The following is a 115,343-nucleotide window of genomic DNA, read 5'->3' as shown; positions in this document are numbered from 1 at the left end:
CCCAGTTGGGCCGCCATTTGGAAACGACTGTTTGAGATCCAGTCGTGGCGGCGCAAGATCGCAACATAGACCGGTCGATTCAGGGTCTGATGCGTCGCGCGATAGATGAGCGAGAGTTCGTCTTGCCCGATGACTTCATGCAGGCGGTAGTCGCGCAGTTCAAGGTTAGACTCGACGCCGGCTCGCCGCTCGCCCCTGATGGTCGATTGCGGATTGCTCATAGCTACCTCGTGAAATGTGCTGCCAACGATCGCAGGTTGCGTTTCTTTCCACCCGATTTGTCTTATCGATGCGGCTTTGCTTTGCGCCAGGGTCTCGGTAACCCGAGCGAAGGGTTTTGTTTAAAATTAGAACTTTTGTTCTTTTTTTATTGTAGTACATCTGTCAAGACAGCCTGGCGCAATCTGACAGCTCGTTACACGTTATGGTGACCGAATCGCTACTAAGGGTAGCCGGTCATTTCCTTTTTCTGCACTGCGTCATTGCTATACTGAAACTGTGCCGATTGGCGACGGGCTGCCAAAGAGATGAGACATGCGATGACGACCATCCATGTCTTCCCTGCCAGTCAGGATCTCTGCCTCCCCTGTTTCTGCCTCACGCGGCACGAATGATGCCGCTTCCTCGCGCTTGCCCCTTAGCCCGTCGCCCGGTTACGGCCCCTGCTCAAGGGGCCGTTGCTGCTTCGGTGATCGGTGGCGTAACACCTTCGCGTAGTAGCTTTAGTGCCCAGTAGAGTTGGGCATCGGCGCAGTCAATTGCTTCAGGCTGATCGGGCACGCATGGCGTCGGGTACACCGGATCGTTAGATGCCGACACGATGTGCTCTGGTGTAATCCCGACACTGTTAATTGCCTCGCCATCCGGCGTCAGCCAGCGCGCAATCGTAATGCGCACGCTGCTGCCATCACGTAGCGGATAGATGTTTTGCACCGATCCCTTGCCAAAGGTTTTTTCACCAAGCAGTGTTGTGTTGGGCCGTTCATCCCGTAAAGCCCCGGCCACCACTTCGGCGGCGCTCGCCGAACCCCCATTGACCAGGACAACCATCGGGATGTCATACAGTCGCCGATCGGCTGACGGAGTAATTGTGCGCAGTTCTTTGTTGACCCCGCCGCGTTCCTCTTCATACAGCGCCACACCATCGTAAAAACGACCGAGAACCTCTTGCGCGGTGGTCAGAAAGCCGCCGGAATTGTTGCGCAGATCAAGGACAATGGCCCGTGGTTGCTGCGGTCGTAATTCGGCAATGGCCTGATCGAGTAATTCAGTTGTGGTTGCCTTAAATTCAGTGATCTGAATGTAAGCAATCTTGTCTGGCAACATGGCACTGTTGACCGTGATCAATGGAATAGTAGCGCGGGTGATCGCGACGGTGAAAACCCGATCTTCTGCCGGTCGACGTATCGTTAATCGTACCACGGTTCCGGCTGGCCCGCGAATCAGGTTTACGGCGCGGGCACTGGCGTCGCTCTCGCTCAAACCGGCAATCAGCTCAGCGAGAGGTTGATCATCGACGGCGAGAATGATGTCGCCTGGTTGCAGACCGGCCTCCGCCGCCGGTGAATTGCGGATGGGTCGATCAATGACGATCATGCCATTCTCGACCCGCAGATAGGCGCCAATCCCTTCGAAGCGTCCTTCCATCGACTCGCGATTCTGGCGCGCCTCTTCCGGTTCCTGGAAAAATGTGTACGGATCATCGAGGGTCGCCAGCATGCCACGGATTGCTCCGTAAACCATCCGCTGCCGATCGATCGCTTCCGGTTGATAGAAGTTACCTTCAACCAGATCCCATACATCCCAGAAGACGGCAAACTGTTGACGGCGATCACCAGGGGTAAGCAGGCGCGCGTCGGCGTTGGAGATGCCGGTGATGAAGACATCGATGGGTGAGACGCCAACGATACGCCCTGTGATCCAGCCGCCCAAAAATGCGACCGCAATCACTGCAACCCATTGCATGATTTTGCCGACGATGACCCATGCCCGATTCATGAAACGGCCTTTTCTAGATGGGGAATGCATATTGAAGCATAGCCAGCGCCGTCAATGGCGCGGTTTCGGCGCGTAAAATGCGCGGCCCTAGCGAGACGGCACGAATGTCATGCGCCAGTGCTGCGCTGCGTTCGGCTGGTTCGATGCCGCCTTCCGGTCCCGAGAAGATCGCAATCTGGCGCGGGATGTGACCACCAACAACCTCGCGCAAATGGACGGTCGCCTGTTCGTCGAGGAGGAGCGCAAGATCGGCATCACTGCTGCTGACCAACGCCGCCGCAAAAGAGACCGGCGCAGTAACCACCGGCAGGCGTCCTCGACCTGACTGTTCGGCGGCTTCGGTGGCAATCCGTTGCCATCGCGCCAGCCGGTGCGCGTCAGCTCGATCTCCTGGCAATGAGCGGGCAAATACGACCGGTACGATGCGCCGCGCTCCCAATTCGACTGCTTTCTGCAATGCCCATTCAAATCGTTCGGGCCGGATTAGTGCCAGGTAAAGATCGATTGCAATGGCTGGCTCGCCGCTTGCCTGACAGCGGGCAATAATCTGGCCGGTGGCGCGTTTGCGATCAATCGTTTCAATCTCCACAATCGCCGCCAGCCCCTGCCCATCAAGCAACATTACCCGCTCTCCCGCGCTGAGCCGTAATACCCGTCCCCACTGGTGGATCAGCGCCGGATCATCGATCACGACCCGATCTGCCCGTAGCCACGCCGGATCGACGAAAAAGCGTCGGGTATTGGGAATTGGTGTCGAGTCTGTCACGGCTGTGCTAGGGGAAGATAGTGGCGGCACCGTCACCGGCACCGATTGTAGCTATGAGCGAAGCCAGGTCGGGGACGTATGACCGAAGCATGGTGGCCTCGGTGGCGATCACCTCATATGCTCCCAGCGTGGCCGGCAACAGTACTGCGGCCCCACGGCGCAATTCGAGGGTCTCGTCTTGCCACGCCAGTTGAGCAGCGCCGGCGATAACGGTCAAAATTTCGAGCGAACCGGGATCGGTTGTGGCGGCTACCCTCCCTTTCACCTGCCAGCGTTCCAAAGCAAACGACGAGCAGGCAATCAGGAGTTGCCGCTGTTCATCGAGCGTCAACGGCGGCACCTGGGCCGTGGTTGCCGGTTCCAGCCGACTCACCGCCAGCGCCTGATCGATGTGCAGTGTGCGGGGTTGCCCGGTGCGGGCGTCACGCCGATTGTAGTCGTAAATTCGATAAGTGAGATCCGATTTCTGCTGAATTTCAAACAGCATGATCCCGGCGTTGATGGCATGAATCGTCCCTGCCGGCACGAAGATCAGGTCGCCAGCGCGCACCGGCTGCTGGGCAAGCAGCTCTTCCACCGTACCATCGGCAATCGCCGTTGCCAGTCTGTCCCGTTCGATGGTTGCGCGTGTGCCAAGCGTTACTGTCGCTCCCGGTTCGGCAGCCAGAATGTACCAGGCCTCGGTTTTGCCGTGAAACCCGGTGTGCGCCTCGTAGGTGTGGGCATAGTCGTCATCCGGATGCACCTGTACCGAGAGCCGGTCGGCAGCATCGATGAATTTGGCCAGTAACGGAAGGTCGCCACCATAGCGAGCGTAGGGGCGAGTGCCAACCAGCGCAGCCCCATAGTCGCGCGCCAGTTCGCCAATCGTTGTCCCGGCTAACGGGCCGTTGCTGACCCGATTGCTATCGAAAACCAGCCAGATCTCCCCGATCCGTTCCGGGTGTGGCGGCGGCAAGTCCAGCCATGACGCCAGTTGCTGCCCACCCCAGAGCGGTTCGATCAGGCGCGGCTCACATAGAATTGGATAAAGTGCGTTCATACCAATCCAAAAGCGTAGCCGCTTTACCAGAGCTACACAGTCATTGTTACCAGTGACCGGTTAGAACTAGAACACGATCTTCATCATCGCGTATGTACCAGTGCAACCCATTCACCTTCAACATGGCGTTCGAGCAAGGTTAGCCCGACAGCGGTAAAGGCTGCCACTACCTCTGCCTCTTTCTGATCAATGATACCACTACTTACCAACCGTCCGCCGGGTTTGAGTGCTGCGGCCAGATCGGGGGCCAGCAACACCAGCACTTTGGCAATCAGGTTAGCGGCGATCAGATCGAACGTGGCGAGCGGTGTATTTGCGCTCAGCGCCGGGTCGGGTCGATCTGGCCCAAAATCCCCCGAGAGCCAGTGCCCCATCGCCTGACCTGCGCCAAGACTGCCCTCGGCCACCTGCACGATAGCCCGCACCTGATTGCGCTCAACATTCTCTTGCGCCACTCGCACTGCAATCGGGTCATTGTCGAGCGCCAGCACTGCGCCGGCGCCCAGTTTGGCGGCGGCAATGGCGAGAATGCCCGATCCTGTACCCAGATCGAGCACGTGATCATTGGGATGAACCAGGCGTTCCAGCAATTGCAGACAGAGTTTCGTCGTCGGATGAAGACCGGTGCCAAACGCCATCCCGGGATCGAGCAAGAGCGCGATGTCATCGGGTTGCGGCTGATACTCCAGCCATGACGGGACAATCACTATCCGCTCGCCAATCCGCATAACCGGATAAAACTGCTTCCAGGCGTTAGCCCAATCCTCTTCGGCCAGCGTGCGGGTCTGGATTGGCCCCAATGGCCGAATCTGGCTCACGTGCCAGAGCGCGTGCTCGATGCGCTGGCGCGTCTCTTCGACCTGCTCGTCGAATGGTAGATAAGTGCGAAGCCAGACCGGTCGATGAGGGTCGTATTCAAACTCTGGACCTTCATCGCCGGCCAGCCAGCCTTGTTCGACAACAACCCCGCCATTGTAGCCGTAGTGAGCCAGAATCTCGGCGACAGTCTCTACCGCTTCCGGTTCAACTTCAACCGCAATTTCAAGCCACGTGCCCGGTGTGTGCATACGGCTATCCCTGCCATTTCCAGCGCGTGCCTTGCGGGCCATCTTCGAGGATCACCCCCAGATTGGCCAGGCGGTCGCGCACCAGATCGGCCAGCGCGAACTGTTTGGCCTTGCGCAGCTCGCCGCGCACCTCGATCAGCAACTCGATAAACGGCGTGGCTTCGGTTGTGGCAGCCGTCTGTCGCGGTTGGAGGCGTAAACCGAGCACACCGGCCAGCTCGCGGAGCGTCTGCTGCCCGATGGCCAGCTCTTCAGCGGCAAGACCGGCATTGCGCGCTGCGTTGATTGCGCGCACCAGATCAAACAGCGCCGCCAGTGCTGCCGGACTGTTGAAGTCGTTGTCCATTGCGGTAATAAACCGCTCGCGGGCAATTGTCGCAGCCTCGCGCAACGCTGTGACTGCCGGCCCTTCGCGCGTGGTGCCGGTTGCCGGCATCAACGCCGAGAGCAACCGTTCGAGTTTGCGCTGATTGTCGGCAGCGATCTCATCGTTGTACGTCAACGGACTGCGGTACGAGCTGCTCAGCACAATCAACCGAAAGACATCGGCGTCGTAACGGCTGAGGAAATCGGCAATGGTCACCACGTTCCCCAGCGACTTCGACATCTTCTCAACCTGCCGGGTCTGCGGATTGACCAGTTGCAACATACCGTTGTGGACCCAATAGCGGGCGAAACGCTGACCGGTCAGGCTCTCGCTCTGAGCAATTTCGTTTTCGTGATGGGGAAAGATCAAATCGGTTCCGCCGCCGTGAATGTCAATCTGTGGCCCGAGATACTCCATCGCCATCGCCGAGCACTCGATATGCCAGCCTGGCCGCCCTGGCCCCCAAGGGCTATCCCAGGCCGGTTCGCCGGGACGGGCTGCCTTCCAGAGAGCAAAATCAGCCGGCGACTCTTTGCGCGGATCGACCTCGAAGCGGGTTCCACTGAGCATTTCGTCGAGCGAACGACCGGATAGTTTGCCGTAGTCATCGTCGCGTTGGACGCGAAAATAGACATCGCCATCGACGACATAGGCGTAACCGCGCTCGATTAATCCCTGCACGAAAGCAATAATGGCCGGCATGGTCGTCGAAACCCGCGGATAAGCGGTGGCCGGCAAGACATTCATCGCCTGTAACTGAGCCAAAAACTCTGCTGCGTACTGACCCGACAACGCCAGCGGATCTTGCCCCATCGCATTGGCGCGCGCAATCACCTTGTCATCAATGTCGGTAAAATTAACGATATGCCGCACCTGATAGCCACGAAATTCGAGGTAGCGACGGATCATATCGAAGACAATTGCCGACATTGCATGCCCGATATGGGCTTCATCGTAAGGAGTAACGCCACAGACGTACATCCGCGCGACGCCGGGTTCAATCGTCTCGAGCGGCTCGAGCCGCCGGGTCAACGTGTTGTAGAGCTGGATAGCCATATCAACTCACTATCTGGCACTGACGCGGGTATGCCTCTCAAATGCCCGCGCCTTGATTATACTCTTCTTCAACTGGCGCCGAGTCATCGATCAGCGTTTGCCAAAGCTGATCCGGCAATGCATCGTATTTGAGCCGGTGCTCTTCGTGATGCACGTGCGTGGCCGCTTCGAGATCGGCGATGCGCAATTCAAGTTCGAGCACTTTGTCGTGCAATCCACGCAGCATCTCGCCTTCAGGGTCAGGCAACTGCTCAACCCGTCGCGATTGTCCGGTGACCGGATCGCGCCTCGAGACGACACGTGCCGGCACGCCGACTGCAGTGGAATGGGGTGGAACATCCTTCACCACCACTGCGCCTCCGCCGATGCGCGCGCCGCGCCCGATGGTGATAGCCCCCAGCACAATCGCGCCAACGCCAATAACCACTTCGTCTTCAACGGTCGGATGGCGCTTGCCGGTTTGCTTGCCGGTGCCACCCAGCGTAACGCCCTGGTAGAGCATGACCCAGTCGCCGATTTCGGCGGTTTCACCGATCACCACGCCCATGCCGTGGTCGATAAAAAAGCCGCGCCCGATGCGCGCGCCAGGGTGAATCTCAATTCCGGTGAGAAATCGGCTAATCTGCGAGATCAGGCGCGGGATGAACGGAATGTTGCGGCGGTAAAGAGCATGAGCGAGGCGATGGAGGATAATCGCGTGCAGGCCGGGGTAGAGCAATACTTCGGCCAGATTGCGTGCGGCAGGATCATTGCGAAAAATGGCGCGAATATCATCGCGCAAGACACAGAGAGCATGTGAAAGACGCATCGGATTGCTCCGGCGAATAGTAGGCAACTGTCTGCCGATAACATGCGAACAAGAAGGACATTGGTAGCGCGCATCGTTGCGCGCACCCGACAAGCACACATACCGGGGCGTCGCCACTCAGGGCAACGCCCCTAGCGACAGTAGCATCCGGGGAAGAAGAGGGGAGGAGAGGCGAGCAAATTATTCGTCGCTTGATTCACTCTGCGCGCCACTTGTGTCACCTTTGCTCGCGTCATTGCCGGTCACCGAGCCGCTGCTAGAACCGCGGCTGTCGGTAATGTACCAGCCCGAACCTTTAAAGACAATACCCGCCGGCTGTATTACTCGCCGCACTCGACCAGCCTGCCCGCACAGACAGACGGTCAGTGGTTCATCTTTGAAGCTCTGGAATTGTTCAAATTGCTTGCCGCAGGCATCACAGGCGTACACGTAGGTTGGCATAGCCCTTTCCTACCTCCCATTGCACAGTTGTTTGATAATTTCACATTCTGTATTGTACCCCAGAGCTTCTGGATCCGCAATAAGAGCAATGTTAGAGCGAGTCGCAAGCATATTACAGTTCCTTCTACTACAGTGCCGGTCACGGCGATCGATGTTGAGAAACTATGATGTCGCGTAATCTTGAAGGTTGACACATCAAGCGGCGCATGTTATGATCAATGACGCAGCGTGTTATAAGTCATAGCACAGCGGAGTGACGCATGCGTTGGATCGGATGGTCTCTGGCTGGAGCCGGGATAGCAATGGCAACTGCATTTGCCGCCCGACGCCACCTGTTGGCCCGTCTGCTTGATTTGCGTCCTGCTGAATATCGCGTAACTGTTACCCGCGATCTTCCGATCCGGATGCCTGATGGCGTTGTGCTCTACGCCGATCGCTATGCGCCGAACGCCAGCGGTCTCTTTCCCACTATTCTGATTCGCACGCCTTACGGTCGTCCTGCTGAGCTGGGGCCGCTGGGAATCTTCGAACATACTGGCTGCCTGCTCTTCGCCGAGCGTGGTTACAACGTGATTGTGCAGAGTGCGCGCGGTCGGTACCGGTCAGAGGGTGTCTTTGAACCGTTTGTCAACGAAGCCGCCGATGGCCGGGCAACCGTCGCGTGGATCGGTGAGCAACCCTGGTTTGATGGCAATCTCGGTCTTTGGGGGCCGAGCTATGTGGGTTATACCCAGTGGGGGCCGGCCATCGATGGGCCTCCTTTCCTTAAGGCAATCGTGCCGGTTGTCACCAGTGCTCGTTTCTCGCCGCTCTTCTATCCGGGTGGCGCTTTTGCCCTCGAGTCAACGTTACGCTGGGTTTTCTTGATCCAGGCCACTAACCGGAAATCACTGCACCCAACGATCCTGTGGCGGTTATTTGTCCAGCGCGAGCGCATTCTGGCTCGCGCGCTTCAGCATCAGCCTTATGCTGAAGCCGATGCCCTGGCAACCGGCGCTTCTGTTCCCTTTTTCCAGCGCTGGTTGCGCGATACTGACCCGCATGGAGAGTACTGGTCGCGGGTGGATTATCATCGCCAGCTTCATCGCATTAACGCTGCAGTCCATCTGGTGGCCGGTTGGTACGACATTTTCCTGCCCGGCCAACTGGCCGATTACACGGCGCTGGTCGCTGCCGGCAAGCGTCCGTATCTGACCGTGCTGCCCCGCGCGCACAATGATCTCGCGCTCGTCTTTGAGGGGCTGCGCGAGGGATTGTGGTGGTTTGATGCCCATCTGAAGGGCCAGCGCGACCTCCTTTCCCGCCGTCCGGTGCGGATTGCGTTGATGGGTAGTCATGAGTGGCACGAGATGGATTTCTGGCCGCCGCCGGCCAGGATCGCGCGCTACTACTTGCAGGCTGACCGTAGTCTTGCCGGCGATATGCCGCCGGCTGGCGCGCCACCGGCCCGGTTTTCTTACGATCCGGCTCGCCCAACGCCGGCAATCGGTGGCGCTGTGCTCAGCTCTCAGGGTGGCCCACGCGATCAGCGCCTTGTTGAAGCTCGATCAGATGTGTTGACCTTCACCAGCCCGCCACTGATGCGCGATCTTGATGTGATCGGGCCGGTGCGGCTCTGCCTGTACGTCTGTACCGAACAGCCCTCCTTCGATCTGGTTGGCCGACTTTGCGATGTTTATCCCGATGGTCGCAGTATCAATATTTGCGACGGGATTACGCGGGTGCGGTCGGGCGTTGGTGAAACGCAGGCTGACGGCGCACGCCGGATCGAGATCGATCTCACAGCTACGGCGCAGCGTTTTCGGGCCGGTCACCGCATTCGGGTGCAGGTTGCCGGCGGCGGTAGTCCGCGCTGGGGGCCACACCCCGGTGATGATTGTCCCTATGGTCAACGTCGGGGTGGGGTTCCGGTCGAACATCGGATCTGTCTCGATGCCGATCATCCATCGGTGTTGCTGTTACCGGTGGTAGAACGTAGCGATCTGATGGAGTATCATACCGCGCGCAAGGCCGGAAACCTGGAGCGCAAATAGTGGAAGCTACTTTACCTCGCCCGCGCGGCGTATGTCCGTTTCGGTTCTGGATGAACGATCTTACAAGCGAAGGAGCAGCTCACAATGGAGTATGAACACAGCCCTGAGATCAAGATGTTTCGTCAGACGGTGCGCGAATTTGTAGACAAGGAGATCCGGCCCATCGCGCGCGCGATTGATGAAGAGGAGCGCGTGCCGTTTGAGACGCTTAAGAAGGCTGCCGATCTTGGCCTGCTCGGCGTTCCCTTCCCAGAACGTTACGGCGGTCTCGAACTCGGCATTACCGGCTACTGCGTGTTGATGGAGGAAATTAACCGCGTCTGCGCCAGTCATGCGACAATCATCGGCGCCCATTCCCAACTGGCGGCGATGAGTATCTATCTCGGTGGCACTGAACAGCAGAAAGAGACCTACTTGCGCGCATTGATTGAAGGTCGGATGTGGGGAGCCTGGGCGCTGACCGAACCGAACGCCGGTTCCGATGCTGCTCATATCCAGACCACTGCCGAGCGACGCGGTGATGAATGGGTCATCAATGGCCAGAAGATGTGGATCACCAATGGCAGCTTTGCCGATGTGATTGTCGTTCACGCTGTTACCGACAAGAATTTGGGTGCGCGTGGCGGTATCACTGCCTTTATTGTCGAGAAGACTATGCCCGGCTTCCGCGTTGGCAAGATTGAAGATAAGATGGGGTTGCGCGCCTCACATACTTCCAGTCTCTACTTTGAGGATTGTCGCGTGCCGGCTGAGAATGTGCTCGGTCAGGTTGGAATGGGTTTCCCCCTCGCAATGCGCACCCTCGACATCGGGCGGTGCGGTTTGGGCGCCAGCAGTATCGGCTCGGCCAAAGAGGCCTTTGAATTGAGCCGCAAGTATATGATTACGCGCCACCAGTTTGGTCGCCCCATTGCCGAATTCCAGGCCCTTCAGTTCAAGCTGGCCGAGATGGCGGTCAAACTCTACACCATGGAGCAGATTGTCTACGATTGCGCTCGCCGGGTCGATGCCGGTCAGCAGGCGACTCTCGAAAGCAGCATTGTTAAATACTACTGCACCGAAATGGCCAGCCAGATCATCGACGAAGCGATCCAGATCCATGGTGGCATGGGATTTTCGCGCGAGTTACCGCTCGAACGGATGTACCGCGATGCTCGCGTTACCCGCATTTTTGAGGGGACGAACGAGATCCAGAAGCATGTCATCGCCAGCGAGTTGTTGAAGCAGGTTGGCTACCGGATCCGGCTGTACTAAGCGCAGTCGTCAGGAATCTCTTGACAATTGAGGGCAGGGCAGAGAGCTACTCTCTGCCCTGCCTCACCTATGTACCCACTGATTTGTTGTCTCGGCGTGAGCTGTTTCAATCTCGTCCAGTCGCCAATTCACTGAAGAAAGGCTGCATTGAGCGACCATGCGGATCGAGACAGGTTACGTCAGGGTAACTCTCGATCAGGCCTGTCTGAGCGTATTCACATCGGCGCGCAGCGCGATCGTTACATTGTCTTCGTCCATCGCTCTGCTATGTTTGCCCGGCGGCTTCCACAGTGATGCGGTGTGATAGCCATTTTCCTTCGCTTCACCACAACATTCCCCGACTTCTACCGATGACCGGGTAGGAGATCAGCGTCATGCTTTGCCGACCGGCCATTATCTGCTAACGCTCGCGCGGATCGAGCGCATCGCGCAACCCGTCACCGAGGAAGGTAAACGATAGCATCAGACCGGCAATCAGGATCACGGGAAAGCTGAGCAACCACGGACCTGATGAAAGGTTATTGTAGCCCTCGGTCAACATAACTCCTAGACTGGTCGGAAATGGGTTATCTGGGTCAACCGATGGCCGCATACCCACACCCAGGATAGTCAACACAGCTTCGGCGCTAATCAGTGCAGGGATGCTGAACGACGTTGAAACGATGATTGGCGCCATCGTATTGGGCAGGATGTGTCGCCAGAGAATAGCGGTAGTCGGCACGCCGATTGCCCGCGCTGCTTCGACAAATTCCTTCTCTTTCAGCGACAGCACCTGCCCGCGCACGAGGCGGGCGATGCCTGTCCAGCTTACCAGCGAGACGGCGATGAAGATCAGGAGCAAACCGTTAAATGTGCGACCCAGCCACGTCTCTCGGAAAGCGGTGGAAAGAGCAATGATGAAGAGCAGATCGGGGAAGGCGGCCACAATTTCGGTAAAGCGCATCAGCAGGTTGTCGAGCCAACCGCCGGCAAAACCTGAGATGAGTCCGATTGTAACGCCAATCAGCAGGATGGCGAATTGCGGCACGATTCCGACGATCAGGGAGACCCGGATGGCGTACATCAGCCGGGACAACACATCGCGCCCCAGCGTATCGGTGCCGAGCAAGTGCTCCGGCACTCCCATGCGGGCCGGATTGTCTGTTACCCACGCCGGCGGACGAAGGCTATTGTTGGGGATCTGCTGTACCGGGTTGAACGGCGCCAGCACCGGAGCGGCGATTGCCACTACCACGTACAGCACAATGACGACCAATCCCACCATGGCGGCGTAGTTGCGGCGCAGGCGTCGGAGCGCATCTGACCACAAACTGCGCGGTTTGGTGTTTAATGTCTGGAGTTCGATAGGATTGGCAATTGGTTTCACCGACGAAGTCACGCCAGTTCCTCGCTATTTATATGTAATCCGCGGATCAAGCGCGCCATATGCAATATCAACCAGCAAATTCGCAATTCCTAAAAAGAAGACATAGATGAGCGAGCCGGCCATAATCATTGAATAGTCACGTTTGCCGATTGCGTCAACGAACGTTCGTCCCATGCCGGGCACTTGAAAGATGGTTTCAACAAACAACGTGCCGGTAATGAGGCCGGCTAAAGCTGGTCCCAGGATGGTTACGACCGGCAACAGTGAATTTTTCAACATGTGGCGCCACACAATCACCTGCCCGGCCAGCCCTTTGGCCTGCGCTGTGCGAATGTAGTCCTGCCGCTTCACTTCCAGCACGCTCGCTCTGGTGAGACGGGCAATGAAAGCCATACTGGTTGAGCCAAGGGCGACCGTAGGCAAGATCCACGGTTTGACCGGATCGCTCCAATCGGGAATGACGGTAAACCAGTTGAGAATGACAGCGAAAATGATGACGAGGATCAGACTGGTAATCAACGTGCCAAGCGCAACAAAGATTGTTGATGAAAGCGAGAGCAGATAATCGAGCCAGGTATTTTGTCGTAGCGCTGCCAGTATCCCAAGTGGAACGCCAAAAACGACGGCAAAGGCCAATGCTTGCAAACCGAGCCGGGCCGAATAGTAAAACTTGCTCGGTCGGGATGCTGTTCCCTCAAACAGTTCTTGCTGCACCGTGCGCGCGCCGCGCGAGGTATAGGTTGGCCCAAGATTACCGGCAATTGCGCCCCACTGGATCTTCCGTTCACCTGTGCGCGGATCGGTCACAATGTCGAAAAACATATAGCGGGTGAACTGGCGCCAGAAGGGTAGATCCATGCCAAATCGCTCGCGGAGAATGGCTTCAACGCGGGGTGAAAGCTGGCGACGTTCGGGTTGGGTATCGAAAGGCCCACCAGGGGTTAATTTGGCAATACCAAAAGTGACAAAGCCAACAATGATCAGCACCGGGATATTCCACAAAATGCGCCGAATGATATAGGCTGTCATAGCTAGCATTCCCGACTAGTTTGGCCCGCCGAGACCGGAGCATCCACGCAGAGCGGGCAAGAGATTGCTGGTGAGTCGGCTTCCGAACCACCAGCGGCAAGCGCATGCGCTGTGCCGCCGGTGGTTCATCAGTCATTTCGCTTAGGGCTGGACATCAACGTTAGGCAGGTTGAAGAAGCCGAGCCAGTAATCCAGCGGCGTGATCGTTTCAGGTGTAATCCCCTGCACGTATGGCTTCACCAGCACCGGTCCGCCGTTGTTGAGCATGAAGACGACTGGCGCATCCTCAACCAGAATCGTCTGGGCCTGCGCGTAAAGCTCGGCCCGACGCACCGGATCCTGTTCGATATCAGCCTGGCGCACCAGCTCATCGAGCTGCGGATTCGAATAGTTGACTCGCGCGCTGAGCAGACCGTTGGTCTGGAAGAGTGACACCCAGTTTTGTGGATCGGGATAGTCAGCGCACCAGCCCAATGAGAACATCTGCGGCGGATTATCTTTGGTAGCTGCCGCAAAGGCGGTTGGATCGATCGGATCGAGGATCACGTCGATGCCGAGGTTCTGCTTAAACTGGTTGGCAACCCACTCGAACCGGGCATTGTTGCGCGCCGTGCCAGAGTAGGTCAGGCGGATCTCAGGCAGGCCCTGACCATTGGGATAGCCGGCTTCAGCCAGAGTCTGTTTGGCCTTTTCGGGGTTGAACTCCCACAAGCGCAGGTCAGGCTGGTAGCCAGGGAATCCGGGTGGAATGAAGCTGTAAGTTGGCGAGCCAAGACCCTGGAAGACATCGCGCACATACGCTTCGCGGTCGAGCGCCTGCGCAAATGCCTGGCGCACCAGCTTATTGTCAAACGGCGGTCTGGCGAGGTTGAAGCCGAAGTAGAAGGTGCAGGAACCCGGCACATCAATCGTCTGCTGGCTCAAAACTGGATCAGACTCAACGGTAGCCAGATCTTCAGCGCCCACGCCCAGAATGTCGATTTCACCGTTCTGATAGGCCTGGAACGCGACCTGACCATCGGTGATCATGTAGTATTCAACGCGCTTGAGCTTGACCGGCCCCAGCGGCCCAACGTAATTGGGGTTGGGTTCCCATACCGCCTTGCTATCGTGTTCCCACTCCTTCAAGACGAAGGGGCCGTTGCCGATGTAATTTTCGGGGTAGTACCACCAGTCATCACCCTTCGCGACATCCTCTTCGCGCACCGGCGCGCCGATCCAGAGCGCCGCCATGCTGAGGAAATAAGGCGCTGGCGCGACCAGCTCGATCTGAAGCGTATAATCATCGAGCGCCTTGACGCCAAACTCATCGCGCAGCTTCTCAAGATCGAGCTTCATCACCTCTTCCATCGAGAGGCCCTGACAGGCAGCGGCGCTGTACTCACTGTAACCCTTGATAATGCCACAGGGCAGCGATTGATATTCGCCGGCAGTTTCAGGGTCGGCCAGCCGCTTCCAGGCATATTCAAAGTTGCGGGCCGTCAGCGGCGTGCCGTCGCTGTATTTGCCGTCGCGCCGCAGGGTAAAGGTGTAGACAGTGCCATCCGCTGAGACCTCAACCTTCTCGGCAGCGCCAGGGATCGGATTCATATCGAGGTCGAAGGTCATCAGGGCCTGATAGGCCATCATGATGAACTGGATTTCGTTTACGAAGCTGGCTTTCTGTGGATCGATATTGTCCGGCTCTGAGCCGGTCACCAGTCGTAGAACGCCCGGTTGCGCCGTGCCGAGCGCCGGCGCGGCAGTGGGTTGCGGCGCGGCAGTGGGTTGTGGCGCGACAGTGGGTTGTGACGCGGCAGTGGGTTGCTCAGCCGGAGCTGTCGTTGGCTGCCCGGCAGGAGTTGAACCTCCGCCGCAGGCTGCCAGGATTGGTAACAGCAGGCCGAAAAGCAGGGCGAGGACGAGCGAGTGACGCCAGCGAAGCAGATTCATCGCGACACTCCTTAAGTTACATCTGTTCCATATTGAGGATCCTATCGAAGCGGGGTTTTCAGAGCGGTATGCGCTGCGTATAGAATGCTATCGCCTCCTGAGCAAAGTGACTCACATTTGTGTTAATTGACTGTTCCTACTCCTCCTTTCTCCTCGGGTGGATACAGGACGACGCTTGACCTGATGATGTGCAGATGATGGTTGTGCGAAACAGCCGGAAGACGGTTATGTCAGTTCGACAGGTTACGATATTGCTCTGACGCAGCGTGAAACCGTCTATGTGGAAAAATTCCCGTTCGATAGTGGAGATCGTAGCATGCGATAGGGAAAATTGTCAAGACAACCAATTGCCTGATCTCGCGAGGTCAGACTCGCGCGCGTTTCCACGAACTATTGCGCTGGTCTGGGGCGGGACGAACAATGTCGCATCGATGCGCGAAGGTGCCTGGCAGTGAGCAAATCGACCGTCCGGTAGTCGAGACGCTATGACGGCAACGGTTGCAGCCGCCATTGCCCGGATCGTGGCAGGTTGGTGGCGCAATCCGGTTTTCCTTGCGCATCTGTGCAATAGCGCGTTGAGTGGGCATGTTTGGCCCACCAATCTGCCAACCCGATGGTCATCGCAACCAGAGTTCACGAGCGTAGCACTGCAATGGTCGCAATCGCAAAGAAGAGTTGAACTGCCGGAGAAAATCCTTGCCAGAGTCGGGCGGCGAGTGGACTGTGTCGGTATACGATTAGGCCGCCGATCACATTAAAAAGCGCGGTAAGCGCTGCCGCTATCGGCAAGAAGAAGATTCGCGCTCGCGGCGCAAGTTCGGCTGCGGCGCCAATCTGATCGCCGCGCCATTCAATCTGTGGCGGCAGGTTCGGATAGATAGCCGCTATGGCGCCGAATAGCAGCAGGTTCAGGATGATGGTTGTGAACAACAGTTGTCGTATTACCGGGTCGGCCCAGAAGTCGTAGACCAGAAACCTCGCTACTTCGATGCCCGGTGTCAGTGTTTGGATCGCGCCGAGACGACGGCGCTGTTCGAGTTCTTGCACAAAGCCGGCTGGGTCAACCGGTGAGATGGCATATGCTTCACCATTGGCATAGATAACCAGCGCTTCAGCAAGTGGTCGCGTGGTGAAGCGGTGAATAATCGTCCCATCGAGGGTTTTGACCCGGCCATGATAGTAGCCAATGCTGGACAGGACGGCGCGCCAATCGCTTATCGCCAGCGCCCCTTGCTCAATCCGATCAATCAGATTGAGAGGAATGGTAGCGTGGCTACCCAGCCACTGGATGTAGAGACCATTGCGGTCAATGCTGTAACGGAGTGTAAGCGCAGCGCCGGTGCGGTAGAGGAAGGCGACGGCCAGCGTCAGCAAAGCGAGCGCCACCACGACCTCCACGAATAACCACCCATTAATCGGCCACTGTTCGATTGGGCCGGTAAGGGTTGTGCTGAGCCGTAGCAGCAGCCCAATTGCTCCCACCAGGCTGATAATGGTGAGCGCGAAACCAATCCAGATGCGAGCTGTTGGAACGGGACGCCAGCGTTGCATAGGTAAGGAACAGTAGTGATTCTAGGCTTTGTCAGTGTGAAATGGCAGTCATTAGCAAGTGTGCAATCGTGATGACACTGCCGCAGGCCCGGCGCGCCAGAGCTAGCCGGCTCTGGCGCGCCACACGTTTATGGTGTCACCGTCGCTGTTGGTGTTGGTTCTGGCGTAACCTCGATTGTTGGCTCCAGGGTTGGCGTCGGGATCGGCGTCGGCGGGCCGGGCAGGTAGGTCGGTACAATCGTTGGCGCCGGTTCAGTCGGGAATGGCGTTGGTGTTGGGGTCGGCTCAGGGAAGCGCCGGATATCCGCTGCTGCCCGTTGCTCGGCGATCCAGCGGTCAAATGCCTCGGTTCGCGCCCGCTGCAACTGATCCTCTTTCGACGGGATCGTCTGGCGGGTTACTTCGAGAATGTGCCAGCCAAACTGAGTGCGGATCGGATCGCTAATCTGGTTAACCGGCAACGAGAAGGCTGCTTCTACCAGCTCTGGCGGATAGGTGGCGCCATTATCGGCAAAGCCATTGCGATCAAACGAGCCGATGTCGCCGCCGTTGTCGCGTGAACCGATGTCATCAGACCGTTCGGCTGCCAGGGTAGCGAAATCGGCCCCGGCGCGCAGTTGCGCCACGATGTCTTGCGCGGCTGGCAAAGCAGCGGCAAATGCCGCCTCGATCTGCTCTGCTGTAGCTTCAGCCGGCGGGTTGACGGCGATCAAAATCTGGCGCGCCTGGACTCGCTCCACTTCTGTGCTGGCAGTGAAACTTTCTTCCGGCACGAGGCGGGCTTGAATCTCATCGTTGAGCAACCGTTCACGGTACTGTGACAGCAGTGCCTCGCGAAACTCGTCTTTGCTTAGTTCTGGGCTGGTCTCGGTTACGATCAATTCCAACTCATAGCGGCGATAGATTTCATCAATAATCTGATCGAACTGAACCTGCGCTTCGGCTGGCAGTGGCGTTGGCACTGGCGTGAAGGTTGGGGCCAGAGTCGGCGACGGTTCGCGAGTAGGGGTTGGTCCCCCCGGCGTCGGCGAAGGCGTTGCAGTCGGTTCGGGAGTGGCTGTAGCCGCCGGGTCAATTGTCGGTTCCGGTGTCACGTTCGGATCGGGCGTAGGTGTGGGTTCTGGTGGTGGTGGAATGAAGATGAACGCCAGATCGGCCACTGCCTCTTGCTTTACAGCATCGTCGTTGATCGTGATGCCAAAGTCGGCAGCAGCGCGCTGTTTGATCTGACGATCAATCCATTCCGAGACAATCCGCTCTTCAATCTCGGCGCGACGCAAAGCCCGAATTTGTTGATCGATTACGATACTTCGCCCCTGAAATTGCTGGGCAAGCTGCGGACTGCTTGCGCCGAACAGGTCGAGTAACTGAAAGTTTTGATAAATCTCGCGCGCGTAAGCGAGGCGTCGCTCGCGCCAGTAGTCGCTGCGGGTAAGCGTGGTTGCGCCGACTTGCGCAACTGGACGGCTGGGGATCCAGAGCTGTTCGTAAATGACCCCACTTACAATTGCGATCAGCGCAATCGCCAGCGCGCTGGCCGTTGCGATAATGATCAGGCGCTGGCGCTGCTCTTCTTCGAGACGACGGCGCGAAGGGCGGCGCGGCGCGGGAGCTGGCGCCGACGACGGTGCGCTACGAGGCGGCTTTGGTGTTTGTGACATAGGCTAAAATGGAATATCATCATCGCCAATATCCGGTGGCGGTTCCCGACGAGGCGGCGGTGGCACGTCTTCCGAGCGAGCCTCTCGCGACTCACGCTGATCCAGCAAGATAACATCTTGTGCAACCACCTCAACGCGCGAACGTGGCTGACCGGTTTGGGCATCTTCCCACGCGCGGGTTTGTAACCGACCCTCCACATAAACCCGCGCTCCCCGCCTGAGATACTGGCTACAGATTTCTGCTAACCGATTCCATGCGACAACCTGAAACCACTCGGTTTCATCGTGGAGATGACCGTCAGGATCACGCCACTGACGACCAGCGGCTACCCGAAACGTGGCAACCGGCGTGCCGGTAGCGGTATACCGCAGCTCTGGATCGGCGCCAAGGCGACCAATGATAAGCACTTTGTTCAAATCACGCGCCATAGCACCCTCCAGAACGATGTGCAACCGGCAATCTGACCGCGCAAGCGGGGGTAGGGAACGTGCTCAAACAGTTGCATCATCTGTTTTTACGCTACCCCCGCCGAAGTGCAGGTCAGCAGACTTGTGCTTCGCGCATAAGCGTTGCTGACTCGCGTCAATGTTGCGATCTGTCTGCCGGCACGCCGTCGGCTACTCTATTCGTCGCTCAATGCCGGCTCTTCCTCTTCCTCAGACTCAGTCTCAGGCTCGATCGGGGGTGGCGGCGCCGCTTTGGATTCCACCAGCACCAGCAGATGGCGCAGAATGTTATCGTTCAGCCGAATTGCCCGATCCAGCTCGGCAACCTTCGACGCGCTCAGAGTCAAGGTGAAGAAGACGTAGTACCCTTCGGTGAAGCTGCGGCGACTGGCTTCGCCGGTCACATACTCGCGAATCGGGTAAGCCAGTTTGCGGCGCCCCCACGGTGACGATTGGCTCACCGTGTTAACCTGACCGCCTAGTTGCTCGACGGTCTGCTTGATGCGGTCGATATTGGCCGTGATGCCCTCTTCGTTGGCATACAGCGGGCTGATGATGATGACCAGTTCGTACTCTCGACGACGATCGCGCACACAATCCTCCTCTGGTGACGTTCCGCTCGCTTCTCACCCGGCGGCGCGTTCCAGGCGCAACGGCGGAACAGAAAGACTATTGGGAGCGTCTGTCCATCTCCGCTCCCGCGTGACATCACGCAATTATACCATACCTTGGCGACGGTTTGTCAGGTTTGGCGCCTGCGCATTATCTGCCGACATGGACATGCTGTCCAGCGGGCTTCAGTCAGTGAGCGAGCGCCAGGCTTCTGGCGTATCGACATCGATCACGATTGCCGGATCGGCAACCTCGTGCCAGACAATGCGTTCGGCGTGGCGGTTGAAGATGGCGCGCGCGCCGGTATCGCCGCGCAGGGTTTGGAGTTCGGCAAACAGAGGAGCTGCAATTATGACCGGGTTGCCGCGTTGACCTTGATACGTTGGAACCAGGGCCAGCGCATCTGGGGCGGCGTGATAGGCAGCGATCAATTCGTCGATGAGACGTGTCGTGACGAGTGGTTGATCGACCAGCAAAACCATAGCCGCATCACTGTCGGCTGGCAGCGCGCGCAGACCGGCGGCAAGCGATGTGCCAAGACCTTCCTGATAGCTAGGGTTAGTGATAATCGTGACCGGTAGTTCGCGCAAGGCTTCCCGTACCTGATCTGCGCTGGCTCCTACCACAACCGTGAGGCCGGCAAGCTGACTGGCAAGCGCTTGCCGGGCAACATACGTCACCAGAGGTTGCCCGCGCCAGGCGAGTAGCTGTTTGGGCTGCCCCATTCGCGATGACAGGCCAGCGGCCAGCAGGAGACCGACGATCTTCATAGGTTGACCTTCCGTATGATGCCCTGACATCCATCGTTGCTTCGGCAGAGTGTGGGCAACGTCTACCGGCTGAGCGCAGGCGCTCAGATTTTTCCCGCCCATATCTATTGCAGCGCTTGCCACGCATTCATGAGCGCAGTAGCCAGCATCTCATCTTCACCGGGAAAGACACTGCGGAGATCGCACAAGACCTGCTTATCGACGATCCGCGCGACTACCGGTGGTCTGCCGGCACGCAGCCGGGAAGCCAGTTCAGTCGCGTTGCCGACAACAGGTGAAATGGCCACGCCGGCGCTCGGCTGGGTAGCGCCGGGCAGTGATCCGCCGCCTACCGCGCTCTCGCAGGCAACTGCGCAGGCTGGAATGCCGGCGGCATTGAGCCTGATTGCAAGCGTTTCTGCCCGTTGTTGGAGGTCGGCCAGCGGCGTGCTGATCAGTTGCCAGACCGGTATTTCGCGTAATGCCGTGCCGCGCAGATAGCTATACAGCGTTGCGGCCAGTCCGGCAATCGTGCTCTTGTCGATGCGTAATGCGCGGGCAAGGGGATGGCGGCGCAACTTGCTAACCAGATCGCGCCGGCCAACGATGATTCCAGCCTGTGGCCCGCCGAGCAGCTTATCGCCCGAGAAGGTGACCAGATCGGCGCCGGCGGCTACACTTTCTTGCACAGTCGGTTCGGCCAGCAGCCCAAACTGGCGGGTATCGATCAGGGTGCCACTACCGAGATCATCGAGGAGTGGCAGGCTGTGCTCGTGAGCAACGGCAGCCAGTTCGGCCAGGGATGGTTCGTGGACAAACCCGATCAGGCGAAAATTACTGCTATGGACACGCAGGATTAACGCGGTGCGTTCGGTGATGGCGGCGGCGTAGTCGTGGCTGTAGGTGCGATTGGTGGTGCCAACTTCAACCAACATGGCGCCGCTCGCCCGCAACACATCGGGAATGCGGAAGCCGCCGCCAATTTCAACCGCCTGACCTCGCGAGATGATCACCTCACGCCCGGCAGCGAGAGCGATCAGCGCCAGATATACCGCAGCCGCGTTGTTATTTACTACCAGTGCTGCTTCCGCTCCGGTCAGTCGAGTTAAGAGCGATTCGAGATGGACGTGGCGTGAACCACGTTCGCCCGCTGCCAAATCGTATTCAAGATTGCTGTAACCGGCGCCAATGGTCTGCATGGCGGCACGGGCCGCTTCACTGAGCGGCGCCCGACCAAGGTTGGTTTGGATCACCACTCCTGTCGCATTGATGAGCGGGCGCAAGCTGGGGGTAAGAACGGTGGCTAACTCGTTGTGGATTGCCGCGACCAGCGCCGTTAGATCTGGTGGCGAAGCGCCCGCGGCAATCGATGCGCGCGCCTGTGCCAGTACTGTCCGCGCCGCATCGCGCACCAATTCATGGGGCACATCGGAGTATGCCGTGCCTGCAGCGCGGATAAGGGCGTCAACACTGGGCAATTGACGGAACGACATCACTCACCCCAGACCATCGCGGCTTGGTTGGGTCAACTCAAAGGCTTTGCGTAATACCTGCTCATAACTCGAGGTTAATTCACGTTTGCGGCGAGCCATGACGATGCGGGCTACGCTGATCATCGTATCGATCCGGTATTCGCGAAAGACCTCCCCACCCCAGGTAAAATGGGGCACGTTTTTGGGAGCGCTGTGCATGCCAAAGACATTCGATCCGGTGCCGATCATCGTGCCGCCGGTGAGATGCAGCCCGATGCCGAGCTTGACGTGGTCGGCCAGAAAGCATCCCAACTTGAGAATGCCGGTATCGATCTGACCAATCCCTTCCAGCAGCACCCGCACCGAGCCATAATTGTTTTTGAGATCGGAATTGGTAGTCATCGCGCCGATATTCACCCATTCGCCCAGCCAGCTATGACCGAGGAAGCCGTCGTGATGCTTGTTGGAGTAGCCTTGAATGATTGACGCCTCGACCTCGCCACCGACCCGGCAGACCGGGCCAAGACAGGTTTCGGCGCGGATGCGCGCGCTCGCGATCAGCGTTCCCGGCCCGATGTAGGCCGGCCCCTGGATGTAGCTAAACGGTTCGATCTGGGCCGCTTCCACAAAAACCGGCCCGTCGCGACTATCAAGTACCACCGGCCCGATAAGCTGCGCTCCCGGATCAACGTACACACGCTGGCCGTGCGTGATAACATGGGGCAGATCGACAGTCAGGCGAGGTAAACGACGAGCCAGCAATGGCTCATCACGGAGCAATTGCTCGCCTGCTTGGGTGATCAAATCCCAGGGGTAATTCAACAGTGCCGCTGTCACCTGTGGCTCGACGACCCGCGCAAATCGGAGTAGCTCATCGCGAGCGATGGTGGCTTGCTGCTCGCGCAAGTAGTAGATGATGGCGCTGGCCAGCGCTGGCGATACGCGCGCGCCAAGCAATGTGTCGCCGACCAGATAGACAGTGTTGACCGGCTCACAATCGAGGGCCGGCAACCACTCAAGATTGAGCGCTCGTCCATTGACAAACAGGATCGGGTCGCTCGTTGCCAGCAGTTCGGCCAGACCTCCCGGCGGTCCGAAGTGCGGCATGAGGTGGGGACGAGACAGACCACGCGCCGGTCGATTAAGGAAGGCAGCGGCGCGCTCGCGGGTGGTAAATGCGCCACAGCGCAACTCGAAGACCGGACGCGCCTGCACCAGAGTGGCGAAGTGGTGCCAGAGTTCGTCTTCAAACACGATCAGGGTCATAGATTACCGGCAATATGGCCTGTATGCAGTGGTTTGATTCTATTGCCAAGCATAACACAAATTGCCTGCAAAGTGAAAGTGATCGGGGTAGTGATGCGCAGAAGGAGTAATCTGAGGAGTCTATCGAGATGAGCTGATGGTTCGCAGGGTAGCCTTAGCGTTGTCATCGATCTGTAATCCACCGATATGCAAAAATTATCCACAATATCCTGCCAGTTATCCACATTACGATGCCCGGTCGTGGAAATGATGGGGATATGTCGATGAGGCCGGTCAGATCGATTGCAATGGTGGGCCTGTCAGGCATACTCTCGCTGTCTAACCAGTTCACCTGACGACTGCGCTGGCATCACAGGTTGTTGTTCAGTCTGCCGCTTACCGGCTTCTCTACGGTTCGTGCCGGTGCTACAATACGATTGATAAAAGTGAATGTCAGGAAAAGATGCTATGACTACCACGCTTGTTCGCGGTTGCTGCCCGCACGATTGCCCCGATACCTGCGCCACCATCACCGAAGTGCGTGATGGCCGCGCCGTTGCCTTTTACGCCGACCCTGATCACCCTGTCACGCAAGGCTGGTTGTGCGCAAAAGTGCGTCCGTACCTCGAGCGGGTGTACAGTCCCGACCGATTGCTCTACCCACTGCGGCGCGTGGGGCCGAAGGGGAGCGGGCAATGGGAGCGGATCAGTTGGGATGAGGCGATTGCCTCGATTGCAACGCGCTGGCAGACGATCATTGCCGAGTGCGGCGCCGCCGCGATCTTGCCCTATTCCTACAGTGGCACGCTCGGTCTGTTGCAGACTGCCATTGTCGATGCCCGGTTGTGGAACCGCATGGGGGCCAGTGGCCTGGATCGCGCCATCTGTTGCGCTGCGGCCCACGCCGCGGTCTATGCCACCCTCGGCGCGCGCTATAGTCCTGATTATGAGGATTTGCGCCATAGCCGCTTGATCATCCTCTGGGGGCACAACCCGGCTAGCGCCGGCCCACATGCGATGCCCTTTATTCGTCAGGCTCAACGCGCCGGGGCGTATGTCGTTGTTATCGATCCGCGCCGCACTGCCACTGCCCGTTCGGCTAATCTGCATCTGCCGATCCAGCCTGCAACCGACGGCGCGCTGGCCCTTGGCATGATGCACGTGATCTTTGCCGAGAATTTGCATGATGAAGCCTGGTTGGAAGCCCATACCATCGGTTGGCGCGAGCTACGTAATCGGGCTGCCGAATACGATCCAGAGCGGGTCGCGGCAATCACCGGCTTGCCTGTCGCGGCCATTGTTGATCTTGCCCGCCGCTATGCTACGACTAAACCGGCGATAATTAAGACTGCCGACGGTATTCAACGCCATCAAAATGGCGGCCAAACCTTCCGCGCCTTACTGTGTCTACCGGCAGTGGTCGGTCAGTACGGTGTGCGTGGCGGTGGTCTGGCCTACTCGACCGGCGGCTATGCGGCGTGGGATGGAGAAGCGGTTGGACACCGTTCAGAATGCCCGCCTCCGCCGCGCGCGGTGAATATGAACCGGCTAGGCGCAGCGCTTACCGGTGAAGTGACCGATCCACCGATCATGTCACTCTTTGTCTACTGCGCCAATCCGCTCGCGTCATCACCCAATGCCGGCCTGATCGAACAGGGTTTGCGCCGCGAAGATCTCTTCACCGTAGTGCATGACCTCTTCATGACCGATACTGCGCGCTATGCCGATATTGTGCTGCCGGCGACCAGTCAGCTCGAACATCTCGATTTGCATCGCGCCTATGGTCACCGGTACCTGACTCTCAACCAGCCGGCAATTGCGCCGTTAGGTGAAGCAAAGAGCAATTGGGATGTGAGCCGTTTACTGGCGACTGCCATGGGGTATACCGAGCCGTGGTTGCACGAGAGTGCTGAAGAAGCGATTCGCGGCGTGCTTGACGCTTCCAGGGCGCGCAATCCCTTTTTCGCCGGTATAACCTATGAACGTTTGCAACGCGAGGGTACGGTACGGTTGGCGCTCACTCCAGAAACGGAAGTGCCGTTTGCTGATGGTCATTTCCCCACACCATCGGGCAAAGTAGAATTGTGGAGCGCAGCTATGGCGGCGCAGGGCCTCGATCCCTTGCCGTACTATGAACCGCCGACCGAGTATGTGAACCATCCGCTAACCGAGGGCTGGTTGACGCTCATCTCGGCAGCGCCGCATCACTTTGTCTCATCGAGCCTGGCCAATCAGCCCAGTCTGCGCGCTAAAGAGGGGCCGCCTGTCCTTGAGATGAACCCTGCTGACGCCGCGCTGCGCGGAATTCGTGATGGCGATACGGTTACAGTTGGAAACGAACGTGGTCAATGCCGACTGCGCGCTGTTATCAGTGACAATGTGCCGGTGGGAGTTGTCTTCGCCGCAAAAGGTCATTGGGCCTGTCTCTCTCCTGATGGTCGTAACGTCAACTGGACGACCTCTGACGCGCTGGCCGATTTGGGTGGACAGAGCACATTTCACAGCAACCGGGTGCGTGTCTGGACAGAGGAGAATGCCTGACGCACAGTGATCATATGGTTGCGATCACGAAGCGGTAAGGTTACCTGATCAGAGCCAAATCACCATGCCACTTGACGCCACTTTCACACATCGCTGCGCGCCTGCGCCTCTCCTCTTCGCGTTCGTTCACAGGAGGCGTCACTATGAAACAGGATTGCGCCAGTAACGCCGGTCAGTCGTTTGTCGAGTTAGCGCTCCTCCTGGGGCTGGTAGCAGCAGTCGTGGTGGCGGGGTTAACGCTCACCGGAGAAGGGGCGCGTGACGCGCTTTGCCGTGCCGCGAGTACTTTTGGGGTGGAATGTGGCGATCTGTTGTACGATGATTTTTCTCAGATCGATGACTGGTCAGTCTTGCAAGGACGCTGGCAGGTCCGGGATGGTCGCCTCTGTATCGACGGCCCAGGACGCATCTATCGCCCGCTTGAACGCAATGATTACGTGATCAACGTTGATCTCGCTCGCATCACCAAAGGCAATGGATACGGCATCTTCTTCCGGGATTCGGGAGGGGCGAAATTCAACGGCTACTCCTTTCAGTACGATCCGGGGTATGGCCGAGGCGCCTTCATCATTCGCAAATGGGTGAATGGCAATGAGTTGTCAATGCCGATTGCCCGGCGTGATGCTCCAGGCTACGATTGGTATGGCACCGATCGCCAGGTACGGGTGGAAGTGCGCGGCGATACCTTCACTGCCTATGTCGATGGTCAACCGGTGGTGCAGGCGCGTGACAGTAGCTTCACCAGCGGTGGAATCGGTTTTCGCAGTTGGGATGCGTCGAGCGCCTGTTTCGACGATCTACGGGTTCAGCGACCGTGATGGAGCGTGAGGTCCTGCAACATTGCGTTTTCGCGAACTGGAAAACTCGATTCCGCAGTGCCCTCGAACTGTGATGGAGTCAAGGCCCGACACGATTGCGTCTACTCCCTGAAATGTCTAGCGAGGTATAGCTATGAGCACGCCAGAACCACCTTCTCAACCGCCGGCAGGCAGTCCGGTCGATCCTGATTACTACGTGAAGTGGCAACCGCCGTTGATCCCCCCTGGTCAGGGTCGGCGTATCGTGCGGATCGCTATCATGGCGCTAATCGTTGTTCTGCTGGTGATGGGAGCAGTTGCATTATGGCGCAGCAACCTGATCGCGCTGCCCGGTGGTCGCGGCACAATTGTTGGGCGTGTTGCTGCCCCTACTGCTGGCGCTGTTGTCTTCACGCTGGCGAACCCAACCGAAATTCCGGTAGCTGACGATGGCAGCTTTGCGCTGCCCGACGTGCCCTCAGGCCGCCAGATGCTGTATGTTGCTCTGTCCGGGGTTGCTTGGGAAGTGCCGGTTGAGGTACCCAATCAGGGCACGGTAGATGTGGGAGTGATCACAGTGGAAGTAACTGCCGAACCGGTACAATAATGCTCACATCTGGGCCAACCGGAGCGCTGCGCGCGAGATTCTGTGTAAGTGAGCCTGACATTTCAAGCAAGGGGGCGCAAGAACCCTACGCCCCCTTGCAGTCTATTACCCGCCTGTGCGCACCTGTTTGAGAGCAGTAATGATCGCCAGCGCCCGCTCTCGCTCGTCACCGGCTATAGTCTGGCACAGCTCAATCAGACTATTGATCATCTGACGGCGTTGATCTGGCGGCGCTGCCATCATCGCGTCGATCATGGTCGGATCGCCGCTGAGTGCGCCACTCAGGCGTTCATCCGCGACCGGCGCTGCCCCTAATATGCCGCCCTGATCGCGCATCGCGGCACCCAGGCGTTCGATAGCATTCATCATCGTGGCGCGAGCGTCGAAGTTGATTTGGGGCGCTTCGGTGGCGCTGCGCAGGGTGACGGTATAGAAGAGATCGCTTTCGCGGGCAATATCGCCTTCGATAGTGGTGATCGTCGGTTCGGTCGCTGCGCTTGCGCCGACACCGCCGAGTACCGGCGGCTCACCCATGCCGATCAGCATGGTACCTACTGTGAAATGACCGTAATCAGTGCCATGAACAACCATCCGGTAATCGCCGGCTGTTGGATTATCGATAACGATCAGATTTAGCGCCTTGCCGGCATGGCCGTAATTGTGCCCCTTCATACGTCGTTGCCGTCGGCGCGGCGCGCGGCCTGTTCCTGCGCCCAGCACGCCGACAGGCGCAATTGGTGGGCCGGATGGCGTCTCGACTTCGACCGTGACCGGTGACGCCGTCATGATCAGCAGCCGCGGCGTGGGGGATGATGGCGCTACAGCGGGCGCAGCGCCGAGCACGGCAGGGCTGATCCCTAGCTCGCCGAAGATCAGCTCTAGCGTCTGTGGACTGTCAGGTAATGCGCCATGGCTGATCGCCAGCGGTGGCAGGTTGTTGGCATGGGCTACGGTTGCCATACGCTGCAAGACTGTGCCGTCACCTTGCGCGTCATAGATCCGATTGAGCGGGATGCCATCGCTGTACCGCAGCGGATGATCGGCTGGCGGTGGACCGACCAGAATTGCGCTGAGGGTATTAAACCCAACGCCGGTAATGGTCGTCACCGCGACGCGCTGGGTCAGGGTCGTTACAGTTGCGCTTTGATTGATCATCTCGCCCCACAGATTGCGGTTATTCATGCTGGCAATTGGCTTAAGCTGCGGTGGATTGCCACTGAGCAAATAATCTTCAATTGGCAGCAAATCGCGCGCGCCGGGCACCTGAGTCTGGATCGTCTTCACCTTGTCTAGTTCAGTTTGAATCGGGTGAATATGACGGAGATACCACAAATAGACAGCAAAAACGGTGCGTAACGTCTCGTCGGTATGCGGTTCGGCACCAGCCCAGGCGGTGTACGCTTCCGCCGACCCGCGATGTGGAGTGCCGAGGGTGATCAAGCGAGCAACATCGTTCCGGCTAAGGTACTCTGGCGATTGAATATAGCTACGCGCCACCAGCCCACCCATGCTGTGGCCGATAAGAATCACTTTGCTGGCGTTGGCGGCCTTCTTTGCCCGGTCGATCCAGCCGACCAGATATCGTCGCGCGCTCTCTTCAACCGGTTTGCGCCAATCGTAAAAGGCAACGAAGAGATCGCGGTTACGGCGGTAGCCAGCCTGGGTAAAAGCTTGCAACAAATACTTGCCGTAATCGACAAACGGGGGAAAGCTCCAGCCGTTCAATGTGGGGCCACGCCAGTCGAGCAACACCGGCAGGTTGAATGAACCGGTAAAACCGGGAATGAAGATCACGGGCAGGCTTGACATAGTAGCTCCTTCCTCTTCCAGAGGCGCTGTGGTGAAGATGGTGGGTGGTAGCTGTCTTGCGCGCTATGCCAGCGCAACCTGACCAGATCATTCCGCTGTTAGGCGCTCAGATACTGTCGCGCAAGGGTGTATCTGCAACAATTTTACCCAGGTCAGGCAAGCCTCGCTGTCATGGTCTTGACCGGCGTTGTGGAATGCATTACCAGTATACGTGGTCAGCTCTTTCTATGCAACCTTTTGGGGAATTTCGGCTATAATTGCCGGCCATGAAGCAGCTTATCGCATGGTTTATCGTCATCTTCCTGCTGTCCAGTTGCAATTCGTTCATCCCGCCATCGTCCGATCAGCTCAATGAACCATTTCGCAGCGCCTGGCAGGCTGCGGGTGGTGCGCGGATCGGTCCGCCGCTCGGTGAACCGCGCTGGGTAGATAATGCGCTTGTGCAGTATTTCAACACGATCAAGATCGTTGCTCTAGAGAATGGCGGGGCAGTGGCTGAACAGTTGCCTGCCGACTGGCGGGCGCACACTCCGGCGGCGGTGATCGATATGCCGCCGGCGCCGCAGCGAGCAGCGCTCACATCGGCGCTATCGGCGCAGCCGGTGCAACCGCTACAACCGGTGGCAATCACCGTGCAGGTGCCCGGTTATGATGGAATGGTGACCGTTCAGCTTTACGACGCCGCCGCCAATCTGGTCGCGCAGGGAACGGCCCTGATCGTCGATGGGAGTGGCGAGATTGCCTTGCCCGCCGGAGGTGTGCTCGGTCCGCAATGGGCGGTAGCGCTGATCGATGGCCAATTGGCCGGCGCGCAGAGCCAGATTGTGACTCTCGATGCCCAAACCACGCTTGTCAGTGGTCAGGGTGACATCGATTCACTCTATCCCCGGATTCGTCGCTTGATGGCAGAAGCGCGGGTGAGCTACGAACTTAATGGTCGTTTCATCAGCGGCTATCGCTCCCCTGATAACCCCTTGCTCTGGTTGCGTGATCACGTCTATCAGGGGCGGGGCTTTCGGTATTTTGAGCAAGATGTCACCAGCCTGCTTGATGCCTTTCGTGATGCCCAGTTGCCTGATGGCAGTTTGCCTGACGTGATCGACTATCCTGAACGCTATGTCAAAGCATTCCGCAAAGAGGTCGAGTCAGATGTAGAGTTTCTCTACATTCAGGGCGTGTACGAAGCATGGCAGATGACCGGCAATGACGAATGGCTCCGCAGTCATCTGCCGGCCTTGCGGCGGGCAGTTGAGTATATCACCACGAATCCCCTGCGCTGGAATGCCGATCGCGGTCTGGTGCGCCGCCCCTACACGATTGACATGTGGGATTTTGCTTATGGCCCGACAACCATCAGTCCTGATGGAAAACCAGCGCCGCGCCATTGGATTGAGCCAGACACCATCTGGGGCACGTTTCACGGTGACAATACCGGTCTGGCTTACGCGCTCTTTTTGCTGGCCCGCATCGAGCAGCGGGTTGGCGATCCTGAGCGGGGGGAACGTTATTTTCGCCTCTCCGATGAGATTATGCAGCGGTTGAATGCTCTGGCCTGGAATGGTCGCTTCTTTACCCACTTCATTCCCGAAGACCCGACTTTTACCCCGACAGGTGTCGATGCCGCCGAGCAGTTGAGTCTCTCAAACGCTTATGCTCTCAACCGCCGGGTGCTTTCTGTCGGTCAAGCCCAGGCCATTGTTGAGAGCTACTACGGGCGACGTGATTTCTCTCGCTCCTTTGCCGAATGGTACAGCATCGATCCACCGTTTCCACCGGGTAGTTTCGGGATGGCCGGCGGCAAGGGTGAGCAGCCAGGTGAGTATGTCAATGGCGGGATTATGCCACTGGTCGGCGGTGAATTGGCCCGCGGCGCCTTTACGGTTGGCTTCGAGCCGTATGGTCTCGACATTCTCCGCCGCTATGCCAATCTGTTGCGCCTGACCAATGCCTCATACCTCTGGTACTACCCCGATGGTCGGCCTGGCATCTCTGGCCCCGATACCATTCCAACTGACGGTTGGGGCGCAAGCGCAATGCTCGGCGCCTTGTTTGAAGGGCTGGCCGGTATTACAGATGAAGCCAGCCGGTATGATGATGTCATTATCAGCCCGCGCTGGCCGGTCGAATCTGCTATCATGCAGGCATACGTTGTAGCTCGCTATCCCGCGTCTGATGGCTATGTCGCCTATCGCTGGCACCGTGACGGCCAGACCTTGCGTTTGCAGGTAACCGGCAGTGGTCGCATGGCGTATGTGCGCTTGATGTTACCACCAGAAGCCGGCGAGGAGGTGACGATGGCGGTGGCAGGCCAGCCGGTGACGCCGGTGATCGAAAAGATTGGCTTGAGTCGGTATGCTGGTGTGGCGCTCGATCGGCTCAATGTCGAGGTGACGTTAACCTGGCCGTAGAAGGGCGCAACGCTGACGACCGCGCGTTTCAGGCGGGTTTGCCGAATCTCTGTTTCACAGAGGTAAGGTGGTGGTATGCCGCATACAGCGTTTCGCCCAGAAGAACATGGCTTCGCTTTCGTCAATGCCTGGCCACTCCTGCCAGAACAGATGACTGAGTTGCGCCAGACTCTCAGCCGTTCGGCGCAGGCCGCAGCTCGTGATGTGCGCGCAGCGATTGGCGGCTTTGACATCAGTGGGATGGTGCAACGAGTCGCCGACATGTGGGCGGATGCTCATCTGCCAACGCACTACGGCATGTGCGGTGGGATGGCGTTTGTCGCCGCCGACTACTTTCGCGCTGGTGTGCCGCTGCCACGCGGACGTGACCGTAACGATCTCCCGCTCGATGACTCGCCCCGTTCGCGCGCTTTGCGCGATTATCTCTGGCAACGGCAAGTCGAGAGTTTCATAATCAATGCGCCTCAACTGCTAACCTGGATGATCATGCTGCATCTGCCGTTGCCGTTTGCCGGCCCTCGCTGGTTGCTCGAGCGCACTAAAGCCGAATGGCGCGCGCTCAAAACCCGGATTAATGCCGGTGATCCATGGCCGATCTGTCTGGTTGGCAGTTCGCGTTCGCCGTTCGACAACCATCAGGTTCTGGCAATTGGCTACGATGAAACCGGTCCCGATACCGGTGTGATCAGTCTGTACGACATGAACAGCCCTGGTCAGGCGCAGACCATCACCTTCGATATGCGTGGCCACGAACTTGTCGCGACCGAAACCAGCCCTGATCCGGCTCGTGGCCGTCTGCGCGGTTTCTTTGTCGAGCAGTATACGCCGAAACTGCCGCCATCCCTGCCGGCCTAAGCTGGCGATCTGTCCTGTTCTGTGAGATGCTCAAATCTGAAATGGTCTGCGCGGGTTGTTGTTGCCCGGTTGCTTCCCGGAAGTCATCTGACTGACAATTTGCCAACAAGTGGTAGTCGCGACATTTAGCCGCAAGAAGCTTGTGGTCTGCCTGTGACTCCACAAGAATCCGGTCGGCGAGCACTATCGCCGATACCTTTGCGCGTCAGGCTGTGTTGTTGCTGTGCCTCTACCGTTGCAAGCAATCTCAGGTGAGCTGTCGTGTCGGTGGCAGGAGAACCGCTCGGTGATAATCCATCGCGCGCGTTTGCCCTGCATCATCGTCCATCTACCTGACCGTAAGAGGTACTGCCTCCCCGACCTTCGACCCAGCCACGGTGTGGCCGACCGTCTGAAGTGCCGTTCACCGGTATGATGCCGAACCATGTTGTCGATCGGCTTGCCTGCCTGCGCATCGTCGTTGTTGTCGATGTCGGTCAATATCTCTGGCACTCTGCCGGTTACTGGCGTAGTGACGTGAGCGCTTGCCGATAGTCACCTCTGTGCAAACCCGCTTGCGCTGATGGCATCCTGGCGCAACGAGCGGTCAACGGTGGAACGCGATGAGGCTGCCACCCCGGTCAACGGCGGCATGCAGGATTTGGGTGCGCGCCGATGAGCTGGCAGATGCGCAGGACATGGGTAATTGCCCAAGCTGGTCAGGCAATAACGCTGATCGTATGAGGCACTGTTTGTTTCAATCATGGCATTCATCGAGTGCAGTGTACGGATGCGATGCATTGTGTGCCATGCGCGTCAAGCACACACGCAGTATATGCCTGCGCGCGTGTGCTATTCCACTCAACATGCGCGTCATCGTCAGGAACGATAGAACGGTTCGCCTGCGCGCGCAATCATCGCGATATACGGTATACTAAAGACCGGTATTGCATAAAGGGGCAGAAATATGGGCTATGCGCTTGAACGCTTCATTACCGAAATAAAAGACGCCATCGCAGCGACCGGCAGGGTTCCGGTTGAGTTGATCGAGATTACCACACCTAAACCTAACATTCCCGCTGATCGCACCTTTGTGGCTTTCAAAGCAGCCAGGGCGCTAGGGGTCAATCCGGCTACCCTGGCTGCCGATCTGGCAGCCGCCATTGCGCCATCTTCCGATTCGCTGATTGGCAAAGTGACTGCTACCGGCGCGTTTCTCAATTTTTCGTTGCATCCCCAGCGCCTGGCGGCTGCTGTGTTAGACGAGATCGAACAGGCCGGCACGGCTTACGGCACTGTCGCTGATGGCGCAGGTCGCGTGGTGGTGATCGATTACTCATCGCCCAATATTGCCAAGCGCATGCACGTGGGTCATATTCGTTCGACAATCATCGGGCAGTCGCTCGTCCATATCTTCCGTGCTCTCGGTTACCGGGTGATTGGTGATAACCATCTAGGCGACTGGGGCACGCAATTCGGCATCATTCTGGCCGCGATCCAGCGCTATGGCCGTCCGCAGAACGAAGGCGAAGCGGCAATGGCTGAGCTTGAGGCGATCTATGCCCGCTACAACGCCGAGATGAAAGATGATCCGGCATTAGAGGCGGAGGCCCGACGCTGGTCGCTGGCGCTCGAACAGGGTGACGCCACAGCGCGCGCGCTCTGGCAATGGTGTGTTGATCTGTCGCTACGGGCTGCGCAACGCAACTACGATCGCCTCGGCATCAAGTTCGACTACGCTTATGGCGAGAGTTTCTACGAGTCGATGTTGCCCGGTGTGATCGAAGAGGCATTGCGTTCCGAAGCCGCCTTCCGCGATGTTGATGGCGCTGTCGTTGCCGAAATCGATACATTACCGAAATTTATCATTCAGCGCAGCGATGGCGGCACTGTCTACATGACCCGCGACATTGCAACCATCAAGTTCCGCATCCAGGAATTTAACCCTTCCCATATCATTTACGTGGTCGATGCGCGCCAGGAACTGCATTTTCGCCAGCTTTTCGCTATCACGCGCGCAATGGGGTACGGTCGTGATGTTGAACTAGTGCATGTGCCCTTCGGTGTCATCACGACACCCGATGGCCAGCCCCTCTCGACCAAAAAGGGGAATATGGTCTATCTTGAGGCATTGCTCGACGAGGCCGTGGCGCGGGCGCGGGCGCTGGTCGATGCCAAGAGTCCTGAGCTGTCATCGGCAGAGCGCGCTGATATTGCTGAAGCCGTTGGCATTGGCGCGGTTATCTACAACGATCTCTATCAGGATCCGCGGCGCAACATTACGCTCGATTGGGATCGGATGCTCTCAATTGAAGGGAACAGCGCTGCCTATTTGCAATACTCCCACGCGCGTTGCCGTTCAATCTTGCGTCGCGCGCTTGACGAGGGCGTAGTGCTTGCCGAAGCTGATCCATCTCTCCTTACTCATCCGAACGAGCAGCGCCTGATCCGCCATCTGGCCCGGTTGCACGAGGCTGTTCGTGAAGCCGGTGCGCGCTACGCTCCCTTCGTGATTGCTGATTGGTGCTACACCACTGCGCGCGAATTTGGGATCTTTTTCGAACAGTGCCCTGTCTTGCGCGCCGAGACGCCGGCGCTGCGCGCCGCTCGCCTGCGTTTGGTGGAAGCGACTGCCAATGCGTTGCGCAATGGATTGGCGTTGTTGGGTATTCGCGCCCCAGAACGGATGTAGGCGATCTCAGGGTGCAGGGCGTGGTGGAGGCTGTTTACGGGTGCAGGTTTCGCTGTATCCTGAGGTTGGGCGCGATGATTGAGGATTGCCATGCTCGCACTTAAAACGATCCGCGCAGTGCTGTTTGACATGGACGGCGTGCTTTACCGGGGTCAGGCGCGGCTTCCCGGTGTGACCGATCTGTTCAGTTTTCTAACCGAGCGTCAGATTGCCTTCGCCTGCGCAACAAACAATGCGTCGATGACACCGCAACAGTACGAGGCCAAACTGTCCGCAATGGGCATCGTTTTGCCGGCTGATCGGGTCATCACTTCAGCTCAGGCTACTGCTCGTTACCTGCGCGATCACTATTCGCCTGGTACGCGCGTCTTTGTGGTCGGGATGCGAGGTTTGCGCGAGGCGCTCTTCGCCGATGGTTATTTCGTCGAAGATGATCAGGCGCCGGAGCTGGTAGTGCAGGGGGCCGATTTTACCCTGACTTATGAGCGACTGAAGCAGGCGACGTTGCACATTCGGCGTGGCGCTCGCTTCATTTCGACCAACCCCGACCGCACCTTTCCCAGTGAAGAGGGTTTAATCCCCGGCGCTGGCGCGATAGCTGCGGCGTTGAGTGCCGCTACTGACGTAACGCCGCTGGTGATCGGTAAGCCGGCTCCGGCTATGTTTCTGATCGGCGCGGCTATGCTGGGGGCGACGCCGGCGCAAACGCTGGTCGTCGGCGATCGACTCGATACCGACATCGCCGGCGCAATTGCCGCCGGCATGCCCTCGGCACTGGTGTTGACCGGTGTGACGACTGCCGAAGAAGTGGTAACCAGTCCGATCCAGCCTGATCTGGTTGTTGCCGATCTGCCCGATCTGCTAGCCCGCTGGCGAAGCACCTGATGACGCTGGGTGATCACCGATTGTCCGGTCAGGATCAGGTTGGATAGCCGCTGACAATGGTTGTCTTCTTGTGTCATTGCAGCAGTGTATGGCGACGAAAGCTATGATTCAACCTGCTATCGTCAGCTACGATCGGGCGCGCGTTATCGAGATAATCCGCACTCAATCGCCGGAAGCGATCCGCGCCAGTCTGCGCGCTGGCGACTTTGATGCGAATCTTGATCCCGACGGACATGCCCTGCTTGATGAGTTATTGACGGCGTGGATTCAACGCGCGCTTGGCTCTCTGACGCTACGCGATGCGATGCTCGTCGATCCCTACCGGGGCCGACAGGTGTATGGTATCCTCTGCTCGATCTACATTCAGCGGCGGTTTACCGTGCCCGCAGCAATGGCAGTGCATTTGCCGGCAGCGCCATCTGATCTACCGGCGCTACCGCCGCCTTTGACTGAGTTGCCCGAACTTGCTGAGCTGGCTGCCCATGCTGAACAATCCGGGCTGGTGTTGGCGTGGCAGGCTCAACGCTATGATTTTGCCCCGCCGGTCAATCTGATCGAGTTGCTCCCACCATCGCCGCCGCCCTACCGTAAAGAACTGGAATTCGAGCAACCGACCGGTCTGCGCCGATGGATAGCAATTGCGCTGGCTATATCAGGAGTGGCTCTTCTGATCGTGCCGCTCTTGTTTGGTCATATTCCTGAACATCCGGCCAGATGGCCGCTTGCCCTGCTGACGCTAGCGTTGATGGTCGGTATCAAAGCCGGTCTGTTTGGTTACGCAGGCGCGCTCTGCGTCTGGCTGGTCGCCAATCTACCGGCGTTTCGCCACGGCACTGCCCTGTTCGATCTCTGGCCGGCCATTCCACTGATGGCAATTGGCTTGCTGCTCTTGTGGTGCGATCGTCGGGTGCGAGCCATGTGGCGTTTCGTTCGTCGTCAGTTTAACCGTCGCCGCCACGTAACCGGAGCAAACTGACTTCGGGCGGGCAGCCGAGCCGGAGCGGCAGACCTCCTGCGCCTCGGCTGACAAACAGATGCATCGCGCCAACACGGAAGTGACCCATATCGTAACGCCAGCCGTGACGTGGCAGACACAACGGTCCCAATCCGGGCATGCGCACGTGGCCGCCGTGAGTGTGACCTGAGAGTTGCAGTTGGAAGCCAGCCGCCGCTGCTTCGTCGGCGATGTCGGGACAATGGGCCAGCAGCAAGCGGAAGTCATGCGCTGGTGCGCCACCGAGCGCCAGGTTCAGATCGGGTTGGCCGTCCCAATGGTCATCGACTCCGGCGATCAGCAGGCGCGCGCCGTTACGTTCGATCAACCGGTGGCGGTTGATCAGCAGGTGAATGCCGTGTTCGCGCAGTATGGCAGCAATGTGGGGCATTCCCTCCCAGTAGTCGTGATTGCCCGGCACGGCGTAGACGCCAAGCGGCGCATGCAACCGTTTCAGCACCTCTGGCAGTCGGGCAATGGCTGAGCGGGTCTGCACCAGATCGCCAGTGAGCGCAATCAGATCGGGCTGCGCTGCCAGCAGATGATCGATCGCGCGTTGGGCATTTACAAAACTGTAGCGATGACCGAGATGCAGGTCACTCAACTGGCCAATCGTCAAACCATTCAGTCCTTCAGGTAGATTGGCTACATGCAGGGTATACGCTTGTAAATGCAACCGGCGCGGTTCGACCGCCAGGGCATATCCGGCTCCAACCGCTCCCGCACCCGCCAGTGCTGCGACGACCACTGGTCCGCCATATACGCTGGCGAGACCGACTAAAATACTCCCTGCCAGCCCCGCGCCGATCCAGCGCGGCGAATAGCGCAGGCGTGGCTGCCGTTTCGTTGTTGTCTGAGATGAAGGGATCGTTGTTGCCATATGAACGTATTCCTTATGGAGTTTCTTGATCTGGTTTCGCCGATTGATCAGCGGTATCTCATCGGTATCGATGCGCGAGAAGAGGGGATAGTTACGTCAGCATCCGCATTCCGTTCCTGAGAATAATTTGCGCAGGACAGGTTCAATCGTTCGTGCCACCCATCCTGCGCCATTGCTCCCCCTCGCTGTTGACAATATATCATTAAAATGAATAATACCTGAATAGATTCGCAAGGATGTTATACTAATTCGTATGGATCTGAGTTATACCGCTGTGCGTGATCATGCCGCTTTTCTCGAGCGGCTTCGCTTAGTGCCCGAACAGCCGGGTGTCTATCTTTGGAAAGACGCCAATGGTCGCCTGCTCTACGTTGGCAAGAGCAAGCGGCTGCGCGACCGTATGCGGTCCTATTTCGGTTCTCCGCGCAGTCTGAACGGCAAGACCCGCCGGCTGGTCAGCCATATCGCCGATTTTGAGATTATCGTCACCCAGAGCGAATTAGAGGCGCTGCTGCTGGAAATGAACCTGATTAAGCAGCATCGACCACCATATAATATTTTGCTCAAAGACGATAAGACCTATCCCTATATCAAAGTGACCGTCAACGAAGACTGGCCGCGCGTCTTTGCTACCCGTCAGGTGCTTCAGGATGGCGCCCGCTACTTTGGCCCCTATGCCAGCGCCGGTTCCGTCTACCAGGCCCTCGACATTCTCAACCGCCTGTTCGCCTTCCGTCCGCCATACGAATGCAAAGATGACAAGTTCAACCGCCATCGCAAGCTCGGCAAGCCCTGTCTCTACTACCAGATGCGCCGTTGTTTGGGGCCGTGTGTGCCGGGTTTGGTGACAAAGGAAGCCTATCGGCAGGCCATCGATGCCGTATGTCGGTTCCTCGAAGGCAAGAGTGATCAAATCGCGCGTGAATTGCGCGCGCAAATGGAGGAAGCTGCCGAGCGACTTGAATTTGAGCGTGCCGCTTACCTGCGTGACCGGATTCAAGCCATCGAAAAGATTTCTGAACGGCAACAGGTGTTGCGCACGGTTGACGCTGATCAAGATGTCATTGCCTTCGCCCGCGAAGATGGCAGCGCTGTGGTGCAGGTGCTCTTCATTCGCGGCGGCAAACTGATCAACGCCGAACCGTTTACTCTGCAAGGAACTGAAGATGAGAGCGATGAGGCTCTACTCACTTCGTTCCTTACTCAGTTCTACCAGAATGCTCCTAGCATCCCGCCCAATCTGTTGCTGGCCGATCATGTCGAAGAGCCGATGATCATCGCTTCGTGGTTGCAGCAGAAGAGCGGTCATCGGGTCGAGATCACCGTGCCGCGACGCGGCGAGAAGAAGCAACTGGTAGAGATGGCGGCTGCCAATGCCCGCCAAAAGCTACGCGAGATTCGCGAGCAGTGGCTCAATTCCGAACAGCGCGCTGTGGCTGCGCTGAGCGAGTTGCGCGATCTGCTGGAACTGGCGGCCTTGCCGCGCCGGATCGAGTGTTACGATGTCTCGAATACGCAAGGCCAGCAATCAGTTGCCAGCATGGTCGTGTTTGAGCATGGTGAGCCGCGCCCCGCGCACTATCGTCGCTTCAAGATCAAAACCGTCAGTGGCGCGAATGATGTCGCCTCGTTGCGTGAAGTGATCAGCCGGCGCTTCCGCCGCGCTGCCGAAGCGCTCGGTGAGGCGCAACCTGGCGCGGCTGCGGTCGAGATTGAAGGGGAGCATGAGTCGACAACTGCCGAACCTGCTTCGGCTGAGCGGCAGGCGCTCGAACGGTGGGCTGATCTCCCCGATCTGTTGCTGGTCGATGGCGGCGTGGCGCAAGTTGCTGCGGCCCAGGCTGCTCTCCAGGAGTTGGGTTTTGCCCAGATTCCGGTAGTTGGCGTTGCCAAAGGGCCGGATCGCAATCGTTTCGATCTGGTGCGTGTCGGTCAACCGCCGCTCGTGCTGGCCCGTGATAGCAAAGCTCTGGCGCTGGTGCAGCGGATCGACGAAGAGGCTCACCGCTTCGCTATCGCCTACCATCGGAAATTGCGCAATAAGGCTGCGTTGCGCTCGCCCCTCGAAGAGATACCGGGGATTGGTCCCAAGCGGAAGCGGGCGCTGCTTAAGGCCTTTGGTTCGCTGGATGGGATTCGACAGGCCAGTATCGACGAAATTGCCGCCGTGCCCGGTATGACCCGCAAAGCTGCCGAAGAGTTGAAGAGTCTGCTCTAGCCACCGGAGACAGCTATGTCGATTATTCATTCCCACGTTCAAACCAGCAATCCCGATTTTCAAGCCAATTTTGCGTATCATCAGGCGCTGACCGCCGACCTTCGCGAACGACTGGCCGTCATCCGGCAGGGTGGCGGCGCTGAGCAGCGTCGTCGTCACGAAGAGCGGGGCAAGTTGTTTGTGCGCGACCGGATCGACACGCTCATCGACCCTGACAGCGCGTTTCTCGAAATCGGCGCTCTCGCTGCCTACAATGTCTACGACGAAGAGGTGCCCGCTGCCGGTATCGTCTGTGGTATCGGGCGCGTTGCCGGACGACCGGTAATGATCATTGCCAACGACGCCACTGTGAAAGGTGGCACGTACTTCCCGCTCACGGTCAAAAAACACCTGCGCGCGCAAGAGATTGCGCGCGAAAATCGGTTGCCTTGCATCTACCTGGTTGATAGCGGCGGAGCGTACCTGCCCCTGCAAAGCGAAGTCTTTCCCGATCGCGACCACTTTGGCCGGATTTTTTACAATCAGGCGCAGATGTCTGCTGAAGGCATTCCACAGATTGCCTGCGTGATGGGTAGTTGTACCGCCGGAGGCGCCTACGTGCCGGCAATGAGCGATGAAGTGGTGATTGTCAAAGGCAACGGCACCATCTTCCTCGGCGGGCCTCCATTGGTCAAAGCCGCCACCGGCGAAGAGGTGACCGCTGAAGAATTGGGCGGCGCCGATGTCCATACCCGTATCTCTGGCGTGGCCGACTACTTCGCCAACGATGACCGCGAAGCTCTGGCGATTGTCCGCGACATCGTTGCGAATCTAGGGCCACGTCAGCGCGCTCAATGGGAACTGCGCGATCCTGAACCGCCGCGCTACGATCCGCGTGAGATCTATGGTATCCTCCCGCGCGATGTTCGCCAGAGTTACGATGTGCGCGAAATCATTGCCCGGATTGTTGATGGGAGTCGGCTGCACGAGTTCAAAGCGCGCTATGGCACCACGCTCGTCTGCGGGTTTGCGCACATTGAAGGCTTTCCGGTTGGCATTCTCGCCAACAATGGTATCCTGTTTAGCGAAAGTGCCCTTAAAGGCGCGCACTTCATCGAGTTGTGCTGCGCTCGTAATATCCCGCTCGTCTTCTTGCAGAACATTACCGGATTCATGGTTGGCAAACAGTACGAGAATGGCGGGATTGCCAAAGATGGCGCCAAGCTGGTGACTGCGGTAAGTTGCGCAAATGTGCCGAAGTTTACGGTCATCATTGGTGGGAGCTTCGGCGCCGGCAATTATGGCATGTGTGGGCGCGCCTATCAACCGCGCCAGCTCTGGATGTGGCCCAATGCCCGCATCAGTGTGATGGGTGGAACGCAAGCGGCAAACGTTCTGCTCACTGTTCGGCGCGATAATTTACGCGCTCGCGGTCAGGATATGTCACCCGAAGAGCAAGAGCGCTTTATGGCGCCGATACTGGCCAAATACGAACAGGAGGGTCATCCATACTATGCCAGTGCCCGTTTGTGGGATGACGGCGTGATCGACCCGGTTGAGACCCGGCGCGTGCTGGCGCTCGGTCTGGCCGCCGCTGCCGAAGCGCCGGTTCAACCAACCCGCTTCGGCGTCTTTCGTATGTAGGTGGGCAATGAGCTTCCTGCGCCTGGCCACTATCATCGCCCTGATCTGGCAGATCTTCGCTCCGCATCCGGCGCTTGGTCTGGCCTTGTACGTTCTGATCGGTATTCAGCTCGTTGCGTGGTTTGGGCCACAGATCGCGCGCCGCCAGATCGAATGGCAGCGGCAGACTCCGGCAGTGCTTGCGCCCAACGAATCGGGTGAAGTAGTGATTACCATTACCTATCAGGGGCGTATGCCGCTGCCATATGTGATCGTCTCGGAAGATATTCCGCCTGCGCTGAGCCACGCGGCGCGCAAGCGTTGGGTGATCAGCCTCAAGCGCGGTCAGCCACACACCCTGCGTTACGCGGTGCAAGGGCGACAACGAGGCCTCTACTGGCTCGGCCCGCTGCGGATCGTGATCGGCTCGGTGCTCGATCGGGCTGAAGTGCAGATCACTGAACAGCAGCAAATACCGTTGATTATCTCCCCGCCTATCCTGCCGCTGCCATTTCTCAATCTGCCGGCAGGGTTATCATTCAGTCAAGAGCGACGGTTCAGCCTGTTCGATGATCCGGCCCAGAAGGTTGGGGTTCGCCCTTATCGATCAGGTGATCCACCTCGCCGGATCGACTGGAAAACGAGCGCCCGTCTCGGTGCGTTGCAGGTGCGCGAACTCGCGCCAGCGATTGGGCGCGAGACGCTGATTGCGCTTGAAATGAGCGAAACCGCCTATCGGGGTCGTTTCGCCCGTGACGATCGTGAACGAGCGATTATTGCCGCCGCCTCGCTAGCAACGGCGTTGATCAACCAGCGGCAGGCAGTTGGGTTACGTAGCAACGGCTACGATCCCCTCACTGCGGCGCCAATGGTATCGTTGCCGCCGGCAACCGGTCTGGATCAGCTCCGCGCGATCTTAGCGCAGCTCGGACGGATTGAACCGGTCGCTGAAGGCGATCTGCTGGCCGATGTAATCACTGCTGAGCTGGCGCTGGCCTGGGGTGGTACGCTCGTGGTAATCATGAACGCGATTGATGAACGCCGGTTGACCAGTCTGGTTCATCTGGCTCGCGGTCATCTGCGCGTTGCTGTAGCGCTGACCGATCCCGGCCCTACCGATCTGGTTCATACCCGCAGCTATGGTATCGGCGCCTACCGCATCGACCGCAACGGTGTGATCGTACCGGTTATGTGAAAAACGCTGCCGCCCATCGTTTATACTGGCGCAGCACCTGTTTGCAGGAGGTAAACTCATGCTTCGTCTGGCTGAAGAAGTGGCAACCGCACTCGAAGAGGGTCGGGCCGTTGTGGCGCTCGAAAGCACGTTGATCAGCCATGGCTTGCCCTACCCCCAAAATCTGGCCGTTGCTGAAGGTCTTGAAGCAGAGGTGCGCGCAGTTGGGGCCGTGCCGGCAACAATCGGTCTGATCGAAGGTGTGCCCATCATCGGACTCAACGGGAATGAGCTGGAACGGTTGGCTACCGGCGCTGAGCGGGTTCGCAAGCTGAGTCGTCGCGATATTGGCGCGGCCATCGTTGATCGGGCTGATGGCGCGACCACAGTGGCCGCGACGATGGCCCTGGCTGCGGCGGCTGGAATCGAGGTCTTCGCGACCGGCGGGATCGGTGGCGTTCATCGCGGTGCCATCCATAGCTGGGATGTGAGTGCCGATTTGACTGAACTGGGCCGCACCGGCGTGCTGGTTGTCTGCGCCGGCGCCAAGGCGATCCTGGATTTACCGGCGACACTTGAGTATCTCGAAACGCAGGGTGTGCCGGTGGTTGGCTTCCAAACCGACGAGTTTCCCGCCTTCTACACGCCGCACAGTGGCTTGCCGGTATCGGCAGTCGCCACCGACGCGCTCACGGCGGCGCGTATGTGGCGGATCCAGCGTCGTTATCGCGGTTTCGCCGCTCCGGGTGGCATGCTGCTCTGCGTGCCGCCTCCTGAGCGCAGTGCGCTCGAACGCGAGACGGTTGAAATGGCGATTGCGCGCGCATTGGCCCGGGCAGAGGCGGAAGGGGTGCGCGGTCCGGCGGTCACTCCCTTCTTGCTGGCGGCGATGGCTGAAGAAACGAGCGGTGAAAGTATCGAGACCAACATCGCTTTGCTGCGAAACAATACCAGGGTTGCTGCTGAAGTGGCCCTTCGAGTGAGTGAATTGGGCTAATAGCTGATAAGAGGATGTGAACAAATCGTGTGCAAAGTGCTTGACAAATTGCGTTATCACTCGTATACTTACATTTGCTGTTATCAGAGATAACAGCGAAAGCCGTCACTTCCTCGACGGTTTCGACCTCACACGTTACCCCGTTTCGTTACGTGCTGGGCGCCTCTGATGGCATCTCCGCAATAGTGGAGGACTTGTGCGCTTTGTCTTGTCATTGCTATGTAGTTAGCAGGAGTGCCCGCCAATGCTCAAGCGTCGACCTGCAAATTGGAACCTTGAAGAAGTGTCTCTCGCTGCGCGTGAGCACGATGACCATTTCGGGCACGAAGAAGAGTTGCTCCCTCCCGATCTCAGCGAGGTTGAGCGGGTTGAGCCGGCGCTCGATGCCGTTCAGCATTATCTGCAAGAAATTGGTCGCGTTTCGTTACTTACTGCCGCCGAAGAAGTCGAATTGGCCGAACGGATCGAACGCGGCAATGCCGCCGAAGAGCGCTTGGCCACTGAAACCAATCTGACGCCACGCGAGCGGTGTGAGCTGTTGAAAGCAGTGCAGCAGGGCGAGGAGGCGCGTCGCCACTTGATCCAGGCAAATCTGCGTCTGGTGGTGAGTATCGCCAAGAAGTATGTCGGTCGTGGCCTCTCTCTGCTCGATCTGATCCAGGAAGGTAATATCGGCCTGATGCGGGCAGTTGAAAAGTTTGATTACCACAAAGGTAATCGCTTCAGCACCTACGCAACCTGGTGGATCCGCCAGGCAGTTACTCGCGCTATTGCCGAGCAGGGCCGAACAATTCGACTGCCAGTGCATATGAGCGAATCGGTTGGTCAGGTCAAACGCATTGCTGACCGGTTGGCGCAGTCGCTCGAGCGACAGCCAACGGCTGAAGAAATTGCGATGGCCCTCGGTCAACCGGTTGAGCGCATTCAGCGCGTGCTTGAAGCCGCCCGTCGTCCCGTCTCGCTCGAAACACCGGTCGGCGATGAAGGCGAACATACGCTCGGCGATTTTCTGACCGATGACGATCTGCCAACGCCGGGCGAGATTGCCGCGCAAAAGCTCTTGCGCCGTGATCTCAGCGCTGCGCTCGATCAGCTTAACGACCGTGAGCGCCGCATCATCGATCTGCGTTACGGCCTGATCGATGGGCGTCGCCGTACCCTCGAAGAGGTTGGCCGTGTCCTTGGGATGACCCGCGAGCGCGCTCGTCAGATCGAAGCTGAGGCGCTGCGCCGTCTGCGCAGCCCTGAGGTTGGTCAGCATCTACGCGATTATCTTGAGTAGAAACTGACAACGCCTGACAGGCTTCATGAGCGCGTGTTGCTGCGCTGTGGTCGGTTAGCGCGATAGTGTAAATATAATTACCAACTCATTCGCCCGCTCTTCAGCGGGCGAATGAGTTGGTAGGGTCAGGCTCGGTTTCGGGCAAAATCACTCTTCAAGCTGTTCCCGATCACATCATTGCATCAGCTCCAATGCTGCCCTGATCCATGGATCCGCCTCTAAGCGGAAACGAGTCCAATCCTTGCCTGGTTGCACATCTGGTTGCACGCCTCGCCCTTCGAGGTCTGAACCGTCGGTGAGGCGGAAGTTCTCTTGCGCAACCCACAATCGCGCGCCACCAGTGATTTCGTAGGCGTAGATCGTCTCGGTATTGCCGGCTGATGGCGTTCCGATTACGATAGCTCCCGCTTCACGCTGGAGAATTGCCGCCAACAGTTCGGCATACGATGCAGTGCCCCGATCGATCAGCACGGCTAAGCGCAGGCCGCGCAGATCGGGTTCGCGGGCCGTTACCAGCAATGGTGTCTCTCCCTTCCGACTGATGAAGTAGCCTGCTTCGCCGATGACGAAGTGACCGAGCAGGCCACTCAATACGTCGCGCCACCCACCTGGATTGCTGCGCAGATCGAGAATGACCCCGCGCAGTGGTCGCTCGGCAACGAGGCGTTGCAGCGCCGCCGCTACCTGCTCGTGCATGTCTTGCACCCAGAGCGTGCTGATACTCACATAAGCAATGTCGTTTGGTAGTCGCAACACCAGTGGCTCGATGCGCCCTTCTACTCGTTCGCGCACCAGTTCCAATTCCAGCGCGCCCCCCTCTGGTTGGACAACAACCAGCCGAACCCGACTGCCCGGCGGCCCTTCGATTGAACCGAGCGTGAACGCGCGGCCATCGATGGCAACAATCCGGTCGCGCGGGCGGAGCCCGGCCTGTGCTGCTGGACTGGCAGGAAAGACGTTCTGAATCAAGAGACCGTCAGCCAGACGCAAAGTTGTAACCCCAATGCCAACCTGCTCTTCGCGTCCGCTGGTCAGCCGATCTTCGGCCTCGACCGCCTGTGGTGGCACAAAGCGTGAATGGTCGTCGCGCAGTAGCCGTACCATCCCGCTAATCACGGCAAAGAAGGTGTCGTCATCTTCCGCTGCCAGCGCGCGGGGGCCATATTCGGCCCGCGCGGCGTTCCAATCCACTCCATTGAAGGTGGGATCGAGATAGTGCTCGTTGATGGTCGTCCATACCTCGGTAAAGATCTGCTGACGCAGTGTTGCATCGAGCGGCGGTCGGGGGGTTGGAGATGCAACACTGACAGGAGTAGACACCGACTGCATCGTCGGTGTCGGTTCGAGTTGCGGCATTGTTGGCGATGGTGGCGGCGCAGGTTGCATGGCGCAGGCGATCAGGCTGATAACTGCCAACCACATCAGCATACTGCCAGCTAAAGGCACCGGAATGAAGCGAACGCGGTGTGTGATCGGTTGGCGCATGTGAGCTTGCATCGTGACTTCGTAAGCTCGCCGCGCAGTCTGTTGCCGGTTTTCCCTTGCTGGTGGCGCAATCATATTTCTCATCGGCGCGCTGGCGCGCGGTGACTGTGACTCTTCATTGTGGATCGCAATCTGGTTTCTGACAGGTTCGGATGCATGTGTCTTTGTTGCATCCATCTCAGCCGAGCACACGCTGCTGGTAGGTTCATGTTAAACCATTTCGCCACGCCCTACATCCACTCGAATGTTACGGGTTCGAGCAGCTCTGTTACGAGGTTAATGTTTGCCAGCCTGCCATTACCATCCTGCGGTGATGATAGCGCATAGCGCAATACCGGCTATTCGAGGGCAAAGGCTGCCGCCAGCACTTCACCGGCCAGCCGGGCAGCCGCGCCACTCCCTTCGCCACCCTGCTCGATGATCACCGCAACCGCATAGCGTGGTGTTTCAAGGGGGCCAATGGCAATAAACCAGGCATGTGGCGGCGCGCCCGGCACATGCTCGGCTGTGCCCGATTTGCCACCCACTGGTTGATTGACCATCTGCGAAATGACACTGCCGAAGCCATATTGAGCTACTGCCGCCATATATTCACGCATTCGACGCGCAGTGCCGCTTGCCATTACGCGACGTATCGCATGTTGACCTGTCCACCAGATTTCACTCCCGTCAGGGCGCGTGATCCGTTGCACCAAATAGGGCTGCATCATCACCCCGTCATTGGCAATCGTCGCTGCAACCATCGCCATTTGCAACGGCGTGACAAGCAACTGGCCCTGGCCGTAACCGGTGTCGGCAAGCGCGCGCGGTTGATCCAGAAAGTCAGGCCGAACTGCCAGCAGGCTTGGATCAGAAGGTAGATCACGCAGTGGGCGAAAACCGGACGGTATCCGGTTTGGCAAAAAGATGTCAAATCGCTGCGCTACTTCGGCGAGGCGGTCGGCGCCGAGTCGCACTGCATACTGGGCAAAAGCCGTGTTACAGGAAAACGCATAGACTCGCTCTAACGTAGCCGGTTCCCCGATCCGCGCGCCGAGATTATCGACAGCATTCACAATTGGCGGCGCGTCAGGTTGCGGAAAATATTCGTTCGGACACGTAATCTGGTTGGGTTGGCCTTGAAATGGGTGTTCGAGCACTGCGACTGCCGTCACCGTTTTAAACGTTGAACCGGGTGGATAGCGCCCTTGGGTTGCCCGATTGAGTAGTGGCTGCCCAGAGTCGTCACGATTCAATTGAGACCAGTAATCGCTCACCCGCTGTCGTTCCGCCGCCAGATCGGGCGCAGCCGGATCAACGACCAGTTGACCCGGATCGAAGCCGGGCCGACTGACCAGCGCCAGGATTGCCCCCGTGCGTGGATCAAGCACCACAACCGCGCCCTGCCGGTTGCCGAGGAGCGCCGCCACGCGCGCTTGTAGCTCGGCGTCAAGCGTTAATGTCAGCGAGTTGCCCCGTTGCGTTTCACCTGTCCATTCACTCAGCAGCAACTGCCATTCGTTGCCGCGTTCACCCGACAGATACTCGTTGTAGATAGCCTCCAGACCGCTCTGACCATAGCGCGTGCTAAAGAAACCCAGGATATGACCAAACGCGCTCATATCGTATTGACCGGCCAGCGGGTAGGTGCGACGCGCAATGCCATTGACCAGAACGCTTTCAACGAGGGTGCGACCACGTCGGTCGAACATTGAGCCTCGAATCACACGCTGCGTGGCCAGTACCGGACGCACATTACTGGTCGTATTTCCTTCAGCGCTTACGACAACGTAGTTGCTGATGGCGCCGGCCTGCACAAATTGCTGGCGCAGTAATTGCAGACTCAGCATCAGAAAGCCGATAATAATGACACCACCAACTCGTGAAACCGCGCGCGCCAGCTCACTCCCTGGTGACGTATCGCTTAACCGGCTGAGCAATACCAGCCCTGCCAGTGGTCCACCGATCCAGAGCAAAAGTAACCAGCGTGGTTCTTGTTCAACCGGTAGCCAGATACCGTAACCAAGTAGCGCCAGCGCGACAACCAGGGCCGGCGCATGCCAAAAACGGCGCGGTTTCATGCCTTCCAACTCCTCATTCGATGCTCATTCGCCAGGCAATGAGCATTCGTTGGCATGATACCGCAACTTCAGGGTTCGAGCGGAAGTTGCACGCGCACGGTCAGGCCGCCGCGCTCGCCTTCAAAGACGGCAAGCTGACCATCGAGTTCGGCGACTCGATAGCGGAGCGCGCGCAGTGCATGGAGATGAGGCCGTTCATACGTGCCATCAAGGAGACCAACGCCATCGTCATCGATCTGCAAAATGGCCGCCTGCTCATCGACGCGCAGTTGAACGGAGCAAGACGAAGCGTGAGCATGACGACGTACATTCGCCAGCGCTTCCTGAGTAGCTCTGAGCAAGACACTCTGTTGCGCTATAGTCAGGCGTTGGAGCGTGCCTTCAATCCGGCAATCCACCTGCAAACCGCCACGCTGCCGTTCACCCTCAACCAGTTGGGTGATCGCGAGCCGTAAATCAGGCCGGAGCGAGACGGCGGGCGCTAACTCGGCGCTCCGACGAACGCCGGCACTCGCAGTGGGATACCAGTCTGGCGCCGGATTGATGTTCTCGCTACCCGGCAGTGCTGCGCGGCCCGAGGTCGCGGTCGGCTCAGCTTCATCCGGCAAGCGCATGCGTTGTCGCGTTGCAAAGTCAAGCCGCGAACGTTGCCATGCTGCCAGTGCTGCCCAGGCAAGGGAGAAGAAGAGTGGTATGCCGGCCTGAATACCGGTTGGATCAGAGGCTGCCAGGGTTGTTCCAGGTACCAGATTTAGCAGGCTGGCGCTAATTCCGCTAATAAGCGCGCCACGCCAGCCAAACAACAGCGCTGGCGCGATCAGACTGCCCAGCGCATATGGCCCAAAGGGCAGAAACGATTCGCCACTCAGTTTGACGACAATCCACCCCAGAATGATGTCAAGTGCGAGTAACACTGGCCGGCGTTGCATCAGGCGCAGGTAATTTGTGGCCTGGCGAGTAATCGCCAGGGTGACGATCAACACCAGCAGCAGGAGACCGGCCTGTTGCGATAGATGAGCCGTGGTGTGACCAGGGAGCGTGAAGACAACACCGGCGCTTAACCAAGCCAGCCAGCGGTATCCAACGAAAAGCAGAACGGGATCGAGACGCTGCCGCCACGTGTCAATCAAGTGTCGCACGCGCATTCTCCCGGCGGCGGCCGGAAGGATGAGGTCGCCGCGATGAAGCTGGGGTACTATTAGCCAAAGCATGAGTAAGTGTAGCAGAAAGCAGCTTACCCGGCAAGACCGATCTTCAACTGGCGCGCATCCTTTGCTGAACTGATGATCGGCTGGTCATTGACCAGTGAAGAAGCTTCTTCACAGTTATTTTCAAGTCAGTGAGAGAATAGCCACTCCTCCGATCAGCAAAATCCCTAGCAGACTATATTCGATGATCAAGCGTCGATCCAGTTGGCCGATTCGAGCGTTGCCCAGTAAGCCGATGACAACGTATAACACTGTCAGCAAGACCACACCGGCCATCAGAAAGGTTGTTTGCCAGTAGTTCAGCGCCCACATGAGCTCGGCGATCCCCAGGCCGGCGATCAGCGCCACGCCTGTGGCAACAGGACGGCGTTGAAGGTTTAAGAGGGCGTAGATCAAGAGCGCTGCCACCAGCGCTACCAGCGTTGCCGAGTAGAGGGTGCGGTAACGTGTGTAGTATATCGCGCTAAAGCTACTGAATGCGATCAGGTAGCCGATGATATGCAACACGATCTGCGCTGGCGTATGTACCTCTGGCTGGCGGTCAAGGCTGAAATACTGCGCAACCAGAATCACGAAGAGTGTGCCCGCAGTGATGATGAACGCCAGCACGAAGGCTGTTCCGCCCAAAACCGGATTGAAGAGCTGCCAGAAGGCGTATGCCGCCACAACGTTTAATCCTGGCAAGATCCATAGCGCTGGCGTGATGTTGCGGAATGGTCCAAATCTGCGTACCAACCAGTTTATTGGGTGCGGATGATTGCGCACCGTCCAGCTTGCTCCGAGCGCGGCAATGAATGCCAGCGATCCGACTAACAACCAGGATAAGCTGACCTCGGGCAGGTCGCCGCCGAAAGCAAACCGCGGGTTGACCGCGCTGCTTTCAATCAAGAACGAAATGGCCAGCCCAATGGTGACGATGAAGGAAATGGTGATGATTTGTTCGTAGCGTGGCTGCGGTGTCTGCACCCTGAAACCTCCCTGGTAAGTTGAAACTATTTCATTTGAAACAATGTTGACATGCCATGGTAATCATGTTATAGTTGCATGTAGCAGGAATTATACGGCAGACAACTATCGATCCTGTTTGCCTGAGATGATGACTGGTATTATTGGCTCCTACCCCTGCGCCTCCAGCGCACTAGTGAGGAGACTGCGATGAGCCTCTCCACCGAGCCTACCGGATGGCAGCAGAGTAGTGAGACGACACCTGAACTCGAAGCTTATACCTTGCTGCGTCAGGTTCACTCGATACTCGAAATGTACAATCGCTACGATCTGCGAGGCGAAGATCTGACTGTGCCGCAATTCATGATCTTGAATTATGCCTCACGCAGCGGGGTGCCGCTCAGTGAGATCAGCGCGCGCATGATGTGCGACAATTCCAATTTGACCGGAATTGTCGACCGCCTGATCGCCAAAGGTTATGTCGAACGTCGTCCTGATCCTAACGACCGGCGAGTAAGTTTGATCTGTCTCACCGAAGCTGGCGCTGAAAAGTTGCGTAATTTGCGCCCGCGCCATCACGAACGGTTGCGCAAACGCATGCGTTCCCTTTCTGAGCATGAGGTGCAGCAGTTGCGTGAATTGCTCCGCTCTCTGTACAGCGGGTTGCTGACTCCAGACAATAATGATCGCGATGGTCGGCCATCTGATATGTAGCTTGCAGCCTATCCCACTCCAAGGTAATCTCTTCCCACCCGGTATCCCATCTCGGTCAGCCATCCGTCAATCAGATCACGCGCGCCGTGATTGGTGACGTATACCAGGACAAAAGGTTTGGGTTGGCGTTCGAGCCATGCCGGCGCGCAAACCGGCGCTCCCCAGATCGTCTGTCCGATTTTGGCCGGGTCGATGTCGATCCAGGCAACCGGCGGAAAACCACGCTCGATAAGCCGGCGCGCTCGTTGCCGGGTGACCCTTCCCGCACCCCAGTATACCAGTGGTCTGCCGCTGCGCAGACGAGGATCTTGGGAGAGAAAGCGAGCGCGCAGTTCATCGAATGCTTCCCGACGGTAGCGCGGATCGGTGCGTGTGGCTCGATCAGGTCGCTCGCGCCATGCCAGTAGATTGCGCGGGAGTTTGGCCATCGGCAACCCAGCCGCATGCATTCGCAGCCACAACTCGTAGTCTTCCGGCCATGGGCCATCAATATAGCCGCCGACCTCTTGCGCCGCGCTCCGCCAGTACATCACCGAGGGATGCGCAAAAGGCGCTTCCACATATATCTCGGCAGCTACCTGTTCTGGCGTTAGCACGCGGTTTTGCCAGCGCAGATATTCGCGCAGACCGGCGCGCACCGCCCGCGCCGGGAAGGCAACCACCTGACTGGCGATCAGGGCCAGTCCTGGCTGGTTGCGCAAGGCTTGCAGTTGTCGCTCCAACCGCTGTGGGTGCATCACATCGTCAGCGTCCATGCGCGCCACGATTGGCGCTCGCGCCAGGTCTAAACCCACATTGAGCGCGGTGGGTAACCCGATTGGCCCGGCCTGTACTGGCGTAATACGCGCATCGCGCGCTGCGGCAGCGGCTACGATTGCTGGCGATTCGTCCTGTGAGCCATCGTCGATGGCCAGGACTTCATACTCTACCAGTGTCTGCCGCGCCAGCGAGCGCAAACATGCCGGTAAAGTGGCGGCTGCATTGCGGATAGGTAATACGATGGAAATGCAAGGTGAGCGTACCATCTGTCATCAAGATCGCAACCTGGCGGAACGATCACTGTTCGTCCCGCCAGGTTGTCGCCGGATGGTGGCATTTCAATTACGCCGCGTTGACACTCTCGAGCAGGATTTCGGCTACATCACGGCGCTGGAGCGTCTCGGCGCGCCCGGTGTTTTTGGCTGCATCTTCAAACATCACCATGCAGAACGGGCAGGCAACTGCCAGTGTTTGCGGTTGCGGCGCCGTGAGCTGTTCCAGCCGAATGACGTTCACGTTGCGTTCGCCCCACCGTTCCAGCCAGACGTTACCGCCGCCGCCGCCACAACACATTGCCCGTTCACGATTGCGCTCCGGCGCTTCCACCAGCTCAAGGCCGGGGATGCTGTTCAGCAGGCTGCGTGGATCGTCATAGATGTCGTTGTAGCGCCCAATGTAGCAGGGATCATGGTAAACAACCCGTTCGCTCACCGCTTTCGTCGGCTTGAGTTTACCTTCGCGCACCAGGCGAGCCAGAAATTCGGTGTGATGCACGACCTCGTAATCGACACCGGCCCGTCCGCCAAATTGCGGGTATTCATTTTTAATACTGTTAAAGCAGTGGGCGCAGGTCGTCACGATGGTGCGGAATTTGTACTGATGCATGGTTTCAATCGCCTGCTGCGCTTGCGACTGAAAGAGGAGTTCTTCACCCATCCGGCGGGCCGGGTCGCCGGTGCAACACTCCTCTTCGCCGAGGATGGCGAAATCAACACCGGCTTTTTGCATGAGCTGTACCATCGCCCGCGCCACCTTACGCGAACGCTCATCATAGCTAGGCGCGCAACCAACCCAATACAACACCTCCACCTGCTCTTTTTCAGCCAGCACCGGCACGTCAAGACCTTCCGTCCATGCCGAGCGTTCGCGGGCTGGTAACCGCCACGGGTTACTCTGCCGCTCAATCCCCTCAAGCACGCGCTTGACACCCTGGGGCACTTCACTGGCGATCATCGTCAGATGGCGACGCATATCAACGATGTCATCCACGTGTTCGATCATCGCCGGGCATTCATGCACGCAGGCGTTGCAGGTGGTACAGGCCCACAACTCTTCAGCCTCGATTACCGTCCCGATCAGCGGCAATGTTTCGGCGGTTGCGCCGTTCCCATGCAATTCGGCCAGCCTTCGCACCGTGCCATCTTTGAAATGGATCGGATCGCCGCGCTGCAAATCAGCCAGCTTGGTGATCAGATATTTGGGCGAAAGCAGCGCGCCGCTGGCGTGGGCCGGGCAGACACTCTGACAACGACCGCAGCGCATGCATGCATCGAGATCCATCCGCCGCTTCCACGTCAGATCGGCCAGCGTGGTTACACCCAGATGCGGCTCGTCCTTTTCAATTTCGGCTTCGAGATTGGGGATGGGGTCAAGCGCGCCTTTCGGTTGCAGGTCGCGGAAGAAGGTGTTGAGCGGCGTGTAGAGGATGTGGCGAAACTTGCTGAACGGGAGTGAAGCCATAAACAGGCCGGTTGCCGCGGCGTGGGTGTACCAGAGCACCGGATGGATGGCCAGCGCCACCGGACTGCCGTCGCCTAAGCCGATAGCCCGAAAGATTGTGGCCAGCGCAAAGCCCACATAGGAAAGTTTGGCCCAATCTTGTTCGTAGACGATCGCGCCGCCGATAGTCTGATTCGCGATGCGCAAGCCTTCAATCAGGAAACCGCCGATAGCCAAAAAAAGCATAACGCCCAGCACCCAGGCATCGGTGCGCCGGTTGTCGAGCCGGTCGGGTTTCGCGCGGTAGCGCCGCCAGGTTGCCCAGAGTAACCCGGCGGTAAAGGCGAGGCCAAGCGTGTCGAGGATGAATTCGTAACTCTTGTAGAAATCGCCAACCAGGATCTTGCCGGCCTGTTCACCCATTAACGGAATGGTAAAGTCCTCTTCGACTGCGATAATGTCGGTGCCAATAAAGAGGGTGAGAAAGCCAAAAAAGATCAGGGCATGCATGACACCAGCGCGGCGATCGCGCAACACCTTCTTTTGGCCGAGACTCTGGCGGGTAAACTCTAGCAGACGCGCGATCGGATTGCCGATCCGGTTGGCCGGTCGCCCGCGCCGCCAGCGCGCGATGTCGCGCAGGATGCCCCACGCCATAATGACAGTCGTGATCAGAACGGTCAGGTAAAGGAACGTTGCGCCAATCTTGGGGTCGATGTTCCAATAGATCTCGCGGATTGCGATAATCTGCTCTTGCTCCATTGCCTTTCTCCGCACAAATGCTGGCGCCCGGAACTGCGCTGATGATAGCATTCACGCTGCAAAGCGTCAATGCGACAAGGATAGCGCGATTGCGCGGCGCGTCAAAGGTTAGTCAGCAAAGGCTACCAGTGGCCCGCGCGCGCTGACCCGCACTCGCGAACCGGGTGGCACATCGTGCCAGGGAGCGAGGCGCGCGCTGATCAACGACCCATCGCTCAGTCGCACATCGCAACGCACATTGGCGCCAAAGTAGTTGCGTTCAACAATCTGGTGCGGCGAGTCCTCATCAACGGTCAGTTCAATCGCTTCCGGTCGAATCATGACCTGAACCGGGCCGTGATGCGGGGTGAGCAAGGGCAATGGGCCGAGAGGGCTTTGCGCGACGCTGCCATGAGCTTCAGCCGGGACAAAATTGGTCTCGCCGACGAATGCAGCAACAGCCCGCGTGGCCGGACGCTCGTACAATTCGCGCGGTGGCGCAACCTGGACAATTTGTCCGCCGATCATCACGCCAACCAGATCGGCGATGCTGAGGGCCTCTTCCTGATCGTGAGTCACAAACAGGGCCGTTGCTCCTTCGCGGCGCAGAATCTGGCGCACCTCATTCCGCACTGCCAGTCGCAAGCCGGCATCAAGGTTTGAAAAAGGTTCGTCAAGCAGAATGAGCGCCGGACGTGGCGCCAGCGCGCGCGCCAGCGCAACTCGCTGCTGTTGCCCCCCTGAAAGTTCATGCGGCATGCGCCGACCGGCATCGGCTAACCCGACCAGCGTCAGCAGCTCCTGAACTCGCGCTTCACGGTCGGGGCTGCGCGGCAATCCATACGCTACATTTTGCGCCACGCTCAAATGCGGGAAGAGCGCATAGTCTTGAAAGACCATGCCCACCCGGCGTTGTTCGGGGGGAATACCGGCGCCGCATGGCCCTACCACCGTGCGACCTCCGATCATGATGACGCCGTTGTCGGGTTGCTCGAAGCCGGCAATCAGGCGCAATAACGTGGTTTTGCCGCAACCTGACGGCCCAAGCAAGGCCATAAATTTACCTGCTTCCAGTTCAAGGTTGACATCGCGTACCGCAATGAGCGATCCATATCGACGGCTGAGGCGCTGGATAGTCAGGGCAGTAGTATCAGTGGTGATCATTTTGTGGATGTTTAGTTCTGGTAATGGTTGCCAGTTCCTGTTCTTTATCCGGTACCGAACAAGACTGGTGATGTGTATGCTCGAGCAAGCCTCTCAATCAGATTTTAACATACACGTGAAAGTTGTTACTCATTTACCGCCTGGCGCATAGCCTCGTGGTATAGTTGAATTATGAAGAGCAGCGAAGGCGCTGCTCGCGACGAGGCGTTAGGGAGGTAGCGTTATGTTTGTTGGCGAGCGCATGTCGCATCCCCCAATTACGGTTACTCCAGACACGTCCATTCATGATGCAATGCACTTGATGCGTACCGAACATATTCGGCGCGCTCCGGTCGTTTCTCACGGTCAACTGGTTGGTATCGTCTCGCTTAAAGACCTGATCAACGCCTCGCCTTCGCCGGCAACGACGCTGAGCGTGTGGGAATTAAATTATTTGCTGAGTAAGCTGACGGTTGAGCGCGTGATGACCCGCAATGTCTACACCGTCACCGTTGATACGCCGATTGAGGAAGCGGCCCGAATTATGGCTGACCGGCGAGTGGGTGGTTTGCCGGTAATGCGCGGAAATGAGCTGGTCGGAATTATTACCGAGACCGATCTGTTCAAGATTTTTCTCGAGCTGATGGGCGCGCGCAGTCCCGGTATTCGGGTGACGGTAAGCATGGCCGATGAGCCAGGCTCGCTGGCTAAACTTACTGCCGCTATCGCCAACAGTGGCGGCAATATTATCGCGTTGGGCACCTTTGCCGGCGAAACGGCGGCGCTGTCGGAAGTAACGTTCAAGGTGAGCGGGATGACGCTCGATCAGGTGCGTGAAGTGGTGACTCCAGTGGTGGCGAAGTTAATCGACGCGCGCGAGAGTCATCCGTAGATTCACCCGTGGGGCGGGCGCGGCAGTTTTGCCGCGCCCGCGCCTTTATTTATCGCGCGATGAATGGTAGTAAGCTCTGGTAGATTGTCATTGTTCCATCAACCCGGAATTGTAACGAGATGATTTCTCCTTCATTGCCGTTGCTGTCGATGGCCTGATAACGCAGATGGTAATCGCCATCTGCCAAAGCGCCAATTTCGATCCTGTTATCGGTCGTGGTTACCCAGGTTTCCCCATCCCACGAGTAGCGCAATGTGGCGCTGCCGCCACCCAGATCCGATGCGCTCAGATGTAGACCAGTCAGAGTGCGGAAGCTCCGTCCTACCCCTTCGCCCTCGACAAGGCCATCGCGCGCCAGACCAAAATCGCTAGCGCCGGGTTCTTTCACGCGATAGCCAACGGCTGCACTGCCTTCCAGTTCAAAGTACTTGATAGCAAGTGTGTGCAACCCGGCGGTAAGCGAGATCGTGCCCGTGACGGTGGTAAACGGGTGAATGCCGGCGTTACTTACTACGAGGCGCTCATTCACCCATAGCCAGGCGCCATCATCACTGCTCAGCTCAAAGGTATATTCGCCGCTGACCGGCGCGATAAAGGTGCGCGTCTGTTCGATCAGGAAATGGTCACTAAGCCCCGGCAATGGTCCGCCACTGCCCCATTCACGTAACTCACCCTGCCAGACAAAGCTTCCCAATAGTTCACCGCGTCGCGCGCTGAGTGGATTCTGGGTGCGGGCCAGTAATCGTTCGGGTATGTTGGCCAGGCGATACACCATCGCCAGCGGCTGCAAGAGGCTATTATAGCGGGCTGGTTGCGGCGATTGCCGCTCCGGCGTGATCGTTATCTGCTGTTGGGCTTGTTCAGTGGCGACATAGGCCACGTATTCGTGAATTGCGCCGGCGCGCAAGGTGACGACGCCCGGTATGCGAAAACGCACATAGCCGATAATCGTTTGGGTCTGGCCGGGATCGAGCCGGCCACTAATGCCCCATCGCCACGGATAGCCGCCGGTGGCTCCTGCGCAGGTGACGCTTCGTTCGACCGGCCCTAGCATCACCCGGAATCGTCCTGCCTCTTTCGGGAAGGTTGGGTAACTCTGACCACTCGCGCCAAGAAAGCATTCACCTTCATCGTAGACATATCCATCACGCTCGAATGTGCCGGCATTCAGGTCAAACACACTCCCGCCGATGGGGTCCTGACCGTAAATCGGGACGGTGCCGACGTTGCGCACGGTGAAACGTACCGGTAACACTTCGCCGGCGGCAATCGTGGTTGCGCCATACTCAACCGCAACCAGTTCAAGGCGCTGATTGGCAGTATCGATTGGCTGCCATTGCGCCGCATCGAACAATACAGCGCGTTGCGCATTCAAAGGCTCGCCGGTCAAATCAGATAGCGTAATACCGGCTGTTGCAACGGCAAAGTTGTAAGTGCCGAGATCAATCCAGCCCGCCTGACTACTCTGATCGACCACGCGCACAACTTCGCCGCTGGCAGTAGTGATCCGGTATTTAGCCTGTCGGCTCGGATTAAGGCCGGTACAGTTGTCTGGAATGTGAACAAGCACCCGGTAGACGCCGGCTGTTGGTAATGTTGGTCGCCAGGTCGCCCAATTGGTGCTTTCAGCCTGCTGATCGGTTGCAAAGGTATAGATTGCGCTACCGCCATAGCCGCAACTGGCTTGATACCATCTGGCATTGCTGCGAGTGAAACTACTCTCGCGCTCCTCGACGACGAGATCGCCGTTATCAGGCTGGCTTTCTCCGGCGAGCCGTGATTGCACGCGCTGCCGGATCTGTGGCAGCATGGTAAACAGTCGATCACCAGGGCAGGTGGTGTGGCCGGGAGTAACCTGACGGTGACCGCTGATATGGTCAACGACTGCTCCGGGATTAAAAGGCGAGCAGTAACGCGAGATGGAACATCCGTAGTAGAAGCTGCGCCCTAGCGGATCGATGCGTTTCTGATCGGCCTTCCAGGCCAGCAGCGCCACCAGTGAATTAATGGCCTCTTCTGTTGGATCGGTGGCGCTATACGTGCCGATCAGCGCAACCCCCATCGAGCCGTAATTGGCCGTATCGTGAAAGCCAACTACATCGTCGCCACCGGCTCGTCCTTCGTAGATCACGCCATTGGGATCGATCAGGTAGTTGTAGCCAATGTCGCCCCACTCACGCGAATAGGTATGGAATGACCAGATCGAGCGCACGACATCGGCCCAGGTTTGATTGCCGGCCAGAGTGTTTGAGGTTGCCGTGTGATGGATCACCAGATGCCGCACCGGATAATATGCCGGTGGCGCTTGCGGACTGGTCTGACCGTGCGGATTGCCCCAGGCGGTGCGACTGATCACCGGTGGTCGGGCAACACCGGTTAATGTGGCAACCTGATCTGCTTCTGGCCAGGCCGGGCCAAATCGGCTGTCAACGGTACTAATCTGCACCGAACGCAATGCGGTTGGATCGGCAATTTCGATCTGTACCTGATACCAGCGTTGATCATAACCGGTAAAGAGAATATCGCTCCAGTGTAGATCGAGGCTATCGCCCGGTTGCCATAATTCTTCATCCTCGTTGATAGCCGTCCATTCACTCCAGCTTACTCCATCGTTGCTTACGCGCACTGTTAGCGCTGCTGGCACATCGGGATCGGCTGACCAGCGCGCAAGGAGATGCGTAAATGGGCGTGGCGCCCGGGTGGGTGGCGTGAGATAACCGTTTGGCCTCACCAGCAATGCCTGGGTATTGATTGACGTTGCAGTCGGATCGGTAACGAAAATCTGATCATCAGGCCGGCCATCGGCCAGCATGGCCGGCGCCGCCGGAACCGACTCTAACGGCAGGATCATCGCCCAGAGGATGCCGACAACGATAATAAGACGAACACAGGTATGCATCGTACACCTCGGCGAATAAATGGCTTGTCTTCCCTATGAGTTTAACGATAGACTGTCGTAATATTGATAAAAGACGGTGACGGATTGATGACAGAGGTCGTAATGATGAGCGCAATTGGAATCGGGTGTAGCCTGCGCGCATAAGCCAGATTCTCGATCTCGATGGAACGCCACGTTGTTGCGCCCTGTAAGCCATCCGTCATCCAGGGCTAATTGCTGATTGAGCCAACTTCTGCTACCATACATAAAGTTAAATGACATGCCGGGAATGTGAAATCTCACCGTCGTAGCAGCCAGCATTTTATGAACGCTATTCGCTCGAGCATTCAACTCAAAATCCTGTTACTGCTGCTCGGTCTCGCTTTGCCGCCCTTGATCCTCATCGGTTGGCTCGGACTGAGCAGTTTGAATATTGCCCGCGAAACGACAGTGGCCGAGGGCACTGCCTCGTTGCGTCAGCAAGCAACGGCGAGTCTGCTGCAACGCGCCAGCGACAAGGCTCAGTTCTACGATGCCGCCCTGATCGGCGTGCAGCAACAGGTTGAGGCAGTGGCAGGTTATGCGATCGAACGGTATGGTGTTCCGGCGTCAGTGCCTGGCAGCGAACGTGTGTGGATCGCGCCGCGTCCGACCAATGAACTGTTGCGCGCCTATGCGGGTGAAGCTGCGTTTGTGCGTCAGTTCATCCCGATTCTGCGCCAGTTGGTCGAGCGTAACCCCCTGGTCAATATCGGCTATATTGCCCTGGAATCAGGTGGCGTGATAGCCTTTGACAACGAGGCGGTCATCGACCAGTTGTTGACACTTGAAGCATTTGATCCGCGTGTGCGTCCCTGGTACACCAAAGCGCGCGATGCCGGCGTTACGGTATGGACTGAACCCTACGTCGATGCCAATACCGGTCTGCTGGCTACCACCTGTGCCAGTCCACTCTACGACGGTCAAGGTCGATTTATCGGTGTGGTGGCGTTCGATCTCTTGCTCGAAACGATCCAGCAAGACCTGCTGACCGTTGGTGTCGGTTCGAGCGGCTATGCACTGCTGATTAATGCCAATGGCGATGTTGTTGTGCGCCCGAATATGCAGGTTGAAGGACGCTGGGATCAACCCTACCGCACCGAAAACCTGCTGGAAACTGACAACGCCGAATTACGCGCCGTGGCCGCCAGGATGGTTGCGCGCGAGGCGGGTGTGCAGTTGATCCAAGCCCAGGAACAGTCCAGTTATGTAGCGTATGCGCCGATTACCACTGCCGGCTGGAGCGTGGCGCTGGTTATTCCGGCCAATGAAATTGATGCGCCGGCAATTGCCACCGGTCAGCGTCTGAGCGAAAGTCAGAGCCGGTTGTGGAACCAGCTTGTGGCGGTCTTGCTGATGATCATTGTTTCGATCAGCATGCTCGGTATCTTGCTCTCGCTATCATTTACCAACCGGATCAGCGTATTGCGGGAGGGTGTGCAGGCCGTCGCCGGTGGCGATTTAACGCAGCGCTTGCCTGCGGCTGGCAGTGATGAGATCGGGCAACTGGTTGATGCTTTCAACCGTATGACCGACACGTTGCAGAGCAAGATTTTCGAGCTGGAAGAAAATTCCCGTCAACTGGCCACTCTTAATACAGTTTCGAATGAGTTGAAGAGCATTCTCTCGTGGCCGGTATTGCTTGAAACTATTCCCAAGATCGTATGTGAACGTCTCGGGTTTGATCGCGCTGTGCTCTATCTGGTCGATGGCGAGGTATTGCGCGCAGTTAGCGCGTCGTTTGGGCCGGGCAACGAGTTGCAGGCTCAGCAGTTTCTCGCCGTGGCCAACACTACACCACTGCGGCTTGATGGCAGCAGTGTCGAAGCGGACGTGGTGCGCAGCCGAAAAGCGATCATTGTCGATAATCCCTGGGAGCATCCTCTGGTAGATAAGGCGAAACAGGCGGTTTCAGCCAGCCGTTCTTTCGTCCAGGCGCCAATCTTTGGGCGCAACGATGTCGTGATCGGCATTCTCTCGGCTGATTACAAGCTGAGCCAGCGTCCGGTACAGGCCCGCGATGCCGCTCAATTGCTGATGTTTGCCAGTATGGTTGGGTTGACTATCGAGAACGTGCAGCTCTACAACGAACTGGAGCAGCAAGTAGCTCAGCGCACGGAAGAGCTGCGCGCCGCGCTTGAGCGGGCACAGTTGGCCGATCGCCGCAAGAGCGATTTTCTCGCCAGTATCAGCCACGAGCTGCGCACCCCGCTGAATGCAATTATCGGCTTCTCAACCGTTTTGCTCGATGATACCGATCAGCCATTGACTCCCACACAGCGCGAAGATGTGCAGAGTATCAATCGCAATGGCCGCTTCTTGCTCCACCTTATTAACGAATTGCTCGATCTGGCCCGAATCGAAGCCGGTCATCTGAATCTTGAGATTGAAGAGGTGAATCTGCATCTCATCGCGAGCGAAGTGTGTGATACCGTGCAATCACTGTTGCGCAATCGTCCGGTAATGCTGCGGATGGCGTTGCCGGAAGCTTTGCCGGTGGTTGCTGCTGATAGCGATCGCCTGCGCCAGATCCTCTTTAACTTGCTCTCGAATGCAATCAAGTTCACGGAACGTGGTACTATTACCGTAAGCGCACAGTTGTATGATGAAGTTGATGCCGATGGTAAAATCGGGCGGTACGTGGCAGTAAGTGTGTCAGATACCGGTATCGGTATCCCGCTCGAACGGCAACAAGACATTTTCGGCGAGTTTGTGCAAATCCACGGTCGGCGTTCACGTCTCGGTGGCACCGGTTTGGGGCTGGCAATCACTCGCAAACTGGTGCTGGCACAGGGTGGAAGGATCTGGGTTGACAGTACGCCGGGCATCGGCTCAACATTTACCTTTACCGTTCCAGTTGCTCAATCTGCACTGCTTGCTATGTCGGTGGATGCCAATGTTGTCACGCCATGAGCCAGCCATCACAAATCCTGTACATTGAAGATAATCTCGATAACCAGCGCCTGGTCCAGCGCGTGCTTTCGGCGCGTGGGTATCAGGTGGTGATCGCTGAAGATGGGCCGAGTGGTCTGGCGCTTGCCCGCACGACTCAACCGGCGCTAGTGCTGGTTGACCTCGGTATTCCCGGTCTCGATGGGTATGAAACAACGACCCGCCTTCGATCATTACCGCATCTGCACAATGTGCCGATTATTGCTTTGACAGCGGACGCTTCACCGGGATCGCGCGAGCGCGCGCTGGTGGCAGGGTGTGATGGGTATCTGAGCAAGCCAATCGATGCGCGCGCATTGCCCGCGCAAATTGCTGAATTTATCGAGGGCCGACGCGAGCGAATACCCGCGCCGCTGGAGACAGAATTGCTCCGCTCGTACAATCAGAAGCTGGTTGAACGCCTCGAGGCGCGGGTGCGCGAATTGACCATTGCCAATGCGCAACTGCAAGATCTCGACCGCATGAAGGACCAGTTCCTCGCCACACTTTCGCATGAATTACGCACTCCCCTGACCTCACTGCTGGGTTATCTGGAACTGTTTGATCGCGGCATGCTTGGCCCACTCAATCCGCAGCAGGAAGAGGCTATTCAGGTGATGCGACGCAGCGGCGAGATCCTGGCCCGTCAGTTGAATAACTTGCTCTACTTTCAAGAAGTGCGGAGTCGCTCGCTCAACTTTGTGCCGATCCAACCGCTTGATGTGCTGCGCCCTCTGATTGCGGCGGCTCGTGAGCGAGCTGCGCAAACGCAGTTGCACTTTGAAACGGTGCTTTCTGACATTCAGCCGATTGAGGTTGACCGGTCGGCGTTTGAGCACATGGTGCGCAATTTGCTCGACAACGCCTTTCAGTATACCCGGGCAGGCGGGAAGGTGCGGCTCATCGCGCGTGATGAGCCGACCCGGCTCATTATTCGGGTAGAAGATACCGGTATCGGGATCGCCCCGTCTGAGCACGAAAAGATCTTTCTCCCCTTCTATCAGGTGGATCATTCACTGGCGCGCGGCACTCCTGGGAGTGGCCTCGGTCTGGCGATTGTGCGCCATATCGTTGAGGCGCACGGTGGCCAGATCGCGTTGCGTAGTGCGCCCGGTGAAGGCAGCGCTTTTACCGTAGCAATTCCGCGTCGCTGAGAGCGGACGTGATTACACGTTCCTGATCGAACAGGATCGGCGCGAACACGCGCATGTACGGTGATCCCATGTCGGTAAGCGCGCGCGTTTTCAATCGTTAATTCACCTCGGCAAACTGCAATTGATATAGCCGGTAGTAGTACCCGCGCCGCGCCAGCAGCTCGTCGTGGCTACCATCTTCCACGACCCGCCCTTTGTGGAGCACAATGATCCGATCAACATGGCGAATCGTGCTCAGGCGGTGAGCAATAATGATGCTGGTGCGATTGCGCATCAGGCGCGCCAGCGCTTCCTGAATCAGTGCCTCGGTTTCGGTGTCAACACTGCTTGTCGCTTCATCGAGGATGAGTAACACCTCCGGGTTGAACGCAATAGCGCGGGCAAAGGCCAACAACTGGCGTTGACCAATCGATAAATTGGCGCCGCGCTCGCGCACCTCGTGATTGTAACCGCCTGGAAGCTGCTCGATAAAGCGGTGAGCGCCGACCAGTTCGGCGGCAGCGCGCACCTGTTCGTCGCTGATGGCGGCGTTGTGCAGACGGATGTTGCTGGCAATCGTCCCGCTAAAGCAGACCGGATCTTGCGGCACGGCGGCAATATGGCGGCGTAGTTCGGCCTGAGACAGTTCGCGAATATCGATGCCATCAAGCGTAATACTACCGGCCTGCACATCGTAGAAACGGGCCAGCAACCCCACCAGTGAACTCTTGCCGGCGCCGGTTGCGCCAACAATCGCCACCGACTGCCCGGCAGGAATGCGCAGACTGATTCCGCGCAGCACCGGCTCAGCCGGATTGTAACCAAACACCACGTTCTGGAGCTCAATTTCGCCGCGAACCGGTGTCGGCAAGCGACGCGGTTGTTCTGGATCGCGCACTTCAGCCTCGGTATCGAGCACGGCAAAAATGCGTTCAGCAGAGGCCATCGCCGATTGTAGCACGGTGTAACGCTCGGCGAGGTTGCGAATCGGTTGAAAGGCTCGCTCAAGATACTGGATAAACGCGGCCAGCATACCGAGTGATGCCCAACCGGCGAGCACGCCATTGCCACCTCCCCAGAGCAATGCCGCAGTGCCGATGGCAGCCAGCAGGTTAACCGACGGGATGAAGATGGCGAAAATCAATACCGAGCGAATATTGGCCTGCATGTAGTCGTCGCTGAGACGCGCAAACGTCACGCGGCTGCGGTCTTCGCTATTAAAGAGCTGCGTGACCAGGATGCCACTGATTTGTTCGCTCAGGAAGGCGTTGATGCGGGCCAGTCGTTGTCGCACCAATCGATAGGCTGCGCGCATAAAACGCTGGTAGATCGCAACGATCAGGCTTAGCGCCGGCAACGTAGCGATACTGATCAGGGCTAACCGCCAGTTGAGCGCAAACATTACCACAATGATCCCGATCAACGTCAGCAGATCGGCCACGATCATGACGACGCCCTGGGTAAGAAACTCGTTGAGCGCGTCAACATCATTGGTGATGCGGGTAATTAGTCGTCCAACCGGATTGCGGTTGAAGAACGACAGACTCATATGCTGGATATGGCGGAAAATCGCCACCCGCAGATCCTTCATCACCTGTTGACCGACGCTGTTGATGAAGTACGAATGACTATAGCGAAAGAGGAAATTGGCCAGCAACGTGCCGAGAAAAGCAACAAAGTAGGGCCAGATGCCATCGACTGCGCCGGCGCTGATCGGGCCGTCGATAGCGCGCTGAACGAGGAGTGGCGGCAATAGATCGGTGAGGATAGCGCCGATCAAAAGGATGACGGCGATGCTCAGTCGGCCCCAGTACGGAGTAACATAGCCGGCCAGACGGCGCACTAGTCTGCCGTCATATGCCTTGCCAAGAATGGTATCGTCATCAAATCCATGTGCCATCGGTGGCTCCAATTCATACAGTTGCTACACAAGACGATGTCGATAATTTCTGCCTGATGGCAGACGGTTAATCCGATTCTTCTCGTTCTAGTTCGGCAGCGAGCAATTCCCGGCGGTACATCGCCGCGTAGCGCCCATTGCGGGCCAACAGATCCTGGTGAGAACCCTGTTCGACAATCCGGCCCTCGTCGAGCACGATAATCTGATCAGCATCGCGCACAGTGGCGATACGCTGGGCAATAATGATTGTTGTGCGATGCGCCATTTCAGCGCGCAGACCACTGAGAATCTGAGCGGCAGTGTGGGTGTCAACACTGCTGAGCGCATCATCGAGAATCAAAATCTGGGGATCGCGCATAAGGGCACGGGCAATTGCTACTCGTTGCTTTTGCCCGCCCGAAAGCGTAACGCCGCGTTCGCCGACCATTGTCTCCAGACCGCCGGGGAACTGATCGAGATCGTTGACAAGGCGCGACACCTCGATAACGTGGTTGAGACGGTCGGGATCGATGGTTGCAACACCGAAGCCAATATTCTCGCGCAGTGGAATGCTGAACAGAAAACTTTCTTGCGGCACATACCCGATCATTCTGCGCAAAGCGGCAAGATCCAACTCGCGCGCGTCTACCCCATCAATCAGCACTTGACCGACATCGGGATCGCGCACCCGACCCAGCAAATTGACCAGGGTTGTCTTGCCGGCGCCGGTTGCGCCGACGATGGCCAGGGTTTTTCCGGCTGGGAGATGAAATGACACATCTTGCAAGATCCAGCGGTGATCGGTCGTATTGGCTCGCGCGCCAACGTTGCGAAATTCCACAGCACCCTGGCGGGCAGGTTGCTGTGGAACGGTCGGTGAAGCAATGGCAGGCTGGCGGAGAAAGATCTCGTTAATCCGCTGGAGTGAGGCAGTGGCCTGCTGATACAGATTGACCATCCAGCCCAACATGATCATCGGGAAGGCCAGCAGGGCCAGATAAGCGTTGAACTGAACCAGCTCGCCGATCGTCAGCTCACCTGCGGCAACCATCCGCCCACCCACCAGGAGAATCAACGCCGCAATCAGACCCAGACAGAGCGTCATTGCCGGCCAAAGCGCGCCGGAGAGAAGCACATAACGCAAATTCAAATCGCGGTACCGTTCGTTATCTGCGGTGAAGACCGCAATCTCATCCTCTTCCTGCGCAAAAGCCTTGATGGTGCGAATCCCGCTAAAATTCTCTTGCGCGCGAGTCGAGAGCACACCAAACTGGTCTTGCACGCGATGAAAGATCTGACGCATACGACTACCGATGGCGATGAACACAATAGTTGCCATCGGCAACAGTAAGACGACAATCAGGGCCAGGAACCAATCAACAAAGACCATCAATACCGTGGCGCTGATAAAGGTGAGCAACGCCGTTGCCGCCCCGTTGAGGCCAGGCCCCAGAAACTGACGCGCGGCACTCAGGTCATTGGTCATCCGCGCCATCAGGTCACCGGTATAGTTTTGCTGATAAAAGGCCTGGTCGAGGCTGAGCAGGCGGTCAAACAGATCGGCGCGCAGATCGTTTTCGATCCGATACGAAGTTACAGCGATCAGCATACGCTGGGCGAACTTCATTGTGCCGTCGATCAAGGCGAGGCCGATCAGCGCGCCCCCAAACCAGAACAACCGGGCCAGGTCAATTGTGCCGGCGGCAATCTCATCAACCGCGATGCGTAACACCAATGGACCAAGTGCGCTGATTGCTGCGCCCAGGGCAGCTACCAGCAGACCGAGCAGCAGACGGCGGCGATAGCGCTGAAGATAAGGTACCAGCAGGCGCAAATGAGACATAGCAACTCCTGACAAGACAAATATCGCTGTTGCAGTATACCCACCGATCAGGTCTTTGTCGTCAGTCGCAGGAAGGAAGCGCGCCATAATCGATGGGAAGAATCGCAACCTGCAATTGTCTTTTTTCTTAAAAGCAACGGATTGACATTTTTCATTGACTTCTATATAATTTAGGCAACACACCACTGTTGCATAGTCTTCAACCAACGCCGCTGAAGGGCGCAGAGGGTAGCGGAAGCGCTGGAGGAGACTAGCCGGGTGTCGATGGAGGTCTTGTTGGTAGCAGAAGAGTGGAGGTTCGCCCATGCGCGACGACGACGATCTGGTTCCACCGAAATGGCGTCCGCTGTTTAACAATCAAGACTGGCTGCTGCACGACATCGTAGTGAAGTCGTTCTACGGCTTCGGCGTCATTGCAGCCATCGCGCACTTGCTGGTCTATTTGTGGAAACCGTGGCTTCCCTAAATCCTGATGTATAATGATGTGAGGAGGGACAATTCATGCAGCCTCGCAGCCCGGTGCGGACGAATATCGTCATTTTTACCATTCTTGGTTTCGTGGTTGCGCTGCTCATTCACTTCATCGTGCTGAGCAGCCCCGAGTACAACTGGCTGTCGGATTCGGGTGGCGCTCTGCTGTTGAGCACGGCGCGTGCGCTGTTCGGAATCTGACCGATGGCGGGCCGACCACGGCTCGCGTGAGACGGCAACCGCCAGCAGCGTCTCTGCTGGCGGTTGTTGTTCGCAAGCGGTAGGGAAGCTACGCTTTTTGCACATAGATAAAAAATTGACCTGATAAACCAATTCGTGTATACTTAAGGTCAGTCAGACTGTCAGGGGCGGCGTAGCCCTTCCGCCGCGATCTCACGTTTACATCGGCGCCGGCATCGTCGGGCAGCCGATCTGGAGCAGGAGAGACCCATGCAATCGTCACGACCAAGTGATCGGCAATTGGCGATCGTTGTCTCGGTGGCGGTGGGAATTATTGTCGCGGTTATTACCACAGCCACCTTCTGGTGGGTCTACGATCTTACATTGGGCCGCGCGCAACGGGAGGCAGCGCAAACGGCTGGCGCTCGCTGGAGCCCTAGCGACGGCATCAAGGTTATTACAGAGTCACCTCCGGTTATTCCCACTGATGGCCGACAAAACTGGATGGGTACGCAGGCGTGGAATGAAGGCGTGCAGGCCGGACAGGCATGGATTCAGCAATTCCCCAACACGGTCAACGTGCAGGTGCTGGTGGGCATGAGTTCAGCGCAAATCTGGACGTACATGCAGCAATACGTCTCTGGCGCGCTCGGGGTTGGTTGTCAATATTGCCACAATATCAACAACTTCGCTAGCGATGAATATCCCCAAAAGATTGCTGCGCGCAATATGCTCCGTCTGGTGCGGGATGTGAATGCCGAATTTATTGTCAATCTGCCCGCCTGGAAGGGGAATTACGTGCAGTGCGCCACTTGCCACAACAACGCGCCCAACAATCTTGAGAGCTTTGGCGCTCAGTTTATTAACTCAATTCCTCCGATCAAGGTGACGGTTGATCCGCTTGATGCCAACGGTCAGGCAATCCTTGATCCGGCGCAGAAACCAGAAGCGATCCGCGAGCAGGTGATGCTCAAAGATGCGATCCTCTTCTACATTTACAACTATCAGGTCTGGAAACCGTTCGATCCCAGCGATCCTGAGAGCGGACGCGGTTCACTGGCGCTGACCTACGATGGTGGTCGCACGCAGGATCAGGTCACGATCAATCAGAATGTGATGAACTATCAGGCCTGGTCGCTCGGCGTGGGCTGCACCTTCTGCCACAACTCGCGCAACTTTGTGGCTTACGAGCTTAATCCTGCCGGCGATAATGTGCTCAACCCCGCTTATGCTTACAATAAGCTCAAGGCGCAGCGCATGCTCTTGCTGACCACCTGGTTGGCCGAGAACTGGCCGCGTTACGGCGCGATTGCAAAGCCTGAAGTTCCCACCGGACGCGATGCCGCCAGTCGCTATTCATACCAGCGCCTGGGCGATGGCCAGATCTACAATGTGCCCGGTTGCTATACCTGTCATCAGGGCAACAACATTCCGCTCAGCTCGATCAATCAGGCCGATATTCCCGGCGGTGATGCTGGCGTGGTTGTGTTGCCACCTCAGATCCGCGGACGCTGACGCAAGTGTAGCGGGGGTGTTTACCACACCCCCGCTGCTGGTTACACCCGTTTGAAGCACAGTCGCGCAGGCGCGGCGATGTTACCGGTGGCGATCAGGAGTGATTGAACACTGGTCGGTCATTCCGTATTTGCAACATTCTCTCGTCGGCGCGGCGATTTTGTATAGAGAGAACCACACTATGAGCGACATGAGCGACCGAACCGGCTTGACCTCACCGCCATCGTTGCCGCTAACTGATCAGCCCAAACCGCGATTTGCGTGGTTTGTTCATTCCATTCAGCTTATGAAGCCGGTCACCTGGTTTGCGCCGACCTGGGCGTTCATGTGTGGCGCAATTGCCAGTGGCGCGTTGGGGTGGAATGAGTCGATTGGACGCCTGCTGCTCGGTATGTTTATGGCCGGCCCGGTGTTGTGTGGCCTGTCACAGGTGGTGAACGATTACGCCGACCGCGAAGTTGATGCGATTAATGAGCCGCACCGGTTGATCCCTTCGGGACGTGTGTCACTGCGGCATGTCTATCTATTGACGGCGATTTTGACCTGGATCGGCGCGAGTATCGCCCTTTTCCTCGGTCGGCAGGTGGCGTTCTTTGTCGCCCTCGGTCTGGTTTTTGCGCTCGCCTACAGCCTGCGCCCGATCCGCGGCAAACGCAATGGTTGGGTCGGCAACGCGCTGGTAGCAATTTCTTACGAGGGGTTGGCGTGGATGGCCGGGCATGCGGCTTTTGCCCCTCTGACCGGCGAGAGCGTGACTCTGGCGTTGCTCTACTCGCTCGGCGCACACGGTATTATGACCGTCAACGATTTTAAGAGTATCCGTGGCGATACGCTCATGGGTATTCGTTCCATCCCGGTGCAGTACGGCAAGGTGCTGGCAGCGCGCATGGTGGTGATCACCATGGGGGTCGCGCAGATCGCAGTGATTGGCCTGCTCTTCCATTGGGGGCATCCGATTGCAGCAACGGTCGTCTTCCTCTTGCTGGCAGCCCAAAGTATTCCAAACGCTCGTTTCATTCGCGATCCAGAGAATAATGAGGTCTTCTTCAATGCCACCGCAATCATGCTCTACGTCTGGGGTATGCTGGCGGCGGCAATTGGTTTGGCGGCTTGATGGGCATACGCCCCTAGAGGTGTGAACTGCATGGCACCACGAGTATTGATCGTTGGCGCGTCGGTGGGTGGGGCGACCGCAGCGATTACGCTGCGGTCGCTCGGCATCGAGACAATCATGATCGAGAAGGAGCTGACTAAGGCCAAGCCGTGTGGCGGTGCCGTGCCGCCAGCGGCCTTCCGTGAGTTCGATCTACCAACCAGCCTGATCGACCGCAAAGTGCGTCAGTGTCTGATCGTGTCGCCTTCTGGTCAAGAGACCCGCGTGCCTGTGGCCGGAACTGTGCCCAGCGATGATGATTATGTGGCAATGGTGCGGCGCGAGGTATTTGATAGTTTCCTGCGCCAGCGCGCTCAGGAACGTGGCGCTGAATTAATCCACGCTCAGTTGACCGGTTTGCGGGTTGATCGACGGGGCGTCGTGGCGACCTACCGCGCGCCAACCGGTCATGAGGGGTCGGTGTGGGCTGACGTGGTGATCGGAGCCGATGGCGCCTACTCACCGACCGCGAAGTTTCTCGGTTTGCCGAATTTGCCGCGGGCTGTGGCTGTGCAAGAGCGGATCAAACTGCCGTCGGCGAAGATGGCGCGTTGGGAAGAGACGGCTGATTTGTACCTCGGCCACGAAGTCAGCCCTGATCTCTACGCCTGGGCCTTTCCGAAACGTGATCACATTGCGGTTGGGATTGGCGCCGGTCCTGGTCATGGCGCGGCAGCCAAGCAGTTGCTGGCCAATCTCAAGCGGCGATTGGGTGATGCGCTTGAGGGTGGACAGGTCATCCTGCGCGAAGCGCACGCACTCCCGATGGAACCGCGTCCACATATGGCGTTTGACCGCGCCATGCTGATAGGGGATGCGGCGGGGCTGGTGGTGCATACTTCTGGCGAGGGGATCTACTGGGCAATGAAGAGCGGTCAGATGGCAGCGCAGACTCTAGCCGAATATCTCGATGTGCCTGTCGCTGCCAATTTGCGCCAGTACGAACGGCGCTGGTGGCGGCAGTACGGGACAATGTATCGTTTCCTGCGCTTTTTGCAGATCTGGGGTTATGGTAACGAGCGGCAGATGGAAGTCTTTACCGAAATGTGCCGCAATCACGATGTGCAGCGCTTGACGTTTGATAGTTACATGCACAAGCAAATGGCGCCGGCGCCATGGCTGGCTCAGTTGCGCATGACCGCCGAAATTATTGCCAGCGAAGTGCGCAATTATGTGCGTCCGCGGCAACCGTTGCGCGAACGGCTTGGGTTGACAGTAGTTGCGAAGGAGCGGGTGGCCGCGGCAGATTGATCCCGGCGCGGGTAGAGGCATACTCGAGCGCCTGCTGATGCGGTGGAATGAGGAATGATGGACATGAAGGGCACGGCGCGCCGCGCCCTTCATGTTTTCTTATGGGGTCACTACCTGCAATGTACCGGCCATGCCGGCGGTGTAGTGACCTTCAATGCCACAGACAAATTGATACTGGCCGGGCTGTTCGGGCGAGGTGAACGTTACCGTCATTGTTTGGCCGGGTTCAACTTCAACTTCCCAATAGATATTCTCTTCATCTTCATCACCAAAACTTTCTCCAATAGTCGTACCATATTTCATAATAACGAATTCATGCACTACTGCGCCCTTGTTCGTAATATTGAGCGTGATGGTTTGACCAGGCGGAATAATCATTTCTTTCGGCTCAAAGACATAGTCGGTCAACACCATATCGATCTCAGTAACAGGAGTTGGACGACGACTGCAAGCGGTCAATGGAACGACCATCAGCGCGATCACGATCAGCAAGAGCCAGATTTTGCGCATACATCTCCTCCTTGAGTATTGAAATTCAGGACAAAACATAATAAAATGATCAGAAAACTGATCAATAAAAAATAAAAATACCAATGTAAAAACCTAACATTTATAGAATAAAAATTTGGTTGGGAAGTTATTTTAAGTATACCTTAATCTGACCGGGTGACAAGTAAAGAAATGTTCACTGTTGTTGACGAAACGCAACGCCACGTATGAACAACCATACGTGGCGTTAGCGCAGACTCAATGGCTGCCGGTCGGTTGGCTACATTTCATCACCGAGGAAGGGGTACAACATTCGACCGGTGAGATCGGTATGGCTACCGAGCGCGTAAGGTGGCCGATAATCTTCCAGCACCCGGATGTAGTTTGCTCGTTCGAAGGCAGCCGGTTCGGCAACAGCGCGCTGACTCATACTACCCTGCAACTGCGTAACCGATTCGTATTCGTGTTCAGTCAACCATAGCTCCATGTCATGCAGCATTCTGCGCAACACATCGGGTGCGCGACCACGCAGGAGCGCCGAGGCTAGCGTCGCTACCCTCGCGCCGGCCATCAATCCTTTCAGCGCATCGATAGCGCTGTGAACGCCACTGCTGATGGCAAATTCGATCGGGATGCGTCCGTACAGCAGCGCAATCCAGCGCAGCGGCAAACGGAGTTCGGCAGATGTGCTCAGTTGCAGGTTTGGCCGCACAACGAGCTGCTCGAGATCGAGATCGGGCTGGTAAAATTGGTTGAAGAGAACCAGCGCATTCGCTCCCGCCTCCATCAGCCGCCACGCAAAGTTGGGGAGCGCGGTGAAGTAGGGGCCGATCTTGACGGCCAGCGGGATGCTGATTTCGGCGCGCACCGCCTTGACCAGCTCGACATAAATGTCTTCGAGCTGGCTACTGGTGATGTTGGCATCGACCGGCACGAAATAGATGTTAAGTTCGAGCGCATCGGCACCCGCTTCCTGAATGAGGCGGGCATAATGCACCCAGCCGCCAGCCGAGACGCCGTTCAGGCTGCCGATGACCGGGATATTGAGCGCTTTTTTCAGCGCAGCTACCTGTTCCAGGTAGCGTTCAGGGCCGACATTATAGACTCCGTGTTCGGGCAGGTAGCTGAGCGCTTCGGCAAAGCTCTCAGCCCCGTGGCTCAGCATGCGATCCAATTCGAGACTGGTCTGGATGATCTGTTCTTCGAACAGCGAGTACATCACAATCGCGCCCAGGCCGGCCTCTTCGAGCTGGAGGGCAAGTTCGACGTTGCGACTGATCGGGGAAGCGGCAGCGACCAGTGGTGATCGCAGCCGCATTCCCAAATAGGTAGTGCTCAGATCGATCATCGTAGCCCCTCCTTTGTCTCGGCAACTAGCTCGTTCGCCATCCATTGCAAATGCGCCCATTTCAAAGCAACCTGACGGCGCAGACTGTTCAACAGTTGCTCGTAGCGGGCCGGGTTAGCTTGTTGCAGCATCTGGAAGCGGCCCTCACCACGCACATAAACTTCGGGGTCGAGGCTCGGCGCTTTCGAATCGATGCTCAGCGGCGAGCCTTCGTGGATCGACGGGTTGTAGCGGTAGAGCGGCCAGATACCGGTCTCAACGGCCAGCCGTTGTTGTTCGAGACCGCGACGCAAATCGTAGCCGTGAGCGATGCAGTGGCTGTAGGCGATAATCAGTGAGACACCCGGATAAGCTTCGGCTTCCTGGAACGCCCGTAGGGTCTGAACATCATCGGCGCCGAAGGCAACCCGCGCCACGTAGACATCGCCATAGGTCATTGCAATCTGCGCGAGGTCTTTCTTCACCCCACCTTTGCCGCCAGCAGCAAATTTGGCTACGGCCCCGGTCGGGGTAGATTTGCTGGCCTGGCCACCGGTATTCGAGTAGACTTCAGTGTCGAGAACAAGGATGTTGACATCGCGGCCTGAGGCAAACACATGGTCAAGGCCGCCAAAGCCAATATCGTAGGCCCAGCCGTCACCGCCGACGATCCAGACACTGCGCTTGATCAGCACATCGGCCAGCGCCAGCAGGTCGCGGAGCAGAGCTGCTTCAGGCGGGTTGTCGGCCAGCAATTCGCGCAATCGTTGCTTGAGGATGGCTACCCGCTCGCGCTGTTCGCGGATGCCGGCTTCGCTTTGTTGATCGGCGTTGAGCAGATCTTCGACAAACTCAGCGCCTAACATAGGGCGGAGCTGGTTGAGCAGCATGCGGGCATGGCTCAGTTGCTGATCGATGCTCAACCGCATACCAAGGCCGAATTCCGCGTTGTCTTCGAAGAGTGAGTTACACCAGGCCGGCCCGCGTCCTTCGGCATTGGTTGTCCACGGCGTGGTAGGCAGGTTACCGCCATAGATCGATGAGCAGCCGGTGGCGTTCGCAATAATGGCGCGATCCCCGAAGAGTTGACTGAGCAGCTTGAGATAGGGCGTCTCACCACAACCGGCGCAGGCGCCTGAAAACTCCATCAACGGCACGTACAACTGGGTGTGCTTGACGCTGCCAGCGGGGATAAGCGCGCGGTCAACCTCGGGCAGACTGAGGAAGAAGTCCCAGTAGGTGGCTTCGCGGGCACGGACAGGCGGTTGAGGATGCATGTTGATGGCCTTGCGGCCTACGGCTCGCTTGTCTTTGACCGGACAGGCTTCAACGCAGAGACCGCAACCAGTGCAGTCTTCCGGCGCTACTTGCAGTGTGTAGCGCTGACCAGGAAACTCTTTAAAGCGTGCCGGCGCGCTCTGGAAGCCTTCGGGCGCTCCTTCCAGCGCCGTTTCGGGGTAGACCTTGGCGCGAATGGTGGCATGCGGGCAGACGAACACACACTTATTACACTGGATACAGATACCTGCATCCCAGATCGGAATCTCAAGCGCAATGTTGCGCTTTTCCCACTTTGTAGTACCGGTGGGGAATGAGCCATCAAGCGGGATGGCGCTGACCGGCAACTCATCACCACGCCCTGCGATCATCATGCCGAGTACATCGCGCGCGAACTCCGGCGCGTTAGGTGACACCGGCGGACGCATCGGCAAGCCGTTATCTTCGCTCGGTGGCGGGATCGGCACTTCATAGAGGCGATCAAGTGTGCGGTCAACTGCGGCCCAATTCTGTTTGACCACGGCCTCACCGCGCCGGCCATACGTCTTCTTGATCGATTGCTTGATTGCGGCGATGGCATCTTCACGCGGAAGCACACCACTGATCGCGAAGAAGCATGTCTGCATAACCGTGTTGATGCGACCGCGCATGCCGACTTCGTTGGCGACAGCAGTGGCATCGATCACATAGAAACGTAGATTGAGTTCGCGGATCTTGCGCTGCACAACGGATGGCAATTGATGCCAGACCTGATCAGGGCCATATGGACTATTCAGCAGGAAGACACCGTTGGGCGCGGCGTATTGCAAGACATCGAAGCGCTCAAGGAAGCTAAACTGGTGACAGGCGACAAACTGGGCCTGACCTTTGCCAATCAGATACGGCGTGGCCAGCGGCGAGGGGCCAAAACGCAAGTGTGAGATGGTGACCGATCCCGACTTCTTTGAGTCATAAACGAAATAACCCTGAGCGTAGCGTTCGGCTTCACCTTCGCTACTGTCACCGATAATCTTGATACTGTTTTTGTTGGCGCCAACCGTGCCATCTGATCCCAGACCCCAGAAGACGCAACGCACTGTGCCAGGGGGATCGATGCAGAGGTCGGGATCGTAACTCAGACTGCTATGGCTCACGTCGTCGGTAATACCGACGGTAAAGCGCTCTTTGGGTTGCGGTTTGGTCAGCTCGGCAAAGACAGCAGCGGCCATACCCGGCGTAAATTCCTTCGACGAGAGACCGTAGCGACCGCCGATGATCGTAATCGGCTGACCACACAGCGCGTTGACCACGTCAAGGAACAGCGGTTCACCTGAGGCGCCTGGTTCTTTCGTGCGGTCAAGCACGGCAATAGCCTTTACGGTAGCGGGCAACACGGCGCGGAAGGCGTCAGCAGCAAAGGGACGGAAGAGTCGTACCATGACAACACCCACTTTCTCGCCCTGCTGATTGAGATACAACGCCGTCTCGCGAGCCGTTTCACCACCCGAACCCATGATGACGATCACGCGCTCGGCATCTGGCGCGCCGAAGTAGTCAAACAAGTGATATTGGCGACCGGTGATTTCGGCAAAGCGATCCATTTGGGTTTGCACAACACCGGGGAAGGCGTCGATAATCGGTTGGATGCGCTCGCGGGCCTGGAATGCAACATCTGGATTCTGCGCCGTGCCGCGAATCACCGGGTGTTCGGGTGAGAGTGCGTGGGCGCGCTGCTCGTGTACCCATTCGTCTTTAATCAGCGCGCGGATCTCGCTCTCTTCGAGCAGGATGATTGAATTAACCTCGTGCGAAGTGCGGAAACCGTCGAAGAAATGGACAACCGGCAGTTTCCCGGCTAACGAACTGGAGTGCGCGATCAGGGCAAGGTCTTGGGCCTCTTGCACCGACGCCGACGCCAGCATACCGACCCCCGTCATCCGCACGGCCATAACATCCGACTGATCGCCAAAGATCGAGAGACCCTGGGTTGCGACGGCGCGAGCGGCGACATGGAAGACGCCGGGTGCCAGCTCGGCAGCCATCTTAAACAGGTTTGGAATCATGAGCAACAACCCTTGTGAGGCGGTGAAGGTGGTGGTCAAAGCGCCGGTTTGCATCGCGCCGTGCAACGCACCGGCAGCGCCGCCCTCAGATTGCATCTCGTAAACGGTTGGCGTCACGCCCCACAAATTAGGCTTACCTGCGGCAGCCATCGCATCAGCCTGCTCGCCCATTGGGGTTGAAGGCGTAATCGGATATATCGCTATCACTTCACTCAGTTGATAGGCAACATTGGCGACCGCCTCATTGCCATCAAGCGTTACCCGCCGTGATCCCATTGCTGCCTCCTTGGCTGTATGCAGGAAACATATGAGCCTGCTCTGTTCAGTATAGAAGCAGCAGGTCAGCTCTGCAGATGAAACTCAAACAACCTTCGGTGATGATTGCTTCATTATGTGACAGTTCTGAACCGAAAAGATTCATCGAATTTTTAACTCTATCGATGGTTTTCGCGCCAACAAGATGTATACGACGTTCTATAATAGGCGTGATTTCACGCAGGTGTAGATGGAGCAGCGCATGCAGCGCACAACCCTTATCTTTGAGCGAGCCAATGCTCTGCGGGAGACGTTTGGGATTGAAGCCGGCTGGTGGTCAAACGCATTTCTGAGCGATCTACAGGCGTTGGTCATGCGAGTAACCGGCGCTACTGCACAGGTCACTGCAACCGCGCACATTGTCGCCGAGATGGCAACTGAACCGGTTGTCATCATTAGCGGCGACACGCCTCACCTTCCTGAGGCTCGGCTCCGTGATACGTTGACTCTGTTAGATCTGGGCGCCGATCTGGTCGTGGGGCCGTGCGATCGAGGGAGCTGGTATATCTTGGGCGCGCGCCAACCGGCGCTGATGGCGCAGCTCCCGCTGACGCCGGGTGAGTTGTTGCCCTGGTTGCGCCGGTTGCAGCAGCGTGGGTTGCAGGTAGTACAGGTGCCACTCTGGTTTCGGATCATGTACCCGACCGATCTGGCTGCACTGGCCGTGGCTTTACGGACAATGCCGGCCAATCACGCGCCGGCCACGCGCCATCTGTTGGGGGGTGATACCGGTGCGCTGGCCAGAGAGTGGGGAGCGTAGGCTTGATGCTTCCTTCGCTATCAGGTGCTCCCTGGAAGATTCGCAACAGGTGACAGATGTCACCTGGCGATGTGGTCAGAGCGATTGTTTGCGGGTAGCGAGCCAGGAGCTTCGCTACGGTGTGGTTGTACCTGCCAGCCAGGTACAGATTCTCTGTTCGGTCGGCGCCTTTGCACTGTGACCTCTGTCAAGCGCCAGGCTGGCGCTGTAGTTCCAGCTCTATCCTGCTGGCAACAACGATACGTATACTATGACCAGCACGTCATTGGCTGCGTTATCCGAACTTCTGTATTGGCAACTGATGTAGCGAGTAATCGCTACACGATGATGGTGCTGCCTGATACAGGCGCTGATCCTGGGGGTATAAAGGCGTGATAGTGGGTTGGTATTGCTAACGCGCGATGATGAAACAAACACTGACTGGGAGCCTGTCGGTGTCGCATGCGACTGTTTCGTGGCAGAACAAAGTGGAGCAGTGGGGAACGAGTATGTTGCTACCAGGCTGGTAGTGTTTGGAATATGTACCGGCTTGTAGGGCAATGTAGTAAACTACCCCCGTGACAAGCACTTCAACTTATGGTATACTCTTTAGCGGCGTGCATCAGATGCACGCCAACCTTTTACGTTACAAGTCTTAGCACTCTAGCCTCACGAGTGCTAACCAGCGTCCAGCGAGGCAGGACACAGCGATGAGCGGACCTCTGACCGAGCGTCGGCAGACGATACTCAAGCTGGTCATTCAAGAGTTTGTTGACACGGCTACGCCGGTTGCGTCTGAGACGTTGGTGCGCAAATACCGGTTGCCTGTCTCATCGGCAACCGTGCGCAACGACATGGCTGCGCTCGAGGAGCTTGGGTTTCTTACCCATCCGCACACCTCGGGCGGTCGGATCCCAACTGACGCCGGTTATCGCTTTTTCGTCGAGAACCTGATGGAACGCTCGTCGCTGTCCCCCGCTGAACAGCGAATGATCCGCCACCAGTTCTATCAGGTGCGTGGCGAGCTTGATCAGTGGATTCAACTGGCGTGTGCCGTGCTGGCCCGCACAGCGCACAATGCGTCGGTTGCGACTGCGCCGCGCGCCGAACAGCTCCGCTTCAAGAGTCTGGAGCTGATTGCAATCCACGAGACGATGGCGCTGGCGGTGATTGTGTTCCACGGCGGAATTATCAAGCAGCAGACGTTGCCGATTGAGCCGGGGCGCACCGCAGAGGATCTGCGTCGGGCTGCGGGCCTGGTAAGTGACTTGCTGGCCGACTCGACGTTGAGTCGGGTCGAAGAGCTGGCTGCCGTGGCAACGTTCAACGGCATGCCGCTCAGCGAGTTTGAGCGCGGCCTGGTCGATCTGGTGGCGCGGGCGATGATGGCGTTCGAAGAGCAGACGCAAGAACAGATCTATTCTGATGGCCTGCTTGAAATGCTCAGTCAACCTGAATTTTTGCCCGCAAGCGGGCGTGATGATGCCGAACGGGCCATTGAGCGGATGCGTCGCACGCTGGAGATACTCAGAAGCGGGCGTGGGCTTGGCCCACTTATTCCGCAGGCGCTGGCTTCAGGCGGGGTGCAGGTGATCATCGGCGGTGAGCATGTTGAAGATGCGATGCGCGACTATAGCGTGATCCTGGCTCGCTACGGTGTCGAAGGGGCAATTGCCGGCGTGCTTGGCATCATCGGGCCAACCCGAATGGCCTATCCGCGCTCGATCTCAACAGTGCGCTACATTGCCTCGTTGATGAGTAATCTACTGGCTGAACTCTACAATCTCAATGCGCGTCCATCGGAAGTCGATGTGGATGATGAGAACGCGCAGCGTGTTTGAAGATATAAAATGTGAGGATCGTATGACGAACCAGGAAATGGAAAAACCGGCACCGACCAATCCGGATGGTACCGCAGCGACCGAAACGCCTGAGACGGCGACTACCGAAGCGCCCGCCGATCCGGCGGTGGTGATTGCTGAGTTGCAGCAACGGTTAGCCCAGGCTGGAGCTCAGGCGGCGGAATATAAAGATCAATGGATGCGGGCAGTGGCTGACTACCGCAATTTCAAGCGCCGAACAGAGACTGAGCGCGCCGAATTGATTCGCAATGCTGGCGCGGCCATGATCCTCAAGCTCCTGCCTGTGCTCGATGACTTTGAGCGCGCTATTGCCAGCATACCGCCTGAGATTGCCGAAACGGCCTGGTGGCAGGGAACGCAACTTATTGCGCAGAAGCTGCGTACTATTCTCGAAAGTGAAGGCGTTAAGCCGATCGAGGCACTGGGGCAGGATTTTGATCCCAATTTGCACGAAGCGGTAATCTATGAAGAAGCTGAAGGTCAGGATGGGAAAGTGATTGCCGAATTGCAGCGCGGGTATCTGCTCCATGACCGGGTGATTCGCCCCAGTATGGTAAAGGTTGGCCGTGGGTGAGCGCAACAGGGCAGTGGAAAGCAACCGGTCTTTCTCCAATGGATGATCCGGTTGCCGCTGCTATTGCTATTTCAGATGGTGGCGAACAATGGGTGAAGCAGCGTAGAGCAGATCGGCTCAAGTGCTACTAAAAGGTACATAAGGTTTTTCCATGCCAAAAGTTATTGGAATCGATCTAGGCACAACGAATTCAGTCGTGGCGGTGGTCGAAGGTGGTGAACCGGTCGTCATCCCCAACGCCGAGGGTTCACGTCTGACACCCTCAGTGGTAGCGGTTAGTAAGTCGGGAGAACGGATCGTCGGCCAGGTGGCGCGCCGGCAGGCTGTCACCAATCCGGAAAACACGATCTTCTCGGTCAAGCGGTTTATGGGCCGCAAATTTAACGAACCGTCAGTGCAGCGCGATAAAGAGCTGGTGCCTTACCAGATTACCGCCGCTCCCAATGGTGATGTGCGGGTGTTGATGGCCGGTCGCGAGTATGCGCCGCCGGAGATTTCGGCTATGGTGCTGCAAAAGCTCAAAGCCGATGCGGAAGCCTATCTCGGCGAGCCGGTGACTCAGGCAGTAATTACCGTCCCCGCTTACTTCAACGACAGTCAACGCCAGGCAACCAAAGATGCTGGTAAGATCGCCGGCCTGGAAGTGCTGCGGATCGTAAATGAACCGACTGCGAGCGCGCTGGCCTACGGTCTCGATAAGAAGGGGCGCGATGAGCTGGTAGTTGTCTACGATATGGGTGGCGGTACCTTCGATGTCAGCATTCTTGAGCTGAGCGAAGGGGTGATTGAGGTCAAGGCCACCAGTGGTGATACCCATCTCGGTGGTGACGATTTCGATCAGCGGATTATCGACTGGTTGGCGGAAGAATTCAAAAAAGAGCACGGTATCGACCTGCGCGCCGACCGGGTTGCGCTCCAGCGCATGAAAGAGGCGGCTGAGAAGGCCAAGATGGAGCTGAGTACGCTGATGCAGACCGAAATCAGCCTGCCGTTCATTACTGCCGATTCGAGCGGGCCGAAGCATCTGACAGCAACGCTGACCCGTGCCCGCCTTGAACAGCTCTGCGCCGATCTGATCGAACGCAGCATGGGGCCGGTGCGGCAGGCGTTACGCGATGCCGGTCTGCAACCAGGTCAGATCGATGAGGTGATCCTGGTTGGTGGTCAGACGCGGATGCCGGCAATCCAGGCCGCTGTGCGCGCCTTCTTTGGCAAAGAGCCAAACCGGAGTGTCAATCCTGACGAAGTAGTTGCGATTGGCGCGGCGATTCAGGCCGGCGTATTGGGTGGCGAAGTGAAAGACGTATTGCTGCTCGATGTGACCCCGCTTACCCTTGGAATTGAAACCCTCGGTGGCGTAATGACGCCCATCATCGAGCGCAATACGACCATTCCTACCCGCAAGAGCCAGGTCTTCTCGACCGCTAGCGACAATCAGAGCAGTGTCGAGATTCACGTCTTGCAAGGCGAGCGAGCGGAAGCGCGCTATAACAAGAGTCTTGGCCGCTTTGAACTGTCGGGCATTCCGCCAGCGCCGCGCGGTGTGCCCCAGATCGAGGTGACCTTTGATATTGATGCCAATGGTATCGTGAGCGTGAGCGCTCGTGATAAAGCGACCGGCAAGGAGCAGCGTATCACGATTACCGCATCGTCAGGTCTGACACCGGAAGAGATCGAGCAGATGGTGCGTGATGCCGAGCTGCATGCCGAGGAGGATCGGCGACGGCGTGAATTGATTGCGGCGCGGAATCAGGCCGATAGCGTGCTGTATGCTGCTGAGAAGGCGCTGCGTGAGGCAGACGAGGGTCTTGATCCAGCCTTGCGTAGCGATGTTGAAGAGAAGATGATTGCGTTGCGCAGTGTGCTGTCTGATGACGATGAACAGGCGATCCGGAATCGGATTGCCGAGCTAGCAGTGGCACTGCAACACATTACGGCAGCTACAACGCCGAATGGCGCTGCCGGCACGGTTGAGGGCGAGAAAGTCGGAGAGCAGGAATGACGATGATCCGGCGGGTATCAAATGGTCGCCGGCAGCGCGTGTAGCGAGGAAACCGTATGACAGCGGGCGCCAAACGTGATTACTACGAAGTGCTCGGGGTGAGCCGTAGCGCGACGCCTGATGAGATTAAGAAGGCGTTTCGCCGCCTGGCCCGTCAGTATCACCCCGATGTCAATAAATCGCCGGAGGCCGAGGCGAAGTTTAAGGAGATCAACGAGGCCTACGAGGTGCTCTCCGATGAACAGAAGCGAGCGATGTACGATCGCTTCGGTCATAATCCACCGGGATTTGGCGGCATGGGAGCCGATCCGTTTGGCGGCGTTGATCCCTTTAGCTCGATCTTCGATGCATTTTTCGGTGGGGCAGGGGTTGGTCGCAGTACGCGCGGCCCGATGCGCGGCGCCGATCTGCGTTATACCTTGCGACTGACCTTTGAAGAGGCCGTATTTGGCACGGAAAAAGAGATCGAGTTTCGTCGCCTGGAAACCTGCCCTGCCTGCCAGGGGTCTGGCGCTGAGCCAGGCACCGAACCGACCCGCTGCCCCCGTTGTGGCGGTACTGGCGAGATTCGTCAGCGCGCGCCAATCTTCAACATGGTTACCGTCACGACATGCGATACCTGTGGCGGTACCGGTTATGTAATACCGATCCCGTGTCGCGAATGCCGCGGCGAAGGGCGGGTGCGCCAGACTCGCAAGATTACGGTGCGGGTGCCGGCTGGTGTTGATGGTTCGCAACAGATCCGTATCAGTGGCGAGGGCGAAGCGGGCCCGCGGGGCGGCCCGCCCGGTAATCTCTACGTGGCGCTCGACATTCAGCCACATCCGATCTTTGAACGCGATGGCAATGATGTCATCCTCCCGCTGACCATCAACATTGCGCAAGCAGTGTTGGGCGGCGAGGTGAGCGTGCCGACGCTGGAAGGTACCGAGAAGCTGCGCCTTCCCCCTGGCACGCAGCACGGTCAGACCTTCCGCCTGCGCGGTAAGGGCGTGCCCTATCTGCGCCAGCAAGGTCGCGGTGACCAGATCGTGGTGATTCGGGTGGAGATTCCCACGAAGCTAACCGATCAGCAGCGCCGCCTGTTCCAGGAACTGGCGCAGACCTTCTCATCGCATGATGGCGATCATGGCGATAAGGGATTGTTCGGTCATATCAAAGACGCATTGGGGTTGTAAAGCGCAGACCTCTAGACCGTAAAGACGCAACGCGATGCATCGTGCCCCGCAGTTGCGTCTTTACATTGCATGATGTTGAAGTAAGCGAGCAGGCTATGATGACCGAGTTGCTGTATGGGCGCAACGCGGTGCGCGAGGCACTACGCGCTCGCCGCCGAACGTTGCGCCGTTTGGTTGTGTCACGCAGTGTGCAAGAGACCGGCGTGATTGCTGAAATCATTCGACTGGCAGAGCAGGCCGGAGTGTCCATTGAACGCATTGAGCGGCAGGCGCTTGATCGGCAGTTGCGCGAGGCGAACCATCAAGGGGTGATGCTTGAAACTAGCCCATATCCTTATGTCGAACTTGAAGAGTGTCTCAATGCGGCTGCTGAGCGACGTGAACCCGCTTTGTTGTTGCTGCTCGATCATTTGCAAGATCCGCAAAATGTCGGTACCCTGCTCCGCACGGCGGAAGCAGTTGGCTGTCACGGGGTCGTTATTCCTGGGCGGCGCGCAGTCGAAATCACGCCAGCCGTGGTTAATGCCAGCAGTGGCGCAGTAGAGCACCTGCGGGTGGCGATGGTGACCAATCTGGTTCAGGCTATCGAAACGTTGCAGCGATCCGGAATTTGGGTGGTTGGTCTGGAACAAGATGAAGTGGCCAGAGGCATTGATGAAGTTGACCTTGATCTCCCGCTTGCGCTTGTCATTGGCGCAGAGGGAACAGGTATGGCCCGGCTGGTGCGCGAACGGTGTGATTTTCTGATCCAGTTGCCAATTGTTGGCCAGATCGGTTCGCTCAACGCTGCTGTGGCCGGTAGTATTGCCATCTATCACGCCTGGCGACAGCGCTATCGCTCGCAAACCGAAGACCAGGCATAATGTCGGTGTGCCGGTATGTATCTCCTGATACGCAGACCTGTCTTGATCCCAATGCATTACAACTGACCAGATTGGCCTGACACGAGGCTAGTCGGCGCTATCGTGACAGCGGAATAACCGCTTGAAACCCGCTTTCATCTACGCTAGAATGCCATGCGGTATGTAGTAAGGAGGGTATTATGCGTTGGTTGACATTCATTGCGCTGCTGGCAGCGCTTGGATATATCGCCTTCTTGCAGCGAAAACTGGCTGTGGCTGAGCGGCGCGGCGATATGTACCGCGATATTGCCAACCGGCTGGAATTGCGTCTGGCTGAGCTGGCTGCACATTAGCGCAGATCTATGCAGGCCGTTGCTGCCCCTCCGGCTGGCTTACCGTCTGGCGAATTGGTGATTCGACCGGCATATCTGAGCGACATCGAAGCTATCGTTGCCCTGCATCGCGAGGCATTTGCCGATACGTTTGGCGCTGCTTTCGGCGCGAAGAGTGATCGTGGCGCGCAGGCGCTGGCGACCGGCTGGCGGCGGCAAGGGCCGGCAGCGTTGCGGGGCATGCTCGTCGCTGAATATGGCGGTCAGTTGATCGGTACCACGAGCCTGCGCACTCGTGATATGATAGGCGAGGTCGGCGGTTTTGCCGAGTCGGCCTTTTTTGAGCTACTGGGGTTGTGGGGGGCGTTGCGCTCACTCTTCGCGTTATCGCTGCTCGACCACCAGATTGGTCATGGCGAAGGTTTTATTGCTGATGTCGCTGTTGCGCCTGAGTGGCGGCGACGCGGTGTGGCCCGCGCGTTGTTGCAACGCGTCGAAGATGACGCTCGTCGTCGTGGATTGGCCTATCTTGGTTTGTATGTGCGCGAGAACAATCACGGCGCTCGCGCTCTTTACGAGCGGCTGGGCTTCCAGGCCCTCCATCTCCGTCGCTCGTTTGTTGGTCGCTTGTTCTTCGGTCAGGAGGGGTGGATCTATATGCGGAAGGATCTGGCCTGATCGAGGTGCAATGTAAGGAGTTGGCGCTTTTGATGATCAATGGAGAGGTTTAAGACAATGGCGTCTCACCAGATCAACCCGTTTCACGTTGCCCAACAGCAGTTCGATCAGGCAGCCGATATGTTGCGTCTGCCCGATGAGGTGCGAGCAATTTTGCGCGTGCCGCAACGGGAATTAACCGTCAATTTTCCGGTGCAAATGGACGACGGCACTACCCGCGTTTTTACCGGCTACCGCGTGCAGCACAATCTCAGTCGCGGGCCGGTCAAAGGGGGGATCCGTTACCATCCCAGCGTTGATGTTGACGAGGTGCGCGCCCTGGCGATGTGGATGACCTGGAAGTGCGCTCTCGTCAACATTCCTTACGGCGGCGCCAAAGGGGGCGTAATCGTCGATCCCAGACAGCTCTCGCTGGCCGAACTCGAGCGGTTAACGCGCCGCTTTGCGACTGAAATCAGCATTTTGCTTGGCCCTGAGAAAGATATTCCCGCGCCTGATGTAGGCACTAATGCCCAGATTATGGCGTGGATTATGGATACGATTTCGATGCATCGCGGCTACACGGTACCGGCAGTGATCACCGGCAAGCCGGTCAATGTCGGCGGATCGTTGGGGCGAGTCGAAGCAACAGGCCGCGGGGTGATGTTGATGGTGCGCGAGATGGCACGCAAGCTGTCATGGCCACTCGACGGCTTGCGTGTGGTGGTGCAGGGTTTTGGCAACGTTGGCAGCACGGCAGCCTATCTGCTCCATCGACTCGGTTGCCGGGTGATTGGAGTGGCCGATGCATCGGGCGGTTACTACTGTGCAGGCGGTCTTGATATTCCGGCAATGCGTTCCTATGCCGATCGTCAACCATTTCACCTGCTCGAAGGCTACACTGCGCCCGGTGTCGAGCGAATCAGCGGAAGCGACCTGCTCGAACTCGAATGTGATGTGCTCATTCCGGCAGCGTTGGAAAATCAACTCACCGGCGCGAATGCCGAGCGCATTCGCGCCAGGCTGATTGTCGAAGGCGCCAATGGGCCAACGACGCCGGAAGCCGATGCAATCCTGGGTGAGCGGGGCGTGATCATTGTGCCTGATATTTTGGCTAATGCGGGCGGCGTGATTGTGTCTTACTTCGAGTGGGTGCAGGGTCTGCAAGAGTTTTTCTGGGACGAGCAGGATATTAACGAAAAGCTGGAACGGATCATCGTAGGCGCGTTTGAGCAGGTGTACGAGATGGCGCAACAGCGCCATATTCCGCTGCGTCTGGCCGCGTATTTGCTGGCTGTGCAACGGGTGGCCGATGCCAATACGACTCGTGGGGTGTATCCGTAAACGACAGCGCAACGGTGTCAGAAGGCCGAAGCGAGCTGCGCATTTTTTTCAGGCCGCAAAAGTTCTGCGTCGTTGCGTCGGCGTGTTGTCGCGCAGGAGGAGCCATGCAGATTGTGCTCATCGAGGATAATCCGCTGATGCAACAGTTGTTTTCGATCTTCCTGCGCGGCCAGGGTTTTGAAGTAACAGTGGCCGGAACCGGTGAAGCGGCGCTAGTTGCGCCGATCTCGTTGCCGGCCATCTTGCTGATCGATCTGCGATTGCCTGACTATGATGGCTTTGAACTCTTGCAACTGTTGCGCGCGCGGCCTGAGTTGCGCAATTGTCCGGCGATTGCCCTCAGTGGCCTGGGTGAAAGTGATCGTCGCGCCGCTTTTGCCGCCGGCTTTAATCGCTTCCTGACCAAACCAGCCGATCTTGATGAATTGTTGCAGGTGATAACTGAATTGGTGGGCGACACGCCAGCTCGCTAAGAGCGTCGCCGCGCAGGAGTGATGATGAAGCGATTAGTGTTGTGGGATGTCGATGGGACGCTGCTTTCAACCGACGGAATTGCGGCGAATGCGATGCGCGCCGCGCTTCGCCGCCTGGTTGGGCCTGAGGTACGCATCGAGCGGACATCGTATGCCGGTAAGACCGATTGGCAGATTGTGCGGGAAAGCCTGCCTTCGCTTGACGAGGAGACTATTCAGTCGCAGTTGCGAGAGTTTATTGCCCTGTACATCGCCGAACTGACGGCGCAACGTGACGCGTTGGTGGCGCGTTCGACCGTCTTTGCCGGCGTCGTTGAAGCGCTGCGCGCGCTGGCCAAGGTCACCTATCAGGCTCCGTTGACGGGAAACGTTGCCGCTGCGGCCCGGATCAAGCTGGAATGCACCGGTTTGTTATCCTGGCTTGATGTTGAGGCAGGCGCGTATGGCGATGACCACTTTGACCGGCTGGCCTTGCCACCAATCGCGGTAGCGCGCGCTGCGCAACGCTATCAGCAAGCGTTTACCCCCGCTGAGGTCGTCGTGATCGGTGATACTCCGCGTGATATTGCCTGTGGTCGGGCTTTTGGCGCGCGGACTGTTGCCGTGGCCACCGGTCCGTTTACCCTGAGCGAACTGGCTGCGCATCATCCTGATGCCCTCTTGCCCGATCTGAGCGACACGATGGCCGTATTGTCCGCGGTATTGGGCTAAATTAACAGCAACAATAATGGGAGGGCAGCCAACCTGATCAACCTGCCCTCCCTTTTTTGTGGGCCGGCATTCAAGCTTTACAATGCGCGCGGCCCGCCATGCAGCTCCTCAACCAGATGCGCGCGCGCTTCGACCACCGCCATCTGAGCCGAGGCGTAAATTGATGCGGCGCGCATAATCTCTTTTGCCTGATCTGCCGGCATTGCATGTACCTGCTCAAGGGTCAGACCCTGACTGCGCAGGTACTCGAGGATGTAGGCCTGCTCCAGATGTTCGTAGCCTTCACGAGCGCTGGTATCGACTAATTCGGGGTTGGTGGGCGGCGTCGTTGCCATAGCGCACCTCCTTGATGTAAGCTGGTGTCTTTACTATAACATGCGGATGGGCGATGTTCAAGAAAAATCTGGCAACGATTCGCCGGGAGTAGCTCAGTGCAGTCGATGATGGCGATCTGGAGATACGTTGCCTGCACAGCCGGCAACCGAGGCGGGGATGGGGCAGGCTTGCGGACAGGAGCTTTAAGCCGAGCGGTGATGAGGCGGCGGGGCAGCCGGCAACTGAGGTGGGGATGGGGCAGGCTTGCGGACAGGAGCTTTAAGCCGGGCGGCGATGAGGCGGCGGGGCAGCCGGCAACCGAGGCGGGGATGGGGCAGGCTTGCGGACAGGAGCTTTAAGCCGGGCGGCGATGAGGCGGCGGGGCAGCCGACAACTGACGCTGGTATACCGTCTGAGTGCGGTAGACATCGCTACCGCACCCGGATATACCCTGAATGATAGCTTCTCGATCGTTGAGCGCAGCAGGGGATTATCGCAACCGACCCTGGCTGGTCAGACTACGCGGTCGCCGCAGCAGAAGCTCTGGCGCGCTCGTGCTCTTGCGCTGCCAGGTACCAGGTTGCCTCCATTGCGGCGCGACAGCCATCGCCGGCAGCCGTAACTGCCTGACGGTAAATATGGTCGGTCACATCACCAGCGGCAAAAATACCGGGGATATTGGTGCGCGTGCGTCCATCGGTCACGATGTAGCCATTTTCGTCGAGATCAAGGATACCGCGGAACAGTTCGGTATTCGGTACGTGGCCAATATAGGGAAAGACGCCATCTGCCGGTAACTCGCTCAGTTCGCCGGTCTGCACATTACGCAGCGTAACCGACTCGACTTTCTCTTTGCCGTTGATCGAGACTACAACCGAGTTCCAGATGAATCGCACTTTGGGGTTGCTGAATGCGCGCTCTTGCAAAATCGGGTCAGCGCGGAGGCTATCGCGACGATGGACGATCACCAGTTCATCGACATAGCGGGTGAGGAAGAGACCTTCATCGAGAGCGCTGTTGCCGCCGCCGACAACCACGACCTTCTTGCCACGGAAGAAGAAACCATCGCAGGTCGCGCAATAGCTGACGCCGCGGTTGGCCAGCTCTGCTTCTCCGGGTACGCCCAGTTTGCGCGGCGATGCGCCGGTGCTGACAATGATGGTATCAGCAGTGATAGTCTGCCCACTGTCGGTATGGATCACGAACGGACGTTGATCCACCTCAAGGTTCGTCACCATAGTTTCCAGATATTGGGCGCCGAAACGGGCAGCCTGCTTCTCCATTGCTTCGGCCAGCTCGAAGCCGCCGATCCCGTCGGGAAAGCCGGGGTAGTTCTCAACTTCACTGGTGGTGGCAATCAGGCCACCGGGTTGCATGCCGCGAATTACAAGCGGCTCAAGATTGGCGCGCGCCGCGTACAGGGCAGCGGTCAAACCAGCCGGGCCGGAGCCAATGATAACAACTTTGTGATGCATACTTACAAGTCTCCTCGCCGTTGCGTCAATACACACAAAACAACTGGCGGCGCGGCAGGAATCGCGTCGCTTACAGTCAGGAGTATACCATAGTGGGGTATCATTCGTCTGTAATCTGGATTACCCCCCAGGGGTATGGGGGAGCGTTGCCGCGTTAGTCTGCTCACGATGGAGTGGCGTCCAGTGAACGGTTACACCGGCCACTGCTGGCGGCGGCGTTGCGCCACAGAAGAGCCAGACCACGCGAAAGCCGAGTTCATGCAAACGCAGCAAAGCAGCGCGGATTGGTTCGGTGGCTATCGCGCCTATCAGCACAATGGTGGCGCCAGGGTGGAGTTCAGGCGTAATCAGGCGCAGTAACCGGGCGCAAGGGATAACCGAGTAAGCGGTTAGCCGGGCGAGTGTCTCCATGATCTGACTCAACTGGTTAGGGCTGCGTCCGGGTGGCAGCCGCACTAGATGCTCATCTTCTGCCGGCGCCCCGTTAGCGTAAAGACCAACGGCGTGGCCGGCGCCGATACTATTGTGGGCGAGCGTTGCGGCCACGCTGATCAGGTGTTCGACCAGCTCAGGGTCGATGCCCTGAAAATAGAACTCGAAGGTATCGAGGTCGAGCACCAATGCCAGGGTATGTGAAGTAGTTGGTTCGTAAACGCGCGTTTGTAACTTCCCGGCGCGAGCTGTGGCAGCCCAATGAATGTCTTTGAGTGGGTCAGAAGGGGTGTAGTCACGCGCGCCAACTATGCGCAAGGGATCGCGCAGCAGGGCTGAGGCGCGCATCAGACCGAGCGGATCGCGAGCTGGCATGCCAAGTTCGGCGAGCGGTAACAATCGCGGGTAGACAAGCAACGTAATGTCGGCGGGAAAGGTGGCATCACTGCGATAGAGGCCAAATGGATCGCCACTCTGGGCCTGCGCCGGCCCGAAGCGAAAAGCGCCACGTCGTTCGCAGCGCAGCCGGTACCGCCAAATCACTCGCTCGTACCAGCGCAAGCCGGTGTTGCGCCGCAGCAGGTGGGTCTGGCGGCTACCGCTGAAGATGAGCGGGGCATCAATGGCGTATACGCCGTTGGGGATTGCGTCAAAGATCTGAAGTTGCGCGAGCGGCAGCAGTTTGCGATTGGTCACTGTAATGGTTAGCGTCAATTCATCGCCTGGAAAAGCGCGAGTCTGGCTGAGGTGTCGCCGGTATTCGACCCGGTGCAGCGCCCAACGTTGCCAGAGGCGGGCCACGCCGAGGCTGACCAGCAAAGTGGCGGCCAGGAGGGCCAGGGCCGGTTGCCGGAAGAGGAGGGCGAGAATGAGCATTACAAAAAGGAAAAGGATCATAGTGAAAGCAGTTGCGTGAATCTAAAGGTCAACTCTAACGAAATCATCCTGTTCCGCTCGCCTGTATCAGCTCGTCGATCATCAAGAAACCCGTATCACTCACCCGGCAACTGCCGGCGGCTGAGGGGCAGGGTGAAGATAAAGCGTGAACCGCGTCCAACCTGGCTCTCAACCCAAATTCGTCCGCCGTGCGCTTCGACAATCGCGCGCGTAATAAACAACCCGAGTCCACTGCCGGGTTGATCGCGGCGCAGGCGGGTATCAACGCGGTAAAACCGCTCAAAGATCAGCTCTTGCTCTTCGGGAGGGATACCGATACCCTGATCGGCGACGTACACAATGGCCAGCTCGCCTTCGGCGCGAGCGCCGATCCGGATCGTGCCTCCGTTGGGGCTGTACTTGACAGCATTTTCGATCAGATTGGTAAAGACCTGGCGAAGTCGCTCATAATCGGCATAGACGGGGGGAAGGTCATCGGGCACCCGGATCTCGAACTCGATCCGGCCGTCAACCTGGGCGGCAAAGCGGCGCACCACCTCTTCGACCAGCAAGCGCAGCGAGACATCGCTACGTTCGAGCCGCAACCCACCGGCGGCAATGCGCGAGACATCGAGCAGATCTTGAATCTGGCGCGCAAGTCGGTCGGCCTCTTCGCCAATCACCTGGAATGCGTCGCGATACTGTTCGATGGAGAACTGTGCATCAGGGCGGAGCATTGTCTCGGCAAACCCCTTGATGATGCTCACCGGTGTGCGCAGCTCGTGGGAAATGACCGAAATGAACGTATTTTGTCGCTCTTCTTCAATCTTTTGGGCGGTAATATCGCGCACATTGGCGATGGCGCTCAACAAATAGCCATGACTACCGCGTTGAGGCGCGTAGCGATTCTGAATAAATAGCTCACGACCATCGCGGGTCGTAATCCAACCCTCGACCACTGGATTGGTTAGCTCGGGATGGCGCTGCAACGGACAGTCGTTGAGGCAGATATTTACGCCCTGGGAGTTGCGAATGCCAAGCACTTCGGCGCAGGGACGACCGATCGCCTCCTCGCGTGACCAGCCGGTCAGTTGTTCCATTGTGTGGTTGAACGTTGTGATGCGCCAGCGCCCATCGATGATCATGACGCCGTCGGCAGACTGTTCGATCAGCGCATTGAGATGTTGTTTTTCCCGCAACACACTCTGGAAGAGCCGGGCATTGCCGACAGCGATTGCGGCCTGGTCGGCGAAATCCTGCAATATCTGGCGATCATCGGCAGAAAAGGCGACATTCAGCGCGGCGCGAAAGACGTAAATCACGCCCAGCGGCGTATCGCGCACTGTCAAGGGCAGCGCGATCATCTGGCGCAAGGGGATGCCGGTATCGAGCGAAATCTCGCGCAACGCCTGCGGCCCGTGACGGCTCAGGTCGGCGATGGGGATGCTGAGGAGCGGCGTAAAGGCTGGCCAGCTTTCACGGGGCAGATGGGCCGAGGCGCGGATGCGCAGAAGGCCATCTTCTTCGTCAAACAGCGCGATAAAACCAAGCGTGCCGGCCAGCAGCTCAACGGCGTAGGCAATAACCAGATTGAGCACGCTCCCCAAATCGAGCTGGGCAGTCAGAGCGCGACTAATCTGCAACAGGTATTCGCGTTGGCGTAAGCGAAGATCGTTCATGTCGCGCTATTGTACCATAGAACAGGTGAAGATTTCGAATTGCCAGTAGTGTAAACTTTTACACCGTTCGATAATGCGGCAAGATCCGTTGTCAAGGGTTACCACGGGTTTATCGAGCTTGTTAATTGCGCATCGCGTGTGACTGCTTAATTTCATGCCATAGGAGAGAAAGCCGCTGTTAAACCGATCATGACACCGTGTCGTTACTATTTACACAGTGACTCGACAATCCTGCTTGACCATGGTATGATAATAAAAAATTACCATCAACCCCTCTTAACCAGAACTGACGTCTCCGTAAACGGAGAACAAAACGCAATGAATGATAGCAGCGCGCCATAGCTATGGTCGTAGCCGGTAGCATCAGCAAGCCAATTTTGCTGACATGCGTTCGCGCGGATAGCGAAGAAGTGGAGCTGGCGTTATCGTCAGACAAGAGGAGATCGGCATGAAATTAGATCTGAGTGGCAAGCGCGCGCAAAAGCTGATTCGCGAACACAATTTAACTCCCGAAGAGATCCAGCAGATCGTGGCTGCTGCCCGGATCAATCTCGCCACCTTTGATCCCGGCTATCGGGCGAATGTCACTCAGATCGCCGATGAATTACGCAAAAGCCGCCCGACAGTATACGGCTGGGCTGACCGGGCGCTGGCAGCGACCATTGACTCACTGCGTAACATCCGCGCGGGCCGACCGCCCAAAGATCGCGAGCGCACCGGCTCGCTGAATGAAGGGTGAGCGTGGAAACAGTATGGTTCCACGACAGTGTATAATAGGTAGCGATGTGTGCAGGGATGTATCCCAGCGCGAGAGCGAGGCAGCATGAGCAGTGGGTTGAAAGAGCTTCTCACCCGATTTCGCGCGATCGAAAGTGTGGAAGCTGCCGCCGTTGTGGCGACTGATGGCCTGTTAATCGAGAGTGTCGCGCGACCAGGCGTAGATATTGATGCCGTGGGCGCCGTGGCTTCCAACGGGTTGGCCATGGCCGATGCGTTGGGGCGCGAAATCGCTAAAGGGAGCACAGTGCAGGCGGTACTGGAATATGATGACGGCCTGGTTATCATCGAACCGATCAGTGACGATGCTATGCTCTTGCTGTTGACCAACTCGCGCGATGATCTTGGCTTGCTCCGGTTTCTCGCTGCCAAACATCGTGACGAGATGATTGATGCGCTGAGCGCAATCTGACAAGGGGTGTGCTATAATTTTGGAAAGCGACGCATCGACTCTCGCCACTCTCAAACGTGAAGGTAGGCTGCGATGGATCCTCAGTTGACCAGTATCATCGTACCCTCAGAAGAGATTGCTCAGATCGAGGAATGTCTTGCCCGTCTGGTGGAAGACACCGGTAGCGATTACGCCTTGCTGCTCGACAAGAGTGGTCAGGTAATCTCTTCTAAGGGTGATGGCGATCGACAAGACATTACCGCGCTGGGTGCATTGATTGCTGGAGTCTTTGCCTCATCGCGCGAGGTGGCAAAACTCTTGCGCGAACGTGATTTTCGGGCCTCGTTCCAGCAGGGTGTGCGCGAAAACATCTTTATCGCCCTGATCGAAGAACAGTGGATTTTGTGCATTATTTTCAACAAAGGCACGCATATCGGCCTGGTGAAAGTGTTGACCAAGAAGGCGACCGATGAACTGGCCGCAGTGCTTGAGCGGGTGCGTCAGCAGCACAAGGCGCGTGATGAAGTGCTCGGCTCTGCCTTCCGCACCTCGATGGAAGATACAATAGATCTGCTGTTCCGCGATTAGCCGCGCTCCTGCCTAGCCGATTTTGGCCGTGTCGGCGCTGTCGTTCGACCGGCTACGCGAGAGAATCTATGGCTCTGATCAATGTCGCTGCGCGTGAAATACACTGCAAGATCGTTTATTACGGCCCTGGTATGTGTGGCAAGACGACAAACTTGCAATATATCCACAGCCAGGTACCAAAAGAAGTAAAGGGTGATCTGCTTTCGATTGCCACGGAAACCGAACGAACGCTCTTCTTCGACTTTTTGCCGCTTGATCTCGGCAAGGTACGTGGGTTTCAGACCCGCTTTCACCTCTACACAGTGCCGGGACAAGTGCTCTATGAGCGCACTCGCGTGGCAGTGCTGAATGGCGCCGATGGCGTAGTGTTTGTGGCCGATTCCCATAAGGGTAAAATGCAAGAAAATATCAACAGTTTGCGTGAATTGGCCCAAAATATTACCCGTCAAAACAAACGGTTCGCAGATTTTCCAATCGTGTTGCAATACAATAAGCGTGATTTACCGCCCGATGTGTTGGCGCCGGTGGCGATGATGGATCATTTTCTGGGTGTCAACAAGATGAATTGGCCACGGATTGAGGCAATCGCAACCAAAGGCGTGGGGGTATTTGAGACGTTGCGCGCGATCAGCCGGGTGGTGATCAGCAAGTTGTAACTGTGTGCGGCGCACCTGTGCAGCCGGTACGAGCGAGGTGAGGCGCAACTATGGCGCTGGCAGGCGATCTGAGCGAGTTTCCGCTCACTGACATCATCCAGTTGTTGCAACTGAGTAAGAAGACCGGCGGTGTCGAAATCGAAGGCCGACGTGGCACGCAAAAACTGGTCGGCTGGATCTTCTTTCGCGATGGCAAGATTGTCGATGCGAAGTTGCCCGGTCTTGACCCGCTTGAGGCAGTGTATGCCTTCTTTACCGTCACCAGTGGCCCCTTCCGTTTCCACGAGGGAGTTACTTCACCTCAGGTGACGATTACGGCCAGCAACGAATCTATTATTATGGAAGGGGTGCATCGCCAGGAGACCTGGACGCAGCAGCAAGAAACGACCCCTACCCTGGCAATGGTGCCGCGCCTGGTGCCGAATCCGTCATCAGGCACGGTTGAAATCAGCCTTGGCGCCGAAGAGTGGCGCGTGTTGACGATGATCAACGGCAAGCATACGGTTGGCCAGATTGCGCAGCGAAGCGGCCTTGGTGAGGTTCGCACCTGCGAGATTATTGCCAAATTGATGCAGAGCGGTTTGATCGAGCGGCGTGAAGCAGCGGCAGGTGAATCGCTGGCTCCTGAGTTTGAACAGATTGCCGCCGGTTACCTCGGCGCCGGCGCCAATCTGTTGTTGCAAGAAGCCTACCGGATCGCCGGTGTGGTTGACCCTTCACGCGCTTCAGCAGCGCAGATGCTGGCTGCTGCAGATGCCTTCGAAGCAGAAGCGCGGCGTTTGATCGGGGCCGATCGGGCAAGCCAGGCGGCTGCGCAGCTTCGTGAGCGCGCCCGCGAATTACTGGTCTGATCTGTGGTACAATGGCGCTGCGCGACCCTGCCCGTCGCTTCGGGCAGGTTTTTGATTCTGGTGTCCGCTGTTGTGTAGCGAGGAGTGTGTCGTGCGCGCATTAATAAGCGTCTACGATAAGTCGGGCATTGTAACATTTGCGCAAGCGTTGCACGAACTTGGGTTTGAAATTATCTCCACCGGCCAGACCCAACAGGTCTTGCGCGAGGCAGGCATCCCGGCTCTGGCTGTGAGCGAAGTGACCGGCTTTCCTGAGATTCTTGATGGGCGGGTCAAGACACTGCATCCGGCTATTCACGCCGGCCTGCTGGCTCGCCGTGATCGGCCAGCTCATCTGGCTGAACTGGCGGCGCACGGTCTGCAACCAATTGATGTGGTCGTGGTGAATCTCTACCCGTTCGCGGCCACGATTGCCCGTCCTGGGGTGACGATGACCGAGGCGCAAGAGCAGATTGACATCGGCGGCGTGGCTTTATTGCGCGCTGCGGCCAAGAATTTCCCGGCAGTGCTGGCAGTGGTTGATCCGGCTGATTACGAACAGGTGCTGGCCGGCCTGCGCGCCGGTGATGTTTCCCTGGCTGAACGGCAACGACTGGCTGCGAAAGCATTTGCGCATACCGCTGAGTATGATGCGACGATTGCCGCCTATCTGCGCGCCGAACCACTGCCCGAAGTGTTGCCGCTATCCTGGCGGAAATATCAATCGCTGCGCTATGGCGAAAATCCGCATCAGGCCGCCGCGCTCTACGGCGATTTTGGCTCCTTCTTTCAGCAGTTACACGGCAAAGAGCTAAGCTACAACAATATCCTCGATACTGCTGCCGCCCAGGAATTGATCGAGGAGTTTCCGGCAACAGAAGGCGCAGCAGTGGCAATTATCAAGCATACCAATCCGTGCGGCGTGGCGATTGGCCCCGATCTACGCAGCGCCTGGGAAGCCGCTTTCGCCACCGACCGCGATGCGCCGTTTGGGGGAATTATTGCGGTGAATCGCCCGGTGGATCTCGCTTTCGCCGAGGCGGTCAATGAGATCTTTTCGGAAATTGTGATCGCACCCGATTTTATGCCTGATGCGCTTGAATTGCTGCAGCGCAAAAAGAATCGGCGCTTGCTGCGCAATTTGCGACCGGTGACCTCCGCCGCTAACTGGCAGATTCGGAGCGTGCCTGGTGGTGTGCTGGTGCAGGAACCGGATCATGCTCCGCTGGCTCGTGAGGAGTGGCGTGTTGTGACCCGGCGCGCGCCGACCGATGTAGAGATGGCAGCGTTGCGCTTTGGCTGGCGGGTGGTCAAGCATGTTAAGTCGAACGCCATTGTCTACGCTGCTCCTGACCGCACGCTTGGGATCGGCGCCGGGCAGATGAGTCGGGTTGACAGTTCGCGGCTGGCAGTGTGGAAGGCGCAACAGGCTGGCCTTAGTCTGCGGGGTAGCATCGTGGCCAGTGATGCGCTCTTTCCCTTTGCCGATGGGGTTGAGGCAGCGATTGCCGCCGGCGCTACGGCTATCATTCAACCCGGCGGTTCAGTGCGTGACGAAGAGGTGATTGCGGCGGCTGACGCTGCCGGCGCGGCGATGGTGTTCACAGGACGTCGCCATTTCCGCCACTGAGGTGGCATCGGCAAGGCATCATGGCGCGGGAATGCGGCACTACGACCAGGTTTCCTTGAAAAACCGGCGCGCGGTGCCGGTAACCGATTGGCTATCGCTTTACTCTCGCTTTACTCTCGATTGTTGTGCGACCAGCATCGTGCTGTATCCTGTTTCCTGGCAGGGGTTTGTAGCAAAGTGGTAGTTTCCATGCGTAATGATGAATTACTACCGGCAATAGTGCAACATGCGCGCAGCGGTGAAGTGTTGATGCTAGGCTATATGAATGAGGCCGCATTAGCCGCGACGCGCGAAAGTGGTTTTGTTACCTTCTACAGTCGTTCGCGCCAGCGGTTGTGGCGCAAAGGCGAAACGAGTGGTCATACACTGCGGGTTGTCGAAATCCGGCAGGATTGTGATGGCGATGCGCTGCTGATACTGGCAGAACCAGCCGGTCCGACGTGTCACACGGGCCGGCCAAGTTGTTTTTTTCGCGATCTTGATGATGCGGAAGTGTCCGGGAAGGCGCCGCCGGTTGCAGTTCTGGCGCGCCTGGCCGATCGGATTCACGCCCGCCGCGACGCTGCTCCGACCGAGTCGTACACGGCAAAGCTGCTGCATGGCGGAGTCGATCGGATTGGCAAGAAGATTGGCGAAGAAGCGGCTGAAGTGATCATCGCGGCTAAGAATGGGAATCCAGCCGAAATTGTCTACGAACTGGCTGACCTGATGTATCACAGTCTGGTGCTTCTCGAACAGCAGGGAGTTGCGCCTGAAGCAGTATGGGCCGAACTCGCCCGTCGCTATGCTGCCTCGTGATCAACGAGGGCCGCGCGTGAACATTATGAGCAGTTGGGCAGGTCGGGTATTAGTAGTAGATGATGATCCGCAGTTGCGCGATCTGTGTCGGCAGACACTGGCGCGGGCTGGTTTCGTTGTCACTACTGCTCCCAGCGCGGCAGTGGCCCTTGAGGCGCTTGATCAGGTCTCTTTTGATCTGGTGCTGCTCGATCTGGCCATGCCCGGCACTAACGGTCTTCAACTCCTCGAGCAGATTCGTTCACGAGACATCAGTGTGCCGATCCTGATTGTCAGTGGAATGGCGTCAGTTGAGCAGCTTGCTTTCGCGATGCGATTGGGCGCGCGAGGCCTGTTGACGAAGCCGTTCCGCGCGCAGGAGTTGGCCGATACTGCCCGAGAACTGGTTGCAAAACGGCAGGCAGTGCGGGTGAGTGACCGCGTGGCGGCGCTACGGCCGGTGTTGCAGATCAGCCAGCACCTGCTCTCTGAGCTGGATCTGTCACGACTTTACGCTTTGATTATCGAGACTGCCCGGGTTGAGGTGCGCGCCGAACGCGCTTCCTTGATGTTGCTTGAGCCTGATGAACAGGCATTGCGGATTGTCGCCTGTACCGGACTGCCCGAAGTGGCCAGTATTGGCTCGCTGGTGCCGGTCGCGCAGAGTCTGTCAGGATGGGTTATCCGGCATCGCCAACCATTGTTGATCGACGCTCAGACCATCGAATTACCCGAATTTGCCGGATTGCGGCGCTATCTATTGGCACCGGAATTGACGACGGCGCTGTCTGTGCCGATAATGGCTGGTGATCGGATTCTCGGTGTGCTCAATGCGGCAAAAGCAACACCGCGCGCCGCCTTCACCGTAGCCGACCAGGAGCTGTTGCAGTTGTTGGCGGGTCAGGCGGCAGTGGCGCTCGAAAACGCGCGTCTGTATGGCGAAGTTTCCCGTTCCGAAGCGCGGTATCGGGCTTTGCTGCGCCATGCCAGCGATGCGGTGTTGTTGCTCGATGCGCATGGTGCTACTGTGCTCGATGCCAACCTGGCGCTGGCGTGCCTGTCTGGCTACAGTAGCGAAGAGTTGTTGACATTGCCGCCGCAGCAGCTTTTGCCCGCGTTGCCGCAATTGGTGGAAATAGCCGTTCATGGACGCGGCGAGCAGCGCGAGATTGAAACTGTACTTTGCGCGGCCTCCGGCCATGAGACCGCAGTGGCAGTGAGCGTGAGTGTGGTGCCTGATGGCGAACAGCAGCTTTTTCTGGTGATTGCGCGCGATATTAGCGAACGTCAGCGCATGGCGCGTGAACTGGCCCAGGCCGAGAAGCTGGCTGCGATTGGTCGCCTGTCAGCCTCGATGGCGCACGAGATTAACAATCCGCTTCAGGCTCTCTCGAATACGGTGCGCTTGTTGCGTGACCACGATTTGCCGCCCGAACGCCGTGACCTGTATTTGTCGAAAGCGGCAGCCGAACTTGATGGGCTGATTCAGCGCGTGCAGCGCATCCTGGATCTCTCGCGTCCAAACCTTGATGGCCGACGACCGGTCGATATGAATCAGATCATTATGGAAATCATTGCCGCCAATCATGCGCTGATGGTTTCGCGAGGGATACAATATGTTACTGAGCTTACCGCGACGTTGCCGTGGGTGAAAGCGGTGAGCAGTCACCTCAGGCAGGTTTGTCAGACAATGGTGCAGAATGCAATCGAAGCCATGCCGCGTGGCGGTATGTTGCGCATGCGCACCTATCTTCGGCCCGCGGAAGGCGAGCCGGATCGCGCGCTCTTCTGGCGGGTCGGCGGCATGGCCCGCCAGTCGCTCATAGAGCCGGCAGTCGTGTTTGAGATTAGCGATACGGGGGTCGGCATCTCACAGGAAGAGATACCGAAGATCTTTGAACCCTTCTACTCCAGCCGGTTTGACGGGTTAGGGATAGGGCTATCGATTTGCTACAGTATTGTTGATTTTCATGGCGGCGAATTACTGGTGCGTTCGTTGCCCGATCAGGGCACGACATTTCGCGTGGTATGGCCGATAGCGCAATAGCTCAATCGAGCAAGCCGGCAATAGGGCGAATCACCAGACGCCGTTCAACCAGATCAATCGCCACGATAAAATCACGCACCATCGGCACCAGCGCCTCGGCGCGACCCTGCCGCGCGATCACGGCAATCTCTCCGGCGCCAGTTTCGAGGATGTCGCGCACCTCGCCAATCGCATCGCCAGTATCGGTAACGGCGGTCAATCCGATCAAATCGTGATAAAAAAACTCATCAGCCGCCAGTGGCGCGGCATCGGTTGCGGCGATGTAGACCTCAGCGCCACGCAGATCGGCAGCAGCGTCACGGTCGGTGATGCTTTGCAATTGAATGATGAGCAATCCCGGTTTGTGCATGAAAAGACGTGTCACCTGATGTGGAATGCGCTTAGGGCCGATGAAGACCGCGCGCAAATGGCGGATCAGGTGTTCGGGATGGCTCGAAATCGAGTGGAGCTTAATCTGACCGCGCACACCGAAGGGCGCGCCGAGAACGCCAATATAGAGAAGATCATCCATATTGTTGAACATGACAAAGCAACCAGCCGGCCCAATTTGCCGACCGGTTGCCTGAACGTAAAGAATTATTCAATATCGACGTGAACCCGCTTCTTCTGGCGCGCCGCCGCGACCCCCATCAAGTCGCGAATGGCCTTCGCGACGCGACCATTGCGCCCGATCACTTTGCCGGTTTCGGATGGAGCGACACTCAACTGATAGGTAATGGTAAAGCGACCGGAGCGCTCTTTAATGCGCACGGCTTCAGGTGTATCAACCAGATTGCGGGCAATGTATTCGAGGAGCGCTTTCATAGGCAGCTCTCTCCTGTTATCGGTGATCAGGCTTCGGCAATCACCTTGCCCTGCTCATCAAGAATATTGACGCGCTGGAATAGCTTCACTACCACCTCGGTTGGCTGCGCGCCGACGCCGAGCCAGTAACGGGCGCGATCAGCCTTTACCTCCAGCACTTTGGGCTGGCGCGTGGGCAGATAGTAGCCAATCGTTTCGATAAACTTACCGTCGCGCGGCGAGCGCGAGTCGGCAACGACAATGCGATAGCTGGGCTGTTTGGTCTTGCCAGTGCGGCGCAGACGAATTTTAACCATAGATCGTGTTATTCCTCACACTCAGGCCAATATCACACACTAGCCACATAGTATAGCATAAATTGGCGCCGACATTGCAATCGTTGCGCGGGAATCCTCTGCGGTCTGGCGAACTGTTCTGAACGTCCGCTAACAGCGCACTATTATCTGGCCCGGTATTGAACGCGATGGGCAATCTGGCCAGCAATCCGGCAGCGTGACAACGAAGTATTGCGCCTCATCAACCGACGACCTGAGAGGGGACGGCGACATCTGGCGTACATCGATGCAAGGCAAAAGCCATCCGCTCAAGCGGGAACGGCTGGTAGTGCTGGCACAGTCAACCGAAGCGGCGGATGACGCGCAGGAGCAGACTCTTTCTCACCGGAGACGGCGGAGCAGCTCGTTGGGATCGATGCCACCGCGACCCTTACCGCCTTTACCGGCGAGCTGTTTCATCATCCGCTGCATCTGCTGGAACTGTTTGACAAGCTGGCTTACCTCTTGCACTGACGTGCCGCTGCCGCGGGCAATCCGCTCGCGGCGGCTGCCTTTGATAATTTCGGGTCGGCGTCGCTCTTCCGGCGTCATCGAAAAGATGATGGCCTCAACCCGTTTGACCTGGCGCTCATCGAGCAACTCTTCATTGCGGGCAAGCTGATTCAGACCGGGAATCATCGCGATAATCTGCTGGAGTGGCCCCAGTTTCCGCATCTGGTGCAGCGCATTGAGGAAGTCTTCAAAATCGAACTCGCCTTTGCTCAACCGCTTCTGCATCTTTTTGGCCTGTTCAGCATCGTAGAGCTGTTCGGCGCGTTCGATCAGCGACAGCACATCGCCCATGCCCAGGATGCGCGAGGCGAGCCGGTCGGGGTGGAAGACTTCGAGCGTATTGCCATCAACTTTTTCGCCAGTTGAGAGAAACTTGATCGGCACACCGGTCACGGCCCGCACCGAGAGCGCAGCGCCACCACGCGCATCGCCATCCATCTTGGTCATCACCAAACCGGTCAGCTTCACGCGCTGGTTGAAGGTCTCTGCGACCCGCACCGCTTCCTGACCGGTCATGGCATCAACGACCAGCAACCGTTCGGTGGGGTGAACGCGGGCTTCGATCTGCTCCAGCTCTTGCATAAGCTGTTCGTCGATTTGCAGGCGACCAGCGGTGTCGATGATGACGACATTGAACAGCTCTTTGCGCGCATGGTCGAGCGCGTGTTCGGCGATGTCAGGCGGGCTAACCTGCGTCCCTTCACTGTAGACGGGAATGTTAAGCTGGCGACCGAGCGCTTGCAACTGGGTAATGGCTGCCGGACGATAAATGTCGGCGGCGACCAGCAGTACCCGTTTCCCCTTCTTGCGCAGGTGGAGCGCAAGTTTGGCGGCGAGCGTTGTCTTGCCGGTGCCTTGTAGACCGACAAGCATGATCACCGTCGGGCCGGGACGCGCCTCTTGTAGGGGGACGTTTTCAGTGCCAAGCAGATTGATCAGCTCTTGATGTACGATCTTGATGACCTGCTGGTGTGGAGTCAGGCTTTTGGTGACCTCTTCGCCGATAGCCTGCTCGGTCACCTTTGCGACAAAATCTTTGACAACGCGGAAGTTGACATCAGCTTCAAGCAAGGCCAGGCGCACCTGCTTCATCGCTTCGCGCACATCTTCTTCAGTCAGGCGGCCTTTGCTGCCCAATTTCTGGAAGACAGCCTGTAAACGATCAGAAAGGCTCTCAAACATAGGTGTTGCTCGTTTCGTTGTGACCCAACAGTTATACTGATTGCATTGTACGGGTGAGCGTGATTGCCGTCAATGTGTTGACTACAGAGACGCGCAAGAGCGCGTGCTATAATGGTTTGCGGTTGCCTGCTCTGTTTGCCGGTACACTTCTTCCCCGTTGATGGACATAATGTTTTGCTGCCAGCGCTTGTCTTAAGAGGATACCTTAGCAGGAGTGTGTGTATGCCAGTGCAAGATCCCGCTGTTCTCATTGCCGAAAATGAACAATTGCGCGCGCAAGTTGCGCGCCTGAACCGGTTTTTCACTATCGTCGAGGGCGCCGATCAATTGATCGCTGAAATAGATGCTCAAGGCAGGGTGGCCTACCTCAATCCAGCAGCGCAGCGCTATTTTGGCTACGAACCGGCGGAATGCTTGGGGATGCCGCTGCTCGAGTTTCTTCACCCTGATGATCGCCCGTCGGCGCAGCGCCTGCTCGCCGAATGGATACAATCGCGCCAACCAGGCACCGCGATTGAATACCGGATCAAGCATCGTGATGGCACAGTGTTGTATACTCTGTGGACGCTAACCCCGCATTACGATGACACCGGCAGTCTCGCCCGCGCCACCGCTATCGTCCAGGATGTCAGTGAATTGCATCGCGCGACAGAGGAATTGGTCACCTTCAAGTCCCTGATAGAACTCGCCCCAGACGGTATAGCGATAACTGACCTACAACTCACAATTACCTATGCGAATCTGGCTCTGCACACGATGCTGGGGTATCCATCGCTGGTTGGTATGTCGGCGCTAGAGCTGGTGCATCCACCTGACCGGGAAACATTCCAGGCGATTGTAGAACTGCTTCCGAGCAACCATCGCCAGGAATTGCAGACCATTCGTTACGCGCGTCATGACGGTGCCCTGATGACGGCGCAGTCCGCGGCAATCGTTCTGCGCGACCGGCAGGGAAATCCGATCGGTTTTGGTCTGACCACTCTTGACATCAGTGAACGAATTGAAGCCGCGGAGACGCTGCGGCGTAGCGAGCAACGCAATCGCGATCTGATCAACGCCATCCCCGATCTGATGTTTGTGCTCAGCGCCGACGGCACATTTCTCGATTACAAGACCGATCCGACCGGGACATTGCTATTGCCGCCGGAAGCGTTTCTGGGCCGGCGCGTTACCGAAGTGATGCCACTGCCGATTGCCGATCAGGTGATGAGTCACATTGAGGCGCTGCTGCGCACCGGTATAATGCAAACATTCACTTACCAGCTTCCAATCAATGACCAGATCGAAGAGTACGAAGCGCGCATGACGTTAAGTAACAGTGACATTCTCGTTCTCACGCGCAACGTTACCGGGCAGCGGCGGGCTGAGCGCGAGCGGGAAGCGATGAAAGAGCAGATTATTCAGGCGCAGCAGGCCGCGCTGCGCGAGTTAAGCACGCCGCTGTTGCCGATTGCCGATGGCGTGGTCGTGATGCCGCTGATTGGCGCAATCGATAGCAATCGGGCCCAACAGATTATGGAGACACTGCTCTACGGTGTGGCCGAATACAATGCTCAGGTGGCTATTGTCGACATTACCGGCGTCAAAGTGGTTGACACGCAAGTGGCCGGCGCTTTGATCCGCGCCGCGCAGGCATTGCGCATGTTAGGCGCGCAGGTTGTCTTGACCGGGATCAGCCCGGAGATTGCGCAGACTATGGTGCATATCGGCGCTGAACTGCGCGATATGATAACGAAAGCAACGCTGCAAGATGGGATCAGGTATGCGCTTGATCGATCGGTTGCGACGAAAAAGGTTGCGCCGCGATTGTGAGTGGCGCCTGAACCGAGCATCATGCAGGTTGGTATCGGCTGATTATAGGGAGAAGCCTTTCCGGATAATAACCAGCCAGGTGAGATCGTGATGCTTGTCCTGCATGCCATGGCGCGCGCCAAATTTGATATAATCGCTGTGGTATGCAACAGTTAGCGATTAAGTCCGGCCAGCGTGTGGTGGTGGCCGGAACAGCTTTACAAGCGAGCGCGCGGACGCTAGCGGTGACGCTGGCGTCGCATCAGCCTGCCGCCATTACCCGCGGACATTTGTTCGTGTTGTGCGAGCCGGTCGGGCTGCCTGATCGCGCCGAGCACGCCTGTCGCATTGTCACCAGAACGATCCGGCAAACGTTCTACGAAAGTAATGCCACCAGCGCCGCTTCGTCGTTGCGGTTGGCGATAGTTGCCGCTAATAAAGCGTTGTATCAGTACAATATGCGCTGCGCGCCGGAGCGCCGCCTGACCGTTGGCGTGACAGCAGTGGCATTGCTTGGTAACGATCTCTTTGTTGCGCAAGTTCAGCCGGCGCAACTGTTTTTGCGTGTTGGTGGTAAGCTACGAGTCATTCCCTCGCATCCGGCCTGGGATCCAGCGCAGATGAATGCCGCGCATGTGGCTCTGACGGGCGCTTTGGGAGCGAGTCTGTTCGTCGAGCCTGAATTCTTCCGCGCCGTGTTACAGCCGGGTGATGCTCTGTTGATGAGCAGCAGCGGGTTGGTCACAAGGTTCGATCCGGCAACTATGGCCGATCTGCTGACGCGAGCTGAAGTGGAAACGATCCTGGACGGAGCCAGTGAACGGGCGGCAGGACTGCCGGCAGTCGAGCTATTGGCGCTGACAGTCCAGACGCCTGAGCAGCGTCCAGCAGACGTACCGGCACTACCGCCGGCGCGACGCTCATTTCTCTGGCGACGCCCTGAACCGGCGCCACCGCCGCGACGCCCTGAACCGGCGCCTGATCTGATCTTTACGCTACCGTCACAACCAGCGTTAACGCCTGACCCGCCACCTCGTCTGGCGCCGCTCGATCTTGGCGAGTCGCTGGCCGAGCGGGTATCCCAACAGTCTGTGCCTTTGCCACCATCAAGCACGATTGGGGAAGAACCGCCGCCGCCGATCGATCTCGGTGATGTCATCATCGGCGCTCAGCCGTATGGGTTGCGCCAACCTCTGCGCCCACCGGACGAAATCAGATGGTATGAATGGCTGGCCTGGCCGTGGCTGGCAATGATTGACCGGTGGCGAGAGTGGCGGCGTGATGCTCAATTACGCCGCAGAGCGCTCACAGTAAGCAGTTATACACCGCGTGGTCGCGGGCTAACCTACCGCCGGACAGCACCCCCGTTTCCGTGGCAGTTACTGCTGTTTACCGTTCTGGTTGTTACCGGAGCGGTGTTATATGGCTTGAATCTGTCGCAACGCAATGAAGAGCAACTGGCGACCGAATACCTGATTGCTGCCGAAGCGCGGGTGGCAACAGTGCGCGCTGCGCCTGATGAAGCGGCGGCGCGCGAGGCGCTAGAGATTGCTCAACAAGCGATTGAGGCGGCCCGTGCCAGTTCTGAGATCACCACGACCAACCCTGGCTTGTGGTTGCGCTTTGGGGAACTCGAACGCGAGTATGAGCGATTGCTGGCGGCGGTTGATCGAGTTTCCTTTCTTGAGCCGGTGGTGCTGGCCAGTCATCCGGTACCCAATGGTCTCTTTGCGAGCGTCATTGTGCCGCCAATGCTCAGTGGTGTGACCGATGCTGAGCGACTGGAAGCGTTGCGCTATATCTATGCGCTGGATAGCGATCGCGAAGCGGCGCGTCTTTACCGGATTCCGCGCGAAGGCGGCGCGCCGGAACCATACCTTGAGCCAGGGCTGACGGTTGGCGCGACGATTGTCGGTTCACTGCGAGCTGCGCTCTGGCGAATCGATCAGGTTGTCGCCATCGATCAAGCGGAAAATGGTTTTGGTTACTACTTTCGCCAAAACGGCTCCTGGAGCTATTCAAAGCTGGGGAGTTCGGAAATCTGGCCAACGCCGGAACGGCTGGATGTCGAAGAGTATGCCGGCAATCTTTACGTGTGGGGCGCGCAGACAGGCGAAGTTCTCAAGTTTGCCTCTGGCCGTTATGGTGATACGCCAGAGTTCTGGCTCAATCCTGGCGTTACCCGCGATGCGGCGGTATTGTCGGCAGTTGATATGGCTGTCGATGGGAGCATCTACCTGTTGCAGCCAAATGGAACGGTACTGGTATTCAGTTTTGGTCAACTGGTCGGACAAATAACATCCACCGATGTCTCACCTCCGATTGCTGAAGTGACCCGGTTTGTGATTACCGGTCCGCCCGACTCGGGCTTTATCTTTATGCTTGAACCGGCCAATGAGCGAATTTTGCAGCTTGACAAACGCACTGGCGCGTTGATCCAGCAGCTTCGCGCGCGCGCAGAGAGTGGTATCAGCTTAGACCAGTTGACTGCGCTGAGCGTGGATACCACCGGCGCTCGACCGGTGCTCTACATTGCCAGTGGTAGCGACATTTTACGAGTGGAACTGCCGCCGCCGCCGCGCAGTTTTCGTGAGGAAGCGACTCGGTGAGCGTTATGATGCGGATATACGCACTGTGTTCAGCAAGCGATAGAACAGGCAGGTGGAGCGCGTACATATACCTGAGCATGATTGGCTGGTGGTTGGGTATATTCCTGCTCACCGGTTGCGGCGCAGCGGCGTTGGAAGAAGATGTCGGCTTGGGTGGCGTGACTCCGGAAGCTGTAGTTGAGAGTTTTCTCGAAGATCTCAATACAGCGCTCGCCGATCCAGAACTTAATGTGGCAGTGGCGCGGCAGGTGTGGGCAAACCGATTGGCCAGTTATTTTGCGCCCGGCGAGCGGGCCGATCAGCGCCTGGCAATGCGTGAACTGCTCGATGGCTTTGCCGGAGCCAATACGCGACCGGCGCGCGGTCAGCGGGCTGAAGTGGTGATCACTTACGATCGCGCGGGCGTAGTGCGGTCTGATGATTTGACAGCGCTGGTCGAGGTTGTCAACGCAGTTATCACGGTGCGCTGGCGTGATGCGAATGGAGAGGTTCTGCTCGAGCGAAGTAGTGGATTATTGGAGCTAATCGGGCGTGAAGCGAGCGGTCTGCCGGTGATTCGGGTCGAAGGGCGCTGGTATTTGACCGAAGCGGGCTGACAGGCAACCGGTCGGGGTATAATCCTGGCGATGTGACACATCTTTGTTGTGTGAAAAAAGTTAGGGGCGCTGTTCGCGCAGATAGATAAGCTGGGGCGGATTGCAGCAGCGCGAGAGGCAAAACGGAAACCCGCGCTTGAAGCGCGGGTTTCTGCGCTGCGGTTACGAGAAATCGTTACGCCGGTAGCGGGTTAGGACCGCTCAAACCCATCTGCGACGCATCGGGTTGCGCTGGGCGCTCACTGCCATTCGGTGTTGAGCTACCACTCTTGCTCAGATCGAGAGCCAGCGGCTTCACCCGGCGGATCAACTCTTCGAGCTGTTCCCCATCAAGCGTCTCATACTCGATCAAGGCATTAGCCATATCATCAAGCACCGCTCGATTCTGGAGCAGGATCTGCTGCGCAGTCTCGTAAGCTTCGGTGACGATGGCATGCACCTCTTCATCGATCTGGCGGGCAACTTCATCGCCATAGTTACGCTGTTCGCTAATCTCGCGGCCCAGGAAGATTAACTCCTCCTTCTCACCGAAGACAATTGGGCCGAGGCGCTGACTCATACCGTAGCGCGTCACCATCGCGCGCGCGATTCGGGTGACCTGCACCAGGTCGCCAGAGGCGCCAGTAGTGACCTCTTCGTTGCCAAAGACAATCTCTTCGGCGACCCGGCCACCCAACGAGACGGCCAGGCGAGCTTTAAACTGCGAGACTGTGCGCAAGCTCAGGCTATCCTCATCGGGCAGGAAGAGGGTATAACCACCGGCCTGACCACGTGGAATGATCGTCACCTTCTGCACCTTGTCGGCTTTTGGAATTGCCGCGCCGACAATGGCGTGACCGGCCTCGTGATAGGCCACTACCAGTTTCTGGCGATCAGTCATCACCCGCGAGCGGCGTTCGGGGCCGCCGATAGCCACGCGCTCGACCGCATCTTGAAACTCAGACATACTGATCTTGCGCTTCGAGCGACGCGCAGCCAGGATCGCGGCTTCATTCACCACGTTCATCAGGTCTGCGCCGGAGAAACCGGGAGTCTGGCGAGCAATCACTTCCAGATTGACATCTTCGGCCAGCGGCTTACCCTTAACGTGAACCTTCAGAATCTCGATTCGGCCACGGACATCGGGCGCATCGAGCACTACCTGGCGGTCGAAGCGACCGGGCCGCACCAGCGCCGGGTCGAGCACATCAGGCCGGTTGGTCGCTGCGATGACAATCACATTGGTATTGGTATCGAACCCGTCCATTTCAACCAGAATCTGGTTGAGAGTCTGCTCTCGCTCGTCGTGCGAGCCGCCGAGACCGGCGCCACGCTGACGACCGACAGCGTCAATTTCATCGATAAAGACGATACAGGGCGCATTGCGCTTAGCCTGATCGAACAGATCGCGCACGCGGGAAGCGCCAACGCCAACAAACATTTCGACGAACTCAGAGCCAGAGATACTAAAGAATGGTACCCCGGCCTCGCCAGCCACAGCGCGCGAGAGCAACGTCTTACCGGTACCGGGCGGGCCAACCATCAACACGCCGCGCGGAATGCGCGCGCCGAGCGCGGCAAACTTATCGGGAAACTTGAGAAATTCGACAATCTCGGCCAGATCCTGCTTGGCTTCTTCCTGACCGGCGACATCGGCGAAGGTGATCGTCGGCTTGTCGCCGGCAAACATGCGTGCCCGGCTCTTGCCAAACGACATCGCCTGATTATTGCTGCCTTGCGCCTGGCGCATAAAGAAGACAAAGAAACCGATCAGCAGGAGGGTGGGCAAGAGAATGGTAAAGATGCTGAGCAAACCTCCCCAGGCTGGAGCTGGCTGCACAATAACGTTAATTGTGCGTTGCCCTTGATCGTTACGCAACGGCACGCCATAATCTGCCAGCAACCGCATCACGCTGTCAGCCGACTCAAGGCGCGAGCGGTACTTCTTACCATCGTTGTACGTCACAATAATTTGCTCATCGCCAGCCTGAGCCTGGATCTCGCGCACCAGACCGGCCTGAGCGTCGGCAATCACATCGGCAATGCCTTTCTCTTCAGTCTGGCTGGCGCCTGGCCCTAAATATTGGAAGAAGAGAGCCAGCGCGGCGACCAGAATGATGAGATAGACAAAGCTATTCTTCAACCAACGGTTATCGCCCATAGATCATCTTTCTAGAGGGGTAGCCTCGACATCGAAACCCGGGCAGCCGGGTTAGTAGATAAAATGAGGTCTGTGCCCCAACTAATGAGGAATCGCAAACGATGACAGCGACTGAATCCATTACGGATGTCATCGACATTGGAATTATAGCATCAGCCGATCCACCGAAGCAAGGGAACAGATCACAGTCAGAATGTGATCTGGATTACATAGAGGGCGATTGATAAACATCTGGTCGCAAGACGCCGATGAAGGGCAGGTTGCGGTAGCGTTCCGCGTAATCGAGGCCATAGCCAACCACAAAAGCATTGGGGATGTTGAAGCCGATGTAATCGACCGGCACATCAGCAGTGCGGCGTTCGGGTTTGTTGAGCAGTGTGCAGATGCGCAGACTGGCGGGATTGCGGCGCAGCAATTGAGCGCGCAGGTATGCGAGAGTGAGACCGCTGTCGATGATGTCTTCGACGATTAGCACATGACGATGGGAAATGTCGGTGTCAAGGTCTTTGAGCAGGCGGACGACGCCGGACGACTCGGTACTGGCGCCGTAGCTGGCGACGGCGATAAAATCGATAGCCAGCGGCAGATCGATGGCGCGCGCGAGGTCAACCATGAACATGGCGCAGCCTTTTAAGACGCCAACCAGCAAGAGATCACCGAGTGAGCGGTAGTCGGCGGTGATGGCCGCAGCCAGTTCGGCGATGCGCTGTTTAATCTGTTCTTCGCCGATTAAGATGTAGTCAATATCCTGACGCATACTTACTCCTGTTCAGATACGGTGGGAGCAACCATTCCAATCCACATTGTAGCCTGATTTGGGTTGGGCATGACAATGCTGGCGGCGACGCGCAAGCCAGCCAGCCAGATAATCTGATCATCAGCGGTCACCAGCAGTGGCCAGCCGTCGCGCAAGGCCCGCGGCACATGCATATCAACAAAGATATCTTGCACGCGACGACTGCCAGGAGCGCCAGCGGGACGCATCCGGTCGCCGGGACGGCGCGGACGCAGGGTTAACGGCTGATCCGGCGCTTGGGCGAGCGGTAGCCACCAGCGATCAGGATTGTCAGGCGGATGCGTTTGCGCAACGCAGCGCCAGCCATTGGCCAGTTGAACTGTTCCGGTAAGGGGAAGGACAACAGGGGTGGTGATCTGGGGGGCAAATGGCGGAGCAGCATCAGGTCGGCGCAGGCTGATTGCGCGTTGATCGCAGATGAGCGTGATTTGCGGCGTCAATTGCAAGCTCCGGCCTGATGGGCCGTCGATCAATTGCATGGCAGCATCAATCTGGGTCAGACCAGGTTCATCGGCGCCAAGTTCGGCGATGGCGCGACGCAGGGCATAGCGACGCAAGACGGGATGCAAGGCGCGCAGCGCCGGACGATCAAATGCGATGAAGCCGCGTCGTTGTTCGACGAGCAACTGGCGCCAGTGATTGGTCAGAGTCTGCTGAATGAAATCGTAGTCTTCGGCGCAGATGCGCGCCATGCGACCAAGTGCAGCAACGATTTGAGGATTTTCGGTCGCGAGTTGGGGCAAGATCTGATGACGAATCCGGGCGCGGACGTAACGCACATTTTGATTGGTTGGATCATGGCGCGGTTGCAGGCCGTGAGCCGCGCAGTAGGCGACTAGCTCAGATCGACTTACACCCAGGAGCGGGCGCAGCAGCGGTGGGCCATATTGTGGCACTTGTCCGGCAGCGATCATCGGCGCTGCCCATTCGTTCCATTCCACCCGCGCCCGCATGCCGCGCAAACCAGCCGGGCCGGCGCCGCGCAATATGTGCATCAGGACGGTTTCAGCCTGATCGTCAGCCTGATGGGCCACGAGCACGCCAGCGGCCTGTTCAGCAATCGCTGCGGTGGCAAGGAAGGCATAGCGCGCCGCGCGGGCTGCGGCTGGCGTTGTGTCTGGCGGCAAATGGGCCTGTTCGATGACAGCGCGTAGTCCCCATGCTGTAGCTGTTTCGGCCACAAACGCTGCATCGGCTGCCGACTCGGCGCCACGCAGCCCGTGATCGAGATGAGCGACAACAGGGGTAGGACCCCCTTCGCGCCAGAGCGTGTAGAGTAGATGCATCAAGGCCAGTGAGTCACTGCCGCCTGACACGGCAACCAGTAAACGGTCAGTCGCCTGACCGCATCCTTCGGCAAGCAAGAACTGGCGCAGATGGTTGAGCATAACTGCCGGTGAGCGAGGAACGGATGAACGACGCGACCCAAATCGATGATACGTAGCGGTCTGGACAATAGCATCGATATTTTTCGCTGCTATCCTATCATAATTTGATGGCGATCAGAATGGGTGACGAGAAAAGCAGTAAATTGAGGTTGAGGTACGGTTAACCGGCAATGATCTGTAAAAACTCGTGTGAGCAAGCTGTGGATCGCATGTCACTATCAACAACAAAGCTGGTGAGCTACACTCACCAGCGATTGGTGCCGGAGGCGGGATTCGAACCCGCGACCTAACGATTATGAGCCGTTTGCTCTACCACTGAGCTACCCCGGCACGGCTCTCAAGTTTACCACTGGTGTGCAGATTAGTCAAGCTGTATTGGCTGTAGATGATGCTTGATAACAACCCAACCTGATACAAACCCGAAAGAGATTGTCGGCCATCGCGTATCATTCTGGTTGTGACCATTCATTGCTGATACCAGCTCTCGATTGCACGGATCGTTGCCACGTCTCTGGAAATGCTCACCAGGGTTTGCGCGACTTCAGGTCGAATTCCGGATAGCGTTAGGGTTGCTCCCATCAGCCGAACAGCCTGTGACACCTTGATGAGATCTGCGGCTGCCGGTTGATCGATGAAGGCTACCCCGGTTACATCGATGATCAACGCGTGCGCCTGGTATTGCTCGATAGCCTGCAAACTTCTCGACAACAGGCGCTGGGCGCGCTCTTGATCGAGCGTTCCAACCAGAGGCATGACCAGGCGGCCTGGCCCAATCGGGATGATCGGAATGTCGAGTTCGGAGATTGTGCGGTGCAGTTGTTGCTGTTCTTCTAAAGCAGCAGAAAGGCGAGCAGCGGTAGCCTGATATTCGCCAAGCAGCCGTTGCAGTTCGGCAGTGCGTTCGGCAATCCGGGTTTCAAGCGAGGCGTTGACATCAAGCAATTGCTGATACGATGCTTCGGCTTGTTGTTGCGCCTGATGCGCTTTGTTCAGCGCCGCATTCAGGCTTTGCGCGCCGATGAACGAGAGCAGCGCGCTCACGATGAGCAGCGTTGTGAGATGAGCAAAAGCGAGATTGAGTTGGAGTTGCTCGCGTGTTGCGGGTGGGAGGAGGATATACACCACGATTACCCCAATCAAATACACGCCAAGCACAATCCAGATTTGCCAGGGTTTTAAGAGCAGACTGGCGAGGAGCAATCCTAGAACAGTGTAGAAGGCATTGAAGGGCGAGGTGGGGTTGAGGATGAAACCGCTGAGCGACCCCAGCATGATGGCTGCCAGCAGGATCGATCCGCCGGTTCCAACCCATCCGATACGACCAAGGACGGCAGCCATGCCAAAAACGAAGATCGCCAACCCAAGATTGATCAAACGCCCGATCGTTGGTTGCAGCGCGGTAAGCGTACCACCGACGACAATCAGGATCAATATGACCCCCGATGACACGATAATGAGGTTTCGTCCGCGACGTTGGCGATCAGGATCGGGTGAGGAAACAGCGGTCAGTTGAGCGATGAGATTTTGCATGGGTCTCCTCTCCTGATTGGGATGGGCCGGAGTCGCAACGTTGTGCAGCGTAACGGCTTTATCCGAATTCTGCCCCAGGTGATGCCGAAGGTCGCAGATGGCAGTCTTAAGCAGTTGGGTGGTACTTATATCGATTGGTGTGCCAGCCTCATGGCCATTTCAGGATTGGGGGCAGTTATGAGGTTGCCCAAACCGGCGTTGAGATGAACGAGCGTCTGCGCTACTCCCGGTCGAATGCCGGTCACGATGGTGCGCGCGCCGAGCAGGCGGATAGCGGCGGCAGTGTCGATCAGGCCTTTGGCGACAGCAGTATCGATGACGGCAACACCGGTAATGTCAATGATGACGGTATGCGCTCGCTGGGTGGCGACCATTTCAAGAATGCGGTGGCGCAGTTGTTCGGTGCGCCGGCTGTCAAGATTGCCGACTAGCGGCGCGAGCAAGACCTGATCGTCAAGTTTCAACACCGGCAGTTCGAGCGCCGAAATCACTTCTAGCAGACGCTGTTGTTCGGTGGCGCGCTGTTCGAGTTCGCGTCGAGCCATTTCAGTCGCCTGGCGCGCCGTCTCGGCTTCGATAGCGCGCTCGTCGGCGAGCTGCAACGCCTGCATCTGCGCGCGCAGAATGCGGTCAAGAAAAGCCCAAATAGCAATGATTAACGCGGCAATGCTGGTTGTGCGCAGAAAGGTGAGCATTGTTTGCGGAATGGCAGACTCTTCCGCCGTTGGTATCAGGCCAACGATCCCGATAATGACGACGATGCACAGGATCATTGCGCCGATGGTAAACCGACGATCCTGCTGTAACCCTGCCAGCAAGATCACGACGGCGAGAAAGGGGGCGACAGCCAGGCGCAATTCGGGGAACCAGAATGCAACCAGGAGTTCGCAGACGATGATCGAAAGCGCGAACGGTATGGTGGCCTGCCATAATGGATAATTGCGCGCCATGAACCAGAGGGTCAACGCGCAGCCGGTGGCGGAGGCGAGCGCAATACCGGCAATGTCTCTAGCAAAGGGGCTGGCCGTGAGGAGAAATACAACCAGTGAGCTAACTAAGACGATTGTGTCGAGGGTGAGTGTCCAGGACGCAATTGCGCGCGCGATCCGTCGGTATGTCTGCTCGATGAAAGCGGATGAAGTGAGCATTGCATTTCTCCGGTTGAGGCGCGTGTTATCCGGACTTAATCGCAGGCAAGAAATGTATGGCTATAACGATACCATATTATTCATTGTTTGGGGTGTGTGACACAAGGTGAAATTGGAAGTTGAGGATGGTTGGCGCCGAAAGTTGTAAGGTTTACTGTCTGTCTCGATTCGGCTGCTATGTGTTCAGATCTGCTGTAATCAGAGAAACGCCTGCAAAGTACTATGTTTAACCTCTCTTCAAGATGGTGTCCGGAGGTAATGTTACCATTGCTCACCCACGGCGCGCTCTTTGCGCCAGCAGGTCAGCATCCAGGAGCGATACTCTTCGACATCCTTCTG

Annotated in this window: 93 protein-coding genes and 1 tRNA gene (1 of these 94 running past the window's edge); 46 read left to right on the top strand and 48 right to left on the bottom strand. The window is 57.7% G+C overall.

Translation table 11 applies throughout. The features are described 5' to 3' along the window. The 8 genes from Q0650_RS08235 to Q0650_RS08200 all read right to left on the bottom strand — a co-directional run. Nucleotides 1-221, bottom strand: the start of a protein-coding gene (locus tag Q0650_RS08235) for a protein kinase domain-containing protein (protein ID WP_298817771.1). The gene continues 1,675 nt to the left of window position 1, outside the view; the window shows 221 of its 1,896 coding nt (coding positions 1-221); its start codon is at nt 219-221; its stop codon lies off the left edge, out of view. Between the two features lie 445 nt (nt 222-666). After that, nucleotides 667-1,998, bottom strand: a complete 1,332-nt coding sequence (locus tag Q0650_RS08230) for a S41 family peptidase (RefSeq protein ID WP_298817769.1) — start codon at nt 1,996-1,998, stop codon at nt 667-669. A gap of 13 nt (nt 1,999-2,011) precedes the next feature. After that, nucleotides 2,012-2,764 (bottom strand): 16S rRNA (uracil(1498)-N(3))-methyltransferase, encoded by a 753-nt coding sequence (locus Q0650_RS08225; RefSeq protein ID WP_298817767.1) that lies wholly within the window; start codon nt 2,762-2,764, stop codon nt 2,012-2,014. Nucleotides 2,765-2,771: 7 nt separating this feature from the next. After that, nucleotides 2,772-3,806, bottom strand: coding sequence for a type I phosphomannose isomerase catalytic subunit (locus Q0650_RS08220; protein ID WP_298817765.1), 1,035 nt, complete (start codon nt 3,804-3,806; stop codon nt 2,772-2,774). A gap of 83 nt (nt 3,807-3,889) precedes the next feature. Next, entirely contained in the window at nt 3,890-4,873 is a 984-nt protein-coding gene (locus Q0650_RS08215) for a 50S ribosomal protein L11 methyltransferase (RefSeq protein WP_298817764.1), read from the bottom strand. 4 nt (nt 4,874-4,877) lie between these two features. Continuing rightward, the gene (gene cysS / locus Q0650_RS08210) at nt 4,878-6,296 is read right to left on the bottom strand and encodes a cysteine--tRNA ligase (RefSeq protein ID WP_298817762.1); all 1,419 of its coding nucleotides are present in this window, start codon (nt 6,294-6,296) and stop codon (nt 4,878-4,880) included. Nucleotides 6,297-6,333: 37 nt separating this feature from the next. Further along, nucleotides 6,334-7,104, bottom strand: coding sequence for a serine O-acetyltransferase EpsC (gene epsC, locus Q0650_RS08205; RefSeq protein WP_298817760.1), 771 nt, complete (start codon nt 7,102-7,104; stop codon nt 6,334-6,336). A 180-nt stretch (nt 7,105-7,284) separates the two neighbouring features. Beyond that, on the bottom strand, nt 7,285-7,545 hold the full coding sequence (locus Q0650_RS08200; RefSeq protein WP_298817758.1) for an FmdB family zinc ribbon protein: 261 nt from the start codon (nt 7,543-7,545) through the stop codon (nt 7,285-7,287). Between the two features lie 260 nt (nt 7,546-7,805). On the opposite strand from Q0650_RS08200, the gene Q0650_RS08195 reads away from it, so the two are divergent. Both Q0650_RS08195 and Q0650_RS08190 read left to right on the top strand, forming a co-directional pair. Further along, nucleotides 7,806-9,578 carry a CocE/NonD family hydrolase gene (locus tag Q0650_RS08195; RefSeq protein WP_298817755.1) on the top strand — a complete coding sequence of 591 codons (1,773 nt, stop codon included), beginning with the start codon at nt 7,806-7,808 and terminating at the stop codon, nt 9,576-9,578. 84 nt (nt 9,579-9,662) lie between these two features. Further along, the gene (locus tag Q0650_RS08190; protein WP_298817753.1) at nt 9,663-10,832 is read left to right on the top strand and encodes an acyl-CoA dehydrogenase family protein; all 1,170 of its coding nucleotides are present in this window, start codon (nt 9,663-9,665) and stop codon (nt 10,830-10,832) included. A 400-nt stretch (nt 10,833-11,232) separates the two neighbouring features. Here Q0650_RS08190 and Q0650_RS08185 read toward each other — a convergent pair whose 3' ends face one another. The 10 genes from Q0650_RS08185 to Q0650_RS08140 form a co-directional block, all read right to left on the bottom strand. Beyond that, on the bottom strand, nt 11,233-12,210 hold the full coding sequence (locus Q0650_RS08185; protein ID WP_298817751.1) for an ABC transporter permease: 978 nt from the start codon (nt 12,208-12,210) through the stop codon (nt 11,233-11,235). 12 nt (nt 12,211-12,222) lie between these two features. After that, a complete protein-coding gene (locus Q0650_RS08180) occupies nt 12,223-13,227 on the bottom strand; it encodes an ABC transporter permease (RefSeq protein ID WP_298817748.1) in 1,005 nt (334 codons plus the stop codon). A gap of 141 nt (nt 13,228-13,368) precedes the next feature. Further along, nucleotides 13,369-15,159 carry a peptide ABC transporter substrate-binding protein gene (locus tag Q0650_RS08175; RefSeq protein ID WP_298817745.1) on the bottom strand — a complete coding sequence of 597 codons (1,791 nt, stop codon included), beginning with the start codon at nt 15,157-15,159 and terminating at the stop codon, nt 13,369-13,371. Nucleotides 15,160-15,792: 633 nt separating this feature from the next. After that, nucleotides 15,793-16,710 (bottom strand): PH domain-containing protein, encoded by a 918-nt coding sequence (locus Q0650_RS08170; RefSeq protein WP_298817743.1) that lies wholly within the window; start codon nt 16,708-16,710, stop codon nt 15,793-15,795. Between the two features lie 128 nt (nt 16,711-16,838). Beyond that, a complete protein-coding gene (locus tag Q0650_RS08165) occupies nt 16,839-18,371 on the bottom strand; it encodes a peptidylprolyl isomerase (RefSeq protein WP_298817742.1) in 1,533 nt (510 codons plus the stop codon). Between the two features lie 3 nt (nt 18,372-18,374). Next, on the bottom strand, nt 18,375-18,800 hold the full coding sequence (locus tag Q0650_RS08160; RefSeq protein WP_298817741.1) for a single-stranded DNA-binding protein: 426 nt from the start codon (nt 18,798-18,800) through the stop codon (nt 18,375-18,377). A gap of 194 nt (nt 18,801-18,994) precedes the next feature. Further along, on the bottom strand, nt 18,995-19,411 hold the full coding sequence (gene rpsF, locus Q0650_RS08155; RefSeq protein ID WP_298817739.1) for a 30S ribosomal protein S6: 417 nt from the start codon (nt 19,409-19,411) through the stop codon (nt 18,995-18,997). Between the two features lie 204 nt (nt 19,412-19,615). Continuing rightward, nucleotides 19,616-20,200 (bottom strand): nucleotidyltransferase family protein, encoded by a 585-nt coding sequence (locus tag Q0650_RS08150; RefSeq protein ID WP_298817737.1) that lies wholly within the window; start codon nt 20,198-20,200, stop codon nt 19,616-19,618. A gap of 104 nt (nt 20,201-20,304) precedes the next feature. After that, nucleotides 20,305-21,672, bottom strand: coding sequence for an L-seryl-tRNA(Sec) selenium transferase (selA, locus tag Q0650_RS08145; RefSeq protein WP_298817735.1), 1,368 nt, complete (start codon nt 21,670-21,672; stop codon nt 20,305-20,307). A gap of 3 nt (nt 21,673-21,675) precedes the next feature. Then, on the bottom strand, nt 21,676-22,917 hold the full coding sequence (locus Q0650_RS08140; protein ID WP_298817733.1) for a putative sugar nucleotidyl transferase: 1,242 nt from the start codon (nt 22,915-22,917) through the stop codon (nt 21,676-21,678). 447 nt (nt 22,918-23,364) lie between these two features. Between Q0650_RS08140 and Q0650_RS08135 the strand changes: the two genes are divergently transcribed. The 3 genes from Q0650_RS08135 to Q0650_RS08125 all read left to right on the top strand — a co-directional run bounded on the left by Q0650_RS08135 (nt 23,365) and on the right by Q0650_RS08125 (nt 26,841). After that, the gene (locus Q0650_RS08135; RefSeq protein ID WP_298817731.1) at nt 23,365-25,437 is read left to right on the top strand and encodes a molybdopterin-dependent oxidoreductase; all 2,073 of its coding nucleotides are present in this window, start codon (nt 23,365-23,367) and stop codon (nt 25,435-25,437) included. 143 nt (nt 25,438-25,580) lie between these two features. After that, nucleotides 25,581-26,255: a family 16 glycoside hydrolase gene (locus Q0650_RS08130; RefSeq protein WP_298817728.1), complete on the top strand. Its 675-nt coding sequence runs from the start codon at nt 25,581-25,583 to the stop codon at nt 26,253-26,255. A gap of 133 nt (nt 26,256-26,388) precedes the next feature. Next, entirely contained in the window at nt 26,389-26,841 is a 453-nt protein-coding gene (locus tag Q0650_RS08125) for a hypothetical protein (protein ID WP_298817726.1), read from the top strand. 105 nt (nt 26,842-26,946) lie between these two features. On the opposite strand, the gene Q0650_RS08120 is transcribed toward Q0650_RS08125, so the two are convergent. Further along, entirely contained in the window at nt 26,947-28,650 is a 1,704-nt protein-coding gene (locus tag Q0650_RS08120) for a triacylglycerol lipase (RefSeq protein WP_298817724.1), read from the bottom strand. A 266-nt stretch (nt 28,651-28,916) separates the two neighbouring features. On the opposite strand from Q0650_RS08120, the gene Q0650_RS08115 reads away from it, so the two are divergent. The 5 genes from Q0650_RS08115 to Q0650_RS08095 all read left to right on the top strand — a co-directional run bounded on the left by Q0650_RS08115 (nt 28,917) and on the right by Q0650_RS08095 (nt 36,445). Further along, a complete protein-coding gene (locus tag Q0650_RS08115; protein ID WP_298817722.1) occupies nt 28,917-31,058 on the top strand; it encodes a hypothetical protein in 2,142 nt (713 codons plus the stop codon). A gap of 75 nt (nt 31,059-31,133) precedes the next feature. After that, nucleotides 31,134-31,913, top strand: a complete 780-nt coding sequence (locus tag Q0650_RS08110) for a hypothetical protein (protein WP_298817701.1) — start codon at nt 31,134-31,136, stop codon at nt 31,911-31,913. A gap of 946 nt (nt 31,914-32,859) precedes the next feature. After that, entirely contained in the window at nt 32,860-34,584 is a 1,725-nt protein-coding gene (gene argS, locus Q0650_RS08105) for an arginine--tRNA ligase (RefSeq protein WP_298817699.1), read from the top strand. A gap of 90 nt (nt 34,585-34,674) precedes the next feature. Beyond that, the gene (locus tag Q0650_RS08100) at nt 34,675-35,469 is read left to right on the top strand and encodes an HAD-IIA family hydrolase (RefSeq protein ID WP_298817697.1); all 795 of its coding nucleotides are present in this window, start codon (nt 34,675-34,677) and stop codon (nt 35,467-35,469) included. Between the two features lie 88 nt (nt 35,470-35,557). Next, the gene (locus tag Q0650_RS08095; protein ID WP_298817696.1) at nt 35,558-36,445 is read left to right on the top strand and encodes a hypothetical protein; all 888 of its coding nucleotides are present in this window, start codon (nt 35,558-35,560) and stop codon (nt 36,443-36,445) included. On the opposite strand, the gene Q0650_RS08090 is transcribed toward Q0650_RS08095, so the two are convergent. Beyond that, the gene (locus Q0650_RS08090; protein WP_298817694.1) at nt 36,411-37,343 is read right to left on the bottom strand and encodes a metallophosphoesterase; all 933 of its coding nucleotides are present in this window, start codon (nt 37,341-37,343) and stop codon (nt 36,411-36,413) included. The genes Q0650_RS08095 and Q0650_RS08090 overlap by 35 nt on opposite strands. Before the next feature lie 253 nt (nt 37,344-37,596). Between Q0650_RS08090 and uvrC the strand changes: the two genes are divergently transcribed. The 5 genes from uvrC to Q0650_RS08065 all read left to right on the top strand — a co-directional run bounded on the left by uvrC (nt 37,597) and on the right by Q0650_RS08065 (nt 44,616). Beyond that, nucleotides 37,597-39,561 (top strand): excinuclease ABC subunit UvrC, encoded by a 1,965-nt coding sequence (gene uvrC, locus Q0650_RS08085; protein WP_298817692.1) that lies wholly within the window; start codon nt 37,597-37,599, stop codon nt 39,559-39,561. Nucleotides 39,562-39,576: 15 nt separating this feature from the next. Further along, nucleotides 39,577-41,184, top strand: coding sequence for a carboxyl transferase domain-containing protein (locus tag Q0650_RS08080; RefSeq protein ID WP_298817690.1), 1,608 nt, complete (start codon nt 39,577-39,579; stop codon nt 41,182-41,184). Between the two features lie 7 nt (nt 41,185-41,191). Beyond that, nucleotides 41,192-42,358: a DUF58 domain-containing protein gene (locus Q0650_RS08075; RefSeq protein ID WP_298817688.1), complete on the top strand. Its 1,167-nt coding sequence runs from the start codon at nt 41,192-41,194 to the stop codon at nt 42,356-42,358. 58 nt (nt 42,359-42,416) lie between these two features. Then, entirely contained in the window at nt 42,417-43,334 is a 918-nt protein-coding gene (locus Q0650_RS08070; RefSeq protein WP_298817686.1) for a pseudouridine-5'-phosphate glycosidase, read from the top strand. 244 nt (nt 43,335-43,578) lie between these two features. Further along, entirely contained in the window at nt 43,579-44,616 is a 1,038-nt protein-coding gene (locus Q0650_RS08065) for an RNA polymerase sigma factor RpoD/SigA (protein WP_298817684.1), read from the top strand. Nucleotides 44,617-44,790: 174 nt separating this feature from the next. On the opposite strand, the gene Q0650_RS08060 is transcribed toward Q0650_RS08065, so the two are convergent. The 4 genes from Q0650_RS08060 to Q0650_RS08045 all read right to left on the bottom strand — a co-directional run bounded on the left by Q0650_RS08060 (nt 44,791) and on the right by Q0650_RS08045 (nt 50,335). Then, nucleotides 44,791-46,176: a S41 family peptidase gene (locus tag Q0650_RS08060; RefSeq protein ID WP_298817682.1), complete on the bottom strand. Its 1,386-nt coding sequence runs from the start codon at nt 46,174-46,176 to the stop codon at nt 44,791-44,793. A 263-nt stretch (nt 46,177-46,439) separates the two neighbouring features. Next, nucleotides 46,440-48,161 carry a penicillin-binding protein 2 gene (locus tag Q0650_RS08055; RefSeq protein ID WP_298817681.1) on the bottom strand — a complete coding sequence of 574 codons (1,722 nt, stop codon included), beginning with the start codon at nt 48,159-48,161 and terminating at the stop codon, nt 46,440-46,442. Between the two features lie 68 nt (nt 48,162-48,229). After that, nucleotides 48,230-49,306: a sensor histidine kinase gene (locus Q0650_RS08050; protein ID WP_298817680.1), complete on the bottom strand. Its 1,077-nt coding sequence runs from the start codon at nt 49,304-49,306 to the stop codon at nt 48,230-48,232. Between the two features lie 186 nt (nt 49,307-49,492). Further along, on the bottom strand, nt 49,493-50,335 hold the full coding sequence (locus Q0650_RS08045; RefSeq protein ID WP_298817678.1) for a hypothetical protein: 843 nt from the start codon (nt 50,333-50,335) through the stop codon (nt 49,493-49,495). Nucleotides 50,336-50,524: 189 nt separating this feature from the next. Between Q0650_RS08045 and Q0650_RS08040 the strand changes: the two genes are divergently transcribed. Next, nucleotides 50,525-51,028 carry a MarR family winged helix-turn-helix transcriptional regulator gene (locus Q0650_RS08040; protein WP_298817675.1) on the top strand — a complete coding sequence of 168 codons (504 nt, stop codon included), beginning with the start codon at nt 50,525-50,527 and terminating at the stop codon, nt 51,026-51,028. 8 nt (nt 51,029-51,036) lie between these two features. Here the strand turns inward: Q0650_RS08040 and Q0650_RS08035 are convergent, their stop codons facing one another. The 3 genes from Q0650_RS08035 to Q0650_RS08025 form a co-directional block, all read right to left on the bottom strand. Continuing rightward, entirely contained in the window at nt 51,037-52,053 is a 1,017-nt protein-coding gene (locus Q0650_RS08035) for a glycosyltransferase (protein ID WP_298817673.1), read from the bottom strand. 76 nt (nt 52,054-52,129) lie between these two features. Beyond that, the gene (locus Q0650_RS08030; RefSeq protein ID WP_298817671.1) at nt 52,130-54,268 is read right to left on the bottom strand and encodes a (Fe-S)-binding protein; all 2,139 of its coding nucleotides are present in this window, start codon (nt 54,266-54,268) and stop codon (nt 52,130-52,132) included. Nucleotides 54,269-54,376: 108 nt separating this feature from the next. Beyond that, a complete protein-coding gene (locus Q0650_RS08025) occupies nt 54,377-55,411 on the bottom strand; it encodes an ABC transporter ATP-binding protein (protein WP_298817669.1) in 1,035 nt (344 codons plus the stop codon). A 223-nt stretch (nt 55,412-55,634) separates the two neighbouring features. Between Q0650_RS08025 and Q0650_RS08020 the strand changes: the two genes are divergently transcribed. Further along, the gene (locus Q0650_RS08020; protein ID WP_298817667.1) at nt 55,635-56,282 is read left to right on the top strand and encodes a CBS and ACT domain-containing protein; all 648 of its coding nucleotides are present in this window, start codon (nt 55,635-55,637) and stop codon (nt 56,280-56,282) included. A gap of 49 nt (nt 56,283-56,331) precedes the next feature. Here the strand turns inward: Q0650_RS08020 and Q0650_RS08015 are convergent, their stop codons facing one another. Next, nucleotides 56,332-59,181 (bottom strand): N-acetylmuramoyl-L-alanine amidase, encoded by a 2,850-nt coding sequence (locus Q0650_RS08015; protein ID WP_298817665.1) that lies wholly within the window; start codon nt 59,179-59,181, stop codon nt 56,332-56,334. 41 nt (nt 59,182-59,222) lie between these two features. After that, nucleotides 59,223-59,384, bottom strand: coding sequence for a hypothetical protein (locus Q0650_RS08010; protein ID WP_298817662.1), 162 nt, complete (start codon nt 59,382-59,384; stop codon nt 59,223-59,225). Between the two features lie 100 nt (nt 59,385-59,484). On the opposite strand from Q0650_RS08010, the gene Q0650_RS08005 reads away from it, so the two are divergent. Together Q0650_RS08005 and Q0650_RS08000 are read left to right on the top strand one after the other, a co-directional pair. Continuing rightward, nucleotides 59,485-62,112, top strand: coding sequence for a cache domain-containing protein (locus Q0650_RS08005; RefSeq protein WP_298817660.1), 2,628 nt, complete (start codon nt 59,485-59,487; stop codon nt 62,110-62,112). Beyond that, complete coding sequence (locus Q0650_RS08000; RefSeq protein WP_298817658.1) at nt 62,109-63,284, top strand: hybrid sensor histidine kinase/response regulator; 1,176 nt, start codon at nt 62,109-62,111, stop codon at nt 63,282-63,284. Before Q0650_RS08005 ends, Q0650_RS08000 begins: the two co-directional genes overlap by 4 nt. Before the next feature lie 97 nt (nt 63,285-63,381). Here the strand turns inward: Q0650_RS08000 and Q0650_RS07995 are convergent, their stop codons facing one another. Continuing rightward, nucleotides 63,382-65,163, bottom strand: a complete 1,782-nt coding sequence (locus Q0650_RS07995; protein ID WP_298817656.1) for an ABC transporter ATP-binding protein — start codon at nt 65,161-65,163, stop codon at nt 63,382-63,384. A 67-nt stretch (nt 65,164-65,230) separates the two neighbouring features. Next, on the bottom strand, nt 65,231-66,985 hold the full coding sequence (locus tag Q0650_RS07990) for an ABC transporter ATP-binding protein (RefSeq protein ID WP_298817654.1): 1,755 nt from the start codon (nt 66,983-66,985) through the stop codon (nt 65,231-65,233). Nucleotides 66,986-67,289: 304 nt separating this feature from the next. On the opposite strand from Q0650_RS07990, the gene pufB reads away from it, so the two are divergent. The 5 genes from pufB (at nt 67,290) to Q0650_RS07965 (ending at nt 71,555) form a co-directional block, all read left to right on the top strand. Continuing rightward, complete coding sequence (gene pufB / locus Q0650_RS07985; protein ID WP_012257957.1) at nt 67,290-67,451, top strand: light-harvesting antenna LH1, beta subunit; 162 nt, start codon at nt 67,290-67,292, stop codon at nt 67,449-67,451. 35 nt (nt 67,452-67,486) lie between these two features. Beyond that, the gene (gene pufA / locus Q0650_RS07980) at nt 67,487-67,657 is read left to right on the top strand and encodes a light-harvesting protein (protein ID WP_015941356.1); all 171 of its coding nucleotides are present in this window, start codon (nt 67,487-67,489) and stop codon (nt 67,655-67,657) included. Between the two features lie 249 nt (nt 67,658-67,906). Continuing rightward, on the top strand, nt 67,907-69,151 hold the full coding sequence (gene puf2C, locus Q0650_RS07975) for a cytochrome c-554 Puf2C (RefSeq protein WP_298817653.1): 1,245 nt from the start codon (nt 67,907-67,909) through the stop codon (nt 69,149-69,151). Nucleotides 69,152-69,341: 190 nt separating this feature from the next. Next, nucleotides 69,342-70,265, top strand: a complete 924-nt coding sequence (chlG, locus tag Q0650_RS07970) for a chlorophyll synthase ChlG (protein ID WP_298817652.1) — start codon at nt 69,342-69,344, stop codon at nt 70,263-70,265. 30 nt (nt 70,266-70,295) lie between these two features. Then, on the top strand, nt 70,296-71,555 hold the full coding sequence (locus Q0650_RS07965) for a geranylgeranyl diphosphate reductase (RefSeq protein WP_298817651.1): 1,260 nt from the start codon (nt 70,296-70,298) through the stop codon (nt 71,553-71,555). A 99-nt stretch (nt 71,556-71,654) separates the two neighbouring features. On the opposite strand, the gene Q0650_RS07960 is transcribed toward Q0650_RS07965, so the two are convergent. From Q0650_RS07960 to nifJ, 3 genes are all read right to left on the bottom strand, one after another. Next, nucleotides 71,655-72,065, bottom strand: a complete 411-nt coding sequence (locus Q0650_RS07960) for a cupredoxin domain-containing protein (protein ID WP_298817649.1) — start codon at nt 72,063-72,065, stop codon at nt 71,655-71,657. 259 nt (nt 72,066-72,324) lie between these two features. After that, the gene (locus Q0650_RS07955) at nt 72,325-73,392 is read right to left on the bottom strand and encodes a dihydroorotate dehydrogenase-like protein (RefSeq protein ID WP_298817647.1); all 1,068 of its coding nucleotides are present in this window, start codon (nt 73,390-73,392) and stop codon (nt 72,325-72,327) included. Continuing rightward, nucleotides 73,389-76,967, bottom strand: coding sequence for a pyruvate:ferredoxin (flavodoxin) oxidoreductase (gene nifJ / locus Q0650_RS07950; protein WP_298817644.1), 3,579 nt, complete (start codon nt 76,965-76,967; stop codon nt 73,389-73,391). Before nifJ ends, Q0650_RS07955 begins: the two co-directional genes overlap by 4 nt. A gap of 241 nt (nt 76,968-77,208) precedes the next feature. Between nifJ and Q0650_RS07945 the strand changes: the two genes are divergently transcribed. The 11 genes from Q0650_RS07945 (at nt 77,209) to Q0650_RS07895 (ending at nt 87,720) form a co-directional block, all read left to right on the top strand. Next, entirely contained in the window at nt 77,209-77,766 is a 558-nt protein-coding gene (locus Q0650_RS07945; RefSeq protein ID WP_298817642.1) for a DUF2064 domain-containing protein, read from the top strand. Between the two features lie 689 nt (nt 77,767-78,455). Further along, nucleotides 78,456-79,586, top strand: a complete 1,131-nt coding sequence (hrcA, locus tag Q0650_RS07940) for a heat-inducible transcriptional repressor HrcA (protein WP_298817640.1) — start codon at nt 78,456-78,458, stop codon at nt 79,584-79,586. Between the two features lie 22 nt (nt 79,587-79,608). Continuing rightward, nucleotides 79,609-80,181, top strand: a complete 573-nt coding sequence (grpE, locus tag Q0650_RS07935; protein ID WP_298817638.1) for a nucleotide exchange factor GrpE — start codon at nt 79,609-79,611, stop codon at nt 80,179-80,181. 151 nt (nt 80,182-80,332) lie between these two features. Beyond that, complete coding sequence (dnaK, locus tag Q0650_RS07930) at nt 80,333-82,183, top strand: molecular chaperone DnaK (protein WP_298817636.1); 1,851 nt, start codon at nt 80,333-80,335, stop codon at nt 82,181-82,183. 56 nt (nt 82,184-82,239) lie between these two features. Next, complete coding sequence (gene dnaJ / locus Q0650_RS07925) at nt 82,240-83,361, top strand: molecular chaperone DnaJ (RefSeq protein WP_298817634.1); 1,122 nt, start codon at nt 82,240-82,242, stop codon at nt 83,359-83,361. Between the two features lie 95 nt (nt 83,362-83,456). Further along, complete coding sequence (gene rlmB, locus Q0650_RS07920; RefSeq protein WP_298817632.1) at nt 83,457-84,224, top strand: 23S rRNA (guanosine(2251)-2'-O)-methyltransferase RlmB; 768 nt, start codon at nt 83,457-83,459, stop codon at nt 84,222-84,224. A gap of 179 nt (nt 84,225-84,403) precedes the next feature. Next, nucleotides 84,404-84,556, top strand: coding sequence for a hypothetical protein (locus Q0650_RS07915; protein ID WP_298817630.1), 153 nt, complete (start codon nt 84,404-84,406; stop codon nt 84,554-84,556). A 9-nt stretch (nt 84,557-84,565) separates the two neighbouring features. Further along, on the top strand, nt 84,566-85,213 hold the full coding sequence (locus Q0650_RS07910) for an N-acetyltransferase (protein ID WP_298817628.1): 648 nt from the start codon (nt 84,566-84,568) through the stop codon (nt 85,211-85,213). Between the two features lie 57 nt (nt 85,214-85,270). After that, complete coding sequence (locus Q0650_RS07905; protein WP_298817626.1) at nt 85,271-86,536, top strand: Glu/Leu/Phe/Val dehydrogenase; 1,266 nt, start codon at nt 85,271-85,273, stop codon at nt 86,534-86,536. 104 nt (nt 86,537-86,640) lie between these two features. Further along, nucleotides 86,641-87,009, top strand: a complete 369-nt coding sequence (locus Q0650_RS07900; RefSeq protein WP_298817624.1) for a response regulator — start codon at nt 86,641-86,643, stop codon at nt 87,007-87,009. A 21-nt stretch (nt 87,010-87,030) separates the two neighbouring features. Next, nucleotides 87,031-87,720 (top strand): HAD family hydrolase, encoded by a 690-nt coding sequence (locus tag Q0650_RS07895; protein ID WP_367280805.1) that lies wholly within the window; start codon nt 87,031-87,033, stop codon nt 87,718-87,720. 77 nt (nt 87,721-87,797) lie between these two features. Here Q0650_RS07895 and Q0650_RS07890 read toward each other — a convergent pair whose 3' ends face one another. The 4 genes from Q0650_RS07890 to Q0650_RS07875 form a co-directional block, all read right to left on the bottom strand. Beyond that, a complete protein-coding gene (locus Q0650_RS07890; protein ID WP_298817622.1) occupies nt 87,798-88,055 on the bottom strand; it encodes a hypothetical protein in 258 nt (85 codons plus the stop codon). A 498-nt stretch (nt 88,056-88,553) separates the two neighbouring features. Beyond that, nucleotides 88,554-89,510, bottom strand: coding sequence for a thioredoxin-disulfide reductase (trxB, locus tag Q0650_RS07885; RefSeq protein WP_298817620.1), 957 nt, complete (start codon nt 89,508-89,510; stop codon nt 88,554-88,556). A 120-nt stretch (nt 89,511-89,630) separates the two neighbouring features. Then, nucleotides 89,631-90,839 carry a DUF58 domain-containing protein gene (locus tag Q0650_RS07880; RefSeq protein ID WP_298817618.1) on the bottom strand — a complete coding sequence of 403 codons (1,209 nt, stop codon included), beginning with the start codon at nt 90,837-90,839 and terminating at the stop codon, nt 89,631-89,633. Nucleotides 90,840-90,934: 95 nt separating this feature from the next. Further along, nucleotides 90,935-92,497, bottom strand: a complete 1,563-nt coding sequence (locus Q0650_RS07875; protein WP_298817616.1) for an ATP-binding protein — start codon at nt 92,495-92,497, stop codon at nt 90,935-90,937. Nucleotides 92,498-92,945: 448 nt separating this feature from the next. Here Q0650_RS07875 and Q0650_RS07870 point away from each other — a divergent pair, with 448 nt between their 5' ends. The 8 genes from Q0650_RS07870 (at nt 92,946) to Q0650_RS07835 (ending at nt 100,193) form a co-directional block, all read left to right on the top strand. After that, a complete protein-coding gene (locus tag Q0650_RS07870) occupies nt 92,946-93,236 on the top strand; it encodes a helix-turn-helix domain-containing protein (RefSeq protein ID WP_298817615.1) in 291 nt (96 codons plus the stop codon). 84 nt (nt 93,237-93,320) lie between these two features. Beyond that, entirely contained in the window at nt 93,321-93,686 is a 366-nt protein-coding gene (locus Q0650_RS07865) for a roadblock/LC7 domain-containing protein (RefSeq protein WP_298817613.1), read from the top strand. Between the two features lie 72 nt (nt 93,687-93,758). After that, nucleotides 93,759-94,253, top strand: a complete 495-nt coding sequence (locus Q0650_RS07860) for a roadblock/LC7 domain-containing protein (RefSeq protein ID WP_015941405.1) — start codon at nt 93,759-93,761, stop codon at nt 94,251-94,253. Nucleotides 94,254-94,321: 68 nt separating this feature from the next. Then, complete coding sequence (locus Q0650_RS07855; RefSeq protein WP_066782374.1) at nt 94,322-94,909, top strand: ATP/GTP-binding protein; 588 nt, start codon at nt 94,322-94,324, stop codon at nt 94,907-94,909. Between the two features lie 50 nt (nt 94,910-94,959). After that, nucleotides 94,960-95,760, top strand: coding sequence for a DUF4388 domain-containing protein (locus Q0650_RS07850; RefSeq protein WP_298817610.1), 801 nt, complete (start codon nt 94,960-94,962; stop codon nt 95,758-95,760). A gap of 91 nt (nt 95,761-95,851) precedes the next feature. Further along, nucleotides 95,852-97,369: a bifunctional phosphoribosylaminoimidazolecarboxamide formyltransferase/IMP cyclohydrolase gene (purH, locus tag Q0650_RS07845; protein WP_298817608.1), complete on the top strand. Its 1,518-nt coding sequence runs from the start codon at nt 95,852-95,854 to the stop codon at nt 97,367-97,369. Between the two features lie 189 nt (nt 97,370-97,558). After that, complete coding sequence (gene hisIE / locus Q0650_RS07840; protein WP_298817606.1) at nt 97,559-98,167, top strand: bifunctional phosphoribosyl-AMP cyclohydrolase/phosphoribosyl-ATP diphosphatase HisIE; 609 nt, start codon at nt 97,559-97,561, stop codon at nt 98,165-98,167. Nucleotides 98,168-98,192: 25 nt separating this feature from the next. Then, nucleotides 98,193-100,193 carry a response regulator gene (locus tag Q0650_RS07835; RefSeq protein ID WP_298817813.1) on the top strand — a complete coding sequence of 667 codons (2,001 nt, stop codon included), beginning with the start codon at nt 98,193-98,195 and terminating at the stop codon, nt 100,191-100,193. A gap of 1 nt (nt 100,194) precedes the next feature. Here Q0650_RS07835 and rimM read toward each other — a convergent pair whose 3' ends face one another. From rimM to ffh, 4 genes are all read right to left on the bottom strand, one after another. Beyond that, entirely contained in the window at nt 100,195-100,704 is a 510-nt protein-coding gene (gene rimM / locus Q0650_RS07830; protein ID WP_298817604.1) for a ribosome maturation factor RimM, read from the bottom strand. A 65-nt stretch (nt 100,705-100,769) separates the two neighbouring features. Beyond that, a complete protein-coding gene (locus tag Q0650_RS07825; RefSeq protein WP_298817602.1) occupies nt 100,770-100,997 on the bottom strand; it encodes a KH domain-containing protein in 228 nt (75 codons plus the stop codon). 26 nt (nt 100,998-101,023) lie between these two features. After that, nucleotides 101,024-101,293: a 30S ribosomal protein S16 gene (gene rpsP, locus Q0650_RS07820; protein WP_298817600.1), complete on the bottom strand. Its 270-nt coding sequence runs from the start codon at nt 101,291-101,293 to the stop codon at nt 101,024-101,026. 360 nt (nt 101,294-101,653) lie between these two features. Continuing rightward, nucleotides 101,654-103,006 (bottom strand): signal recognition particle protein, encoded by a 1,353-nt coding sequence (ffh, locus tag Q0650_RS07815; RefSeq protein WP_298817598.1) that lies wholly within the window; start codon nt 103,004-103,006, stop codon nt 101,654-101,656. A 222-nt stretch (nt 103,007-103,228) separates the two neighbouring features. Here ffh and Q0650_RS07810 point away from each other — a divergent pair, with 222 nt between their 5' ends. The 3 genes from Q0650_RS07810 (at nt 103,229) to Q0650_RS07800 (ending at nt 108,002) form a co-directional block, all read left to right on the top strand. Continuing rightward, the gene (locus Q0650_RS07810) at nt 103,229-104,818 is read left to right on the top strand and encodes a PAS domain S-box protein (RefSeq protein ID WP_298817597.1); all 1,590 of its coding nucleotides are present in this window, start codon (nt 103,229-103,231) and stop codon (nt 104,816-104,818) included. A 143-nt stretch (nt 104,819-104,961) separates the two neighbouring features. After that, nucleotides 104,962-107,406 (top strand): hypothetical protein, encoded by a 2,445-nt coding sequence (locus Q0650_RS07805; protein ID WP_298817595.1) that lies wholly within the window; start codon nt 104,962-104,964, stop codon nt 107,404-107,406. A 77-nt stretch (nt 107,407-107,483) separates the two neighbouring features. Beyond that, nucleotides 107,484-108,002 carry a hypothetical protein gene (locus Q0650_RS07800; RefSeq protein WP_298817593.1) on the top strand — a complete coding sequence of 173 codons (519 nt, stop codon included), beginning with the start codon at nt 107,484-107,486 and terminating at the stop codon, nt 108,000-108,002. Between the two features lie 175 nt (nt 108,003-108,177). Here Q0650_RS07800 and ftsH read toward each other — a convergent pair whose 3' ends face one another. The 6 genes from ftsH to Q0650_RS07770 all read right to left on the bottom strand — a co-directional run bounded on the left by ftsH (nt 108,178) and on the right by Q0650_RS07770 (nt 115,004). Beyond that, a complete protein-coding gene (gene ftsH / locus Q0650_RS07795; RefSeq protein WP_298817591.1) occupies nt 108,178-110,142 on the bottom strand; it encodes an ATP-dependent zinc metalloprotease FtsH in 1,965 nt (654 codons plus the stop codon). A 205-nt stretch (nt 110,143-110,347) separates the two neighbouring features. Next, nucleotides 110,348-110,899, bottom strand: a complete 552-nt coding sequence (gene hpt / locus Q0650_RS07790) for a hypoxanthine phosphoribosyltransferase (protein WP_298817589.1) — start codon at nt 110,897-110,899, stop codon at nt 110,348-110,350. Nucleotides 110,900-110,901: 2 nt separating this feature from the next. Next, the gene (gene tilS / locus Q0650_RS07785) at nt 110,902-112,326 is read right to left on the bottom strand and encodes a tRNA lysidine(34) synthetase TilS (RefSeq protein ID WP_298817587.1); all 1,425 of its coding nucleotides are present in this window, start codon (nt 112,324-112,326) and stop codon (nt 110,902-110,904) included. Nucleotides 112,327-112,581: 255 nt separating this feature from the next. Next, nucleotides 112,582-112,656, bottom strand: a tRNA-Met gene (locus tag Q0650_RS07780). A gap of 135 nt (nt 112,657-112,791) precedes the next feature. Continuing rightward, entirely contained in the window at nt 112,792-113,856 is a 1,065-nt protein-coding gene (locus Q0650_RS07775) for an STAS domain-containing protein (RefSeq protein ID WP_298817585.1), read from the bottom strand. Nucleotides 113,857-113,981: 125 nt separating this feature from the next. After that, a complete protein-coding gene (locus tag Q0650_RS07770; protein WP_298817583.1) occupies nt 113,982-115,004 on the bottom strand; it encodes an STAS domain-containing protein in 1,023 nt (340 codons plus the stop codon). Nucleotides 115,005-115,343 lie beyond the last annotated feature (339 nt).

The sequence above is a fragment of the uncultured Chloroflexus sp. genome (genome assembly GCF_937129525.1).
Taxonomy (GTDB): domain Bacteria; phylum Chloroflexota; class Chloroflexia; order Chloroflexales; family Chloroflexaceae; genus Chloroflexus.
This window is presented reverse-complemented; position numbering and strand designations above follow the sequence as displayed.

Coding starts and splice junctions, on each gene's coding strand:
- Q0650_RS08230 (WP_298817769.1), bottom strand. CDS start 1,998: ATGAATCGGGCATGGGTCATCGTCGGCAAAATCATGCAATGGGTTGCA.
- Q0650_RS08220 (WP_298817765.1), bottom strand. CDS start 3,806: ATGAACGCACTTTATCCAATTCTATGTGAGCCGCGCCTGATCGAACCG.
- Q0650_RS08215 (WP_298817764.1), bottom strand. CDS start 4,873: ATGCACACACCGGGCACGTGGCTTGAAATTGCGGTTGAAGTTGAACCG.
- cysS (WP_298817762.1), bottom strand. CDS start 6,296: ATGGCTATCCAGCTCTACAACACGTTGACCCGGCGGCTCGAGCCGCTC.
- epsC (WP_298817760.1), bottom strand. CDS start 7,104: ATGCGTCTTTCACATGCTCTCTGTGTCTTGCGCGATGATATTCGCGCC.
- Q0650_RS08200 (WP_298817758.1), bottom strand. CDS start 7,545: ATGCCAACCTACGTGTACGCCTGTGATGCCTGCGGCAAGCAATTTGAA.
- Q0650_RS08195 (WP_298817755.1), top strand. CDS start 7,806: ATGCGTTGGATCGGATGGTCTCTGGCTGGAGCCGGGATAGCAATGGCA.
- Q0650_RS08190 (WP_298817753.1), top strand. CDS start 9,663: ATGGAGTATGAACACAGCCCTGAGATCAAGATGTTTCGTCAGACGGTG.
- Q0650_RS08180 (WP_298817748.1), bottom strand. CDS start 13,227: ATGACAGCCTATATCATTCGGCGCATTTTGTGGAATATCCCGGTGCTG.
- Q0650_RS08175 (WP_298817745.1), bottom strand. CDS start 15,159: ATGAATCTGCTTCGCTGGCGTCACTCGCTCGTCCTCGCCCTGCTTTTC.
- Q0650_RS08170 (WP_298817743.1), bottom strand. CDS start 16,710: ATGCAACGCTGGCGTCCCGTTCCAACAGCTCGCATCTGGATTGGTTTC.
- Q0650_RS08165 (WP_298817742.1), bottom strand. CDS start 18,371: ATGTCACAAACACCAAAGCCGCCTCGTAGCGCACCGTCGTCGGCGCCA.
- Q0650_RS08160 (WP_298817741.1), bottom strand. CDS start 18,800: ATGGCGCGTGATTTGAACAAAGTGCTTATCATTGGTCGCCTTGGCGCC.
- Q0650_RS08150 (WP_298817737.1), bottom strand. CDS start 20,200: ATGAAGATCGTCGGTCTCCTGCTGGCCGCTGGCCTGTCATCGCGAATG.
- selA (WP_298817735.1), bottom strand. CDS start 21,672: ATGTCGTTCCGTCAATTGCCCAGTGTTGACGCCCTTATCCGCGCTGCA.
- Q0650_RS08140 (WP_298817733.1), bottom strand. CDS start 22,917: ATGACCCTGATCGTGTTTGAAGACGAACTCTGGCACCACTTCGCCACT.
- Q0650_RS08135 (WP_298817731.1), top strand. CDS start 23,365: ATGACTACCACGCTTGTTCGCGGTTGCTGCCCGCACGATTGCCCCGAT.
- Q0650_RS08130 (WP_298817728.1), top strand. CDS start 25,581: ATGAAACAGGATTGCGCCAGTAACGCCGGTCAGTCGTTTGTCGAGTTA.
- Q0650_RS08125 (WP_298817726.1), top strand. CDS start 26,389: ATGAGCACGCCAGAACCACCTTCTCAACCGCCGGCAGGCAGTCCGGTC.
- Q0650_RS08120 (WP_298817724.1), bottom strand. CDS start 28,650: ATGTCAAGCCTGCCCGTGATCTTCATTCCCGGTTTTACCGGTTCATTC.
- Q0650_RS08115 (WP_298817722.1), top strand. CDS start 28,917: ATGAAGCAGCTTATCGCATGGTTTATCGTCATCTTCCTGCTGTCCAGT.
- Q0650_RS08110 (WP_298817701.1), top strand. CDS start 31,134: ATGCCGCATACAGCGTTTCGCCCAGAAGAACATGGCTTCGCTTTCGTC.
- argS (WP_298817699.1), top strand. CDS start 32,860: ATGGGCTATGCGCTTGAACGCTTCATTACCGAAATAAAAGACGCCATC.
- Q0650_RS08100 (WP_298817697.1), top strand. CDS start 34,675: ATGCTCGCACTTAAAACGATCCGCGCAGTGCTGTTTGACATGGACGGC.
- Q0650_RS08095 (WP_298817696.1), top strand. CDS start 35,558: ATGGCGACGAAAGCTATGATTCAACCTGCTATCGTCAGCTACGATCGG.
- Q0650_RS08090 (WP_298817694.1), bottom strand. CDS start 37,343: ATGGCAACAACGATCCCTTCATCTCAGACAACAACGAAACGGCAGCCA.
- uvrC (WP_298817692.1), top strand. CDS start 37,597: ATGGATCTGAGTTATACCGCTGTGCGTGATCATGCCGCTTTTCTCGAG.
- Q0650_RS08080 (WP_298817690.1), top strand. CDS start 39,577: ATGTCGATTATTCATTCCCACGTTCAAACCAGCAATCCCGATTTTCAA.
- Q0650_RS08075 (WP_298817688.1), top strand. CDS start 41,192: ATGAGCTTCCTGCGCCTGGCCACTATCATCGCCCTGATCTGGCAGATC.
- Q0650_RS08070 (WP_298817686.1), top strand. CDS start 42,417: ATGCTTCGTCTGGCTGAAGAAGTGGCAACCGCACTCGAAGAGGGTCGG.
- Q0650_RS08065 (WP_298817684.1), top strand. CDS start 43,579: ATGCTCAAGCGTCGACCTGCAAATTGGAACCTTGAAGAAGTGTCTCTC.
- Q0650_RS08060 (WP_298817682.1), bottom strand. CDS start 46,176: ATGATTGCGCCACCAGCAAGGGAAAACCGGCAACAGACTGCGCGGCGA.
- Q0650_RS08055 (WP_298817681.1), bottom strand. CDS start 48,161: ATGAAACCGCGCCGTTTTTGGCATGCGCCGGCCCTGGTTGTCGCGCTG.
- Q0650_RS08050 (WP_298817680.1), bottom strand. CDS start 49,306: ATGCGCGTGCGACACTTGATTGACACGTGGCGGCAGCGTCTCGATCCC.
- Q0650_RS08040 (WP_298817675.1), top strand. CDS start 50,525: ATGAGCCTCTCCACCGAGCCTACCGGATGGCAGCAGAGTAGTGAGACG.
- Q0650_RS08035 (WP_298817673.1), bottom strand. CDS start 52,053: ATGGTACGCTCACCTTGCATTTCCATCGTATTACCTATCCGCAATGCA.
- Q0650_RS08030 (WP_298817671.1), bottom strand. CDS start 54,268: ATGGAGCAAGAGCAGATTATCGCAATCCGCGAGATCTATTGGAACATC.
- Q0650_RS08025 (WP_298817669.1), bottom strand. CDS start 55,411: ATGATCACCACTGATACTACTGCCCTGACTATCCAGCGCCTCAGCCGT.
- Q0650_RS08020 (WP_298817667.1), top strand. CDS start 55,635: ATGTTTGTTGGCGAGCGCATGTCGCATCCCCCAATTACGGTTACTCCA.
- Q0650_RS08015 (WP_298817665.1), bottom strand. CDS start 59,181: ATGCATACCTGTGTTCGTCTTATTATCGTTGTCGGCATCCTCTGGGCG.
- Q0650_RS08010 (WP_298817662.1), bottom strand. CDS start 59,384: ATGACGGATGGCTTACAGGGCGCAACAACGTGGCGTTCCATCGAGATC.
- Q0650_RS08005 (WP_298817660.1), top strand. CDS start 59,485: ATGAACGCTATTCGCTCGAGCATTCAACTCAAAATCCTGTTACTGCTG.
- Q0650_RS08000 (WP_298817658.1), top strand. CDS start 62,109: ATGAGCCAGCCATCACAAATCCTGTACATTGAAGATAATCTCGATAAC.
- Q0650_RS07995 (WP_298817656.1), bottom strand. CDS start 65,163: ATGGCACATGGATTTGATGACGATACCATTCTTGGCAAGGCATATGAC.
- Q0650_RS07990 (WP_298817654.1), bottom strand. CDS start 66,985: ATGTCTCATTTGCGCCTGCTGGTACCTTATCTTCAGCGCTATCGCCGC.
- pufB (WP_012257957.1), top strand. CDS start 67,290: ATGCGCGACGACGACGATCTGGTTCCACCGAAATGGCGTCCGCTGTTT.
- pufA (WP_015941356.1), top strand. CDS start 67,487: ATGCAGCCTCGCAGCCCGGTGCGGACGAATATCGTCATTTTTACCATT.
- puf2C (WP_298817653.1), top strand. CDS start 67,907: ATGCAATCGTCACGACCAAGTGATCGGCAATTGGCGATCGTTGTCTCG.
- chlG (WP_298817652.1), top strand. CDS start 69,342: ATGAGCGACCGAACCGGCTTGACCTCACCGCCATCGTTGCCGCTAACT.
- Q0650_RS07965 (WP_298817651.1), top strand. CDS start 70,296: ATGGCACCACGAGTATTGATCGTTGGCGCGTCGGTGGGTGGGGCGACC.
- Q0650_RS07960 (WP_298817649.1), bottom strand. CDS start 72,065: ATGCGCAAAATCTGGCTCTTGCTGATCGTGATCGCGCTGATGGTCGTT.
- Q0650_RS07955 (WP_298817647.1), bottom strand. CDS start 73,392: ATGATCGATCTGAGCACTACCTATTTGGGAATGCGGCTGCGATCACCA.
- nifJ (WP_298817644.1), bottom strand. CDS start 76,967: ATGGGATCACGGCGGGTAACGCTTGATGGCAATGAGGCGGTCGCCAAT.
- Q0650_RS07945 (WP_298817642.1), top strand. CDS start 77,209: ATGCAGCGCACAACCCTTATCTTTGAGCGAGCCAATGCTCTGCGGGAG.
- hrcA (WP_298817640.1), top strand. CDS start 78,456: ATGAGCGGACCTCTGACCGAGCGTCGGCAGACGATACTCAAGCTGGTC.
- grpE (WP_298817638.1), top strand. CDS start 79,609: ATGACGAACCAGGAAATGGAAAAACCGGCACCGACCAATCCGGATGGT.
- dnaK (WP_298817636.1), top strand. CDS start 80,333: ATGCCAAAAGTTATTGGAATCGATCTAGGCACAACGAATTCAGTCGTG.
- dnaJ (WP_298817634.1), top strand. CDS start 82,240: ATGACAGCGGGCGCCAAACGTGATTACTACGAAGTGCTCGGGGTGAGC.
- rlmB (WP_298817632.1), top strand. CDS start 83,457: ATGATGACCGAGTTGCTGTATGGGCGCAACGCGGTGCGCGAGGCACTA.
- Q0650_RS07915 (WP_298817630.1), top strand. CDS start 84,404: ATGCGTTGGTTGACATTCATTGCGCTGCTGGCAGCGCTTGGATATATC.
- Q0650_RS07910 (WP_298817628.1), top strand. CDS start 84,566: ATGCAGGCCGTTGCTGCCCCTCCGGCTGGCTTACCGTCTGGCGAATTG.
- Q0650_RS07905 (WP_298817626.1), top strand. CDS start 85,271: ATGGCGTCTCACCAGATCAACCCGTTTCACGTTGCCCAACAGCAGTTC.
- Q0650_RS07900 (WP_298817624.1), top strand. CDS start 86,641: ATGCAGATTGTGCTCATCGAGGATAATCCGCTGATGCAACAGTTGTTT.
- Q0650_RS07895 (WP_367280805.1), top strand. CDS start 87,031: ATGATGAAGCGATTAGTGTTGTGGGATGTCGATGGGACGCTGCTTTCA.
- Q0650_RS07890 (WP_298817622.1), bottom strand. CDS start 88,055: ATGGCAACGACGCCGCCCACCAACCCCGAATTAGTCGATACCAGCGCT.
- trxB (WP_298817620.1), bottom strand. CDS start 89,510: ATGCATCACAAAGTTGTTATCATTGGCTCCGGCCCGGCTGGTTTGACC.
- Q0650_RS07880 (WP_298817618.1), bottom strand. CDS start 90,839: ATGATCCTTTTCCTTTTTGTAATGCTCATTCTCGCCCTCCTCTTCCGG.
- Q0650_RS07875 (WP_298817616.1), bottom strand. CDS start 92,497: ATGAACGATCTTCGCTTACGCCAACGCGAATACCTGTTGCAGATTAGT.
- Q0650_RS07870 (WP_298817615.1), top strand. CDS start 92,946: ATGAAATTAGATCTGAGTGGCAAGCGCGCGCAAAAGCTGATTCGCGAA.
- Q0650_RS07865 (WP_298817613.1), top strand. CDS start 93,321: ATGAGCAGTGGGTTGAAAGAGCTTCTCACCCGATTTCGCGCGATCGAA.
- Q0650_RS07860 (WP_015941405.1), top strand. CDS start 93,759: ATGGATCCTCAGTTGACCAGTATCATCGTACCCTCAGAAGAGATTGCT.
- Q0650_RS07855 (WP_066782374.1), top strand. CDS start 94,322: ATGGCTCTGATCAATGTCGCTGCGCGTGAAATACACTGCAAGATCGTT.
- Q0650_RS07850 (WP_298817610.1), top strand. CDS start 94,960: ATGGCGCTGGCAGGCGATCTGAGCGAGTTTCCGCTCACTGACATCATC.
- hisIE (WP_298817606.1), top strand. CDS start 97,559: ATGCGTAATGATGAATTACTACCGGCAATAGTGCAACATGCGCGCAGC.
- Q0650_RS07835 (WP_298817813.1), top strand. CDS start 98,193: ATGAGCAGTTGGGCAGGTCGGGTATTAGTAGTAGATGATGATCCGCAG.
- rimM (WP_298817604.1), bottom strand. CDS start 100,704: ATGGATGATCTTCTCTATATTGGCGTTCTCGGCGCGCCCTTCGGTGTG.
- Q0650_RS07825 (WP_298817602.1), bottom strand. CDS start 100,997: ATGAAAGCGCTCCTCGAATACATTGCCCGCAATCTGGTTGATACACCT.
- rpsP (WP_298817600.1), bottom strand. CDS start 101,293: ATGGTTAAAATTCGTCTGCGCCGCACTGGCAAGACCAAACAGCCCAGC.
- ffh (WP_298817598.1), bottom strand. CDS start 103,006: ATGTTTGAGAGCCTTTCTGATCGTTTACAGGCTGTCTTCCAGAAATTG.
- Q0650_RS07810 (WP_298817597.1), top strand. CDS start 103,229: ATGCCAGTGCAAGATCCCGCTGTTCTCATTGCCGAAAATGAACAATTG.
- Q0650_RS07805 (WP_298817595.1), top strand. CDS start 104,962: ATGCAACAGTTAGCGATTAAGTCCGGCCAGCGTGTGGTGGTGGCCGGA.
- Q0650_RS07800 (WP_298817593.1), top strand. CDS start 107,484: ATGATTGGCTGGTGGTTGGGTATATTCCTGCTCACCGGTTGCGGCGCA.
- ftsH (WP_298817591.1), bottom strand. CDS start 110,142: ATGGGCGATAACCGTTGGTTGAAGAATAGCTTTGTCTATCTCATCATT.
- hpt (WP_298817589.1), bottom strand. CDS start 110,899: ATGCGTCAGGATATTGACTACATCTTAATCGGCGAAGAACAGATTAAA.
- tilS (WP_298817587.1), bottom strand. CDS start 112,326: ATGCTCAACCATCTGCGCCAGTTCTTGCTTGCCGAAGGATGCGGTCAG.
- Q0650_RS07775 (WP_298817585.1), bottom strand. CDS start 113,856: ATGCAAAATCTCATCGCTCAACTGACCGCTGTTTCCTCACCCGATCCT.
- Q0650_RS07770 (WP_298817583.1), bottom strand. CDS start 115,004: ATGCTCACTTCATCCGCTTTCATCGAGCAGACATACCGACGGATCGCG.